Below are 114,598 nucleotides of genomic sequence, written 5' to 3' on the forward strand. Positions count from 1 at the left end.
CCGACCCCCGCCGGGGGGGGGGGGGGGGCGCGCCCCCCCCCCCCCCCCCCCGCCCGCGTTCGTGCGAGGGATCGCCGGGAGGCGGACTAGCCGGAGATCTGTATCTCGTAGGGCGCCGACTCCACACCGGAGGCGGACACCACACACAACTCCACCCGGCCCGGGTCCACGTCGACCGGGACCGGGACCACCACGCACGCGTCGGAGGGGTTGGCGAAACCGGTGTCGGCCGGGATCAGCGGGGCGTGCACGTGCACCGCGCCGAACTTGACCACCACCCGGGCGAGCAGGTCCGCCTCGTGCGAGCCGCCCGCCGCGAGGTTGATCCCGCGCACCTCGATGTCGTCGCCTTGGCGCACCGCCGAGTCCAGGTCGCCGCGGGTGCGCACGCGGACCACGGACAGGATCACCGGGCGGTCGTTCTCGGCCAGCTTGCCCGCGAGGTAGGTGATCACCGAGACCAGGGCGAGCGCGACCAACGTGGCCGGGATGTCCGGGAGCCGGTCCGGGTCGCGGGCCAGGCCGACCACGACGAAGCCCACCGCGACCAGGTTGACCAGGACGTACTGCGCGTCCACGAAGGAGGCCCGGCCCGCGTCGTCGGTCACCAGGTCGCGCAGCGAGGCCTGGTCGGCGCGCAGCTTCTGGAGCACGCGTCGACCGACCTTGTCGCCGACGACGCGGCGGACCGCCACCGCGGCGAGCAGCGGCGCCGCCACCAGGGTGATCTGGTCCAGCGCGATGTCGCCGAGCCGGTCCAGGAGCCGGTCGCGATCGCCGGTCCCGGACGCGGAGGCGAGCCGCATGCCCAGGAAGGCGAAGCAGTACATCAGCGCCACCATCCACAGCGCGGCGACCGCCTTGGAGGTGGACAGGCGGCCGTCCAGGCCCCGTACGGGGGCGAACACGCCGCCGCCCGCCCGGGCGGCCCACCCGACCACGCTGAGCGCTCCGGCGACCACCACGGCGGCCACGATCCCGGCGGTGCGCGAGCCGGTCCAGCCGGCGCCGATCGCGGTGAGCGCCTGGACCAGGACCAGCACGGCGACCAGGAGCCACAGCACGATCAGCGCGCGCCCGCCGAGCACTTGCAGCCAGGCGCGTCCCTGGGCCCGGCGTATGGCGGCCAACTCCTGCGCCTTGCCGCGCAGTTCGTCGGAGATCCACTGGCGCGCACCGCCGTCGGAGTGGGCGACCGCCGAGGGCACACCCTCCTTGCGGGCCAGTGCCCGCCGCAACGTCTCGAAATCGGCGACGGTCCTGCGGTATTCCTCCCGGACCACGCAATGACAGTCCGGTCCGTGCACACCGACACCGTGCGCCACTTCGCCACGCCCTCCCCACCACCACATACGAACGTGCTCGTTCAGCGGCACATTGTGCCGCATCCGAGGGAGGTCGTACGGGCCCGGTCGGGCGATCGCACGGATTGTCGATCGAACATCCGACGCAACGTCAACTTCCGTGTCCCACAAGGCGTCCCGCCGGCCCGCCGAGCGGGCCCGGGCAAGGCCCGGACGGGCCGCCGGCCCCCGTCCGAAATCGGGCGGAGGCCGGCGAAAGCACGTGCGAGCGGGTGTGGACTACTCCCACTCGATGGTGCCCGGGGGCTTGCTGGTGACGTCCAGCGTGACCCGGTTGATCTCCCGGACCTCGTTGGTGATCCGGTTGGAGATCCGGGCCAGCAGGTCGTAGGGCAGGCGCGACCAGTCGGCCGTCATGGCGTCCTCGGAGGACACCGGGCGCAACACGATCGGGTGACCGTAGGTACGGCCGTCGCCCTGCACGCCGACCGAGCGCACGTCCGCGAGCAGCACGACCGGGCACTGCCAGATCTCCCGGTCCAGGCCCGCCCGGGACAACTCCTCACGAGCGATCGCGTCCGCCTCGCGCAGGATCTCCAGCCGGTCGGCGGTGACCTCGCCGATGATCCGGATTCCCAGACCGGGGCCCGGGAACGGCTGGCGCCACACGATCTCGGACGGCAGGCCCAGCTGCTCGCCGACCGCGCGCACCTCGTCCTTGAACAGCTTGCGCAGCGGCTCGATCAGCTTGAACTGGAGGTCCTCGGGCAGCCCGCCCACGTTGTGGTGCGACTTGATGTTCGCGGTGCCGGTGCCGCCGCCGGACTCGACCACATCCGGGTACAGCGTGCCCTGCACCAGGAACTCGACCTCCTCGCCGTGCGCGCCGGCCTCGGCGACCACCTCGGCCGCGGCCTGCTCGAACACGCGGATGAACTCGCGCCCGATGATCTTCCGCTTCTCCTCGGGGTCGGTGACCCCGGCGAGCGCGGTCAGGAAGCGCTCCTGCGCGTTGACCACCTTGAGCGAGACGCCGGTGGCCGCCACGTAGTCGCGCTCGACCTGCTCGGGCTCGTCCTTGCGCAGCAGCCCGTGGTCCACGAACACGCAGGTGAGCTTGTCGCCGACCGCGCGCTGCACGAGCGCCGCGGCGACCGCGGAGTCCACGCCGCCGGACAGGCCGCAGATCACGTGCTTGTCGCCGACCGTCTCGCGGATCAGCTCGACCTGCTCCTCGACGATGTTGACCATCGTCCAGTTCGCCGAGAGCTTCGCGCCCACCTTCAGGAAGCGCTCCAGGATGGCCTGGCCGTGCTCGCTGTGCATCACCTCGGGGTGGTACTGCACGCCGTACAGCCGCGCCCCGTCGTTCTCGATCGCGGCGACCGGCGCACCCGCGCTGGTCGCGGTGACCGCGAAGCCCTGTGGCGCGCCGGAGACCGAGTCGCCGTGCGACATCCACACCGACAACGCGGCGGGCAGCCCGTCGAACAGCGTGCTGGTCGTCTCGGTCACGGTCAGCGGCGTCGCGCCGAACTCGGCCAGACCGGTCTTCTCGACCACGCCGCCCAGCGACTGCGCCATGGCCTGGAAGCCGTAGCAGATGCCGAGCACCGGCACGCCGGCCTCGAACAGCGCCGGGTCGATGCTGGGCGCGTCGTCCGCGTACACCGAGGAGGGGCCGCCGGACAGGATGATCGCGGCCGGCCGCTTCGCGAGCATCTCCGCGACGGGCATGCTGTGCGGCACGATCTCGCTGTACACACGGGCCTCGCGCACCCGGCGGGCGATGAGCTGGGCGTACTGGGCACCGAAGTCGACGACGAGGACGGTCTCGGTGCCGCCCCCGTCCGGGCTGGCAAAGGTCACGAGGGGCCTTCCGGCGAAGCGAAAAAAGGGGTGGATGCCGATTCTACCGGCGCCGCACGGGTGACCCCGGCTGGTGTCCGCGCCGGCGGCCCCGGCATACTGACGGCCATGTCCTCGTTCGGCGTGACGCGCGGCTTTACCTATGGCACCGGGATCCCCGGCGCCGCCGTCACCGCCTGAACGAGTACAGCCACAGGCAGACGAAGACGCCCCGGGTCCGGTACCCGGGGCGTCTTCGCGTTCACCGCCGCCGCCCCGGAGCACGGACCCCCTCCGGAGAGCAGGCCATCGATGGAAGACACCACCACGAACCCGCGGTCCCCCGACGACGTGATCGGCGCGGGCCGGGCCCGGATCGACGATCTCGACCGGCGGATCATCGCGCTGATCACCGAGCGGGTGGACACCTCGGCGGAGATCCAGCGGGTCCGCGTCGCGTCCGGTGGGAACCGGGTGCAGTTGTCCCGCGAGATGGAGGTGATCGCCCGCTACCGCGAGGGCTTGGGCAAGCCGGGCACGACCGTGGCGCTGACGCTTTTGGAGCTGTGCCGGGGTCGGGTCCGTCCGCGGGCGTAACCTCACCGCGCCGGCCGTCGTTGTGACTGATGGCCGGCCCGCTTGATGCGCGGGCCGGGCAACGCAGGACCGCCGACGCGATGAGGCGCGCTCAACCAGTGCGCCGTGGGACCTCGCGTCGGTGCCGTGACCGGGACGCAGGGGACAGCAACCGGTCACAACCCCGCCGGTGGCCGGTGTCGGGGACGCTCGACACCGGCCGCCGCGCCTTGGGCCGATCCGCGGATCGGCCCGAACGCGCCGCGCTTCGGCGTGCCTCATTCACCGCAAAGCGGATCTTTCACGCCATAGCCGCCGGCAGCGCCAAGAGTAGCGGGATTCCCGGCCCGGTTCGGCGGATCCGCGGAACCGCGGAACCGCGCCGAGGACGTCCGGTTAGCGCAAATGATGATCATTAACCGGTCGATAGATGTCATTTTGTCCCGACTTTCCGGCGCCCATTCCGGGCTCCCCCGGCGATCGGAATTCACCCTTGCGCACCCGCACGCCCCGCGAGCCGCACACCGCGCCGGCGCGCACCGCGCCGTGCGCGGCCACCCCGGCAGAGCGTCGGCGCGCACACTGAGCCGGCGCACGCGGGGCCGGTCGGCGCACGCGGCGGGTCAGCGCATCCGGAGGGTCTTCATGATCCGCAACGACAGGGTCAGCGAGCGGGCCCACTGCTCGTCGCTCATGCCGAAGGGCGCGGCGATCGGAAGCAGCCGCTGGGTGGCCACGGTCTGCGCCTCGGTGAACTTCATGATCCCCTCGGCGCCGTGCCGTCGGCCGAGGCCGGAGTCGCCCATGCCGCCCATCGGCGCGCCCGCGCTGCCGTACGCCGCCGCGTAGCCCTCGTTGACGTTGACCGTGCCCGCGCGCAGCCGCCGCGCGAGCGCACCGCCGCGCCGCGTGTCGCGCGTCCACACGCTCGCGTTGAGCCCGTAGGCGCTCTCGTTGGCGCGGGTGACGACGTCCTCCTCCTCGGTGAACGGGTACACGGACACCACCGGGCCGAACGTCTCCTCGGCGCACACCGCCATCTCGGGCGTAACGTCGGCGAGCACCGTCGGCTCGTAGAACAGCGGACCCAGGTCCGGTCGCGCGGTGCCGCCGATCAGCACCCGCGCGCCCGCCTCCCGGGCCTCGTCCACGTGCCTGCTCACCGCGTGCAACTGACGGCGCGAGACCAGGGAGCCCATGTCGGTCTCCCACGAGAAGCCGGCCGCGAGCCGCATGGTCTGGATCCGGGCCAGGAAGCGGTCCAGGAACGCGTCGTGGATGTCGGCGTGCACGTACATCCGCTCGATCGAGATGCACAGTTGTCCGGCGGAGGAGAAGCACGCGCGCACCGCGCCCTCGGCGGCCCGGTCCAGGTCCGCGTCCGGCAGCACGATCATCGCGTTCTTGCCGCCCAGCTCCAGCGACGCGCCGACCAGGCGTGCGGCGGCCCGCTGCGCCACCTCGCGGCCGGTGCGGGTGGAGCCGGTGAAGCCGACGTAGTCCGCGCCCTCGACCACGGCGGTGCCCACCACCGGGCCGTCGCCGAGCACGATCTGCCACAGGTCCTCGGGCAGGCCGCACTCGATCAGCACGTCCTGGGCCCACAGCGCGGTCAACGCGGTCTGCGTGTCCGGCTTCATCACCACCGCGTTGCCCGCGACGAAGGCCGGGATCGCGTCGCCGATGGACAGCGCCAGCGGGTAGTTCCACGGCGAGACCAGGCCGACCACGCCCTTGGGGTGACGCACCTCGATCGCCTTCGTCAGCACCGGCAGCGCACCGGCCCGGCGGCGCTCGCGCAGGTAGCCCGCGGCGCGCCGGCCGTAGTGCCGCGAGCACAGCGCGACCTCCAGGACCTCCTCGAACGCGTGCTTGCGCGCCTTGCCGGTCTCGGTCTGGATGATGTCCAGGATCTCCGACTGACGCTCCAGGACCTTGTCGTGGAACCGCAGGAACACCGCCGTGCGCTCGCGCACCGAACGTTTGGCCCACGCGGTCTGCGCGAGCCGCGCGCGGGCGAACGCGGAGGTCACGTTCTCCGGGGTGGACTCCGGGAGTTCGGCGATCGGCGACCCGTCGAACGGACTGCGGGTGGTCACCATCGTCGGCACGGGGCCGGTCACGACGCGACGGGCGAGCCGCTCGGCGGGCAGGCTCGGCAGGTCGATGGATGCTGCTGCGGGCGCGGGCGCTGCGATGTCCGTCATGGCGTCCAGCCTAGACAGCACTACTTGGCGGTAACAAGAACCGTCCGGTGCGAGGGCGGGCACGGCGCGTCCGTGCCCGCCGGATCCACCGGTCGGCGCCGCTCAGTCCGTGTCGAGATCGGCCAGCGCCGACTCGATGGTGCGGTGGTAGGTCGGATAGGCGTACATCATGTTTCGCAGCGTGGCCACCGGCACCGCCGCGCGGACGGCGACCACGAGCGCGCCCAGGATCTCGCCGCCGGCCGGGCCCACGGCCGTGGCGCCGACCAGCACGCCCCGGTCGACGTCCTCGATCACCTTGACGAAGCCGCGCGCGCCGGTGATGTGGCCGCGCGAGGAGGCGGCCAGGTCGGCGAGGCCGATCCGCACGGTGAGCCCGGCGGCCCGGGCCTGATGCTCGGTCAGCCCCACGGCGCCGATCTCCGGGTCGACGAACGTCACCCGCGGCAGCGCGCTGTGGTCCGCGTCCGGGCCCGCCGAGCCGCGACCGATCGTGTGCAGGACCGCCTTGGTCACGATGGCCGACTGGTACATCGCCACGTGGGTGAACGCGCCCTGCCCGGTGACGTCGCCCACCGCCCACACCGCCGGCGGCTCACCACCGGGCCGCACCCGCAACTGCCCGTCCACCGGCAGCGCGTGCGCGTGCGGGTCGACGCCGAGCGCCTCCGCGCCGAGTGCGGCCATGTCCACCCGCCGGCCCGTGGCCACGAGCAGCTTCTCCGCCTCGATCGAGCGCCCGTCGGACAACGACAGGGTGAACGTCTTGCCGTCGTACGCGACCCGCTCGGCCCGCACGCCCAGGTGGATCCGCACGCCGTCCTCGCCCAGCGCCCACGCGGCCAGTTCCGAGGACTCCTGGTCCTCGACCGCCAGCACCCGTTCGCCGTTCTCCACGATCGTCACGTCGGTGCCGAACCGGGCGAACACCTGGGCGAGTTCCAGACCGATCGCGCCGCCGCCGAGCACCGCGAGCGAGCGTGGCGCCTCGTCGGCCTCGATCGCCTCGCGGTTGGTCCACAGCGGAGTGCCCGCCAGACCCTCGATCGGCGGCACGAACGCCTTGGTGCCGGTGCCGACCACGATCGCGTGCCGAGCCCGGAAACGCCGCACGACGCCGTCCGCGTCGGTCGCCTCGACCGTGTCCACGTCGGTGATCCGGCCGGCGCCCCGAACGAACGTCATGCCCTTGTCGACCAGCCGGTCCACCGCCGCCCGGTCGTTCCAGTCGGCGGTCAACTCGCGCACCCGGGCGGCGACCTTCGACCAGTCGGGATGCTCCTGGTGCCGGGCCTGGCCGGCCGCGTGGACCATCGCCTTGGACGGGATGCACCCCCAGTACGGACACTCGCCGCCGACCAGGCCGTCCTCGATGCCCACGACCTCCAGCCCGGCCGAGGCCAGGTTGCCGGCGACGGCCTCACCGCCCACGCCGAGACCGAGGACGATCACGTCGACGTCGACGGGTGCGGAAGATGCGGGGCGATGCGTGGTCACGTGCGTACCTCCGGGGATGGCTGGGCTCCCCCGGACCGTACCCCGGGACTCGGCCCCGACTCACGCGTCAGCGGCCCTGAAAGGACTCCGTCATCTTCAGGAACCGGTCTTCCGAGACCGAGTTCCAGTTGGCCTCGTAGGACCCCACGTACAACGCGTAGTCCACGTTGCTGTTCGTCACGATGCCCAGGTTCATCGCGTGGCTGGGCACCCGCTTCGCGGGGTCCTCACCGATCGGGTCGCCCTCCCACGTGTACTCCCACAGCACCGCCTTGCGCGAGCCGGGCGGAAGAGGAGTGAAGTTCCGCAGTTGCATGCGGTTGTACGCGGTCCGCTTCTGCGCGCCCGGCTCGACGACCGTCTCGAAGTTCCCCTTGGGGTCGTTGCCCACCGGGGTCGCGCCGATCAGGTAGACCGTCTTCTTGTCCGCCGTCAGGTACTTGATCTGGTCGCGGTTGACTCCGGTCAGACTGCGGGTCGCGCCCGGGGGCATGAACAGCGAGAACCCGAGCGGGTCGCGGACCAGTTCGTAGCCGGCGGGCGGGTTGGCCGGCCGGCCGGACACGCTCGGGGGAGGCGTCGAGGGGCCGGCGCTGCCCGGCGGTGTGTTGCTCGGCGCGCTGCTCCCCGTCGGCCCCGGGGTGGCCCCGCCCGACGGGGACGGGTTCGCCGTCGCCTTGTCGTCCTTGTCCTTGGTGACCACGATGCCCACCACGACACCGCCCACGATCAGCGCGACCACGAGCGCGACGACCGCGACGACCCGCCCTCTGCCGCCACGCCGCGGCTCCGGCGTCGGGCGGTACGGCTCCGGCGCGGTCGGCGGCCGGTGCGGCGGGGCGCCGGCCGGTGGGTTGGTGCGGGTCGAGGACGTCCCCGCGTCGGCGGGCGAGTGCGCCGGCTGCGACCACGCCGCGGGCGGCGTGTTGCCGCCCGGGTGCTGGGTCGCGCCGCTGTCGGAGCCGGGCTGCGCGTGCTGGTGCGGGTCGTACACACCGACCGGGGTGGTCGGGGCCTGCGGCGCGGGGTTGTGCGTGGGCGGCGGAGGGACCGCGTCGAACTGCCGCGACGGCGTCGAGTTCGCCACCTCGCGCAGGATCCGGGCCCCCTCCTCGACGCCCATCCGCAGGCCCGGGTCCTTGATCAGCCAGCCGTCGATCACCGGTTCGAGCCCGCCCGCGTGCCGGGGCGGGTCGGCCTGATCGGTCAGGATCGCGTTCAGCGTGCTGATCATCGTGCCCCGGCGGAACGGGTTCCGGCCCTCCACCGCCATGTAGAGCACGACCGCCAGCGACCACAGGTCGGCGGCGAGCAGGGGACGCTTGCCCTCGGCCCGCTCGGGCGCCAGGAAGTCCGGCGAACCGACCAGCATGCCGGTGGTGGTGAGCGTCGCGGTGCCGGTCGCGGTGGCGATCCCGAAGTCGGTGAGCACGACCCGGCCGTGCGGGGTGACCAGGATGTTCGCGGGCTTGACGTCGCGGTGCAGCACGCCCTTGTCGTCGGCGGCGAGCAGCGCGTCGAGCACCTTGATGCCGAGTTCGGCGGCGTCCGCCGGGGTCAGCGTGCCCTGCGTCTCCAGGATCTCGGCCAGCGACTGGGCCTCGACCAACTCCATCACGATCCACGGGACGCCGGCGTCCTCGACCACGTCGTGGATGGTGACCACGTTGGGATGACCGATCCGGGCGGCCGAACGGGCCTCGCGCAGCGTGCGTTCGCGGGCGAGGTCCTTCTCCTCGTCGTCGAGGTGGTCCGGCAGTCGCAACTCCTTGATCGCGACGTCACGGTGCAGCATCTCGTCCACGGCACGCCATACCGTGCCCATGCCGCCTCGGCCGAGCATGGTGCCCAACCGGTAGCGCCCGCCGACGATCCGACCGCGCGTGCCCCCGGTCTGTGCCACGTACCCTCCCCGCGTCAGCCGACTGTCCCGCCGGCCATCTCCAGACTAGAACCCGTCACATTAGATGCGACCCCGGGATCGGCGGGAGGATGCGAGCCTCGGGCGCGTCGACCGCCCCCGGAGGGGTTCTTCGATCCCTGGTCGGGCGACCGAGGACACCCCCTCGACCGGGTGTGCGATCGGGGGTCGCCGGCACACCCTACGGTGTGCCGGCCGACCGGGATCAGTTCGCCGCCGTCGCACCGCCCTGGTTCCGCGGTACGCCGCTCGCCCCGCCGCCGCCCTTCGACGGGTCGATCGGCGGGCGTGTGGTCGCCGGAGCCGTGGTGCGCGGCGGCGAGGTCGTGGTCGGCGGTCGCGAGGTGGGCGGGCGCGACGTGGACGGGTTGCCCGTGTTCGAGGTGGTGGGCCGGGAGGTGCGGGTCGACCCGCCGCCCTGGCTGCTGTTGCCCGAGGTGCCGGTGCCGCTTTGTCCGGTGCCGGCCGAACTGCCCGTGGTGTGCAGCACGTCGCTGCGGTTGCCGGTGCCCTGCGGGTTCGCGGCCGCCGACGCGCCCTGCGAGGAGCCGCCCCTCCCGGGCGAGTCGGGGTCGCCGCCGCTGCCGCCGCCCTGTCCGCCCATCGCGGCCGGCACCCAGATCGCCAGCGCGGCCACCGCCGCGGCGACCATGCCGCCCAGGACGATGGTCTTGCGCCGCTTCTTGGCCGCGCGGTCGTCGGGGGCCGCGGGTCCCGGGGCCGCGCCGATCAGCACCGGATTGGGCCGGTCGTCGGCGGTCTCGGACCCGTGGACCGCGTCGGCGGGCGAATAGGCGTGCGACCCGGTCAGCGGATACCCGCCCGTCGCACCGCCCGGATCGGCCCGACTCACCGCGCCGAACGGCGGCGCCGGGCTCACCGACGGCTCCTGCTGCCAGATCGGCGGCGGCGCCTGCGGGGTATGCGGGGTCTCCGGCGACTGCGGGGCCTGCGGGGCCTGCTGCCAGGACGACTGGGTCACACCCCGCACACCGCCCGGGTCCTCCACCGTCGCCGTCCCCGGCGGGATCGGAGCCGCGCTCGGCTCCTGGGGGGCGGGCGCGCCGCTGACCAGCGCGGCCATCAGCAGACGCTCGGTGTCGTCCTCGTCGGCCCGCTCCAGCGGGTCCTTGCGCAGCAACGCCTCGATCGCCGGCCACAGCGCGCCGGACTGGCGCGGCGGCGCGGGCTCGTCGGTGAGCACGGCGCTGAGCGTGTCCATCGCGCCGGTGCGCCGGAACGGCGAGAAGCCCTCCACCGCCTGATACAGGGTCACCCCGAGCGACCACAGGTCCGAGGCCGGGCCGGGCCGGCGCCCGAGCACACGTTCGGGCGCGAGGTATTCGGGCGAGCCGACCAGCATCCCGGTCGCGGTGAGCGTCACCGAGCCGGCCACGGTGGCGATGCCGAAGTCGGTCAGCACGATCCGACCGCCGGGCGCCATCAGGATGTTGCTGGGCTTGACGTCCCGGTGCAGCACGTCGGCGGCGCGCGCGGCGCGCAGCGCGGCGAGCACCGCCAAGCCGACCTCCGCCGCCTCGTGCGGGGCCATCCGGCCCTCTTCCAGCACGTCGGTGAGGGAGGGGGCGCGGACCAGCTCCATCACGATCCACGGACGCCCGTCGTCCTCGGCGACGTCGAAGATGGTGACCACATTGGGATGGGTGATCCGGGCCGCCGCGCGGGCCTCGCGCAGCGCGCGCTCGCAGCGCCCCTGGGTCTCCATCTCGTCCAGGTCGTCCGGTATCCGGACCTCCTTGACCGCGACGTCCCGGCGCAAGAGCTCGTCGAAGGCGAGCCAGACCGTGCCCATCCCGCCGCGTCCGAGCGGTTCGCCCAACCGATAGCGCCCATCCACCAGGCGGCCGTGCGAGCCGCTGTCGTGTGCCACGTGGTCCTCCCCAAGACCGTGGACACCACCGATCCGCCCCGTCGGCGCGTCATTGGCGTCACGGGTAAGACGTCCGGTGTGCTCCGAAGGTTCCGCCCCGGAGCGTTCGGTTCACGCGCCCGGCGCGAAACTCTCGCGCGCCGCGTCGAAGGCCGAACGCACCAGCGCCGAGCCGGAGTCCGGTCCGGAGACCCAGAAGTCCCAGGTCCGGCCGTCCTCGACGAAGCGCATGTTGATCGATCGGCGCACGGTGCCCCGGTCGTTCCAGCTGAACTCCCAGAGTCCGGCGACCTGTCCGTGCACGGTGGTGCACTCGAGCCGGATCCGGTGGTAGTCCGTTCCGTTTCCGATGAAGGTGCCCGGTCCCAGGCCCTTGGACTCCTGTACGGCCAATTCGCCGCACGGATCGCCCTTGGCGTCGGACGCGTCCGGGCGCACCCCGAGGCGGTACAGGTCGTCCGGCGAGCGGTAGTAGACCCGCTCGCCGACGGCGTCGCGGTCGGTCCATTCGGCCGGCACCAGGACGGTGAACGCGCCGCGCGAGGTGACCCGCCGGAAGCCGCCCGGCGGCCCCGTCGGGGCGGGGGTGTGCACCCGCGCGGGCGTCGTCGCGGGCCCGACGCCGCCCGGGTCGGTCGTGCCGCTCGCGCGAGCGCCGCCGGTCGCGGTCGCCGGCGTGTCCGGTTGGGCGACGCCGGGGCCGGCCGAGGTCGCCGGGGCCGTCGGGCGCGGACCGCTCGCCGAGGCCACGTCCGGGCGGTCGACCCCGTTCCGCCCCACCAGCACGCCGATCGTGACGCCGGCGGCGGACAGCAGCACCGCGACCACCGTGCCGAGCACGATGAACAGCCGGGTCGGGCGCCCGGTCGGTGCGGGAGTCGGCGGCCCGGGCGGCATCGGCGGCGGACCGGCCGGCGGCGGAGCCGGCGAGACGGCGCCCGGGAGCGGGACCGAACGCGGAACCGGGGGCGGGAGCGAGGGCGGGAGCGGTGGCGGTACCAGGGGCGGGACCGGCACGGGCATCGGCTCGCGCACGACGGTGGCCTCGTCATCCGGGCGCGCCGTCGACCCGCCGCTCCCACCCCCCTCGGCCAGCAGCGGCGCCGCGGCCGCGGCCGTCATCCGCGCGGCCGGATCCCGGGTGAGCAGCCCGAGCACGGCCTCGGCGAGCGGCCCGGCGCACCCGGGCGGCGGGCAGGTCCCGGCCGCGACCGCCCGCAACGTGGCCAGCGGGTTGTCCCGGCGGAACGGCGAGCGCCCCTCGACCATCTCGTAGAGCGTCACGCCCAGCGACCACAGGTCGGCGGCCGGCCCGGACGGCTGCCCGCTCGCGCGCTCGGGCGCCATGTACTCGGGGGTGCCCGCCGTCGCGCCGGTCTCGGTGACCGAGGGCGCGTCCGAGTGGGTGGCGATGCCGAAGTCGGTCAGCACCACGCCGTCGTCCTCGTCGACCATGACGTTGGCCGGTTTCACGTCGCGGTGCTCGATGCCGACCGCGTGCACGGCGGCCAGGCCCGCGAGCATCCGCGCGCCGATCCGCGCGGCCCGGTCCGGCGCCATGGCGCCCTCGGCGATCAGCGCGGTCAGCGGCCGGCCGGGCAGCAGTTGCATGACGATCCACGGGCGGCCGTCCTCGACCACGACGTCGAACACGGTGACCACGTTCGCGTGCCGGACCCGGCCCGCCGCGCGCACCTCACGCCGCATCCGCGCCGAGCGCCGCTCGACCTCGTCGGCTTCCAGGTGCTCGGGCAGCCGCAACTCCTTGATCGCCACGTCCCGCCCGATGGTCGGGTCGTGCGCCCGCCAGACCACCCCCATGCCGCCCTGACCGAGCACCTCGACCAGCCGATACCGCCCCGCGAGCACGCGCCCACTCATTCCGACCCCTCGACACGATCGTCTCCGCGTCGACCCGGGTCAGCCCGCGATCGACAGGTGTCCACGCGCGTGCTCGTAGTACGCGCCGGCGGTCCCCCACAGATCGTCGCGTCCGCGTACGGTCAGCCAGTAGCGCACGCCGGACGCGGTACGGACCACCAGGTCCTTGCCGTGGTAGGGGATCAGGTCCTGGCCGCGCCAGACGTACTCCCACTCCGCGGCCTCGTGCCCGCGGTAGTCGGTGGCCCGCAGGAGCAGCCGTTCGTAGTCCTCGCCGTCCAGTCGCTCCCGGCCGCCGATGCTGCCGTGCTCACGGTGCGCGACCGATTCCTCCGGGGCCATCACGATGCCCCGATCCACCGTCACGGTCACCGAGATCAGCCGGTCCGGATCGGTCACCGTCAACCCGCTGGGGCTGTCCGTGCAGGTCCAGCCCTCCGGGACGGGCAGCGCGAAGCCCAGATCGGTCCGCCGCCGGCGACGCAGTCGCGGTATCACCTTGTTGTCCACGAACGGGCCGACCACCAGGCAGCCGCCGATCAGGGCGCCCACGATGATCGGGTCGGGATTGATCCGCGCGGCCTCCAGGGCCCCGCCGGCGATCACCCCGAGCAACATCGCGATCGGCACCGAGCGGGAGATCCGCCGGTGCGGCAACACCAGCCACACGCTCAGCGCGAGCGCGAGCAGCACGATCGTGTACATCCCGGTCCAGTTGCCGAACGCGGCCAACCAGCGCGCGCCGGCCGCGGTGGCGATGCCGACCGAGGTCAGGATGGTCGTCCAGTGCCGGAACCACCAGCGCGGCCAGCGTCGGTAGCGGGCCCGGAAGACGCCGCCCTCGCGGGGCAGCCGCACATTGGGCGAGGTCTCGTCCAGGCTGCCCCGGCCGGGCCGGTAGGCGGTGGCGCCGATCTTGCCCGGCGGCCGGGGCGTGCGCCGCCCGGGCGGCGCCTGGGGGTGGCCGGACACCCGCACGCCGTGCCGACGGACCGCGCCGGGGCGGGTCCGGTCCGGGACGAAGCGCTCGGCGATCTGGCCGCCGGCCGGGTTGGGACCGCTCTCGACGACCTCCAGGAGCAGTTCGCGCACATGCCCCGGCGAGCCGCGCCGGCTCGGGTCCTTGACCATCAGCGCCTTGAGCACCGGGGTCAGCGGGCCGGCCAGGAAGATCTCCGGGAAGCGGCCCGCGGCGACCGCGCCGAGCGTGGCCGCGTGCGTGTTGCGGCGAAACGCCGGGCGGCCCTCGACCGCCTCGAACAACGTCGCGCCCAGCGACCACAGGTCGGCCTCCGGCCCGGGCGGCTCGCCCGCGATCTGCTCGGGCGCCAGGTATTCGGGCGATCCCACCATCGCGCCGGCCTGGGTGAGCGTGGCGCTGTCCTCGACCGAGGCGACCCCGAAGTCGGTGAGCACGACCCGGCCGTTGCGGGCGAGCAGCACGTTGGCGGGCTTGACGTCCCGGTGCAGCACGCCGGCCTCGTGCGCGGCCTCCAGCGCCGCGAGCAGCCGCAGCCCCAGCTCGGCGACCTGCTCGGGCGGGATCGGCCCCTCCTTGTCCAGTTCCTGCGCCAGGGACAGGCCGCGGACCAGCTCCATCACGATCCACGGCCGCCCGTCCTCCTCGGCCACGTCGAAGATGGTCACCACGTTGGGATGGTCGATCCGGGCCGCCGCGCGCGCCTCGCGCAACATCCGCGCGCTCAGCGTGCCGCGCTCGTCGTCGTCCTCGTAGCGAGGCAGCCGCATCTCCTTGACCGCCACGTCGCGGTCGAGCATGGCGTCCACGGCCCGCCAGACCGTGCCCATGCCGCCCCGGCCCAGTTGATCACCCAGGCGGTATCGCCCCGCGACCAAACGCTCGGGTGCTTCCGGGTCGGTCAAGTCTCTCGCTCCCCATGCAGCCGCGGCCCCGCCGCGCGATCGGGTGGTTGCCCTTCCATACTCCAGTCCGGCGGCGCGCGGGGTCCACCGGTTCCGGGACGAACATCGCCGAAAGACACCTGGCCGGCGTATCGATGGAACGCGACGACGCCCCGGAAGGTGCCCCAACCGCGGCGCGATCAACCGTGCCGGGCGGGTCGGTCGATCGCCGGCCGCTCCCGCGCCGATCGCGGGCCCCGCACGGGCCGCGCGCCGGGTCGGGCGCCGGATCGGGCACCGCCTCACCCGGGCACGATGTCCTCGGCGCCCAGCCGCACCGCGTCCGCGGTGTGATCGTCCATCTGCTCCTGCGAGGACCGCTCCGCCTCGATCCGCTTGAGGTAGTACTCCACCTCCCGCCGGGACTGCTCCTCCTCCCACCCCAACACCCGCGTCATCAAGGCAGCGCAGGCCCGCGCCGCCCGCGCGCCGCGGTCGAACGTCTCGATCGAGACCCGGGTCCGCCGATCCAGCACGTCGCCCAGGTGCAGCGCGCCCTCGTGGGTGCACGCGTACACCACCTCGGCGGCGAGATAGTCGTCCGCGCCGTCCAGCGGATAGGCCAACTCCGGATCGTCCGCGATCAGCGCGAGCACCTCCTCGATCATCGACCCGTACCGGTTCAACAGGTGCTCCACCCGGGCCACGTGCAGCCCGGTCCGCGTCGCGATCGAGGCCCGCGCGTTCCACAGCGCCGAATACCCCTCCGCGCCGGCCAGCGGCACCGTCTCGGTGCAGCTCGGCGGGACCTTGCGGTCCAGCCCGTGCACGGCCGCGTCCACCGCGTCCGCGGCCATCACCCGATACGTCGTGTACTTGCCGCCCGCGACCACCACCAGACCGGGCACCGGGTGCGCGACGGTGTGCTCGCGCGAGAGTTGCGACGTGGCGTCCGACTCGCCGGCCAGCAGCGGCCGCAGTCCCGCGTACACGCCCTCGACGTCCTCCCGGGTGAGCGGCACCGCCAGGACCCGGTTGACGTGCTCCAGCAGGTACTCGATGTCCGCCCGGCTGGCCGCGGGGTGCACCTTGTCCAGGTCCCACCGGGTGTCCGTGGTGCCGACGATCCAGTGCCGCCCCCACGGGATCACGAACAGCACGCTCTTCTCGGTGCGCAGGATCAGGCCGGTGGAGGAGTGGATCCGGTCCCTGGGCACCACCAGGTGGATGCCCTTGGACGCGCGCACGTGGAACTGCCCGCGCTCGCCGACCAGGGCCTGCGTCTCGTCCGTCCACACCCCGGTCGCGTTGACCACCTGCCCGGCCCGGATGTCGTACGTCCCGCCGGTCTCCATGTCGCGCACGTGCACGCCCACCACCCGCTCGCCCTCGCGCAGGAACCCGGTCACCGTCGCGCGCGAGGCCACGTGCGCGCCGTAGCCGGCGGCGGTACGCACCAGCGTCATCGTGTACCGCGCGTCGTCCATCTGCGCGTCGTAGTACTGCACCGCGCCCACCAGCGAGTCCTTGCGCAACGCCGGTGCCAGGCGCAGCGCCTGACGCCGAGTCAGTTGCCGGTGCCGGGGCAGCCCGCGAGCACGCCCGGCGGAGGCCGCCATGGTGTCGTAGAGCGTCACCCCGGCCGTGACGTACGGCCGTTCCCACCCCCGATGGCGCAGCGGGTACAGGAACGACACCGGCTTGACCAGGTGCGGCGCGAGCGTGCGCAACAGCAGTCCGCGCTCGCGCAACGCCTCGCGCACCAGCGCGAAATCGAGCATCTCCAGGTAACGCAGGCCGCCGTGGATCAGCTTGCTGGATCGGCTGGAGGTGCCGGACGCCCAGTCGCGCGCCTCCAGCAGTCCCACCGAGAGGCCGCGCGTGACCGCGTCGAGGGCGGTGCCCGCGCCGACCACGCCGCCGCCCACCACGACCACGTCCAATTCGCGCTCGCTCATCCGCCGCAACGCCTGCGCGCGCGCCCGAGGTCCCATCGCCGTGGTCCGCATCAGCCACCTCCGAAACCGATCATCACCCACCGGACCACACCGATCGGGCGACTCGCCCCACCCCCGCCTACCCAATGCCCCGTCGGCCCGACCACGCGCCGCGTCATTCCGGGTGGGTTCGGACACCGGCGCCGTGGCCAAACAGACGCGGGCCGGTTCCCCGCGTTCGGCACCGGGGGCTGCGGCGCCTCCGCCGATCCCACGTGCGCCCGCGCGCCCGCGAACGGCACGACCACCGGGATCTGCCGCCGAGATTGATCCGTCGCGACCGCGAACGGCCCCGAACACCAAGGGTGTTCGGGGCCGTTGGGCAACTTCGGTCCGGGTCGGCTTCGGCCGGTGCGCGGACTTCGTCGGTACGCGGACTTCGGTCAGTGCGCGGGCGAGACGGTGACCTCGACCTGCTGGAACTTCTTCAGCTCCGAGTAGCCGGTGGTGGCCATCGCCCGGCGCAGCGCGCCGAACAGGTTCATCGAACCGTCGGACACGTGCGAGGGGCCGAGCAGGATCTCCTCCAGCGTGCCCACCGCGCCCAGGTTCATCCGCCGACCGCGCGGCAGTTCCGGGTGGTGCGCCTCGGAGCCCCAGTGGTGACCGGCGCCGGGGGCGTCGCTCGCCCGGGCCAGCGCCGAACCGATCATCACCGCGTCCGCGCCGCACGCGACCGCCTTGGCGATGTCGCCGCTGCGTCCCACGCTGCCGTCGGCGACCACGTGCACGTACCGGCCGCCGGACTCGTCCAGGTAGTCGCGGCGCGCCTCGGCCACGTCCGCCACCGCGGTGGCCATCGGCACCGCGACGCCGAGCACGCCGCGGGTGGTGTGCGCCGCCCCGCCGCCGAAGCCGACCAGGACCCCGGCCGCGCCGGCCCGCATCAGGTGCAGGGCGCCCTGGTAGGTCGCGCAACCGCCGACGATCACCGGCACGTCGAGGTCGTAGATGAACTGCTTGAGGTTCAGCGGCTCGGCGCGCCCGGAGACGTGCTCGGCCGAGACCGTGGTGCCGCGGATCACGAACACGTCCACGCCCGCGTCGATCACGGCCTTGTGGTACTGCGCGGTGCGCTGCGGCGACAGCGCCGCGGCGGTGACCACGCCCGAGTCGCGGATCTGCTTGATCCGCGCGCCGATCAGCTCCTCCTTGATCGGCTCGGCGTAGATCTCCTGCATCCGCCGGGTGGCCGCGTCCTCGTCCAGCGCGCCGATCTCCTCGATCAGCGGCGTCGGGTCCTCGTAGCGGGTCCACAGCCCTTCGAGGTTGAGCACGCCCAGGCCGCCCATGCGACCGACCTCGATCGCGGTCTGCGGCGACACGACACTGTCCATCGGCGCCGTCAGGAACGGCAGCTCGAACCGGTACGCGTCGATCTGCCACGCGATCGAGACCTCTTCGGGGTCCCGGGTCCGCCGGCTGGGGACGATGGCGACGTCGTCGAAGTGATAGGCACGCCGGCCACGCTTGCCCCGGCCGATTTCGACCTCAGTCACGTTGCGCCTCTCCTGCTGGAATCGGTGGATGGGAAAACCCGTATCCCAGGGTACGGGGCGGCCAAACCGGCGAGAGGCCCCGCCCGCGGTACGGACGAAGCCCCTCGGGGTGTGGCGCGATCTAGCGCGAGTGGTAGTTCGGCGCTTCCTGGGTCATGTGGATGTCGTGCGGGTGCGACTCCTTGAGCCCCGCCGAGGTGATCCGCACGAAGCGGCCCTTGTCCTGGAGCTCGGTGACGGTCGCGGCGCCCGCGTAGCCCATCGACGCGCGCAGGCCGCCGATCAACTGGTGCGCGACGGCGGAGAGCGGGCCCCGGTAGGGCACCTGGCCCTCGATGCCCTCGGGGACCAGCTTGTCCTCGGAGAGCACGTCGTCCTGGAAGTAGCGGTCCTTCGAGAAGGACTTGGCCTGGCCGCGCGACTGCATCGCGCCGAGCGAGCCCATGCCCCGGTAGGACTTGAACTGCTTGCCGTTGATGAAGATCAGGTCGCCGGGGCTCTCCTCGCAGCCCGCGAGCAGGCTGCCGAGCATCACGGTGTCCGCGCCGGCCGCGATCGCCTTGGCGATGTCGCCGGAGTACTGCAGGCCGCCGTCGCCGATCACCGGCACGCCCGCCGCGCGGGCGGCCTGGGCCGCCTCGTAGATCGCGGTGACCTGCGGCGCGCCCACGCCCGCGATCACCCGGGTGGTGCAGATCGAGCCCGGGCCGACGCCGACCTTGACGCCGTCCACGCCCGCGTCGATCAGCGCCTGCGCGCCGTCGCGGGTGGCGATGTTGCCGCCGATCACCTCGACCTTGGTGTTCGCCTTGACCTTGGCGATCATCTCCAGGACGTTGCGCGAGTGGCCGTGCGCGCTGTCCACCACGATGAAGTCGACGCCGGCCTCGACCAGCGCCTGGGCCCGGCGGTAGCTGTCGTCGCCGGTGCCGATCGCGGCGCCGACCACCAGTCGGCCGTCCGCGTCCTTGGTCGCGTTGGGGTACTGCTCGCTCTTGACGAAGTCCTTGACCGTGATCAGACCGCGCAACTTGCCCGCGTCGTCGATCAGCGGCAGCTTCTCCACCTTGTGCCGGCGCAGCAGTTCCATCGCCTGGTCGCCGGTGGTGCCGACCTTGCCGGTGACCAGCGGCATCGGGGTCATGATGTCGCGCACCCGGCGCGAGTGGTCGACCTCGAAGCGCAGGTCGCGGTTGGTCACGATGCCCAGCAGCCGACCGTTGTCGTCGGTGACCGGGACGCCGCTGATCCGGAACCGCGCGCACAGCGCGTCGACTTCCTGGAGCGTGGCGTCCGCGCCGATGGTGATCGGGTCGAGCACCATGCCTGCCTCGGAGCGCTTGACCGTGTCCGCCTGCGCGGCCTGGTCCTCGATCGAGAGGTTGCGGTGCAGCACGCCGACGCCGCCCTGACGGGCCATGGCGATCGCCATCCGGGCCTCGGTCACGGTGTCCATCGCGGAGGACAACAGCGGGATCCGGACGCGAATATTGCGGGTGACCCGGGCGGAGGTGTCCACCTCGCTCGGCACGACGTCGGACGCGCCCGGCAGCAGCAGGACATCGTCGTACGTCAGCCCGAGCATCGCGAACTTCTCGGGTACGCCGTCGGCCGTGAGACTCATGACACCTTCCGAAGGTATTCCGATGGACCGCTCCGCCGGCCCGCTCCCCGAACAGGACGGGTCCCCGGGTACGGCGGAAACGCGCTCTCGGCAAGCGGATGGGTGGATTGAGGGTTCATGCTACTGGCCCCGCGCGGTGCTTCGAGCCCGCTTGCCGATGGTGAGCACAACCGCCCACCGGGTCCGCGCCATTCCCGACCCGCCTCAGCAGCGGTCGGGCACCGCCCGGCGACGGTTCGCCGCGGTGCCGTCCACCTCGGCGAGCAGCGCGTCGAACAGCCGGGCGATCCGGTCCTGGGCGGGTGTGGGACGGCGCCGCCGCAACTGCTCGACGAGTTCGTCGTCCTGCCGCAGCAGGCCCAGGTCGGCGGTGCCGGATCGGCCGCCGAACCGCACACCGCCGCCGCTCACGCGGTCTTCTCCTCGCCCGCCAACGCCCTCAGGCGAGTCAGCGCACGGTGTTGCGCGACCCGCACCGCGCCGGGCGACATGCCCATCGCGCGCCCGGTCTCCTCGGCGGAGAGCCCGACGGCGACCCGCAGCACCAGCAACTCGCGCAGGTTGTCGGGAAGGCGCCCGAGCAGGGCCCGGGCGTGCGCGGCGTCACTGCGCCGCACCACCTGGTCCTCGGGGCCGGGATGGTCGTCCACCGCCTCGGGCAGATCACACGTGGGCACCGCGCCGCGCATCGCGGCACGCTGCACGTCGACCACCTTGTGTGCCGCGATGCCGAACACGAACGCCTCGAACGGGCGGCCCTCGTCCCGATAGCGCGGCAGCGCGGACAACACGGCCAGGCAGACCTCCTGCGCGGCGTCGTCCGCCGCGTGCTCGGCGCCGGAGACCCGGCCGAGCCGGGCCCGGCAGTAGCGCAACACCAGGGGTCGCACGTACGCGAGCAGTTCGTCGGTCGCCTGCACGTCCCCCTGGACCGCGCGAACCACGACGGCACGCATGCCGTCGTCGGCCTGCGCGTGTGCTTCGTACGGCTCGTCCGGCATTCGCTCGGGGGTCCCACCCATGCCATTCAGTATGCAGGGATCGGCGACCGAATCGCGGCCATGCCGACCCGGGGGACTCATCCGGCCCCCCGGGCAACGGCAATCACCGCACGGACCCTCGCCCGTCGGGGGCCGTCGGCACACGCCTCATCGCACAAGTCCCCACCGACCGTGCCCACCCGGGAGGCGACCCTCGAACCCCCCGCGGTCGGGGAAGTCCTCGCGTGTGTGCGTCATCGCACGAGTCCCCATCGGAATCCGAGCGCGACCGCGTGGGCCCGGTCGGACGCGCCCAGCTTCTTGAACAGCCGGCGCGCGTGGGTCTTGACGGTGTCCTCCGACAGGAACAGCTCGCGCCCGATCTCGGCGTTGCTGCGCCCGTGGCTCATCCCTTCGAGCACCTGGATCTCACGTGCCGTCAGGGTCGGCGCCACGCCCATGTCGGGCGAACGCAGACGCCGGGGCGCGAGCCGCCAGGTCGGGTCGGCGAGCGCCTGGGAGACGGTCGCGCGCAACTCCGCGCGCGACGCGTCCTTGTGCAGATATCCCCGAGCCCCGGCGGCGACCGCGAGGGCCACGCCGTCCAGGTCCTCGGCCATCGTCAGCATGATCACCCGTGCGCCGGGGTCGCCGGCCAGGAGGCGGCGCACCGCCTCGACGCCGCCGAGCCCGGGCATCCGCACGTCCATGAGGACGAGATCGGACCGCTCCGCGCCCCAGCGCCGCAGTACCTCCTCGCCACTCGTGGCCGTCGTCACCCTCTCGACGCCGGGGACCGTGGCCACCGCCCGCCGCAGGGTCTCCCGAACCAGCGGGGAATCGTCGCAGACCAGGACGGTCGTCATCGCCGGCCTCCGCAGTGGATCCGCGTCACGTTGAGCCTCCACGCCTGTACGTACCGTTTCCTTTGCGGCAGTCCCGAAGGACGGTGACTCGGGGCCTGACCCCGACCGCCTCCATCGCCAACCGCTTCACCCACCCCAACGAGCATCACTCGAAAGGGTTACGGGGGGAGTTCCGCTCCGCCGTTACGACAACGAGGCGACCGAGCCCGAGGACACGCACGGGTGATCCCTCGCGTACCCACCGTCACCTTCCACCGCTTCCCCACCCCGAATCCCGCCGAAGCGCACCCGCCGGCGCCCGTGAGCCACCAGAGTGAGTAATTTTTTCTGCTTTCGGTGCATAAGTGGGAATTAGGATTGGAACTGATCAATTCGTGACACAGTCGCACCTACTTCTGATCGCTTGATCACGACTGTTCTGCACGGTCTGCACCCGAGGTGGCAACCCTGCTCACCGACAACTCGTACGCGATAAGCAAGAGGGACGAGTCATGGCTGATTTCTCGCGACTCCCCGGCCCCAACGCCGATCTGTGGGACTGGCAGCTCTCGGCAGCCTGTCGCGGAGTCGACAGCGCACTGTTCTTCCATCCCGAAGGCGAGCGAGGCGCCGCCAGGGTCGCCCGAGAGGCTTCGGCCAAGGAAGTCTGCATGCGGTGCCCGGTACGTCGCCAGTGCGCCACGCACGCCCTGAAGGTGCGCGAGCCGTATGGCGTATGGGGCGGCCTCACCGAGGACGAACGGGTCGAACTCGACAGCGACCGCCGACACGGGGTCGCCGCGGAACGCGCGGCGGCCGCGGCCGGCGGCGCGTCCGTGACGCACTGACACACGCACTGACACACGCACGAAGCTCGGCGGCCCGCCCCCGGATCCGGGGGCGGGCCGCCGAGCTCGGTCGCGGCGCGGCACGTGTCACCACGAGCCGCGGCACGTGTCACCACGGCGACGCCGAGGCGCTCGCGATCGCCTGGCCGCCGAGGCGCTCACGATCGCCTACTGGAAGGCGGACATGTCCATCTCCCACACCTTCGGCCAGTCCTTGCCGCGGAACGCCGCGTCGGTGCCGCCGTCGCAGAAGACCACCGAACCGACGAAGAAGCTCGACTCGCCGCCGAGCAGGAACGCCACCAGCGCGGCGATCTCCTGCGGCCGACCGCCGCGGCCGGCCGGGATCGTGTTCAGGAACATCTCCATGCCCTCGGCGGTCAGCGGGTCCTTGCGGCCCTCGGCCGTCATCGGCGTCTCGATCAGACCCGGCGCGATCGCGTTCAGCCGGATGCCGTCGGCGATGTACTCGGCGCATCTGGTCCGCGCGTACCACGCGAGCGCGGCCTTGGTCGCGGGATAGGCCTGGAGCGCGGCGAACTCGCCGAACGCCTCGGTGGCCGCCGTCGCGCCCGCCTCGTCGCCCGCCAGACACAACTCGGCCACCTCGACCGGCCAGTTCGGCTGCGCGGTCGTCGAGTTCGAGCTGATCAGCACGACGGACGCGTTCGTGCCGGCCGCGAGCAGCGGGCGCAGCCCCTCCAGGAGCACGATCGCCCCGAAGTAGTTCACCGACACGAGCAGGCCGCCCGGGCGCCCGGTGGCCGCCGCCAGACCCGCGAAGGGCACGAAGCCGTCGAGTGCGCCGCCGGACAGCTCGGTGACCCCGGCGATCGCCTCGGCGCGCCCCTCGGCGGTGCCCAGGTCCACCTCGACGTCGGCGTCGTGCAGGTCGACGCCGATCACCCGGTGCCCGTCCGCCTCCAGCCGGGCCTTGGTCGCGGCGCCCAGACCCGAGGCCGCGCCGGTGATCGCGTAGGTACCCATGTCTCTCCTTCGATGGTGCTCGACCGACGGCGCTCGACGGCAGGCGCCCGACAGGCTCCTGACGGTCCGTCAGTTAACGGCTCCCGGCACTCTCGCAGATCGGGCCGGCACCGGAAAGGCCGACGGGCCCGACCGCTGCGAAGCGGTCGGGCCCGTCGGGGGTGTCGCGAGGTGTCGCGAGGTGTCGCGGGTGTCGCGGGTGGAACTAGTGCGAGTGGCCGTGGCCGCCGTGGTTGTGCGCGGCGGGCTCTTCCTCGGCCGGCTTCTCGACGACCAGGGTCTCGGTCGTGAGCAGCAGCGACGCGATCGACGCGGCGTTCTGCAGCGCGGAACGGGTCACCTTGACCGGGTCGATGACGCCCGAGTCGACCAGGTTGCCGTACTCGCCGGTCGCGGCGTTGAAGCCGTGCCCGATGCCGAGCTCCTGCACCTTGTTGACGATGACGTAGCCCTCGAGGCCCGCGTTCTCGGCGATCCAGCGCAGCGGCTCGACCGCGGCGCGGCGCACGACCGCGACGCCGGTCGCGATGTCGCCGGTCTGGCCGAGGTTGTCGGCGAGCACGGAGACGGCGTGCACCAGGGCGGTGCCGCCGCCGGCGACGATGCCCTCCTCGATGGCCGCGCGGGTCGCGGAGACCGCGTCCTCGAGACGGTGCTTCTTCTCCTTGAGCTCGACCTCGGTGGCCGCGCCCACACGGATCACGCACACGCCGCCGGCGAGCTTCGCGAGGCGCTCCTGGAGCTTCTCGCGGTCCCAGTCGGAGTCGGTGTCGTCGATCTCGCGCTTGATCTGCTTGACCCGGTCCGCGATCGCGGCGGCGTCGCCGGCACCGTCGACCAGGGTGGTCGCGTCCTTGGTGATGGTGATGCGACGGGCGCTGCCCAGCACCTCCAGGCCGACCTGGTCGAGCTTGAGGCCGACCTCGGGGGCGATGACCTGACCGCCGGTCAGGATCGCCATGTCCTCCAGCATCGCCTTGCGGCGGTCGCCGAAGCCCGGGGCCTTGACCGCGACGGCGTTGAACGTGCCGCGGATCTTGTTCACGACCAGGGTCGACAGCGCCTCGCCGTCGACGTCCTCGGCGACGATCAGCAGCGGCTTGGACGCGCCGGCCTGGATGATCTTCTCGAGCAGCGGCAGCAGTTCGGCGATGGCCGAGATCTTGCCCTGGTGGATCAGGATGTACGGGTCGTCGAGGACGGCCTCCATACGCTCCTGGTCGGTGACCATGTACGGCGACAGGTAGCCCTTGTCGAACTGGAGGCCCTCGGCGAACTCCAGCTCCAGACCCATGGTCTGGGACTCCTCGACGGTGATCACACCGTCCTTGCCGACCTTGTCCATGGCCTCGGCGATCAGCTCGCCGATCTGCGCGTCCTGGGCGGAGAGCGCGGCGACGGCGGCGATGTCCTCCTTGCCGTCGATGGCGCGGGCGGTCTCGAGCAGCTGCTCGGACACCGCGGCCACCGCGAGGTCGATGCCCTTCTTCAGGTCCATCGGGGCCGCGCCGGCGGCCACGTTGCGCAGACCCTCGCGTACCAGCGCCTGGGCGAGCACCGTCGCGGTGGTGGTGCCGTCACCCGCGATGTCGTTGGTCTTGGTCGCGACTTCCTTGGCAAGCTGCGCGCCGAGGTTCTCGTACGGGTCCTCGAGCTCCACCTCACGGGCGATGGTCACGCCGTCGTTGGTGATGGTCGGGGCACCGAACTTCTTGTCGATCACGACGTTGCGGCCCTTGGGGCCGAGCGTGACCTTGACGGTGTCGGCCAGCGCGTTGACGCCGCGCTCCAGCGACCGCCGGGCCTTCTCGTCGAACTGGAGGATCTTCGCCATGAGGGTCTTCGTCCTTAAAGGTTGCTAGTCGACGTCGTACAACCGACTCCGCCCCGGGTCCACCGGCCGCGAGGGCAGGGCGATCCGGGGCGGGGTCGTCGAACCGTCACCGGTTCCGGCGCGTCAGCGCGATGTCACTTCTCGATGATCGCGAGCACGTCGCGAGCCGAGAGAACGAGGTATTCCTCGCCGTTGTACTTCACCTCGGTGCCGCCGTACTTGCTGTACAGCACGGTGTCACCGACGCTCACGTCGAGCGGCAGACGCTGACCGTCCTCGAAACGACCCGGGCCCACGGCCAGGACGACGCCCTCCTGGGGCTTCTCCTTGGCGGTGTCCGGGATCACGAGACCCGACGCGGTGGTCTGCTCGGCCTCAAGCGTCTGGACCACGATGCGGTCCTCGAGCGGCTTGATGGCAACCTTGGTGTTGGCGGTCGTCACGATGCGACCTCCCCCTTCGGAGATCTCACGGAAAAATGTCTGTCGGCGATGGGACAGATCCGTCGTCGCGGGTGCCGGACCTGCTCGTATCGCACTGGCACACTCATGGGGAGAGTGCCAGCACAGACACTAGGTGGCGGTTAGCACTCCGTCAACCAGAGTGCCAGATTCAGCGCGTCGGACCGCATTGTTCATACCGGCGGGCTTCCCGACGGGGGGCCGGCGGCGCTCGGCGAGAATGGGCGCGTGCACACCGAAGCTTTCACCGCGCTGCTGACCGACGAGGGCCGTTCGCTGTTGGACCTGCTCGCCGACCACGAGATCGGCGACGAGTTGTCGCTCGCCACCCGGCTGCGTCGGGAGCACACGCCGGAGCTGGTGGCCGCCGCGCTCACCCAGTCCCGGCTGCGGCAGCGCGGGCGGGCCAAGTTCGGTGCGGACGCGGCGCGGATGTACTTCACGCCGAACGGGCTGGAACAGTCCACCCGCACCTCGGTGGCCGAGCACCGGGCCGCCCGGCTGGTCGCGGCCGGCGGGATCGACCGGGCCGTGGACCTGTGTTGCGGCATCGGCGGCGACGCGCTCGCGCTGGCCCGCGCCGGGATCGCCGTGCACGCGGTCGACCTGGACCCGCTGACCTGCGCGGTCGCCCGGGCCAACGCCGACGCGCTGGGCCTGGCGCACCTGCTCACCGTCGAGTGCGCGGACGTGACCGAGGTGGAGTTGGGCGGGTACGACGCGGCGCTGATCGACCCGGCCCGGCGCACCGCCCGGGGCCGCACCTTCGACCCCCGGGCGTACTCGCCGCCGTTCTCGTTCCTGACCACGCTCGCCGCCCGGGTGCCCTGCGGCGCGGCCAAGGTCGCGCCCGGCATCCCGCACGAGATCGTGCCCGAGGGCATGGAGGCCGAGTGGGTCTCCGATCGCGGCGACGTCAAGGAGGCGGTGTTGTGGTGGGGCCGGCTCGCGCGCGGCGGCCTGCGCGCCACCGTGCTGCCCGCCGGCGCCGCGTTGGCCTCCGGCCCGGCCCGCCGGGCACCGGTGGGCCCGGTCCGCCGCTACCTCTACGAACCGGACGGCGCGGTGATCCGGGCGCACCTGGTGGCCGAGGTGGGCGAGTTGGTGGACGGCAACCTGGTGGACGAGACGATCGCCTACCTCACCTCGGACAAACTGGTCCCCACCGCGTTCGCGAGCGTGTACGAGATCACCGACGTGTTGCCGTTCAACCTGAAGCGGCTCAAGGCCCTGCTGCGCGAGCGCGGCGTCGGCAACCTCACGGTCAAGAAGCGCGGTTCGGCGGTCGAACCCGAGGAGGTCCGCCGCCGGGTCGGGCCGACCGGCCCCAACGCGGCCACGGTACTGCTGACCCGGGTGGCGGGCGCGCCCACGATGCTGATCGGGCAGCCGGTGCCCCCGGGGCAGCCGACCGGTCGGCGGGACTCGGCGGGGTAGTCCACCGGCGGGCGGGCCTCAGCCGATGTAGTCCTCCAGGCGCGCGACCGTGTAGCCCTGGGCCTGGATCTTGCGCAGCATGTTGCCGAACATCTCGGTCATCGTGGTGCCCTTGAGCTCACCGGGCCCGCGGAAGTGGGCCAGGATGATGTCGCCCGGGTGCAGCTTCTTCTCGCCGACGTACTGCATGTCGTTGATCTGCATCGACTCCTGCCACTTGACGATCGCGTCGATCCCCCCGCAGCCGCCCGCCACCGTCTGCGTGGTCGCGTTCCAGTTGCCGTACGGCGGGCGGAACAACGTCGGGCGCTTGCCGTAGATCTCGGCGAGTCGGTCCTGCTGACCGCAGATCTGGTGCTTCTGCGCCTCCGCGCCCAGCGTCTTGAGGTCCGGGTGGGACAGCGTGTGGTTCTGCACCGTGGCGCCGAGCGCCTGGAGCTTGCGGAAGTACTCCGGGTCCTGCCGCACATAGGTGTCGTTGAGGAACATCGACACCGGGATCCGCAGGTCCCGCATCATGTCGAGGAACCCCGGATCCTTTTCCGCTCCGTCGTCGATCGTGATGAAGACGATCTTCTCCTCGGTGGGGATCTTGTCCACCACCGGCGGTTTGGGCCCGCCGCCCTTGATCGGCTTGTCCGCGGGCGGGGCGGGCGGCGGGGCGAACGGTTTCAGGTTCCACTTCGCGGCGAGCGCGGCGGCGTCGGCACCCGGAGTGTCCGGCTTCGCGGCGGGAGTGGGCCTGGTCGGGTCGCCGGCCGCGCCGCCGGTGGGCCGGCCGGTGCCCTTGACCGCGGCGGTGTCGTCGGATCCGCCGCAGCCGGTCAGCGCGACGAGCAGCGCGCCGGCCAGGCCGACCAGGGCCGAGGTGCGGGCCGCGCTCCGCCGCTTTTGTACCGTTCGATGCGCCACTGTCGCCGGACCCTTTCGTTCGTGTGCTCCGATCGCGCCCACGCTACGCGTCGCGGCGGCCTGTCACGGTCCGGACAAGGCCTGTTCAAGGGACTGTCGAAGGACTGTTGAGCAGCCGATGAGCTGGGCACACTCCCGGCAAGGCCAATGGCACGTGCGGCGGCACGCAGCCATCAGCCAAGGCACTCGACCCGCGTCCGGCTTGCGAATGGCCTCCTCGTCGGACGCGGGTCGAGTGTTGCGCGGACCCGGACACCGACCCGGACGCAAACGCCCGCTCGCGCGTGTCGCGCGAAGGCGGCGCCCGGTCAGGGGCCGACGCTGAGCCGTTCGAAGCTCCACGCGTGCGGCGGGCGGGCGACCAGCGCGGCCGGGGGGTCCGGCAGCGACACCGGCTCGCCGGTCCACAGCGCGATCACCACGACCCGGTCGCCGTCCCGCTCGTCCGAGGAGGCGAACACCTCGACCCGTTCCAGGCCGGGCGCGTCGACGAGGACCGGCAGCGCCGCGGCGTGCACCCACGCGGCCAGCGCCGGTCCCCCGCCGGCCTCGGCCCTGGCCTCCCACATCGCCGCGATCGCCATCTCGCCTCTCCCGTTTCCACCGTTCCCGAACCGTCGTACTCCCACGAGAGCGCCCGCGACTACGAGAGCGCCTGCGTCACCGTGACCGGCATCGAGGAGTCGGCCGGGATGGACAGCGTGGACGGGGCCCGGTCCCGGGCGACCATCTCGGCGCCCAGCGCGGCGACCATCGCGCCGTTGTCGGTGCACAGGCCCGGCCGCGGCACCCGCAGCACGATCCCGGCCGCGTCGCAGCGCTCCTGCGCCAGCGCGCGCAACCGCGAGTTGGCCGAGACGCCGCCGCCCATCATCAGGTGCTCGACGCCGTTCTCCTTGCAGGCGCGGATCGCCTTGCGGGTCAGCACGTCCACCACCGCCTCCTGGAAGGAGGCCGCGACGTCGGCCACCGGCACCGTCTCGCCGGCCCGCTGCCGGGCCTCGACCCAGCGCGCGACCGAGGTCTTGAGGCCGGAGAAGGAGAAGTCGAAGGGCGCGTCGCGCGGTCCGGTCAGCCCGCGCGGGAAGGCGATCGCCGCGCGGTCGCCCTCGCGCGCCCGCCGGTCGATCACCGGACCGCCCGGGAAGCCGAGCCCGAGCACCCGCGCGACCTTGTCGAACGCCTCGCCCGCCGCGTCGTCGATGGTCGACCCGAGCGGCCGCACGTCGGCGGTGATGTCGGGGACCAGGAGCAGCGAGGAGTGTCCGCCGGAGACCAGCAGGGCCATGCACGGCTCGGGCAGTTTGCCGTGCTCCAACTGGTCCACGCACACGTGCGAGGCCAGGTGGTTGACGCCGTACAGTGGCTTGTCCAGCGCGACCGAGTAGCCCTTCGCCGCCGCGACGCCGACCAGCAGCGCCCCCGCCAGGCCGGGGCCGGAGGTGACCGCGATCGCGTCGATGTCGCGCATGGTCACGCCCGCGTCGGCGAGCGCGCGGCGCACCGTGGGCACCATCGCCTCCAGGTGCGCGCGGCTGGCCACCTCGGGCACCACCCCGCCGAACCGGGCGTGTTCGTCGACGCTGGAGGCGACCGCGTCGGCGAGCAGCGTGGTGCCGCGCACGATGCCGATGCCCGTCTCGTCGCACGAGGTCTCGATGCCCAGGACGAGTGGTTCGTCAGCCACCGGTGGCCGTTCCTTCCCGACGTTCCTTGAGATCGCGGCGCATCACCAGCGCGTCCACGTTGGCGGGCTGGTAGTAGCCCCGCCGCACGCCGATCCCCTTGAATCCGAAGCGCTCGTAGAGCGCCTGTGCGCGGGCGTTATCCACGCGCACCTCCAGCAGTACGTCCCGGCAGCCGCGTTCGACCGCCAGGTCGAGCAGCTCGGTCAGCAACACCGAGCCCAGGCCCGCCCCCCACCGATCGCGGCGCACCCCGATCGTCTGGACGTCGCCCTCGTCGCCGATCACCGCGAGCCCGGCGTACCCGGCGAGCGCCCCGGTCTCGTCCTCGGCCACCACGTAATGGCGCAACTCGGGCTCGGACAACTCGGACCAGAACATCCCGGCCGACCACGCGTCCTCGGCGAACAGTTCGTGTTCGAGTCGCATGACGGCGTCGATGTCCCACCACCGCATGCGCCGCAGCCGAGGGCCGGATTCCATGCCGGGAGTCTATCGACTGCCCAACCACCCCTCGAGCCCGATCGATCGGGCCGGGCCGGTGCGGTGCGACCGGCGGGGGGTGCCCGGGCCGGGGTGGGGCGCCCGTCGCGGACCGCGGATCGGTGACCGTCAGGCCCTGGGTGGCGGTCCGTCGGGCGTCACGGCCTTGTAGCCCGCGGGGACCTGCGCGTCGGGGCGGCGCAGGTACAACGGCTCGGGGGCCAACAGGGCCTCCCCCGCCGCCAGTCGCCGTACGGCGAACGCCGCGAGCGCCGCCGCGTCCGGGTGCTCCGGCGAACGCGCGTCGGTGAACGTCCCCGCGTACAGCGCCGCGCCCGCGCCCACGGCCGGCAGCTTGGTGACGTCCTCGGCCAGGTCGCCGGCGCGATCCACCGCCGGGCCCCGCACGCGCGCACCCGCGTCGTCGTAGCGCGCCCAGTAGACCTCCTTGCGGCGCGCGTCGGTCGCCGCCACGAACGGCCCGGTGACGGTGCCGTCCCGGCGGGCCGCGTACGCGAGCGCGTCGAGGGTGCACACGCCGTGCACGGGGATGCCGAGCGCGTCGCCCATCGCGAGCGCGGTCACGATGCCCACCCGTAGGCCGGTGTACGGCCCGGGCCCGACGCCGACCGCGATGGCGGTGACGTCGGCGCGGGTCCGGCCCGCTTCGCGCAACACGTCGGCGATGCCGGGCGCGAGCAGTTCGCCCTGCCGACGGGCGTCGACCCGGGTGGAACCGGCGAGGACGGCGGAATCGTCGTGGAGGGCGACCGTGACGGCCGGGGTGGCGGTGTCGAAGGCGAGCAGCAGCACGGCACCAGGCTACCGACCGCGCGCCGCGCTCACGTCCGCCGCGCCCGCGGGACGCGCGGGTGCGCGGGGTGTGCGGCGGGTGCCGCGGGCCGCCGGGAACGAAAAGTGCACCCGGCTCCAACGCGCGGACGGTGCCTGCCGGCACCATGGAGGCCACCACACGGCGGAAGAGGGACCCAAGGCAATGGCGAAGCGGCTCAACCCGGGCGTGGCCGTCGCGGGCATCACCATCGCCGCACTGGTCGGCGTCGGATTCCTCGCGGCGCAGGCCGCGAACTCGGCACCGGACAACCGGGGGATAGCGCGCACGAACACGCCGACCCCGACCGCCCCGTCCGGCGCGCCCGTGCCCCCGGTCTACGTACCGCCGCCCGTGCCCGCGGGCTCCGGCACCGGCAAGCGGGTCGTCTACTCGATCAAGGACAGCCACGTCTGGCTGGTCGACGAGGCCGACCGCATGCTGCGCGAGTACCCCGTCGCGAACGCGCCGGTCAAGCCGCAACCGGGCTCGTACCAGGTGACCCTGAAGAAGGAGGAGGCGCAGACCGGCAGCGACAACCTCCGGATCACCCACTCGGTGCGCTTCGGCGCGGTGCAGGGCATCCCGCTCGGTTTCGCCGCGACGGACACCCCGCTGGACAAGATCGACACCGGTGCCAAGCCCGGCCCCTCCCCCAGCGGCACCGCACGTCCGAAGGCCTCCACGCCGGCGGCGGCCAAGAGCGCGGGTATCCGCTCCAAGCCGGACGACGGCGCGGCCCTGTGGGCCTTCGCCCCGGTCGGCACACCCGTCATCGTGGTGCTCTGACCGCACAGCGGTCCGATTCGCCACGCCACGCCCACCATTGCCCCACTCGGCGGCTGTTCCCACGCTTTGCCCCCATATCATCAGGATGATGATCCCTCCGGTCACACCGGCCCCACCGGGCACACGCGGGTGACCGACAGGGCCCGTCAGGGCAATGGCACCGAGGAAATGGTGGCGGCGTGGCGCACGACTCCTGCGGTCCGAGCGGTCCCGGCGACGTCCAGGGGCCGACTCCCCGGCGCAGGCTGTTCGACTACCCCCGGAGCAATCGGCGCGGACTCCGGCGTTGGCTGCCCTCGTTCAAGCACCTGCTCACCTTGGTCCTGCTGGTCCTGTCCGGCCTGTTCGCCGCCGTGGGTCTGGTCTACGCGGTCACCCCGGTCCCGCACAGTGTCAACGCCCAGGCCCGACAGCAGAGCAACGTCTGGTACTGGAGCGACGGCAGCGAGATCACCCGCACCGGCACCACCAACCGGCAGACCGTGCCGCTGGCCGCGATCCCGATCGACGTGCAGCACGCGGTGCTCGCCGCCGAGGACCGCTCCTTCTTCTCCAACGCCGGCGTCTCGATCACCGGCACCGTGCGCGCCCTGCTGCGCAACGCCGCGGGCGGCTCGGGCGGTCTCCAGGGCGGTTCGACGATCACCCAGCAGTACGTCAAGAACGTGTACCTGACCCAGGAGCAGACGCTGGGCCGCAAGTTCAAGGAGGCGATCATCTCGGTCAAGCTCGACCGCACCGTCTCCAAGGACGAGATCCTCACCGGCTACCTCAACAGCGTGTACTTCGGCCGCGGCGCCTACGGGATCCAGGCCGCCGCGCAGGCGTACTACGGCGTCGACGTCGGGCAACTCACCGTCGAGCAGGGCGCCTACCTGGCGGTACTGCTGAACGCGCCCAGCGCCAACGACGTCCGGAACACCACCGAGGCGGGCCGGCGGCGGGTGCTCGCGCGCTGGGACTACGTCCTGGACGGCATGGTCAAGGAGAAGTGGCTCACCCCCGAGCAGCGCGCCGGCATGGTCTTCCCCGAGCCCGTCGACCCGCGTCCGGCGGCCAACCTGGCCGGGGTCAACGGCTATCTGGTGGAGATGGCCAAGCGCTACCTGCTCGACCACGACGTGGTCGACGAGGACCGCCTCGACGCCGGCGGCTACGCGATCACCACGACGTTCGACAAGCGCAGGACCGAGGTGCTCCAGCAGACCGTGCAGGACCAGCTCGCCCAGTCGCTGGACCCGGCCGAGCGCTCCGCGGACGTCGGCGTACGGGTCGCCGCGGCGTCGGTGGAGCCGGGCACCGGCCGGATCGTCGCGATCTACGGCGGCCCGAACTACGTCAGGCAGTTCGTCAACGACGCCACCCGCCGCGACGTGCAGGTCGGCTCCACGTTCAAGCCGTTCGTGCTGGCGGCCGGACTGCGCGACGGCGTGCAGGACCGCGACGGCGGGCGCGACCGGATCAGCCCGCGCACGGTCTACAACGGCAACGACAACGTGGTGATCCGCCATCCGAACGGCAAGCCCGTCCTGCAGGACGGCGTGCCCTGGCAGCCGGGCAACGAGGACGGCGTCGACTACGGGCAGATCACCCTGGCCCGGGCGATGGACAAGTCGGTGAACACCGTCTACACCCAACTGGGCATGGACGTCGGCCCCGACCGGGTGGTGCGGGCCGCGGTGGACGCGGGGCTGCCCGCGAGCACGCCGGGGCTGCAACCGATCCCGTCCGTGTCGCTGGGCACCTCCACCCCCAGCGCGCTGGACATGGCCTCGGCGTACGCCACGTTCGCGGCCGAGGGCAAACAGCGCGCGCCCTACCCGGTGGACCGGTTGACCCGCTCCGGCGACACCGTGGACCTGCCCGATCACGACACCGAGAACGCCTACGACGACCAGCAGGCGAACGCGGTCACCCAGGTGCTGCGCGGCGTCGTGGACAGCGGCACCGGATTTCGCGCACAGGCGCTGAACCGCCCGGCGGCGGGCAAGACCGGCACCACCGACGACAACCGCTCGGCCTGGTTCGTCGGGTACACCCCGGACCTGTCCACCTCGATGGGCATGTTCCGCGAGGACGCCGGAACGCACGCGTTCCTGTCCCTGTCCGGGGTCGCCGGACTGGACCGGGTGGACGGCGGCAACCTGCCGACCCGGATGTGGACGACCTACATGCGCGCCGCACTCGCCGGGCAGAAGGCGACCGACTTCCCGGAGGAGACCGCCGGCGGCCTCGGCGGCCCGGACACCAGCCTGGTGCCGCCGAGCACCGGTACCGCCACGCCCAGCGCGCCGGCCACGGCGACCACCGGGCCGCCGACCGGCGACACCGGCACCACCGCCCCGCCGACCACGCCCCCGGCGACCGGCACCCGCCCACCCGCCACGTCCGCCGCGCCGGGCGGTACGAGCGGCGGCGGCGCGACCGGCCGCCCGCCCTCGACCGCGCCCGAGTCCCCGGACGTGCCCGAGACCCCGGCGGCGGCCGTCACCTGATCCCGGCCCCGGCGCGGTCTCGGTCCCGGCCCGGTCTCGGTAAGCCGATCCCGTTCGGGTCAGCCCGCCAACGCGTCGAGGTCGACGCCCGCCCAGCGGGCGCCGACCCCGGTCACCCGGATCGTGCGCACCTCGTCGCCGGCGAAGTCGGTCGCACTCTCCACGAGCGCGTCCGGCCCGAGCGCGTCGCGCGCGATGGCGATGTCCAGGCGGTCCTCGGTCAGTTCCTCGACCATGCCCTCGCCCCACTCCGCGACGGTCACCGACTCGTCGAGCGAGGCCTCCAGGTCCAGGCCGTCGATCTCGGCGGTGACGTCCGCCGAGCCGCCGAGCCGATAGGCGTCCACGTGCACCAGGGCCGGGCCGCCGACCTCGGAGGGGTGCACCCGGGCGATCACGAACGTCGGCGAGGTCACCGCGCCGCGCACGCCCAGGCCGACCCCGATGCCCTGGGTGAGCGTGGTCTTGCCCGCGCCCAGGCCGCCGGACAGCACGATCAGGTCGCCGGCCCGCAGCACCTTGGCCAGGCGGGCGCCGAGCGCGCGCGTGTCCGCGCCGCCGGCGACCGTCACCGTCACACTTCGCACCACTTCAGCACTCCCACCACGCCGAACTCGCGGACCCGAAGCGCTTCGGGTCCGCCCTCCCGGGCCGTCCCGGCTTCCCGGGATCATCGCTCGGGTCATCATCCGGGATCACTGTCCCGCAGGATCACGGCTCACGTCGATTCCGACCTATGCGGACGATTCGCCGCGCGCGTGCCCGCCGGATCGCCCGGCGCGCCGCCCGGGTGCACTCGCGGCGCGCGCGAGAAGATCGCGCACCGCCGCGTTGACCACCTCCGGATGCTCCAGCGGGGTCAGGTGCCCCGACTGCGGCACGATCAGCAACTCGGCGCCGGGCAGCGCCTCCTTGATCGCCTCGCTGTGCGTGGCCGGCGCGATCAGGTCGCCCTCGCCGCCCACCACGAGCGTCTCCACCCCCGCCAGCGCCGGCAGCGCGGCCATCTTGTCGTGCGCCTCGAAGGCGGGGAAGAACTCGGCGATCACGTCGATCGGCGTACCGGAGATCATCCGGTCGGTGAACCGCACCAGGGTCGGGTCCACCTCGGAGTCGAACGCGTACCGCTCGGTGAACAGGTACACCAGGTCGCGGGCCGCCCGCCGACCCGCCTCCACCAGCGCGGCCCGGCGGCCGAGCGTACGCAGCAACCCGGGCGCGATCCGGTGCACGAGCCGGGCGCCGGCCGCGGGAATGCCCAGCGTCACCGTCGCCCAGCGGCCCGCCGAGGTGTTCATCAGCGCGACGCCGATCACCCGGTCCCCGAACAGCTCGGGGTGCTGATCGGCCAGCGCCATGATGGTCATCCCGCCCATCGAGTGGCCCAGCAGCACGAGCGGTCCCTCGGGCGCCAGTTCGGTCAGCACCGTGTACAGGTCGGCGCCGAGGTGGTCGATCGTCGAGGTCTCCGGCGCGCCCCGGCCGGATCGGCCGTGGCTGCGCTGGTCGTAGAACACCAGGCGGTATTCGTCGCGCAGTTCGGCCCGCTGGTAGTGCCAGCAGTCCATGTCGAGGCAGTAGCCGTGACACAGCACCACGGTCACCGCCGCGTCGCGCCTGCCGTCCACCTCGGCGTACAACTCGACGCCGTCGCCGGCGGTGACGATGTGCGGTTCGCCGCGCAGCGTGCCGAACTCGGCCAGCGCGTCCAACTGCGCCTCGGTCCGCCGGCGGAACGCGCGGCCGACGGTCATCCGCTCGATCGCCACGCCCGCGGCGGCACCGGCCGCGAGCACGCCGACCGCGGCGCCCACGATGCCGGCCCGGCGGCCGAGCGCCCGACCGCCGCCGGACGCGCCCGGCACGGGGGTGCTCACGGCGCGGCCGTCCCGCCGGCCGGCGTCCCGGTGGCAGTCGCCCCTGCGGCCGCCCCGGTGTACACGCGGGGCACCCGCGTGCCGATCCGGGTGACGATCTCGTAGCTGATCGTGCCGGTCGCCGCCGCCCAGTCCTGCGCGGTGGGCTCGCCCCGATCGCCGGGGCCGAACAGGATCGCCTCGTCGCCGGCGGCGGCCGCGTCGTCGCCGATGTCGACCACGAACTGGTCCATCGCCACCCGGCCGGCGATCGTGCGCCGGCGGCCGGCCACCAGGACCGGGCCGGCGTTGCTCGCGTTCCTGGGGATGCCGTCCGCGTAGCCGGTGGGTACCAGCGCGAGCGTGGTGTCGCGCGGCGCGATCCACGAGTGCCCGTAGGACACGCCGTGCCCGGCCGGGACCCGCTTGACCCCGGCCAGGTTCGCCGCCAGCGTCATCGCCGGGCGCAGCCCGAAGTCGGCGGGACCGCCGACCTCCGGCACGGGCGACAGGCCATAGCTGACCAGGCCCACCCGGACCAGGTCGAAGTGCGCCTCGGGCAGCAGCAGCGTCGCGGGCGAGTTGGCCATGTGCCGCACCTCGGGGGTGACCCCGCAGCCCTCGGCGTGCGCCAGCATCGCGGTGAACTCGGCCAGTTGCACCGGGATCGAGGGGTGTCCGGGCTCGTCCGCGCAGGCGAAGTGCGACCACAGGCCGACCACCTCGACGGCGCCGTCGGCCTGGGCCTTGAGCGCGGCGTCGACCAGGGCCGGCCAGTCGGCGGGTTGGCAGCCGTTGCGGCCCAGGCCGGTGTCCGCCTTGAGGTGCACGCGTGCGGTCCGGCCGCTCGCCCGTGCGGCGGTTACCACCTCGCGCATCGCCCAGAGCCCGCTCACCGAGATGTCCACGTCGGCGCGCACCGCGTCCTCGAAGCGGTCGCCCGGGGTCCACAACCAGGCGAGCACCCGCCCGGTGTCGCCGGCCGCGCGCAACGCGAGCGCCTCCTCGACCACCGCGGTGCCCAGCCACGCGGCGCCGCCCGCACGGGCCGCCCGCGCGCACGGGAGCAGGCCGTGGCCGTAGGCGTTCGCCTTGACCACGCTCATCACCGCCGCCGAGCCCACCCGAGCCCGGACGGCCGCGATGTTGTCCCGAACGGCATCGAGATCGATCCGCGCCTCGGCACGCATGTGGCTGGTGGTCCTTTCGACGACGGTCATCGACGAGAGTCCGCGTCCCGGCTCCGGACGGGATCCGGGGCCGGGCGTCCCGGAGCTCAAGACTCCTAGTGTGGCAGGCCCGTGCCGGGGCGGTCTCCCTGTCACGCGCCTGTGACGTCCGCCCACACCGCGGGCAGCACCCGGATCAGGTCCGGGGCGGTCACCGGGCCGGGCAGCGCGCGGGCGGCCAGGCCGTGCAGGTAGGCGGCCACCGAACCGGCGTCCAGCGGGTCCAGACCCGCCGCGAGCAGCGCGCCGGCCAGGCCGGAGAGCACGTCGCCGCTGCCCGCGGTGGCCAGCCGCGGGGTGCCGGTGGGATTGATCCTGGCCCGGCCGTCGGGCGCGGCGATCACCGTGGTGGAGCCCTTGAGCAGCACCACGCAGTCGTAGAGCGCGGCGAGCCGGCGCGCGTGCTCCAGCCGCTCCGCCTCGACGCGTTCGCGGGTCGTCTCGACCCCGGCGCCGGCGAACAGGCGCACCGCCTCTCCCGCGTGCGGGGTGAGCAGCGCGGGCGTCGGCCAGGTGCCGGGCCTCGCCCGGGCGAGCAGGGTCAGTCCGTCCGCGTCCACCAGCACCGGCGCCGAACCGTGCAGTACGCCCGCCCAGCGCGCCTGGGCGTCCTGGTCGGTGTCCAGGCCCGGTCCCACCACCCAGGCCTGCACCCGACCGGCGTCGATCGGGGCGGCCTCGGTCGCCAGCGTCTCCGGCCAGGCCGCGAGCACCGGGCGCAACACCTCGGCCGGACCGGCGCAGCGGACCGCGCCGACGCCGCCGCGCACGGCCGCGCCGACCACGAGCACCGCGGCGCCGGGGTATCGGGGCGAGCCGGCGACCACGCCGAGCACCCCGCGCGAGTACTTGTCGCTCTCCCCCGTGGGCGCGGGCAACAGCCGGGCCACGTCCGCGTGTTGCAGTACGCCCACCCGCGACGCCGGCAGGTGCGGGTCGAGCCCGATGTCCACCAGGTGCCGCACTCCGGCGTACCGCGCTCCGGGGTCGACCAGCAGGCCGGGCTTGTAGGTGCCGAAGGTGACCGTGACATCGGCCCGCACCGCCGCGCCCTCGACCCGCCCGGTGCCCGCGTCCACCCCGCTGGGCACGTCGACCGCGACCACGATCGAATCCCGCACGTGCGCGAGCAGTTCGGCGGCGGGCGGGCGCAGCGCGCCCTTGCCGCCGATCCCGACGATCCCGTCGAGCACCAGGTCGGCCCGCCCGAGCAGGTCGATCGTGTCGGCCCGGTCCGGCGCGCCCGCGTCCCACACCCGTACGCCGGCCCGCCGCGCCCACTCCAGGCCCGCCGGGTGGGCCCGCTCCGGCGCGAGCAGCAACGCGTCCACCCGCGCGCCGCGTCGGGCCAGCATGCCGCCCGCGTACAGCGCGTCCCCGCCGTTGTCGCCGCTGCCCACGAGCAGCGCGACCCTGGCGCCGTAGACCCGGTCGAGCAGTCGGGCGCACGTATGCGCCAGGCCGGTCGCGGCGCGCCGCATCAGCGTGCCCTCGGGCAACGTGGCCGACAGCGCGGCCTCCGCGCCGCGCACCTGCTCGACGTCGTGCGCTGCGCGCATGCGAGACCCCCTCAGCCCTCGGCGATGACGACAGCGGAAGCAATGCCCGCGTCGTGGCTGAGCGACACATGCCAGTGCCGCACGCCCAGCTCGAAGGCCCGCGCGGCCACCGTGCCCGTCACCGCGAGCAGCGGCCGGCCGGAGTCCTCGGTGGTCACCTCGGCGTCCAGCCAGTGCAGGCCGCCGGGCGCGCCGAGTGCCTTGGCCAGGGCCTCCTTGGCGGCGAACCGGGCGGCCAGCGACGCGACGCCGCGTTCCTGCCCGGGTCGCACCCAGCGCTCCCCGTCGGTGAAGAGCCGATCGGCCAACCCGGGGGTCCGCTCCAACGACTGCCCGAACCGCGCGATGTCCGCGACGTCGATACCCACACCGATGATCACGGCCCGAGCCTACAAACACCGGGGCCGCGGGTGCCCCGGCCCACGAGGGTGCGGCCCACGACGAGTCCGGGCCGCGTCCCCGGCGGGGATGCGGCCCGGTGGGCTCGTGGGGCGCTCTCGGGTCACGACGCCTCGACGACGTCGGCCCGGTTGCGCTCGTTGACGAGGGTCACCGGCGGCTCGACGCGCACCTCGACGCGGCGCCGCGGCTGCCGCTGGCCCAGCAACATCGCGCCGAGGGCGATCAGCAGCCCGAGCACCTGGAGCGGGGTCAGCGTCTGGCTCAGCACGACCAGGCCGGCGAGCGTGGCGACCACCGGGTTGACCAGGCCGAGGAAGGACGCCACGCCGGCGCCGAGGCGCTCGATGCCGCGGAACCACAGCACGTAGGCGAGCGCGGTGCCGATCAGCACCAGGTAGCCGAAGCCGAGCAGGTTGCGGCCGGTGGGCACCGGCGGCATGCCCTCGATCGCGAACATCATCGGGACGATCACCATGCCGCCGGCGGTGAGCTGCCAACCGGTGGTGGCCGGCAGCGAGACGCCCTCGGGTCGACCCCAGCGCGCCGACATCACCACGCCCATCGCCATCAAGGTGGTGGCCAGCAGCATCAGGCCGACACCGATCGGGTCGAGTTCGGCCTCCGAGCTGAGCACGAGCAGGGCGACCCCGACGACGCCGCCGACGCCGGCGAGCAGCACCCGCGGTTGTGCCCGCACCTTCAGGATCAGGAACGACAGGCCCGCGACGATCAGCGGCGACACCGAGCCGATCGTGGCCGCGACGCCACCGGGCAGGCGGTACGCGCCGGCGAAGATCAGCGGGAAGAACAGCCCGACGTTGAGCATCCCCAGGACGAACGAGCGCCACCACCACACCCCGGTCGGCAGCCGTCGGGACATGGCGACCAGGAGCAGACCCGCGGGCAACGCCCGCACGCCGGCCGCGAGCAGCGGCCGGTCGGCCGGGAGCATCTCCGTGGTCACGAGGTAGGTGGTCCCCCACGTGGCCGGGGCCACGGCCGTCGCCAGGAGCATCCCCACACGACCGAGTCCCTTGCCGCCACCCTGAACCGCCATGCCATTCACCTCAACGCTAGTTTTGCGAGCTGTGACTATCTGAACGTTGAGATAAGTAAATACCTTCCTTCTGCGAGCGTCAAGTAGATGAGCGTTGAGATAAATTGGCGGCATGACCGAACGCGGCACACGCGAGACAGACATCCGCGACGCAGACACACGCGACGCGATCGACGACGTCTGGGACCAATGGCACCGGGAGCGGCCCGACATCGCTCCCGAGAGCCTCGACATCATGGCGGCCGTCGGGCGGATGAACCGGCTGCGCCGGTTCATCGACCAGACGCTGCGCACCTACTTCGCCCGCTACGGGCTCGACTTCTCCGAATTCGACGTGCTGGCCACCCTGCGCCGCTCCGGCGGCGTCGAGGGGGTCAGCGCGGGCACACTGCTGCGCTCGGCGATGGTCACGTCGGGCGCGATCACCAACCGGGTGGACAAGCTCACCGCGAAGGGGCTGGTCGAGCGCTCGGTCAGCGCCGAGGACCGCCGATCGGTCCTGGTCAAGCTGACTCCCGAGGGCGTCGAGCTCGTGGACGACATCCTGGTCGGCCACCTGGAGAACGAGGGCCGCTTCCTGGCCGTCCTCGACGAGAGCGAGCGCGACCAGCTCAACGCCCTGCTGCGCAAGCTCCTGATCGCCCAGGGCGACACCCACCTGGGCTGACCCCCGAACCGATCGGCCCGAGCATCCCCGCCCCAAACGCGAAACCGCCCCGCGCCCCTCGACGAAGGGGCGCGGGGCGGTCGAGGACCGGGTCGAACTACTCGACCGTGACCGACTTCGCCAGGTTGCGCGGCTGGTCCACCTCGTGGCCCTTGGCCGTGGCCAGCTCGCACGCGAACACCTGCAACGGCACGGTGGACACCAGCGGCTGCAACAACACCGGCGTGACCGGGATGCGCACCAGGTGGTCGGCGTACGGCACGACCGCCTCGTCGCCCTCCTCGGCGATCACGATGGTGCGTGCGCCGCGGGCCCGGATCTCCTGGATGTTGGACACGATCTTGTCGTGCAGCACCGAGCGCCCGCGCGGCGACGGGACCACCACCACGACCGGCAGGCCCTCCTCGATCAGCGCGATCGGGCCGTGCTTGAGCTCGCCCGCCGCGAAGCCCTCGGCGTGCATGTACGCCAGCTCCTTGAGCTTGAGCGCACCCTCCAGGGCCACCGGGTAGCCCACGTGCCGGCCCAGGAACAACACCGAACCGGCGTCCTTGAGCGAACGGGCCAGCTCGCGCACCGGCTCCATCGTGTCCAGGACCTTGTCCACCATCTCCGGCATCGCCGCGAGCTGCTCGATCACCTCGGTGATCTCGTCGCCCCACTTGGTGCCGCGCACCTGGCCCAGGTACAGCGCGACCAGGTAGCAGGCCACCAACTGGGTCAGGAACGCCTTGGTCGAGGCGACCGCGACCTCGGGGCCCGCGTGCGTGTACAACACCGCGTCCGCCTCGCGCGGCATCGTCGAGCCGTTGGTGTTGCAGATGACCAGCACCTTGGCGCCCTGCTCGCGGGCGTGCCGCTGGGCCATCAGCGTGTCCATCGTCTCGCCGGACTGCGAGATGGTCACCACCAGCGTCTGCCGGTCCAGGATCGGGTCGCGGTAGCGGAACTCGCTGGCCAGCTCGACCTCGCAGGGCACGCGCGTCCAGTGCTCGATCGCGTACTTGGCGATCAGGCCCGCGTGGAAGGACGTGCCGCAGGCGATGATCACGACCTTGTCGATCTCGCGCAGCACCTCGTCCGCGATCCGCACCTCGTCGAGCACCAGGCGCCCGTCGGTGCCGATCCGGCCCAGCAGCGTGTCGGCGACCGCCTTGGGCTGCTCGGCGATCTCCTTGAGCATGAAGTAGTCGTAGCCGTCCTTCTCGGCGGCCGACACGTCCCAGTCCACGTGGTACTCGCGAAAGGCCGCGGGCGCGCCGTCGAAGTCGGTCACCGTGATCGCGTCCCGGCGCAGCTCGACCACCTGGTCCTGGCCCAGCTCGATCGCCTCGCGGGTGTGCTCGATGAACGCGGCCACGTCCGAGGCGAGGAAGTTCTCGCCGACCCCGCGACCGACCACCAGCGGCGAATTGCGGCGCGCGCCGACCACCACGTCGGGGGCGTCCGCGTGCACCGCGACCAGGGTGAACGCGCCCTCCAGCCGGCGGCAGACCCGACGCATCGCCTCGGCCAGGTCCTCGCCCGCGCCCGCGAACTCCTCGGCCAGCAGGTGCGCGACCACCTCGGTGTCGGTCTCCGAGGCGAGCTTGTGCCCGCGCTCGGCCAGCTCGGCGCGCAGCGCGGCGAAGTTCTCGATGATCCCGTTGTGTACGACGCCGACCCGACCCGCGTTGTCCAGATGCGGATGCGCGTTCGCGTCGTTGGGCGCACCGTGGGTGGCCCACCGCGTGTGCCCGATGCCACACGTCCCGACCGGGAGCGGCGATTCCGCCAGCGCGCCCACCAGGTTGGCCAGCTTCCCGGCGCGCTTCTCGCTCACCAGGGCACCGGCGGAGAGCACGGCCACCCCGGCCGAGTCGTAACCGCGGTATTCCAGCCGCTTGAGCCCGCCGATGACCACGTCCAGCGCCGATTGAGCGCCCACATATCCCACAATCCCGCACATGGGGGCCAGCCTACGGGGTCCCCATCGGGCCGGCGGAAACGCGTTCGACGGCCCGGCGACGGCGCGCGGGCACACACTCGGGACAATAGGCACGTGCACTCCTTCGCGGCTCAGGGGCCGGCTCGCGACCTGTCCCCCTTCGTCGAACTCGACCGCGCCGCCTGGACCCGGCTTCGGGCCGGGACGCCGCTGCCGCTGACCGCAGACGAACTCGAACGCCTGCGCGGCCTGGGCGACGTGGTCGACCTCGACGAGGTCTCCGACGTCTACCTGCCGCTGTCCCGGCTGCTGAACCTGTACGTGGGCGCCACCCGGGGCCTGGGCCGCGCGCTCACCACGTTCCTGGGCAACGGCGAGAACCCGGGGATACCGTTCGTGATCGGCGTCGCGGGCAGCGTCGCGGTGGGCAAGAGCACCACCGCCCGCATCCTGCGCGAACTGCTCGCCCGCTGGCCCGACCACCCGCACGTCGAACTGCTGACCACCGACGGCTTCCTCTACCCCAACGAGGAGCTGGAGCGCCGCGGGATCATGCACCGCAAGGGCTTCCCCGAGTCCTACGACCGACGCGCCCTGGTGCGCTTCGTCGCCGACGTCAAGGCCGGCAAGCCCGAGGTCACCGCGCCGGTGTACTCGCACCTGACCTACAACATCGTGCCGAACGAGCGGCTGACCATCCACCGGCCCGACATCCTGATCGTCGAGGGCCTGAACGTGCTGCAACCCGCCTCGCCGACCGCCGACGGCCGACCCCGGCTCGCGCTGTCCGACTTCTTCGACTTCAGCCTGTACGTGGACGCCCGTACCCAGGACATCCGCCGCTGGTACCTGGAACGCTTCGTCAAGCTGCGCCAGACCGCGTTCCGTGACCCGGCCTCGTACTTCCGCAAGTACGCGGTGATGACCCCCGAGGACGCGCTGCGGTACGCGGAGAACACGTGGGCCACCATCAACGAGACCAACCTGGTGCAGAACATCCGACCCACCCGCGCCCGCGCCACGCTGGTACTGCAAAAGGATGCGGAGCACGCGGTGAGCAGATTGCGACTGCGCAAGCTGTGAAGGCGGGTACCGTCACGGGATGTTCCATCTGCGCCTGATCGTCCCGGCCGACCGCAGCGCCGCCGTGCGCGACCTGTTGCTCGACGAGCCGGGAGCGACCCACCTGGTGGTGTGGCCGGGCGCGGCGGTGCAGCCCACCGGCGACGTGATCGCCTGCGATCTCGCGCGCGAGGCCACCAGTGCGGTGCTCGCCGAACTGCGCGCGCTGGGCCTGCGCGAGGACGGCGCGATCGCGCTCGAGGACCTGGACGTGATGTTGTCCCGGTCCGCGGACCGGGCCGAGCGGAACGCACCGGGCGACAGCGCCGACTCCGTGGTCTGGGAGGAGATCGAGGAGGCCACCTCCGAGGAGTCCACCCTCTCGGTGACCTTCCTGGCCTTCCTGACGGTGGCCACCATGATCGCGGCGTGCGGCGTACTGCTGGACAACCCGATCCTGATCGTCGGCGCGATGGTGGTGGGACCCGAGTTCGGCCCGCTCGCCGGACTGTGCGTGGCCACCGTGCAGCGCAAGCCCCGACTCGCCGGCCGCTCCGCGCTCGCGCTGCTGATCGGCTTCCCGGTGGCGATGGCGCTCACCATGGCGTTCACCGCGCTCCTGGGCGCGTTCGGGCTGTTCGACCGCGAAATGCTCGAACGCTCGCGCCCGCTCACCGAGTTCATCTTCCAACCGGACTGGTTGTCGTTCTGGGTCGCGCTGCTCGCCGGCGTCGCGGGCATGCTCTCGCTGACCAGCGCCAAGTCCGGCGCGCTGATCGGCGTACTGATCTCGGTCACCACCGTGCCCGCGGCCGCGAACGCGTCGGTGGCCATCCGCTACGCCGACTACCGGCAGGCGGCCGGCTCGCTGGGCCAACTCGGCCTGAACCTGGTCGGCATCGTGCTCGCGGGCACCCTCACCCTGCTCCTCCAGCGCGGCCTGTGGAGCCTGCAGGCCGCCCGGACCGGACGACGACGGCCCCCGTCGCGTACGACGGGGGCCGGCAAGTCATCGTGAACCCGCGGGGGTTCGGCCGTGCTCCCTGCTAATCCAGCGCGAGCAGCGTCCGCACGACCTCGGCCAGACCCGCGGCCTCGTCGTGCGCCTGGTCGTGCGTCTGCGCCTCGACCATCACCCGCACCAACGGCTCGGTGCCCGAGGGGCGCAGCAACACCCGGCCGGTGTCGCCCAGTCGCTTCTCCGCCAGCGCGACGGCCTCGGCCAGTTCGGGCGTGGTGTGCACCCGGGTGCGGTCCACCCCGGCGACGTTGACCAACATCTGCGGCAGGCGCGTCATCACCGAGGCCAACTCGTGCAGCGGCGTGCCGGTCTCCGCGACGCGCGCGAGCAGGCGCAGCGCGGTCAGCGTGCCGTCGCCCGTGGTCGCGTGGTCCAACAACACCACGTGGCCGGACTGTTCGCCGCCCAGCGACAGACCCGAGGCCTGCATCGCCTCCAGCACGTAGCGGTCGCCGACCGCGGTCTCCACCATCTTGATGCCCGCGGCCTGCATGGCCAGCTTGAGCCCCAGGTTGGACATCACGGTGGCCACCAGCGTGTTCTCCACGAGCTGTCCGCCGTCGCGCATCGCCAGCGCGAGCACCGCCAGGATCGCGTCGCCGTCGACCAGCTCGCCGCGCGCGTCCACCGCCAGGCACCGGTCCGCGTCGCCGTCGTGCGCGATGCCCGCGTCCGCGCCGTGCTCGACCACGGCCGCCCGCAGCGCGTCCATGTGCGTGGAACCGCAGTTGTCGTTGATGTTCAGGCCGTCGGGCTCCGCGTGGATCGCGATCACCTCGGCCCCGGCCCGACGCAACGCGTCCGGCGCCACCGCCGAGGAGGCGCCGTTCGCGCAGTCCACCACGACCTTGAGCCCGTCCAGGCGATGCGGCAGCGAGGACAGCAGGTGCTCGACGTAGCGCTCGTGGCCCTCGGGATGGTCCTGTACCCGGCCCACCCCGGACCCGGTCGGCCGCTCCCACGCGGTGCCCAGCAACGCCTCGATCTCGTTCTCCACGTCGTCGGGCAGCTTGTGCCCGCCCCGCGCGAAGAACTTGATCCCGTTGTCCGGCATCGCGTTGTGGCTCGCCGAGAGCATCACGCCCAGGTCCGCGCCGAGCAGCCCGGTCAGGTAGGCGATCGCCGGCGTCGGCAACACGCCGGCGCGGTACACGTCCACACCCGCGCCCGCCAGACCCGCGACCACGGCCGCCTCGAGGAACTCTCCGGAGGCCCGGGGGTCACGACCCACCACGGCGAACGGCCTGCGGCCGTGCCCTGATTGCGGAATCCCGTCCCGGCCGCGTGATCCGAGCACCCGCGCGGCCGCGACCGCCAGATCGAGCGCCAGTTCCGCGGTCAGCCGGCCATTCGCCAGGCCACGCACGCCGTCCGTACCGAAGAGTCGTCCCACAGTTGGATCTCCCGCATACATTCCGGATGTCTCGGACACTACCTCGCGACGCCACTCCCTCAGGAGTACCGCCGGAAAATGCATCAGGCCCCGGGGGCACGAACCGTGCCCCCGGGGCCTGATGACGCTGCGTACAGCCGCAGAGGGTGCTGCCGGGCTGTTTAGCGCTTGCTGTACTGAGGCGCCTTGCGCGCCTTCTTCAGACCGTACTTCTTGCGCTCCGTGGCACGCGGGTCACGGGTCAGGAAGCCGGCCTTCTTGAGCGCCGGGCGGTTCGCCTCGACGTCGGCCTCGTTCAGCGAACGGGCCACACCCAGACGCAGCGCACCGGCCTGGCCGGAGACGCCGCCACCGTGGATGCGGGCGTGCACGTCGTAGCGGTCGTCCAGCTCGAGCACCTTGAAGGGCTCGTTGACGAGCTGCTGGTGCACCTTGTTCGGGAAGTACTCCTCGAGCGTGCGCCCGTTGATCTTCCACTTGCCCGTGCCCGGAACGATCCGGACGCGCGCGACGGCTTCCTTGCGGCGGCCGGTGGCCGAACCCGCCTGCGGCTCGCTGAAGCGCGAGGCGAGCGACTCGGACGTGTAGCTCTCGAGCGGAAGACCCTCGGTCTCCTCGATCGGGGTTTCTGCAATGGTCTCGGCCACTGTTCTCCTCAAACTATTCGTTCGTCAGGCGGTGGCCGTGACTACTGCGCGACCTGGGTGATCTCGAACGGAACCGGCTGCTGCGCCGAGTGCGGGTGCTCGGAACCGCGGTACACCTTGAGCTTCGACAACATCTGCCGGCCCAGGGTGTTCTTCGGGAGCATGCCCTTGATGGCCTTCTCCACGGCCTTCTCGGGGTTCTTCTCCAGCAGCTCGTCGTAGCGGACGGCGCGGAGGCCACCCGGGTAGCCGGAGTGGCGGTACGCCATCTTCTGGCTGCGCTTGTTGCCCGACAGGTGAACCTTGTCGGCGTTCACAATGATGACGAAATCGCCGGTGTCGACGTGCGGCGCGTACACCGGCTTGTGCTTACCCCGGAGCAGGGCAGCAGCCTGGGTGGACAGACGGCCGAGCACGACATCGGTCGCGTCGATGACGTGCCACTGACGCTGGACGTCGCCGGGCTTGGGGCTGTACGTGCGCACGGTCGATAGCCTTCGCTTCTTCGTGAGTGTGTGCTTACGGATGCCGACTGGCTGTCCGGGAGATGATTCCGAACCGAATGCGGACTCCGGTGGCCGGCGGCCCGGCGTACCGACTCCACTCAAGCAAGCCAATACGCACAACGAACCGGCACAATACCGGGTCAAGGGGGTGCCGGTCAAAACGAGCAATGGGGCGATGATCTGCTCACGCCCCTCCCCAGCGTAAGCCATCCACGCGGGTGCTCCTACCGTGCCACGCCGGTCCTCACCGGATCGGCGGATAGGTACGATGCGCCGAACGATCGGGTCGTCGGCGCATGGGGAGCCGAGGCGGGTCACTCCTTGCAGGGGGCGGGTATGTCGGGGGTCGGTACACCGGGAGACGACGGGCAGCAGCCCTGGAGCGTACGCCCGGGCGGGCCCGGGTCACCGGGGCAGCCGGCGCACGCGTGGGACCAGTTTCCCTCCCAGGCACACGGCCCCCAGGGGCCACAACCACACCCCCAACCGCAGCAGCCCTTCGCCCGGCCGGCGCACGAACAGCAGGCGGGGCAACACCCGTTCGGCTCCTCCACCGGTCCCGACTGGGACGCGCTGGCGGAGCGGCGCGACGCGGCGGCCCGCCGCCGCAGGCTGCTGTTCACCGTGGGCGGCTCCGTGCTCGGCCTCGCCCTGATCGGCGGCGTGGTCGCGGCGGTCATGGCCACGTCCGGCGGCGACGACAACAAGAGCGCGGGACCTGGCGCCTCGGGCGGCCCGTCCACCTCGACCTTCGCCCCGGCCAAGCCCACCTTCCGCCCCGCGCCCACCGTCCCGCCGCCGCCCCCGGCCCAGGCCGTGCTCGCCGACCCCGCCCTGGACAACGCGCCGTTCACGGTCGAATCGCTGTTCCCCGGCTCGAAGTTCACCGTCAACGGGCGGCAGTACTCGGTGGTCGCGAGCAAGCTGGACAACACCTGTTCGGACGGCACCGACCCCAAGCTCGGCCCGGCCGCCCGCAACCAGCAGTGCACCCAGCTCATCCGGCTCGCGGTGGTCGGTCCCAACGGCATCGTCTCCACCGCCGCGGTCGCCTCGTTCCCCTCGGCCGACAAGGCCGCGGCGATCAAGAACGGCAAGGACGGCGGCGAACTGCTGCCGCTGGCCGGCCCCGGCGTCAGGGTCCTCGACGCCCAGAAGCAAAAACACGGCAAGCTGCGCAACTCCGTCGGCCGCTACGCGCTGTTCACCCTGGACTGGTACGCCGACGGCAAGGACCCGGTCGGCGACGACAAGACCATGGCCCAGGCCCAGGACGACGTGGACAAGTTCCTGTGGAACTCGCTGACCGCGCGCGGCGAGGCGAGGTCCAAGCAGATCGACGACGAGAACCGGCGCAAGGCCCTGGAACAGATCCAGGGCTGACCCGGACCGGACCCGATCCAGGGCCGACCGGGACCGGCCGGGGCCCGAGTCCCGGCCCCGCCCGCCCCGACCTCAGCCGCCGTCCCGGCGCCGACGGGTGGCCGTCACCCGGTCCGCGAGCAACGCGTCCGCCGGGTAGGCCACCTCCTCCAGGGTCAGCCCGTGCGCGGGCGCGACGTGCACGCCCGAGTCGCGCACCGCGCGCCCGAGCACCTCCAGCGGCCACTCCACCGGCTTGCGCCCGGTGCCCACCGCCAACATCGCGCCCACCAGCGAGCGCACCATGTTGTGGCAGAACGCGTCCGCCCGCACGGTCGCCACGATCACCGGCCGAAACGCGGGACCCACATCGGCCCCGGTCGGCGTCTCGCGCGCCCAGGAGAAGTCCTGGAGGCAGCGCACGGTCGTGGCCCCCTCGCGCTTGCGGCAGAACGACGCGAAGTCGTGCTCGCCCAACAACCGCTGCGCCGCCGCGTGCATCCGGGTCTCGTCCAGCGGCCGGTCGTGCCACACCACGCTGCCCCGCCGCAGCGGGTCCACCCCGCCCGGCGCGTCGCACACCCGATACGCGTAGCGCCGCCAGATCGCGCCGAACCGGGCGTCGAAGCCCTCGGGCGCCACGGTGATGTCGCGCACCCGCAGATCCCGCGGCAGCGCCCCGGTGACCCGACGCAGCGCCACGTCGCCCAACGCGGCCCACACCTCGTCGGGCACGTCGAGGTGGGCCACCTGACCCCGCGCGTGCACCCCCGCGTCCGTGCGCCCGGCCACCGTCAACTGGGCGGGCTCGGCCAGCCGCAGCACGGTGGTCAGGGCGCTCTCCAGCGTGCCCTGCACGGTGCGCAGCTCGCGCTGACGGGCCCAGCCCGCGAACTCGGTTCCGTCGTACGACAGATCGATGCGCAAGCGCACCACGTCAACCACCTCCGGGCATGGCGCGAGCCCGCCCTCCGTACGGATACGGGGGACGGGCTCGCACTGTGATTCAGAACGCGTGGAGCAAACGACGAGACCGTCAGGCCTTGTCGGCGTCCTTGCTCTCCTCGGCCTGCTCGGCCTCGGCGGCGGGCGCCTCCTCGGTCTCGACGACCTTCGTCGTCTCGACCTTGGCGGTCTCCTGCTCCTTGACCGAGCGCTTCGTGGCGGCCTCGGCCTCGCCGACCGCGGTCTGCGCCACGGTCAGCGCCTCGACCAGCTCGATGACCGCCATGGGCGCGTTGTCGCCCTTGCGGTTGCCGATCTTGGTGATGCGCGTGTAACCGCCCGGGCGGTTCTCGTACCGAGGAGCGATCTCCTCGAAGAGCGCGTGCACGACGCTCTTGTCACGAACGATCGTGAGCACCTGGCGACGGTTGTGCAGGTCGCCCTTCTTCGCCTTGGTGATCAGTCGCTCGGCGACGGGACGCAGCCGACGCGCCTTGGCCTCGGTCGTGGTGATCCGACCGTGCTCGAACAGCGCCGTCGCGAGACCGGCCAGGATCAGCCGCTCGTGGGACGGGCCGCCGCCGAGGCGCGGACCCTTGGTGGGCCTGGGCATGTTCTCTCCTAGATATTCCTGCGCCGGCCGTATCAGGTACCGGCGTCAGTCCACCCGGGCCGGTCGGCCCGGGTGGTGGCTACGCCTCGCGGCGAAGCTCAGTACTGCTCGGTCTCCGCGAAGCCGTGGTCGTCCTCGTCGCCGAAGCTGTCCGCGGCGGCGGTCGGGTCGAACCCGGGCGGGCTGTCCTTGAGGGCCAGACCCATCCCGTTGAGCTTCGCCTTGACCTCGTCGATGGACTTCGCACCGAAGTTGCGGATGTCCAGCAGGTCGGCCTCGCTGCGCGCGACCAGTTCACCCACGGTGTGGATGCCCTCGCGCTTGAGGCAGTTGTACGAGCGGACCGTGAGCTCGAGCTCCTCGATCGGCAGCGCCAGATCGGCCGCGAGCGCGGCGTCGGTCGGCGACGGGCCCATGTCGATGCCCTCGGCATCGATGTTCAGCTCGCGCGCGAGACCGAACAGCTCGACCAGCGTCTTGCCCGCGGAGGCCATCGCGTCGCGCGGACGCATGGACTGCTTGGTCTCGACGTCGACGATCAGCTTGTCGAAGTCCGTGCGCTGCTCGACACGGGTGGCCTCGACCTTGTACGTGACCTTGAGCACCGGCGAGTAGATCGAGTCGACCGGCACGCGGCCGATCTCCTGGCCCGCCTGCTTGTTCTGCACCGCGGAGACGTAGCCGCGACCGCGCTCGACGGTCAGCTCCATCTCCAGCTTGCCCTTGGCGTTCAGCGTCGCCAGGACCAGGTCGGGGTTGTGCACCTCGACACCGGCCGGCGGCGCGATGTCGCCGGCGGTGACCACACCCGGACCCTGCTTGCGCAGGTACATCACGACCGGCTCGTCGTGCTCCGAGGAGACGACGAGCTGCTTGATGTTCAGGATGAGGTCGGTGACGTCCTCCTTGACACCCGGCACGGTGGTGAACTCGTGCAGGACGCCGTCGATCCGGATGCTGGTGACGGCCGCACCCGGGATCGAGGACAGGAGCGTACGACGGAGCGAGTTGCCGAGCGTGTAGCCGAAGCCGGGCTCGAGGGGCTCGATGACGAAACGCGAACGGTATTCGTCGACGACGTCCTCGGTGAGGGTCGGCCGCTGGGCGATAAGCATGGGGATGCCTCCTGGTCATGGCGCCCGCTATTTGACGCCAGTGGAAACAAGGATACGGGCGGACCGGCACAATCCCGGTCCGCCCGATCCCGTTGAGCTCCTACTTGGAGTAGAGCTCGACGATGAGCTGCTCCTGCACCTGCGTGTCGATGACCTGACGCGCGGGGAGGGAGTGCACGAGGATGCGCATCTTGCCCGGGATGACCTCGAGCCAGGCCGGGACGGTGCGCTCGCCGGCCTCGGCACGGGCGACCACGAACGGGGTCAGCTCGACCGAGTCCTTGCGGACCTCGATGATGTCGTTGTCGGAGACCCGGAACGACGGGATGTCCGTCTTGACGCCGTTGACCACGATGTGACCGTGGCGAACGAGCTGACGGGCGTGGTCACGCGACTTGGCGAAGCCCGCGCGGTAGACCACGTTGTCCAGGCGCGACTCGAGGATGCGAAGCAGGTTCTCGCCGGTCTTGCCCTGGCGACGGTTCGCTTCCTCGTAGTAGCCCTTGAACTGCTTCTCGAGCACACCGTAGATGCGCGCGCACTTCTGCTTCTCGCGCATCTGCAGCAGGTACTCGCTGTCCTTGGTGCGGCCACGACCGTGCTCACCCGGCGGGTAGGGGCGAATCTCGATCGGGCACTTGGGGCCCTCGCACTTGCTGCCCTTGAGGAACAGCTTCATCTTCTCGCGACGGCAGCGCTTGCAGTCCGCGCCGGTGTAACGCGCCATTGTTCTTTAACTCCTAGTCAGCTGCTGGTCAGACGCGGCGGCGCTTGGGGGGGCGGCAGCCGTTGTGCGGCACGGGGGTGACGTCCTGAATGGAGCCGACCTCCAGGCCGGTGGCCTGCAGCGAACGAATGGCGGTCTCACGACCGGAACCCGGGCCCTTGACGAAAACGTCGACCTTGCGCATGCCGTGCTCCTGGGCACGACGCGCGGCGGACTCGGCGGCCATCTGCGCGGCGAAGGGAGTCGACTTGCGCGAACCCTTGAAGCCGACGTGGCCCGCGGAGGCCCACGAGATCACGTTGCCGCTGGGGTCCGTGATCGAAACGATGGTGTTGTTGAACGTGCTCTTGATGTGGGCGTGCCCGTGAGCGACGTTCTTCTTTTCCTTGCGGCGCACCTTCTTGGCGCCCGCGCGGCTCTTGGGAGGCATCTGCTGGAAACTCCTGAGGTCGTCGGTCCGCTACGAATTGAGGACCGCGTGATCCGTCGTACGCGGACTACTTCTTGCCCGGCTTCTTCTTGCCGGCGATCGCGCGGCGCGGGCCCTTGCGGGTACGCGCGTTGGTGTGGGTGCGCTGACCGCGGACCGGAAGACCGCGACGGTGACGCAGACCTTCGTAGCAACCGATCTCGACCTTGCGGCGGATGTCGGCCTGAACTTCGCGGCGGAGGTCACCCTCGACGCGGTAGTTCGACTCGATCCAGTCGCGAAGCTTGATCAGGTCGTCCTCGGCGAGATCGCGGACGCGGGTGTCGGGGTTGACACCGGTGTTCTTCAGCGTGTCCAGCGCACGAGTGCGCCCGACGCCGAAGATGTAGGTCAGAGCGACCTCGACCCGCTTCTCACGGGGGAGGTCGACGCCGACGAGGCGTGCCATATGTGTGGCTCCTGGTTTAGTCGGAGGTCTGGCCCAGCACCGGTCCGGCACACCTTCTGGAGATGTCCTCGGTCCTCGGCCTCCGGCCGAGGGTGGCGTCCCGCACGAAACGGGGGTCGGGTGCTGCGGCTCTTACGGGGTGCGTCGCGCGTCGATCGCTCGTTGTGCGAGGGGGGTGCTGCTCAGCCCTGGCGCTGCTTGTGGCGCAGGTTCTCGCAGATCACCATGACCCGGCCGTGACGGCGGATCACCTTGCACTTGTCGCAGATCTTCTTGACGCTCGGCTTGACCTTCATGATTTCTCCGGTACGTGTGACGAAGGCGTGCGGGCACGCCGCCGTCGCCGAGTCGGTTATCGGTTTGCGTCCAAGCCCCGCACACCACGCTCGGCGTGGGCAGGGCCGGGGCTCGCCTACTTGTAGCGGTAGACGATCCGGCCGCGGGTCAGGTCGTAAGGGCTCAGCTCCACGACAACCCGGTCGTCCGGAAGAATACGGATGTAGTGCATCCGCATCTTCCCACTGATGTGCGCGAGGACTTTGTGCCCGTTCTGAAGCTCCACGCGAAACATGGCGTTGGGGAGCGACTCGATGACGGTGCCCTCGATTTCGATGGCCCCTTGCTTCTTGGGCATGTCCTCCGCGCTTCGTATCTCGGGATCAGCTACCGTTACCCGGCGCACATGACGAAGCTCAAATTTTTGGCGCCCAGATGACGGGCGCGCCAAACCTGGCTACATGTGAGCCGACGAGTCAGTCTAAGGCACTCGGCCGGTGAAAGCGAAACCGGGCCCGGAACCACAGGTTCCGTTCCCGCCGGGCCCGTCGGCCTACCTCAGGAAGTAGACCAGCGCCCACACCAGCACGCCGAGTGACATCACGACCAACCAGACCTTGTTCAACGTCGCGTTGGAAACCCGCGGACGCCGCTCCTCCGCCGGACCGTAGGCACCGGCTCGTGGAGGCGCGTCGACGATCGGTCGGTACTCCGGCGGCGGCGTCGCACCCGCCGCGTCGTCTCGATCCTCGCGGCCCGGCAGATTCGCCGAGACCGCGTCGAGCTCCCCCACCGTACCGGCTCGGCGGACCGCGTCCAGGCGCGCCCGGTATTCGGACAGCGCCAGCCGACCCGACGCGAGGTGCTCACGCAGCTCGGCGGTCACGCGTTCGCGGTCCGTGGGAGTCGCGGCGGCGTTCGGGTCACGGTCCATGAGACGAGGGTAGCCCGGTCACGGCGAGGAGCGCCCGTGGCGCCAGTAGACCATCTGGATCGAACCCAGCACGGCCGCGGCCGGACCGTAGACCCACACCGGCCAGAAGTACACGACCCCGGTACCGGCCACCGCGACCAGCAGCCAGATCACCACGTTCAACGCGGTGACCGCGTTCAGCGTGGTCCACGCCGCGCGCAGGGCCCGCGCGCCGGCCGCCCACCCGTCGCTCTCCCCCCGCGCCGAAACGACCTCGCGGCGCACCTGCGGCCGGACCGGCGGCGGCGCCGGTCTCGGCGCCGGCCACGCCGCGGCCGGCGGCGACTGTGGCGTGACCGGCCGCGCCAGGGTCGCCCGGGTGCGGGCCACCTCGTAGGCCATCCGCGCGCGGATCACCTCGACGTCCGCCTCCAGGTGCTCCGGCGGCGGCAGATCGGAGATCAGCCGGGCCAGTTCCCCCAGCGTGACCGCCTCGTAGGCGGCCCCCATGCGTTCGTTGAACTCTGCGAGCGTCAACCGTCCGACGGCGTGGTGATCGCGCAGCAGCGTCACCGCCGCCTCACGGTCCACGTCGGATGCCCGCATGGTCGGAGTCCTCACCATGTCATCGACACTAGGCAGGGCGCGAAGGGTCGTACATGGTGCCAGCCCCACCATCGAGGGGGGTCTGGCATCAGGGCAGCGTCAGAACCACGGGGCCGTTCTCGGTGATCGCGATCGAGTGCTCCCAGTGCGCCGCGTACCCGCCCGCGGTGGTCTTGACCGTCCACTCGTCGGCCAGCGTGTACGTGTCCGGCTTGCCGAGGGTGACCATCGGCTCGATCGCCAGGCACACCCCGACCTCCAGGCGCGGCCCGCGGCCGCCGGGGCCGTAGTTGAGCACGTGCGGGTCCTGGTGCATCTCGGTGCCGATGCCGTGGCCGCCGTACTCCTCGACGATGCCGTACTTGGCGCCGCCCGGCAGCGGGTTGGACCGGATCGACTTCTCCACCGCGTGGCTGATGTCGGTCAGCCGACCGCCGGCCACCGCGGCCTCGATGCCCGCCCACATGGACTGCTCGCACACCCGGCTCAGTTCGAGCACCTCGGGCCGCACCGTGCCGATCGGCACGGTGATCGCCGAGTCGCCGTGCCAGCCGTCCAGGATCGCCCCGCAGTCGATCGAGATGATGTCCCCGTCGCCCAACGGCGTCTCGTCCGGGATCCCGTGCACCACCACGTCGTTGACCGACGCGCAGATCGACGCCGGGAAGCCGTGGTACCCCTTGAACGAGGGGATCGCGCCCGCGGCCCGGATCGAGCGCTCGGCGATCGCGTCCAGGTCCGCCGTGCTCACCCCCGGCTTCGCCGCCTCGCGCAGCGCCTCCAGGGTGTTCGCCACGACGGCCCCGGCACGACGCATCTTCTCGATCTGCTCGGGCGTCTTGCGTTCGATTCGCATGTGCCGCTTCCTGAACACCGGCATGGCCGTCCTCATTCGTATTCGTGTGTCGCCGAAGATGGGTCTCGGCACAAAAGCACGATGGGCGATCCGGGGTTTCCCCGGATCGCCCATGTGTGATGTCTGTCGCGGCCGACGCCGATCAGGCGCCGAACTCCCGAAGCGCGGCCATCGCGCGCTCGGTGACCTCCTTGACCGGGCCCGTCGCCTGGATCTGCAGCAGGAGGCCGCGCTCGGAGTAATAGCCGACCAAGGGTTCGGTCTGCTCCTTGTACACGTCCAGACGGTGCCGGACGGTCTCCTCGCGGTCGTCGTCGCGCTGGTACAGCTCGCTCCCGCACTCGTCGCAGATCCCGGCGACCTTCGGCGGGTCGGTCAGGATGTGGCAGACGTGCCCGTTGGCGCGGCACTGCCGACGGCCGGAGATCCGCTGGATGATCTCCGAGTCGTCGACCTTGAGTTCGAGCACGACGTCGAGTTCGGTGTCGTTCTCGGCGAGGATCTCGTCGAGCACCTTTGCCTGGGCCGTGTTGCGCGGGAACCCGTCGAGCAGGAAACCGGCGGCGACGTCCGGCTGCGCCAGGCGCTCCCGGACCATGCCTATGGTCACCTCGTCGGGTACCAGGTTGCCCGCGTCCATGTAGGTCTTCGCCTCGCGGCCGAGCGGGGTGCCCTGACTCACGTTGGCGCGGAAGATGTCACCGGTCGAGACGGCGGGAATCGACAGGTTGGCGGCGATGTACTGGGCCTGGGTTCCCTTACCCGCGCCGGGAGGCCCCACGAGAACGATACGCATTTAGCGGAGGAAGCCTTCGTAGTTGCGCTGCTGGAGCTGACTCTCGATCTGCTTCACGGTTTCCAGACCCACTCCCACGATGATCAGGATGCTCGTGCCGCCGAACGGGAAGTTCTGGTTGGCGTTGAAGAGCACGAGCGCGATGCTGGGTACCAACGCGATCATGCCCAGGTACAACGATCCGGGCCACGTGATCCTGGTGAGGATGTAGTTCAGGTATTCCGCGGTCGGTCTGCCGGCGCGGATCCCCGGAATGAAGCCACCATACTTCTTCATGTTGTCGGCTACTTCTTCGGGGTTGAACGTGATGGCCACGTAGAAGAACGCGAAGAAGACGATCAGCAGGAAGTACGTGATCATGTACAGCGGATGGTCGCCCTTGACGAAGTGGCGTTCGATCCACACCGCCCAGTCCGATTTCCCACCGCTGAACTGAGCGATGAGGGCCGGGATGTACAGCAGCGACGAGGCGAAGATGACGGGGATGATGCCCGCCTGGTTCACCTTGAGCGGGATGTAGGTCGAGGTCCCGCCGTAGGCGCGACGCCCGATCATGCGCTTGGCGTACTGCACCGGAATCCGGCGCTGCGCCTGTTCCACGAAGACCACCAGGCCGACCATCACGAGGCCGATGGCGATGACGGTGAAGAACGGTACCCAGCCGCCGCCGATGGTGCCCTGCTCCTTGATCGTCCACAGCGCGGCCGGGAAGCCGGCGGCGACCGAGACGAACATCAGGATGGACATGCCGTTGCCGATGCCGCGGTCGGTGATCAGCTCACCGAGCCACATGATCGTCGAGGTGCCGGCGGTCATCACGGCGACCATGACGATCACCCGGAAGAGCGAGTCGTCCGGAACGATGCCCTGCGGGTCGCAGGTGGCGCTGCGGGCGCTGGAGAACAGCGCGCCGCTGCGGGCGGTGGCGATCAGCGCGGTGGACTGCAGGATCGACAGAGCGATGGTCAGGTACCGGGTGTACTGGGTGATCTTCGCGGTGCCGGACTGGCCCTCCTTCTTGAGGGCCTCCAACCGCGGGATCACCACGGTCAGCAGTTGCAGGATGATGCTCGCCGTGATGTACGGCATGATCCCCAGCGCGAAGATCGTGAGTTGCAGCAGCGCGCCGCCGCTGAACATGTTCACGAGGCCGAACAGGCTGTTCCGGTTGGAGTCCTCTACGCAAGAGCGCACCATCTCGAACGAGACGCCCGGTACCGGGATATGCGACCCGATCCGGAAGAGGACGATGATCGCCAACGTGAACAGCAGCTTCTTGCGCAGGTCGGGCGTGCGGAACGCCCTGGCGAACGCGGTGAGCACACTGCCTCCTGCGCCTCGCCCGTCTTAGGGGCGAGTCGATCGAGTCGTCGGTCCGGTAGGACCACTGGTCAGGTCCCACACAGGAACCTCACGGACAATAACAGCGCCGACGGCCCGGAAGTATCGCCCCGGCCCGACGTTCCTGCGACATGACACAACACACGGCAAAAACAGAGCAAGTCATGTGTGGGGGTGGAGCAATGAACCTGCCCCCACGTCACAGCAAACCACAGGGGCGCCACCACCTTACCGGCGTGACGCCCCTGCGCTATAGCCTCCAACGACGTCAAGGCCCGTTCGGTACCGATCCGAACGGGCCATGACGGTCACACCTTGTCCCGCGTTCGGATCAGACCGACAGTTCGTCGGTCGAACCGCCCGCGGCGGCGATCTTCGTCTTCGCCGAACCGGAGAAGGCGTGCACCTTCACCTGGACGGCAACCGAGATCTCGCCGGTGCCCAGGATCTTGACGGGCAGGTTCTTGCGAACCGCGCCCTTCTCGATCAGACCCTCGACGGTGACCTCGCCACCGTTGGGGTACAGGGCCTCGATCTTGTCCAGGTTCACGACCTGGAACTCGACCCGGAACGGGTTCTTGAAGCCCTTGAGCTTGGGCAGCCGCATGTGCAGCGGCATCTGCCCACCCTCGAAGCGGGCCGGCACCTGGTAACGAGCCTTGGTGCCCTTGGTGCCACGACCGGCGGTCTTACCCTTGGAGCCCTCGCCACGACCCACGCGGGTCTTGGCGGTCTTGGCGCCCGGGGCGGGCCGCAGGTGGTGCACCTTCAGCGGGTTGTCAGCACCCATGTCAGTCGACCTCCTCGACGGTGACGAGGTGCGACACCGTCGCGATCATGCCGCGGATCTCCGGGCGGTCTTCCTTGACGACCACGTCGTGGACGCGCTTGAGACCGAGCGAACGGAGAGTGTCCCGCTGGTTCTGCCTGCCACCGATCTTGGATCGGGTCTGCGTGACCTTGAGACGTGCCATTACGCACCAACCCCCGCGCGGGCCCGCAGGAGCGCGGCCGGGGCCACGTCCTCCAGAGGCAGGCCACGACGAGCCGCGATCTCCTCGGGGCGAACGAGCCCCTGGAGCGCCGCGACGGTCGCGTGCACGATGTTGATCGGGTTCGACGAACCGAGCGACTTGCTCAGCACGTCGTGGATGCCGGCGCACTCGAGCACGGCGCGCACGGGGCCACCGGCGATGACACCGGTACCCGGCGAGGCCGGCTTCAGGAGCACGACGCCGGCAGCCTTCTCACCCTGGATCGGGTGCGGAATGGTGCCCTGGATACGGGGGACCTTGAAGAAGTGCTTCTTGGCCTCTTCAACACCCTTGGCGATCGCGGCCGGCACCTCCTTGGCCTTGCCGTAACCGACACCTACGGTGCCATCGCCATCGCCAACCACGACCAGCGCGGTGAAGCTGAAGCGACGACCACCCTTCACGACCTTGGCGACGCGATTGATCGCGACGACGCGCTCGACGTAAGCGGTCTTCTCGGCGGCTGCGCCACCATCACGTCGATCCCGCCGGTCCCGCCGCTCGCCGCCGCCGGCGCCGCCACCGCGGCGCTGGGGTCCAGCCATCAGAATGTCCTCATCTGTCGTTCGAAGCTTGTCCGGAGCAGCGGGCTCAGAAGGTGAGCCCGTTTCCGCGTGCGGCATCCGCGAGGGCGGCGATACGACCGTGGTACTTGTTACCACCGCGGTCGAACACAACGGCCTCTACACCGGCAGCCTTCGCGCGCTCGGCGACCAATTCGCCGACCTTGCGAGCCTGAGCGGTCTTGTCGCCCTCACCACCACGGATGGACGGGTCCATCGTGGAGGCCGAAGCGAGAGTGTGGCCGGCGATGTCGTCGATAACCTGCGCCACCATGTGACGGGTGGAGCGGCTCACGACGAGACGGGGCCGCAGCGGGGTGCCGGAAACCTTCTTCCGCACCCGGATGTGCCGGCGCTTGCGTGCGACAGACTTCTTCGCAACGCCCTTGCCGGTCTTCACGCCGACAGCCATGCCTACTTACCAGCCTTTCCGACCTTGCGGCGGATGACCTCGCCGGCGTACTTGACGCCCTTGGCCTTGTACGGGTCGGGCTTCCGCAGCTTGCGGATGTTCGCGGCGATTTCACCGACCTTCTGCTTGTCGATGCCTTCGACCGAGAAACGGGTCGGGGCCTCGACCACGAAGGTGATGCCCTCCGGGGCCTCGACGACGACGGGGTGGCTGAATCCGAGCGCGAACTCCAGCGAGGAGCCCTTCGCCTGGACTCGGTAACCGACACCGCTGATCTCGAGCTTCTTGATGTATCCCTGGGTCACACCAGTGATCATGTTCGCCACCAGCGTCCGGGACAGCCCGTGCAGGGCCTTCGAGCGACGCTCGTCGTCGGGACGGGTCACCGCGAGGGTGCCGTCGTCCGACTTTGCGATCTCGATCGGGGCGGCGATGGTGTGCGACAGGGAACCCTTGGGGCCCTTCACGACAACCTCGCGGCCATTGATGGTGACGTCCACACCGGTGGGAACCGGGATGGGGAGACGTCCGATGCGCGACATTGCTCTCCTTCCCTTCCCTTACCAGACGAAGGCGAGGACTTCCCCGCCCACGCCCTTCTTGGCCGCCTGCTTGTCGGTGAGGAGACCGGTCGACGTCGAGATAATCGCGACGCCGAGGCCACCGAGCACCTTCGGCAGGTTCGTGGACTTTGCGTACACCCGCAGACCGGGCTTCGACACACGGCGGACGCCGGCGATCGAGCGCTCGCGGTTCGGGCCGTACTTGAGGACGACGGTGAGCTTCTTGCCCACCTCCGCGTCCTCGACGCGCCAGCCCTGGATGTAACCCTCCTGCTGGAGGATCTCCGCGATGTGCGACTTGATCTTGCTGAACGGCATCACGACATCGTCGTGATATGCCGAGTTGGCGTTCCGCAGACGGGTCAGCATGTCTGCGATGGGGTCGGTCATGGTCATGACGGCCTCAAGGCCTTTCTCGCCGTGGTTTCCCGGCGTGCGATCCCTCGCCCCGCCGCCCTCCCGAGGGAGAGCGGCGAAGCGACGACTGCGGTGCGGGACCTACGACGTCGTTACTGTTCTCGCCCGTCCCCGCGGGACGGGCGATGTGCCGGGTCGCGTCGGCCGTCGAAACGGCCGCCGCGAACTACCAGCTGCTCTTGGTGACGCCCGGCAGCTCGCCGGCGTGGGCCATCGTGCGCAGGCACACGCGGCACAGGCCGAACTTGCGGTACACCGAGTGAGGGCGGCCACAGCGCTGGCAGCGCGTGTAGCCACGAACCTCGAACTTCGGCTTGCGGGCGGCCTTTGCGATCAGGGCCTTCTTCGCCACGTCTCAGTCTCCTTGTTGCGTTCCTCAGTCGGCGAGCCGACTGCTCACGCTTCCTTGAACGGGAAGCCGAGGAGACGCAGCAGAGCGCGGCCCTCGTCGTCGTTCTTGGCGCTGGTCACCACAGTGATGTCCATGCCGCGAACGCGGTCGATCTTGTCCTGGTCGATCTCGTGGAACATCGACTGCTCCGTGAGACCGAAGGTGTAGTTGCCGCGGCCGTCGAACTGCTTCGGCGAGAGCCCGCGGAAGTCGCGGATACGCGGCAGAGCGATCGACAGCAGACGGTCCAGGAACTCCCACATCCGGTCGCCGCGCAGTGTAACGTGCGCGCCGATCGGCTGACCCTCACGCAGCTTGAACTGCGCGATGGACTTGCGGGCCTTCGTGACCTGGGGCTTCTGGCCGGTGATGGCCATCAGGTCCTTGATCGCGCCGTCGATCAGCTTCGAGTCGCGGGCGGCGTCGCCCACACCCATGTTGACCACGATCTTGGTGACGCCCGGAACCTGCATGACGTTCTCGAACGAGAACTCCTCACGCAGCTTGCCGAGGATCTCCTCGCGGTAACGCTGCTTCAGACGCGGCAGTTCGCGCGCCTCAGTGGTGACCGTCATCAGATGTCCTCACCGGTCCGCTTGGCGTACCGGATCTTGTTGCCCTCGTCATCGAACCGGAAGCCGGTCCGCGTCGGGACCTTCTTACCGTCCTTCTCCACGACCAGCATCACGTTGCTGACGTGGATGGAGGCTTCCTGGGTGATGATGCCACCGGTCTTGGCACCCTTGGCGGACTGACCCACCTTGGTGTGCTTCTTGATCCGGTTGACGCCCTCGACCAGGACGCGCTCCTTCGGCGGGTAGGCCGCGATGACCTTGCCCTGCTTGCCCTTGTCCTTGCCCGTGATGACCTGAACCAGGTCACCCTTCTTGATCTTCATCGCCTTCGCCATGGGTTAGAGCACCTCCGGCGCGAGCGAGATGATCTTCATGAACTTCTTCTCACGAAGCTCACGGCCGACCGGACCGAAAATACGGGTGCCTCGGGGTTCGCCATCGTTCTTCAGGACAACGGCGGCGTTCTCGTCGAAGCGGATGTAGGAGCCGTCGACACGCCGGCGCTCCTTGACCGTCCGCACGACGACTGCCTTGATGACGTCGCCCTTCTTCACGTTGCCACCGGGGATCGCGTCCTTGACGGTGGCAACGATGACGTCCCCGATGCCCGCGTAGCGCCGGCCGGAGCCACCGAGCACACGGATGCAGAGAATCTCCTTCGCACCCGTGTTGTCGGCGACTCGCAGTCGCGACTCCTGCTGGATCACGTCTAACTCCTGATCGTCACGTCGCGGTCACGACCCACGGTTGGTGGGGCGACCGGCGCTCGCTACTTGGCCTTTTCGAGGATCTCGACGATGCGCCAGCGCTTGCTGGCGGACAGCGGCCGAGTCTCCATGAGGACGACACGGTCACCGACGCCACAGGCGTTCTGCTCGTCGTGAGCCTTCAGCTTGTTCGTGCGGCGGATGACCTTGCCGTACATCGGGTGCTTCACGCGGTCCTCGACGGCGACAACGACGGTCTTGTCCATCTTGTCGCTGACGACGAGGCCCTCACGGGTCTTGCGGAATCCCCGGGTTGCTTCAGTCATCTCAGTCTTCTCGCTCACGCCGCGCCTCCGGTCTCCTGCACGTCGATGCCCAGCTCGCGCTCGCGCATCAGCGTGTAGATCCGGGCGATGTCCTTACGGACAGCCTTGAGCCGCCCGTGATTCTCGAGCTGCCCGGTCGCCGCCTGGAAACGGAGGTTGAACAGCTCCTCCTTGGCTTCGCGGAGCTTGGCGACGATTTCCTCGTCACCGAGTTCGCGGAGCTCGGACGCCTTGGTAACGGCCGCCATCACGCCTCACCAGCCTCGCGCCGGACGATCCGGCACTTCATCGGCAGCTTGTGCACGGCGCGGGTAAGCGCCTCACGAGCCACCTTCTCGTTCGGGTACGACAGTTCGAACATCACCCGACCGGGCTTGACGTTCGCGACCCACCACTCGGGCGAGCCCTTACCGGAACCCATGCGGGTCTCGGCAGGCTTCTTGGTCAGCGGACGGTCGGGGTAGATGTTGATCCACACCTTGCCACCACGGCGGATGTGCCGGGTGATGGCAATACGAGCGGACTCGATCTGACGGTTGGTGACGTACGCCTGGCCGAGGGCCTGGATGCCGTACTCGCCGAACGCCAGTTCCGTACCGCCCTTGGCGCGGCCACCACGCTTGGGGTGGTGCTGCTTGCGGTGCTTGACCCTGCGGGGGATCAGCATCGGGGTCAGGCCTCCGATCCGGATTCGGGCGCCGAGTTCACAGCCTCGGCCGCCGGCGCGGAGCCGGTGTCCGAGGAACCGGTGGCCTGCGCGTCGTTCTGCTGCGGACGTCCGCCGCGGCCACCACGGCCGCCGCGCTCGCCGCCACGACCGCCGCCGCCACCCTCGCCACGACGGGGACGCTCGGGAGCGCCGCCGCGGGCGGGACGGTTGCTGGCGCGGGCCGCGGCGTTCTCGGCGCGAACCTCGGCGATGTTCTTGACGTCGCCCTTGTAGATCCACACCTTCACACCGATGCGACCGAACGTCGTACGGGCCTCGAAGAAGCCGTAGTCGACGTTGGCGCGCAGCGTGTGCAGCGGCACGCGACCCTCGCGGTAGAACTCCGAGCGGGACATTTCAGCCCCACCCAGACGACCACCGCACTGGATCTTGATGCCCTTGGCCCCGGCCTTCATGGAGCTCTGCATCGCCTTGCGCATCGCGCGGCGGAAGGACACGCGGCTCGAGAGCTGCTCGGCCACACCCTGCGCCACAAGCTGAGCGTCGACCTCGGGGTTCTTGACCTCGAGGATGTTCAGCTGAACCTGCTTGCCGGTGAGCTTCTCGAGCTCACCGCGGATGCGGTCGGCCTCCGCACCACGACGGCCGATGACGATGCCCGGCCGGGCGGTGTGGATGTCGACGCGGACGCGCTCACGGGTGCGCTCGATCTCTACCTTCGAGATCCCGGCGCGCTCCATGCCCTTCGTCATCATCTGACGAATCTTGACGTCCTCGCCGACGTAGTCCTTGTACAGCTTGTCGGCGTACCACCGGGACTTGAAGTCCGTGGTGATGCCGAGACGGAACCCGTGCGGGTTAACCTTCTGGCCCACTAGCGGGTCCTCTCCTTCTCGGCGACAACCACGGTGATGTGGCTGGTGCGCTTGCGGATGCGGTACGCCCGGCCCTGTGCCCGCGGACGGAAACGCTTGAGGGTCGGACCCTCGTCCACGTAGGCGGCGGACACGTACAGGATGTTCGTGTCCAAGTTGTGGTTGTGACCGGCGTTGGCAATGGCGCTGTCCAGCACCTTGCCGACCGGCTCACTCGCGGCCTGCGGAGCGAATCGCAGGACCGCCTGGGCCTCCGCGGCGTTCATGCCACGGATGAGGTCCACCACACGGCGGGCCTTCATGGGCGTGACGCGGATGTACCGCGCCTGAGCCCTGGCTTCCATCGACGTCCCCTTGCTCATCTCGATATCCATGCGATTCGCCGCGTCAGCGACGACGCGACTTCCGGTCGTCCTTCTCGTGACCGCGGAAGGTCCGAGTCGGCGCGAACTCGCCGAGCTTGTGGCCGACCATCGACTCGGTCACGAACACCGGGACGTGCTTACGGCCGTCGTGCACCGCGATCGTGTGGCCCAGCATCGCCGGGACGATCATCGAGCGGCGGGACCAGGTCTTGATGACGTTCTTGGTTCCCTTGTCGTTCTGTACGTCCACCTTCTTGATCAGGTGGCCGTCGACGAAGGGTCCCTTCTTGAGACTGCGCGGCATCGAGACTGCTCCTAGCGCTTCTTGTTCGTCTTGCGGCGGCGGATGATGAGCTTGTCGCTGGCCTTCTTCGGCCGGCGAGTACGACCCTCGGGCTTACCCCAGGGGCTCACCGGGTGGCGACCACCGGAGGTCTTACCCTCACCACCACCGTGCGGGTGGTCGATGGGGTTCATCGCCACACCGCGGACGGTCGGGCGCTTGCCCTTCCAGCGCATGCGACCGGCCTTGCCCCAGTTGATGTTCGACTGCTCGGCATTGCCGATCTCGCCGACCGTCGCCCGGCAACGCACGTCCACCAGGCGAATTTCGCCCGAGGGCATGCGGAGGGTCGCGTGAGCGCCCTCCTTCGCCAGCAGCTGCACGCTGACACCCGCGGAACGGGCGATCTTCGCGCCGCCACCGGGCCGAAGCTCGATGGCGTGGATAACCGTACCGACCGGGATGTTCCGGAGCGGCATGTTGTTGCCCGGCTTGATGTCGGCGCCCGGACCGTTCTCGATCCGGTCGCCCTGCTTCAGCTTGTTCGGGCACAGGATGTAGCGCTTCTCGCCGTCCGCGTAGTGCAGAAGAGCGATGCGCGCGGTGCGGTTCGGGTCGTACTCGATGTGAGCGACCTTCGCCGGAACGCCGTCCTTGTCGTTGCGCCGGAAGTCGATCAGTCGGTACGCGCGCTTGTGGCCGCCACCCTGGTGGCGAGCAGTCACACGGCCGTGGTTGTTACGACCACCCTTGCTGTGCAGAGGGCGGACCAGCGACTTCTCCGGCTCGGACCGCGTGATCTCGACGAAGTCGGCGACGCTGGCGCCACGACGGCCCGGCGTCGTCGGCTTGTACTTGCGGATGCCCATGGCTTCTCTTAGTCCTCGTCCGTATCAGCGGCCGTCAGCCGACGGGTCCACCGAAGATGTCGATCCGCTCGCCCTCTGCAAGGGTGACGATCGCGCGCTTCGTGTCCTTGCGCTTGCCGAAACCGGTCTTGGTGCGCTTGCGCTTACCGACGCGGTTGATCGTGTTGACGCTCTCGACCTTGACCCCGAAGACCGCGATGACGGCCTGCTTGATCTGGGTCTTGTTGGCGTCGGGGTGCACGATGAACGTGTACTTGTTCTCGTCGATGAGCCCGTAGCTCTTCTCCGAGATCACCGGCTTCAGCAGCACATCGCGCGGGTCGGTGTAGGTCTTGCTGGTGACCTTCGTCGTGCTCTCGACGGTGTCGGTGCTCACGCGTGGCTCCCTTCGAGCTCGTCGGAGCTCGCGACCGCCGAGGCGGCCTGCGCCGGTCCGGCGATGAAGCGCTCCAGAGCGGCCTTCGTGAAGACCACGTCGTCGGAGACGAGCACGTCGTAGGTGTTCAGCTGCCCGACCTCGAGCAAGTGCACCTGCGGAAGGTTGCGGGCGCTCAGCCAGGCAGTGGTGTCGGACTTCTCGACGACCAGGAGCACGTTCTTGCGCTCACTGATCTTGCCGAGCAGCGTCTTCGCCGCCTTGACCGACGGCTTGTCGCCCTCGATCAGCGCGGAAACGCAGTGGATGCGCTCGTGACGCGCCCGGTCGGAGAGGGCACCGCGCAGGGCGGACGCCTTCATCTTCTTCGGGGTCCGCTGCTCGTAGTCGCGCGGCACGGGACCGTGCACGACGCCACCACCGGCGAACTGCGGCGCGCGGGTCGAGCCCTGACGGGCGCGACCGGTGCCCTTCTGGCGGTACGGCTTGCGCCCACCGCCGCGGACCTCGCCACGAGTCTTGGTCTTGTGCGTGCCCTGACGAGCCGCGGCGAGCTGGGCCACGACGACCTGGTGGATCGTCGGGATGCTCACCTGGACGTCGAAGATCCCCGCGGGGAGCTCGATCGTCCCGGACTTCTCGCCGGCGGGCGAAAGAACGTCAATGCTGGTCATGAAATTCACACACCCTTCGCAGCAGTGCGCACCAGCACCAGGCCGCCGTTGGGGCCGGGGACCGCGCCCTTGATCAGGAGCAGGCCCTTCTCGGCGTCTACGGCGTGCACGGTCAGGTTCTGGGTGGAGACGCGCTCGTTACCCATGCGGCCTGCCATGCGCACGCCCTTGAACACACGACCCGGGGTGGCGCAGCCACCGATCGAGCCGGGCGAGCGGTGCTTGCGCTGCGTACCGTGCGAGCTGCCGAGACCCTTGAAGCCGTGTCGCTTCATGACACCGGCCGTGCCCTTGCCCTTCGAGGTGCCCATGACGTCGACCTTCTGGCCGGCCTCGAACACCTCGGCGGTGATCTCCTGCGCCAGCGTGTACTCGCCGGCGTCGGAGGTACGGAGCTCGACCAGGTGGCGACGCGGGGTCACCCCGGCCTTGGCGAAGTGGCCGGCGAGCGGCTTGTTCACCTTGCGCGGGTCGATCGCGCCGAACGCGATCTGGACGGCGGAGTAGCCGTCGACCTCGGCGTTGCGGACCTGGGTCACGACGCAGGGCCCGGCCTCGACCACAGTCACTGGAACGACGCGGTTGTTCTCGTCCCAGACCTGGGTCATGCCGAGCTTCTTGCCCAGAATGCCCTTCATCTGCTTCGTCATCGTCGGTGCGTCCTCAGAGCTTGATCTCGATGTCGACGCCGGCCGGCAGGTCGAGACGCATAAGCGAGTCGACCGTCTTCGGCGTGGGGTCGAGGATGTCGATGAGCCGCTTGTGAGTGCGCATCTCGAAGTGCTCGCGCGAGTCCTTGTACTTGTGCGGCGAGCGGATGACGCAGTACACGTTCTTCTCGGTCGGCAGCGGCACCGGTCCCGCAACCTGCGCACCAGTACGCGTCACCGTCTCGACGATCTTCTTCGCCGAACTGTCGATGACCTCGTGGTCGTAGGCCTTGAGCCTGATGCGGATCTTCTGTCCCGCCATGGCTGCTTCGAATTCCTTCTCTCGTACCGCTGCGGATCACCCCCGCTGACACGGGGAGAAGACTTGGGCTGAAAACCCCTTGGGGTTTCCCTTCCCCGCCGACCCCCGCGGTCGGGCGTGTCGCTCTGTTGCTCACAAGCGCCCCTTGGAAACCCTTACGGGCGGCCTGGGGGCCTGGGCAACGTACTCTCGGCGTCACCTTCGCTGCGGCAAGCGAAAGGACGGCACGAGGTCACTAAGCGACGACGCCGGCTGCATGGGTGGCAGGACAGAAGTCCACCGATTGTTCGGAGCCAACGGGGCCGGCGCCACGGCTCTGTCTGTTCGACAGGCACGGCGCAGCCCGTTGTCTATCCGAGCAACTTGGCTAGTATGCCCCACGAATGGCGGGCTTGGCCAATCGAGCGACTCCCCCAGGTTTGAGAGAGCCCCCGAGCAATGGATATCCGGTCCCACCTAGGGGGTGGAATCGATCCGGACAAAGCCCCGCCCGCCGACCCAGGTGGACCGGCGGGCGGGATTTCATCACTTCTTGATCTTGACGACCTGGCCGGCGCCCACGGTGCGGCCACCCTCGCGGATGGCGAAACGCAGGCCCTCTTCCATGGCGATCGGCTGGATCAGCGCGACGTCCATGCCGGTGTTGTCACCCGGCATGACCATCTCGGTGCCCTCGGGGAGGGTCACCACGCCGGTCACGTCCGTCGTACGGAAGTAGAACTGCGGCCGGTAGTTGTTGAAGAAGGGGGTGTGACGGCCACCCTCGTCCTTCGACAGGATGTAGACCTGAGCCTCGAAGTCGGTGTGCGGCGTGACCGAACCCGGCTTGATGATGACCTGGCCGCGCTCGACGTCCTCGCGCTTGATGCCGCGCAGGAGCAGACCGACGTTCTCGCCCGCCTGACCCTCGTCGAGCAGCTTGCGGAACATCTCGATGCCGGTGACCGTCGTGGTGGTCTTGGTCTCCTTGATGCCGACGATGTCGACAGTCTCGTTGACCTTGACGATGCCACGCTCGATGCGGCCGGTGACGACGGTGCCACGACCGGTGATCGTGAAGACGTCCTCGACGGGCATCAGGAACGGCATGTCGGTGTCACGCGGCGGGGTCGGGATCGCCTCGTCGACGGCGGCCATGAGCTCGAGCAGCTTGCTGCCCCACTCCTTGTCGCCCTCGAGCGCCTTGAGCGCCGAGACCCGCACGACCGGAAGGTCGTCGCCCGGGAACTCGTACTCGGAGAGGAGCTCGCGCACCTCGAGCTCGACGAGCTCCAGGATCTCCTCGTCGTCCACCATGTCGGCCTTGTTCAGCGCGACCACGATGTACGGAACGCCGACCTGGCGGGCCAGGAGCACGTGCTCCTTGGTCTGCGGCATCGGGCCGTCGGTGGCGGCGACCACGAGGATCGCGCCGTCCATCTGCGCGGCACCGGTGATCATGTTCTTGATGTAGTCGGCGTGCCCGGGGCAGTCGACGTGCGCGTAGTGACGGTTCTCCGTCTGGTACTCGACGTGCGCGATCGAGATCGTGATACCGCGCTGCCGCTCCTCCGGCGCCTTGTCGATCTGGTCGAACGGCGTGAAGGGGTTCAGGTCCGGGTACGCGTCGTGCAGCACCTTGGTAATCGCCGCGGTCAGCGTCGTCTTACCGTGGTCGATGTGACCAATGGTGCCGATGTTGACGTGCGGCTTAGTCCGCTCGAACTTAGCCTTCGCCACTGGGGTCCTCCTGTGGACTGGTTCTTTACGCCGTACGACGTCGGGTATCGGGGGTGAGCCGGGGCGGGGGCACCGGAGTCCGGATACGGACCCCGGGTCCCCCTGGTATCGCTGGTGCCGCTGGGGCGGTGATTACTCGCCGCGCGACTTGGCGATGATCTCCTCGGCGACGTTCCTCGGAACCTCGGCGTAGGAGTCGAACTGCATGGAGTAGCTCGCGCGACCCGAGGTCTTGCTGCGGAGGTCGCCGACGTAGCCGAACATCTCCGACAGCGGGACCAAGGCCTTGACGACGCGCGCACCGAAGCGCTCGTCCATGGCCTGGATCTGGCCGCGACGCGAGTTGAGGTCGCCGATCACATCGCCCATGTAGTCCTCGGGCGTGGTGACCTCGACGGCCATCATCGGCTCGAGAAGAGCCGGGCTGGCCTGCCGGGCCGCTTCCTTGAACGCCTGCGAACCGGCGATCTTGAACGCGAGCTCGGACGAGTCGACCTCGTGGTAGCCACCGTCGATCAGCGTCAGACGCACGCCGACCATCGGGTAGCCGGCGAGAACGCCGTACTGCATGGCCTCCTGCGCACCCGCGTCCACCGAGGGGATGTACTCCCTGGGGATACGGCCACCGGTGACCTTGTTGACGAACTCGTACGCGTCACCCTCGAGCGGCTCGAGCGCGATCTGCACCTTGGCGAACTGACCGGTACCACCGGTCTGCTTCTTGTGCGTGTAGTCCACGCGCTCGACGACCTTGCGGATCGTCTCGCGGTAGGCCACCTGCGGCTTGCCGACGTTGGCCTCCACGCGGAACTCGCGCTTCATCCGGTCGACCAGCACCTCGAGGTGCAGCTCGCCCATGCCGCCGATGATCGTCTGGCCGGTCTCCTCGTCGGTGTGCACCTGGAACGAGGGGTCCTCGGCGGCGAGGGACTGGATGGCGACACCCAGCTTCTCCTGGTCGCCCTTGGACTTCGGCTCGATGGCCACCTGGATGACCGGGGCCGGGAACGTCATCGACTCCAGGATCACCGGGTTCGCCGGGTCGCAGAGCGTCTCACCGGTGGTGGTGTCCTTGAGACCCATGACGGCGATGATGTCGCCCGCGCCGACCGACGGGATCTCCTCACGCTTGTTCGCGTGCATCCGGTAGATCTTGCCGATGCGTTCCTTCTTGCCCTTGACCGAGTTCAGCACGGAGCTGCCGGCCTCGAGGACACCCGAGTAGACCCGGACGAAGGTGAGCTTGCCCAGGTGCGGGTCACGCATGATCTTGAAGGCGAGGCCCGCGAAAGGCTCGTCATCGCTCGGCTGGCGAACGATGACCTCTTCCTCCTTGTTCACCGCGTGGCCCTGGATGCCCTCGATGTCGAGCGGCGACGGCAGGTAACGGACGACCGCGTCGAGCAGGGGCTGAACACCCTTGTTCTTGAACGCGGTACCGCAGAACACCGGAGTGAACGTCGGCTGGCCCTTGTTGTCACCCTTGGTCGAGGCGATGGTGGCGCGACGGATCGCGGCCATGAGCTGCTCCGTGGTGGGCTCTTCGCCCTCCAGGTACAGCTCCATCATCTCTTCGTCGTACTCGGCGATCGTCTCGAGCAGCTTGCCGCGGTACTCGGCGGCGGCCTCGGTGTGCGTGGCCGGGATGTCGACGACGTCGTACATCTCGCCCTTGGCCGCCTCGGCCGACCAGACCAGCGCCTTCATGGCGACCAGGTCGACAACGCCCTGGAAGTCCATCTCGGTGCCGATCGGAAGCTGCATGACCAGCGGAACCGCGCCCAGCCGCTCGTCGATCATGTCGACACAGCGGTGGAACTCGGCGCCGGTGCGGTCGAGCTTGTTCACGAAGCAGATACGCGGCACGCCGTACCGGTCGGCCTGACGCCAAACGGTCTCGGACTGCGGCTCCACGCCGGCGACACCGTCGAAGACGGTGACGGCGCCGTCGAGCACACGCAGCGAACGCTCCACCTCTACGGTGAAGTCGACGTGGCCCGGGGTGTCGATGATGTTGATCGTGTGATCGACGTCTTCGAGCGTCCAGTGACAGGTCGTCGCGGCAGACGTGATGGTGATGCCGCGCTCCTGCTCCTGTTCCATCCAGTCCATGGTGGCAGCGCCCTCATGAACCTCACCGATCTTGTAGTTGACCCCGGTGTAGAACAGGATCCGCTCGGTGGTGGTGGTCTTGCCCGCGTCGATGTGGGCCATGATGCCGATGTTTCGGACCTTGGCCAGATCAAGAGCAGTGGTAGCCATCGTGGCTTGTCTTCTCTCGGCTTCTCGTCGTTGCGGGTGGAACTACCAGCGGTAGTGCGCGAAGGCCTTGTTGGACTCGGCCATCTTGTGCGTGTCCTCGCGGCGCTTGACCGCGGCACCGAGACCGTTGCTCGCGTCCAGGAGCTCGTTCATCAGACGCTCGGTCATCGTCTTCTCGCGACGAGCGCGGGAGTAGCCGACGAGCCAGCGGAGAGCGAGGGTCGTGGAGCGGCCCGGACGGACCTCGACCGGCACCTGGTAGGTCGCGCCACCGACACGGCGGCTGCGGACCTCGAGGGTCGGCTTCACGTTCTCGAGCGCGCGCTTGAGCGTGATGACCGGGTCGGTACCGGTCTTCTCGCGGCAGCCTTCGAGAGCGCCGTAGACGATCTTCTCGGCGACGGAGCGCTTGCCGCTCATCAGGACCTTGTTCACCAGCGAGGTGACCAGCGGCGAGTTGTAAACCGGGTCGATGATGACCGGTCGCTTGGGGGCAGGGCCCTTACGCGGCATTAGCTCTTCTCCTTCTTCGCGCCGTAGCGGCTGCGCGCCTGCTTGCGGTTCTTGACACCCTGGGTGTCGAGCGAACCACGAATGATCTTGTAGCGGACACCGGGGAGGTCCTTCACACGACCACCGCGAACGAGCACAATCGAGTGCTCCTGGAGGTTGTGACCCTCACCGGGGATGTAGGCCGTCACCTCGATGCCACTCGTGAGGCGCACACGCGCGACCTTGCGAAGCGCAGAGTTCGGCTTCTTCGGCGTCGTCGTGTAAACACGGGTGCACACGCCGCGACGCTGCGGGCTCCCCTTGAGCGCCGGAGTCTTGGCCTTGTCGACCTTGTCCTGGCGGCCCTTTCGGACCAGCTGCTGGATCGTGGGCACCGCGTCTCCGTCTTCTTCGTGCCGAGCGGTCTTTTTGAAGCGACTGCAATGTCTGAATCGGCCTGCATCCCGGTCGACGCCGGAGCCAACCGCAAGTCCGACCCCCGCGGTCGGGCGTGTCGCCCGGTCTTGGGAGTGTGCTTGCTGTGGAGGCTGCGGGTCGGTCCCTTACGCCCTCTCACGCACGCATCCCGTGGGGATTGCGGTGAGCGCAGGCACAAGAGCCCGGGGACACCCCAGGCACAAGGAGAGAGACTACCTACCACAGCAGCAGAGGTCAAAGCGAAAAGAAAGACCCCCGCCACGACATGGAATCCGGCGCTCTCACCTTGGTGGAGCACCGAATCGTTCAGGGCGGTACATCACCCTCCGAGCCCCACCGTACCCGGCATTGCGGCCGGTGGCGAACGAGCCCACGCGCGGCCGTCGTCCGGGCGTGACGTGGTGACTCAGCGCACGGCGCGCAGTGCGCCGAGCAGGTTCATGTGGTCGGAATGGTCGTGACCATCCGAGTCCAGCACGACGATCACGATGACCAGCGCGAGCAGCGCCATGCCGATCCAGCCCAGCACCACGCCGGCGATCGCCATGCCCCGACCCTGCTGACCGGTGCGCGCGGTCTGGGCCAGGGCTATGTGCCCGAAGATCACCGCGAGCAGGCTGCCGATCCAATAGATCCAGACGATGCCCAGGATCATCGACGCGATGGCCAGGCCGTTGGTGCCCGGCTGGGGCAGGTATCCGCCGTAGCCGGGGTGTTGGTAGTAGCCGTACGCGTACGGCTGCTGCTGCCCGTACGGCGGCGCCTGGCCGTACCCGTACGGCCAGGGCGGCTCCCCCGGACCGTAGCCCTGGCCGTAGGGCGGGGGCGGCTCGCCGTAGGGGCTCCACGCGTCGCCGGGGGGCTGCTCTTCGTGGGGGTCGTATCGGGCCTCGTACTGGGGCCCGTCAGGGGTGCTCATGGGGGTTCTCCCGGGGTGGGACGGCGCGTTGGCAGCATCGTCGCACCGATCGGAGCCGGCATGGAGTGCCTGCGGACAACCCGGGGTCCGCGGACGCGACAGGGCCGCCACCCCGAAGGGTGACGGCCCTGTTCCCGGCTGCGGGCGGATCAGCCCTGGTAGCCGCCGAAGTCGTACTCCTCCAGCGGGACGGCCTGGCCGGAGCCCGAACCGAACGCGGAGTAGTCGGCCTCGTCGTACCCGGACATCGAGTACATCGCGGCCTTGGCCTCTTCGGTGGGCTCGACCCGGATGTTGCGGTAGCGGGGCATGCCCGTACCGGCCGGGATGAGCTTGCCGAGGATCACGTTCTCCTTCAGGCCGAGCAGCGGGTCCGACTTGGCGTGGATCGCCGCGTCGGTCAGCACTCGGGTGGTCTCCTGGAAGGAGGCCGCCGACAGCCACGACTCGGTGGCCAGCGACGCCTTCGTGATGCCCATGAGCTGCGGACGACCCGAGGCCGGGTGCCCGCTCTCCGACATCACCCGACGGTTCTCGGTCTCGAACCGGCCGCGCTCGACGAGCTCGCCCGGAAGCAGCTCGGCGTCGCCCGACTCGATGATCGTCACGCGGCGGAGCATCTGCCGAATGATGATCTCGATGTGCTTGTCGTGGATCGACACACCCTGCGAGCGGTAGACCTGCTGGACCTCCGCCACGAGGTGGATCTGCACCGCGCGCTGGCCGAGGATGCGCAGCACGTCGTGCGGGTTGACCGCGCCGACGAGCATCTTCTGACCGACGTCGACGTGGTCGCCCTCGTCGACCAGCAGGCGCGAGCGCTTGCTGACCGCGTACGCCAGTTCCTCGGAACCGTCGTCCGGGACCACCACGACCTTGCGGGTCTTCTCGGTGTCCTCGATGCGCACCCGACCGGCCGCCTCGCTGATCGGGGCGACACCCTTGGGGGTGCGCGCCTCGAAGAGCTCGACGACACGCGGCAGACCCTGCGTGATGTCGTCACCCGCCACACCACCGGTGTGGAAGGTACGCATCGTGAGCTGGGTGCCGGGCTCACCGATCGACTGGGCGGCGATGATGCCGACCGCCTCGCCGATGTCCACGAGCTTGCCGGTCGCCAGCGAGCGGCCGTAGCACATGGCGCACGTACCGACCTTGGACTCGCAGGTCAGCACCGAACGCGTCTTCACCGACTCGACGCCTTCGGCGACGAGGTGGTTGATGATCACGTCGCCGAGGTCGGCGTTGGCCGGGGCCAGCACCTTGCCGTCGACGACGACGTCCTCGGCCAGGTTGCGGGCGTACACGCTGGTCTCGACGTCGTCGTCCTTGCGGAGCACGCCGTCGGCGCCGCGGGTGGCGATCGACAGGACCAGGCCGCGGTCGGTGCCGCAGTCCTCCTCGCGCACGATCACGTCCTGCGAGACGTCCACCAGACGACGGGTCAGGTAACCCGAGTCGGCGGTACGCAGCGCGGTGTCGGCCAGACCCTTACGGGCACCGTGCGTCGAGATGAAGTACTCGAGGACGGACAGACCCTCACGGAAGGACGCCTTGATGGGACGAGGGATCGTCTCGTTCTTGGCGTTCGACACCAGACCACGCATACCCGCGATCTGACGCATCTGCATCATGTTTCCGCGAGCACCCGAGTCGACCATCATGAAGATGGGGTTCGTCTTGGGGAAGTTCAGGTTCATCGCCTCGGCAACCTCGTTGGTCGCCTTGGTCCAGATCTGAATCTGCTCCTGCTGACGCTCGTCCTTGGTGATCAGGCCGCGCTCGTACTGCTTCTGGACCTTCTCGGCCTGGGCCTCGAAGCGCTCCAGGATCTCCTTCTTCGCCGGCGGCACGACGACGTCGGAGATCGAGACGGTGACACCGGAACGGGTGGCCCAGTGGAAGCCGGCCTCCTTCAGGTTGTCCAGCGTCGCCGCCACGACCACCTTCGGGTACCGCTCCGCCAGGTCGTTCACGATGATCGACAGCGTCTTCTTGCCGATCTCCTCGTCGACGAACGGGTAGTCCGCCGGCAGGAGCTCGTTGAACAGCGCGCGACCGAGCGAGGTGCGCACGCGCAGCGCCGAACCGGGCTCCCAGCCCTCGGGCGCGACCCAGCCGCGCGACGGGACGGTGCCCGCCGGCAGTCGCAGCTCGATCTTCGCCTGCAGGTCGAGCTCACGGGCGTCGAACGCCATGATCGCCTCGGCCGTGGACGCGAACACGCGTCCGTCGCCCTTGGTGTTCTCCCGCTCGGAGGTCAGGAAGAACAGGCCCAGCACCATGTCCTGGGTCGGCATGGTGACGGGACGACCGTCGGCCGGCTTCAGGATGTTGTTGCTCGACAGCATGAGGATGCGGGCCTCGGCCTGCGCCTCCGCGGAGAGCGGCAGGTGAACGGCCATCTGGTCACCGTCGAAGTCCGCGTTGAACGCGGTGCACACGAGCGGGTGGATCTGGATGGCCTTGCCCTCGACGAGCTGCGGCTCGAACGCCTGGATGCCCAGACGGTGCAGCGTCGGTGCGCGGTTGAGCAGCACCGGGTGCTCGGCGATGACCTCTTCGAGCACGTCCCACACCACGGGGCGGGCGCGCTCGACCATGCGCTTGGCCGACTTGATGTTCTGCGCGTGGTTGAGGTCCACCAGGCGCTTCATCACGAACGGCTTGAACAGCTCGAGCGCCATGGCCTTCGGCAGACCGCACTGGTGCAGCTTGAGCTGCGGGCCGACGACGATGACCGAACGCGCGGAGTAGTCCACGCGCTTGCCGAGCAGGTTCTGGCGGAAACGACCCTGCTTGCCCTTGAGCATGTCGGACAGCGACTTGAGCGGCCGGTTGCCCGGGCCGGTCACCGGACGACCGCGGCGGCCGTTGTCGAACAGCGCGTCGACGGCCTCCTGGAGCATCCGCTTCTCGTTGTTCACGATGATCTCGGGGGCACCGAGGTCGAGCAGACGCTTCAACCGGTTGTTGCGGTTGATCACGCGGCGGTACAGGTCGTTCAGGTCGGAGGTCGCGAAGCGGCCACCGTCCAGCTGCACCATCGGACGCAGGTCCGGCGGGATCACCGGGACGCAGTCCAGGACCATGCCGTTGGGGCTGTTCCGGGTCTGCTGGAACGCGGAGACGACCTTGAGGCGCTTGAGCGCGCGGGTCTTCTTCTGGCCCTTGCCGGTGCGGATGATCTCGCGCAGCTTCTCGGCCTCGGCGTCGAGGTCGAACGACTCCAGCCGACGCTGGAGCGCCTGCGCGCCCATGCCGCCCATGAAGTACGTGCCGAACCGGTCCCGCATCTCGCGGAACAGGATCTCGTCGCCCTCGAGGTCTTGGACCTTGAGGTTCTTGAACCGGGTCCAGACGTCGTCGAGACGGTCGAGCTCGCGCTGGTTGCGGTCGCGAAGCTGCTTCATCTCGCGCTCGGCACCTTCGCGCACCTTGCGGCGGACGTCGGACTTGGCGCCCTCGGCCTCCAGCTCGGCGAGGTCGGTCTCGAGCTTCTTCTGGCGCTCTTCGACGCTGGCGTCGCGACGCTGCTCGATCTGCTGCCGCTCGACCGAGATCTTGGCGTCGAGGGACGGCAGGTCGCGCTGGCGACGCTCGTCGTCGACGTACGTGATCATGTACGCCGCGAAGTAGATGACCTTCTCGAGGTCCTTCGGGGCGAGGTCGAGCAGGTAGCCGAGGCGGCTGGGCACGCCCTTGAAGTACCAGATGTGCGTGACCGGCGCGGCGAGCTCGATGTGGCCCATGCGCTCACGACGCACCTTGGCGCGAGTGACCTCGACGCCGCAGCGCTCACAAATGATGCCCTTGAAGCGGACGCGCTTGTACTTGCCGCAGTAGCACTCCCAGTCCCGGGTCGGACCGAAGATCTTCTCGCAGAAGAGCCCGTCCTTTTCCGGCTTCAGGGTGCGGTAGTTGATGGTCTCGGGCTTCTTGACTTCACCGTGCGACCACTGGCGGATGTCGTCTGCGGTAGCGAGGCCGATACGCAGCTCGTCGAAGAAGTTGACGTCGAGCACTGTTTCGTCAATCCCTCTTTCGGGGTTTGGTCCCGGCGGTCACGGCGGGGGCTGTGCCGTGATCACCAGTGTGTGTCTTCATCAGGACTGGGGTCGAAATCCCGGGGCCGGCCTCACGGCCGGACCCGGGAGGGAGCCTCAGACCTCTTCGACGCTGCTCGGCTCACGCCGCGACAGGTCGATACCAAGCTCCTCCGCAGCGCGGAAGACGTCCTCGTCGGTGTCGCGCATCTCGATCGACATACCGTCGCTGGAGAGGACCTCCACGTTGAGGCAGAGCGACTGCATCTCCTTGATGAGCACCTTGAAGGACTCGGGGATGCCCGGCTCCGGGATGTTCTCGCCCTTGACGATCGCCTCGTACACCTTCACGCGGCCGAGGACGTCGTCGGACTTGATGGTCAGCAGCTCCTGGAGGGCGTAGGCGGCACCGTATGCCTCGAGTGCCCACACCTCCATCTCACCGAAGCGCTGGCCACCGAACTGGGCCTTACCACCCAGCGGCTGCTGGGTGATCATCGAGTAGGGACCGGTCGACCGGGCGTGCAGCTTGTCGTCGACCAGGTGGTGCAGCTTGAGGATGTACATGTACCCGACCGAGACCGGGTGCGGGAACGGCTCGCCGGAGCGGCCGTCGTACATCTTCGCCTTGCCGGTGCCGTCGATCAGACGGACGCCGTCGCGGGTCTTGTTGGTCGAGTCGAGGAGACCGGTGATCTCCTCCTCGCGCGCACCGTCGAAGACCGGGGTGGCGACGTTGGTGCCGGGGGCACCCTGGTCGGCCGCGATCGCCCGGAGGCGACCCTTCCAGTCCTCGTCGTCGCCCTCGACGCTCCAGCCGGTCTTGGCGATCCAGCCGAGGTGCGTCTCCAGGACCTGACCCGGGTTCATGCGGGACGGGACACCGAGCGGGTTGAGGATGATGTCGACCGGGGTGCCGTCCTCCAGGAACGGCATGTCCTCGACCGGCAGGATCTTCGAGATGACGCCCTTGTTGCCGTGGCGACCGGCGAGCTTGTCACCGTCGGTGATCTTGCGCTTCTGCGCGACGTAGACGCGAACGAGCTGGTTCACGCCCGGCGGCAGCTCGTCGCCGGCCTCGCGGTCGAACACGCGGACGCCGATGACCTTGCCCGACTCGCCGTGCGGGACCTTGAGCGAGGTGTCGCGCACCTCGCGCGCCTTCTCGCCGAAGATCGCGCGGAGCAGGCGCTCCTCCGGGGTCAGCTCGGTCTCGCCCTTGGGCGTGACCTTGCCGACCAGGATGTCGCCGGGGACGACGTCGGCGCCGATCCGGATGATGCCGCGCTCGTCCAGGTCCGCGAGGACCTCCTCGGAGACGTTCGGGATGTCCCGGGTGATCTCCTCCGGGCCGAGCTTGGTGTCCCGGGCGTCGACCTCGTGCTCCTCGATGTGGATCGAGGAGAGGACGTCGTCCTGCACCAGACGCTGCGACAGGATGATCGCGTCTTCGTAGTTGTGGCCCTCCCACGGCATGAACGCCACGAGCAGGTTCTTGCCGAGGGCCATCTCGCCCTCTTCGGTGCACGGACCGTCGGCCAGCACCTGGCCGGCCTCGACCCGCGCGCCCTCGTCGACGACGACCTTCTGGTTGAAGGACGTGCCCTGGTTGGAGCGCATGAACTTCTGCACGCGGTACGTGGTGTACGTCGCGTCGTCGTTCATCACGGTGATGTAGTCGGCCGAGACGTCCTGGACCACGCCCGGCTTCTCGGCGGTGATCACGTCGGCGGCGTCGACCGCGGCGCGGTACTCCATGCCGGTGCCCACCAGCGGGGACTCCGCCTTCAGCAGCGGCACGGCCTGGCGCATCATGTTCGAGCCCATCAACGCGCGGTTCGCGTCGTCGTGCTCGAGGAACGGGATCATCGCGGTCGCGACCGACACCATCTGGCGCGGCGAGACGTCCATGTAGTCGACTTCGTCGCCGGGGATGTAGTCGATCTCGCCGCCGCGGCGACGCACGAGCACACGGGCCTCGGCGAAGACGTCGTCTTCCTTGAGCGGCGCGTTCGCCTGGGCGATGACGAAGCGGTCTTCCTCGTCGGCCGTCAGGTAGTCGATGCCGTCGGTGACCCGGCCCTCGATCACCTTGCGGTACGGGGTCTCCACGAAGCCGAACGCGTTGACCCGACCGTAGGACGCGAGCGAGCCGATCAGACCGATGTTCGGGCCTTCGGGGGTCTCGATCGGGCACATCCGGCCGTAGTGCGACGGGTGCACGTCACGGACCTCGAAGCCGGCCCGCTCACGGGAGAGACCACCGGGGCCCAGCGCGGACAGACGACGCTTGTGGGTCAGGCCCGACAGCGGGTTCGTCTGGTCCATGAACTGGGACAACTGGCTGGTGCCGAAGAACTCCTTGATGGAGGCGACGACCGGCCGGATGTTGATCAGGGTCTGCGGCGTGATCGCCTCGACGTCCTGGGTGGTCATCCGCTCGCGGACGACGCGCTCCATCCGGGCCAGGCCGGTACGGACCTGGTTCTGGATGAGCTCGCCGACGTTGCGCAGGCGACGGTTGCCGAAGTGGTCGATGTCGTCGACCTCGACCACGATCTCCTGGCCGGACGCGCCTTCCATGGCCTCTTCGCCGGCGTGCAGCTTGACCAGGTACTTGATGGTCGCGATGACGTCTTCGACGGTCATGACGCCGGCGTCCAACGCCTGCTCGACCCCGAGCTTCTTGTTCACCTTGTAGCGGCCGACCTTGGCGAGGTCGTAGCGCTTCGGGTTGAAGTAGAGGTTCTCGAGCAGGGTCTGCGCGGCCTCGCGGGTCGGCGGCTCCCCCGGACGCAGCTTGCGGTAGATGTCCAGCAGCGCGTCGTCCTGGCCCTGGGTGTGGTCCTTCTCCAGGGTCTGCCGCATCGACTCGTACTGGCCGAACTCCTCGAGGATCTGGGAGTCGGTCCAGCCCAGCGCCTTCAGCAGCACGGTGACGCTCTGCTTGCGCTTGCGGTCGATGCGGACACCGACGGTGTCGCGCTTGTCGATCTCCAGCTCGAGCCAGGCGCCACGCGAGGGGATCACCTTCGCGCTGAAGATGTCCTTGTCGGACGTCTTGTCGACCTGGCTGTCGAAGTAGACACCCGGGGAGCGAACGAGCTGGGACACCACGACACGCTCGGTGCCGTTGATGATGAAGGTGCCCTTGTTCGTCATGAGCGGGAAGTCGCCCATGAAGACCGTCTGGCTCTTGATCTCGCCGGTCTCGTTGTTGGTGAACTCGGCCGTGACGAACAGCGGCGCCGAGTAGGTGAAGTCGCGCTCCTTGCACTCCTCGATGGAGTTCTTCGGAGGCTCGAACCGGTGGTCCCGGAACGTCAGGGACATCGACCCGGAGAAGTCCTCGATCGGGGAGATCTCTTCGAAGATCTCTTCGAGGCCGGACTTGGTGGGCACATCCTGTCCGCCCGCGAGGGCGGCCTCGACCCGTGCCTTCCACGCACTGTTGCCGAGCAGCCAGTCGAAGCTCTCGGTCTGCAACGCGAGAAGGTTCGGAACCTCCAGGGGTTCCCTGATCTTGGCGAAGGAGATGCGGAGCGGGGCAGTGGCGGCGCCGGGGTTGGTAGCGGAGGCGGTGCGCGAGGCGGCCAAGAGGGGTCCTTCCGAGGGCTCGGACTCACTATGCGCATACAAGACGGCCCGGGTTCATACACCGGGAGAAGTCAATAGGCAGCGCAAAGGGTCAGTGTAGCCACAAGGCACACCGCTGTCCAGCCCCTACGAAGGGCCGGTCCACAACCCGGATTCAGAAACCATCCGGCAACCGTGCTTCAGGGGTGCGTCCGAAGAATTGCGCGCCCCGAACCGTTCGTCAAGGGGTTGCTTTCCCCCTCAGAGCCGACGGAACCCTTCCGCGGACCGAGAAAACCGGACGGAGGTCCCGATCCCGCGGCCTGCGACGAGAGTCTCGTCACAGTGGCCGACCGCGTTCGCGAGGAGCCTCGGGAAGCCTGGAAAACACGGTAGACCGGCGGTCCGACAACGACCGGATCCAGCGCTCGCAAGTCGCCGCGCGCGCCGTGCCGCGCGCCCTCGCCGAGGCGCGACGGGCCTGGTACGAGGGGGTCCGACGGGTGCCGAGGGTGTTGGGAGTATCACCCTTTCGAGCGAGGCCGACAGGGGTATCCCCGCCCTCGCGCGGCTCGCCGCGGTGCTCGACCGACGCCGCCGAGGCGCCCCCGGAGAGCCGCGGAAAGCCCGAAGGCGACCGCCCTGACGGACGATCGCCTCCGGTGATGCCACCCGGTGGGCGGCGTCGAATTACTTGACCTCGACCGAGGCGCCGGCGCCTTCGAGGGCGGCCTTCGCCTTCTCGGCGGCCTCCTTCGAGACCTTCTCCAGGAGCGCCTTGGGGGCGGAGTCCACGAGGTCCTTGGCCTCCTTCAGACCGAGGCTCGTGAGCGCGCGCACCTCCTTGATGACCTGGATCTTCTTGTCGCCGGCACCCGTGAGGATGACGTCGAACTCGTCCTGCTCCTCGACGGCCTCGGCAGCGGCGCCGCCGCCGGCCGGGCCGGCCGCGACGGCGACCGGGGCGGCGGCCTTCACGTCGAAGGTGTCCTCGAACAGCTTCACGAAGTCCGCGAGCTGGATGAGGGGCATGGCCTTGAACTCTTCGATGAGCTCTTCGTGGGTGAGCGCCATGATCGGCGGTCCTTCCTGATCAATTCGGCTGGTGCCGGGTGGTGTGGATGGGCGGGGGCGCTGCCCCCGGCGACGTCGGTCGCGACTGCCGAACTACTCGGCGGTCTCGGCCTCGGCGGCGGGAGCCGGCTCGCCGGCACCGCCCTGCTCGACCTTCGCCCGAAGCGCGTCCGCGGTGCGGGCGAACTGCGAGAGCGGAGCCTGGAAGGTCGCCGCGGCCTTGGCCATGGATCCCTTCATGGCACCCGCCAGCTTGGCGAGCAGCACCTCGCGGGACTCGAGGTCCGCGAGCTTCTTGATCTCGTCGGCGCTGAGCGCCTTGCCCTCAAGGACGCCGCCCTTGATGACGAGAAGGGGGTTCGCCTTGGCGAAGTCACGCAGGCTCTTCGCGGCCTCCACGGGGTCACCCGTGACGAACGCGATCGCGGACGGGCCCTCGAGGAGGTCGTCGAGCTGATCGATGCCCGCCTCGTTGGCGGCGATCTTGGTCAGCGTGTTCTTCACCACGGCGTACTGCGCGTTCTCACCGAGCGAACGACGCAGCTCCTTGAGCTGCGCGACGGTGAGCCCGCGGTACTCGGTCAGCACTGCGGCGTTCGAGTCACGGAACTGCTCCGTGAGCTCGGCGACCGCGGCCGCCTTGTCGGGCCTCGCCATAGGGCTGGCCTCCTTCCGCGATGCGATTGCCGATCGACCGTGGCGGTCGATCGTGTGCCGGATGAATACGCCGGTCCGCAGGGCGGAAGGGGTCCACATACGAAGAACGCCCCGGCGCAGGCGCACGGGGCGTACATCCTCGAATCACGCGTCATGCGCGTGCCTCGGGGGCAACGTCTCACGTTCACACCTGCGCAGGTCGTCCGCGACGCGGAACCTTCGTTTGCCGACCCTGCCTTGCGGCACGACGACAACGACCGACGGTCTTTGGCTTGGACTCAAGGTACGTGACGGCACTCGTTCGGAGCAAATCGGTTGCCGGCGGGCGGCCGACGACGGCTCGTCGGGCGGGCGTTCGGCCCGTCCTCGGTGCCCGCGCCCCCGTCGACCGAGGGCGGGCGAACGCGCCGAGGCCCGGCACACCGTGGGGTGTGCCGGGCCTCGTTCGCGTGCGGGGCGGTCAGACCGCCTCTTCCTCCACCAGGAGGTTGCGGGTGCGGTTGGGGTCGACCTGGATGCCGGGGCCCATCGTGGTCGAGACGCCGACCTTCCTGATGTAGCGGCCCTTGGCGGCCGACGGCTTCGCGCGGAGCACCTCTTCGAGGGCGGCGGCGTAGTTCTCGACGAGCTGGGTGTCGTCGAACGTCGTCTTGCCGATGATGAAGTGCAGGTTCGAGTGCTTGTCGACGCGGAACTCGATCTTGCCGCCCTTGATCTCGTTCACGGCCTTCGCCACGTCGGGCGTGACCGTGCCGGTCTTCGGGTTGGGCATGAGGCCACGCGGGCCGAGCACGCGGCCCAGGCGGCCGACCTTGCCCATCAGGTCCGGGGTGGCGACGACGGCGTCGAAGTCGAGCCGACCCTTGGCGACCTCGTCGATGAGCTCGTCGGAACCGACGATGTCGGCGCCGGCGGCCTTGGCAGCCTCGGCACGGTCACCGGTCGCGAAGACCAGGACCCGGGCGGTCTTGCCGGTGCCGTGCGGGAGGATGACGGTGCTGCGGACCATCTGGTCGGCCTTGCGCGGGTCGACGCCCAGACGCATGGCCACCTCGACGGTGCCCGCGAACTTGGTGGGCGAGGTCTCCTTGGCCAGACGAACGGCCTCGAGGGGCGAGTAGAGCCGCTCGTGGTCGATCTTGGTGTCGGCCTCGCGGTAGGACTTGCTGCGCTTCACTGAAAGCTCCTGGAATTCTGAAAGGAGTTGTGGTGGGAGCGGGTCGCGCGGACCCTTCCACTCCGCAAGGTCGTGGGCTGTCGCACACGTCCTCGCGTCGGTTCCGGTACTGCCTGACTGCGGGGCTCGATCAGCCCTCGACCGTGATGCCCATCGAACGCGCGGTGCCGGAGATGATCTTCTCGGCGGCGTCGATGTCGTTGGCGTTCAGGTCGGCCATCTTGGTCTGCGCGATGCCGCGGATCTGCTCGCGGGTGACCTTGGCGACCTTGGTCTTGTGCGGCTCGCCCGAGCCCTTCTCGACACCGGCGGCCTTGAGGATCAGGCGCGCGGCCGGCGGCGTCTTCGTCACGAAGGTGAAGGAGCGGTCTTCGTAGACCGAGATCTCCACCGGGACGATGTCGCCACGCTGCGACTCGGTCGCCGCGTTGTAGGCCTTGCAGAACTCCATGATGTTGACGCCGTGCTGACCCAGCGCGGGGCCGACCGGCGGGGCCGGCGTGGCTGCGCCGGCCTTGATCTGCAGCTTGATGATCGCTGACAGCTTCTTCTTCTTGGGAGGCATTTTTTCCGGGTCCTTCGACGAGATGTACGTCCCGATCACCACGCGGAGCGCGGACGTGTTCGGGCCCGCCACGCGGTGCGGCGCCCCCTCAACGATAACCACCGTTGTGAGGGCGCCTTGTCCACCACCCGGATGCGACCCCGGCGAAACGGGGTCCCACCTGGGGGAAGTATCAGTTCTTCTGGATCTGGTTGAACGAGAGCTCGACCGGCGTCTCGCGCCCGAAGATCTCCACCAGGCCCTTGACCTTCTGCGAATCGGCGTTGATCTCGTTGATCGTCGCCTGCAGCGTCGCGAAGGGACCGTCGATGACGGTGACCGAGTCGCCGACCTCGAAGTCGAGCACCTTGACCTCGGTCGTGCTCTTGGCACCGCTGCCGCCGCCGGTCGCCTTCTCCTCCTCGGGGGCGAGGATCTTGACGACCTCGTCGAGGGTGAGCGGGAAGGGCTCGTGCGCGTTGCCGACGAAGCCGGTGACACCGGGGGTGTTCCGGACGGCGCCCCACGACTCGTTCGTCAGGTCCATCCGGACCAGCACGTAGCCGGGGAACTTGTTGCGCTTGACGGTCTTGCGCTGGCCGTTCTTGATCTCGACGACCTCTTCCTGCGGCACCTCGACCTGGAAGATGTAGTCCTCCATGTTGAGCGAGGTGGTGCGGGACTCGAGGTTGGCCTTCACGCGGTTCTCGTAGCCGGCGTACGAGTGGATGACGTACCACTCGCCCGGGGCGCGGCGGAGCGCTTCCTTGAAGTCCTCGACCGGGTCGCCCTCGGGGGCGTCCTCGAGCTCGGCGTCGTCGTCCTCGGCCTCGGCGGCCTCGCCGTCGTCCTCGAACTCTTCGTCGTCCGCGCCCTCGGCGTCGTCCTCGGTGGCCTCGGCGTCTTCCACGTCGTCATCGGTGGAGACGGCCGGGGCCTCGGCCGCGTCCTCGAGGGCGTCCTCGAGAGCAGCGGCCTCCGCCTGCTCCGACAGGGCCGCCGTCTCGTCGGCGGAGTTGTCGGCGGACAGGTTCGGGTCAGACACGTTGGGTGCTTCTTCCTGGCTGGGGGTCGAACGGTCGTTGCAGGCGCGCTGCGCAAGGATGGGGCTCAGCCGAAGATGGCGAGCGCTGCCTTCGCGAAGCCGAGGTCGAGTCCGTAGACGATGCCGATGATCATCAGACAGAACACGATGACCACCGTGGTGTACGTGCTCAGCTCGTTGCGGGTCGGCCAAACGACCTTGCGCAGCTCGGCGATGATTTGCCGGTAGAAGAGAGCCGCCCGCGCGAACAGGTTTTTCTTCTTCTGCTCCGGCTTGCCCGAAGAGCCCTTCGGGCGATTCGCCCGGCGACCGCCGGGGGGCTCGTCGTCGGAGCCGCGGCCATCAGAGCTGCTGTGCTCAGGCGTAGCCGTGGAGCCGTGGGCCTCCGTCAACTCGTCCTCACCTGATCCGGTCCGACCGTGGATCACCGACGGGGTTGTCGGCGCCGACAGTTTGCGCTGACTGCGTACGAGTCACGATCGATCCGGGGATCGATCGCGGTCGCACATCGCAGGGCACGAGGGACTTGAACCCCCAACCCCCGGTTTTGGAGACCGGTGCTCTGCCAATTGAGCTAGTGCCCTTCACGTGGTCATCAACCTAGCGGAGTCGCCGACCCGAGAACACGAAATTTTCGGGCGCGGCAGCACGCAGGTTGGGACCGCCAAGCGTCGAGTGTACGGGGTCGAGTGCGTCAGGTCGAACCCGTGCCGTGCGGGCCGGCCGTCGGGCGCCCCCCGGCCCGTTTTCCGTGTGCCCCCGGTGGGAGGGGAATGGCACCATGCCGGGCATGACGGCGCCCACCTCCGGTTCCGCGTCCGTGCCCGCGTCCAGGCGTCGGATCTCCGCCCTCGTCGGCGCCATCGCCGAGTCCGCGACGCTCGCGGTCGACGCCAAGGCCAAGGCGCTCAAGGCCGCCGGTCGCCCCGTGGTCGGCTTCGGCGCCGGCGAGCCGGACTTCCCGACACCCGACTACATCGTGGACGCGGCGGTCCCGGCGTGCCGCGAGCCCGGGTTCCACCAGTACACCCCGGCCGGCGGGCTGCCGGAGCCGAAGGCCGCGATCGTGGCCAAGACGCTGCGCGACTCGGGCCTGGCGGTGGAGCCGGACCGGGTGCTCGTCACCAACGGCGGCAAGCAGGCCATCCACGAGGCGTTCGCCGCCCTCCTGGACCCGGGCGACGAGGTGCTGGTGCCGGCGCCGTACTGGACCACCTACCCGGAGTCGATCAAGCTCGCGGGCGGGGTCCCGGTGGACGTGGTCGCCGACGAGACCACCGGCTATCCGGTGTCCGTCGAGCAGTTGGAGGCGGCGCGCACCGAGCGCACCAAGGTGCTGGTGTTCGTGTCGCCGTCGAACCCGACCGGCGCGGTGTACTCGCGGGCGCGGACCGAGGCGATCGGGCGCTGGGCGGGAAGGTGGCCTTCGACCGCCGCCGGCGCACGATCGTGCGGATGCTGAACGAGATCCCGGGCGTCGAGTGCCCCGAGCCCAAGGGCGCCTTCCACGTGTATCCGTCGGTCAAGGGGGTGCTGGGCCGAAGGATCCGCGGCGCCCGCCCGAACAGCTCGGCCGAGTTGGCGAACCTGATCCTGGACGAGGTCGAGGTGGCCGTGGTGCCGGGCGAGGCCTTCGGCACCCCGGGCTACCTGCGGTTGTCCTACGCGCTCGGCGACCACGACCTGGTCGAGGGCGTCGGGCGGATCGCGCGGCTGCCGGGCGAGGCCGAGTAGGCGTTCGCCCACCGCGGGGCCGTCGCGCGGGAGACCGGGCGGCGGCCCTTTCGCGTCGGTCCCGGACGCGGGCGGACGCGGGGGCGTTCACGCGCCGGCCTCCGAAGTTTCCGCTCTCCTTCAGGGGGATCATCCGCGGTACCCCTCACGTGGGCGGGACCGGTGGTCCATGATCTGTGGATGGATCGTCCCGCACGCGATGTCCGCACCCTCCCGAAGGCTCATCTCCACCTGCACTTCACGGGATCCATGCGGTCGGAAACCCTGTTGGAACTGGCGGATCTGCACGGAGTGCGGCTGCCCGACTCGCTGACCTCGGGTCGACCACCACGATTGCGGGCCACCGACGAGCGGGGCTGGTTCCGCTTTCAGCGGCTGTACGACATCGCGCGCTCGTGTGTGCGGACCCCGGACGACATGCATCGGCTGGTCCGCGAGGCGGCCGAGGACGACCGGGCCGAGGGGTCGGGCTGGTTGGAGATCCAGGTGGATCCGACCTCGTACGCGCCCCGTCTGGGCGGACTGACGCCTGCGGTGGAGATCGTGCTGGACGCGGTGGAGGCCGCCCGCGCGGCGACCGGGATCGGGATCGCCGTGGTGATCGCGGCCAATCGCACCAAGCACCAACTGGAGGCGCGCACGCTGGCCCGGCTCGCCGCGCAGTACACCGATCGCGGCGTGGTCGGGTTCGGGTTGTCCAACGACGAGCGGCGGGGCCGCGCGCCCGCGTTCGAGCGGGCCTTCGAGATCGCCCGGCACGCCGGGTTGTTCGCGAACCCGCACGGTGGCGAACTGGACGGGCCGCGCAGCATCCGCGAATGCGTGGACGTGTTGGGCGCGCGCCGGCTCGGGCACGGGATCCGGGTGGTGGAGGATCCCGAGCTGATGGCCCTGCTGGCGCGGCGGCGGATCGTGTGCGAGGTGTGCCCGGCCTCCAACGTCGCGCTCGGCGTCTACGACAAGGTCTCGGACGTGCCGCTGCGGAGGCTGTTCGAGGCGGGGGTGCCGATCGCGCTGGGCGCCGACGATCCGTTGTTGTTCGGGTCCCGGTTGGCCGCTCAGTACGAGCTGGCCAGGGACGAACACGGGTTCACCGACCCGGAGTTGGCCGAGCTGGCCCGGCAGTCGATCCTCGGGTCGGTGGCACCGGCGCAGGTGCAGCGGGCGTTGCTGGACGGGGTGGACGGGTGGCTGGCGGCGCCGGGCGCCGCGCCGGCTCAGGCGCCGGACCTGGTTCCGGCCCGGCCGCCGGTCGGGTGAGCCGGCGGGGGCGCGGGCTTCGGGCGGCCGGAGCGGTCAGAGCTTGGCGTTGATCAGGACCGGTTCGTTGATCAGGGTGACGCCGAAGGTCGCGTGCACGCCGTCCCGGACCTCGCGGGCCAGGGTGAGCAGGTCCTCGGTGCTGGCCTGGCCCCGGTTGGTCAGGGCCAGGGTGTGCTTGGTGGAGATCCGCGCCCGGCCCCGCCCGTAGCCCTTGGGGAAGCCGGCGCGTTCGATCAGCCAGGCCGCGGAGGTCTTGACGTGGTCGGTGCCGGACGGGTAGCGCGGCGGGGCGACGTCGGGGCCCAGGTGTCGCGCGGCCCGCGCGGTCAGGTCGGCGAAGGCGTCGTGGGTCAGGATCGGGTTGGTGAAGAACGAACCCGCGCTCCAGGTGTCGTGGTCGGCCGGGTCCAGCACCATGCCCTTGCCGCGCCGCAGGCCGAGCACCGCGGCGCGGGCCGCCTCGACCGGGACCCGCTCGCCGGGCTCGACGCCGAGCGTGCGGGCCAGTTCGGCGTACCGGATCGGCGCCGAGCGGCCCGCGTCGTCGCGCAGTCGAAAGCGCACCCGCAGTACCACGTAGCGGTCGTCGCCCTTGAACACGCTGTGCCGGTAGGTGAAGAGGCACTCGGCGGGGGTCAGCGTGCGCGGGGCGCGTTCGGTGCGGTCGTAGACCTCGACCGAGGCGATCGTCTCGGCGACCTCCTGGCCGTACGCGCCGACGTTCTGCACCGGGGTCGCGCCGGCGCTGCCCGGGATGCCCGCGAGGCATTCGATGCCGGACAGGCCGGCTGCGACGGCGGCGGTGACCACGTCGTCCCACGGCACGCCGGCCTCGACGCTCACATCGGTGCCGTCGACACGGAGTCCGGTGGTGGCGATCCGCAGCACGTCGCCCGCGAAGCCGTCGTCGCCGACGACCAGGTTGCTGCCGCCGCCGAGCACGAGCAACGGGATGCCCTGCTCGTCGGCGGCGCGCACGGTCGCCAGTACCGCGTCGGTGGTCGTGGCCGTGTGGAGCCGACGGGCCGGACCGCCGAGGCGGAGGGTGGTCAGGGAGGCGAGAGGCGCGTCGGTTTCAGGCTGCACCGTTGGATTCTCGCATCACCCGACCGGGGCGGTACTCAGGCGAGCTGCACGATGGCCCTGGGCACGCCCAGGACCTTGGCGCCGGCGGCGGTGACCAGCAGGTCCACCCGGGCCCGCCGGTCGTCCAGGAGCACCGCGACCTTGCCGCTGACCTCGATGGTCGCGCCGTCGACGGTGTCGGGGACCACGACCGGCTTGGTGAAGCGCACACCGAACTCGATCAGCGCGCCCGGGTCGCCGAGCCAGTCGGTGACCACGCGCGCGGCCTCGGCCATGGTGAACATCCCGTGCGCGATGACGTCGGGCAGGCCGACCTCGCCGGCGAAGCGGCCGTTCCAGTGGATCGGGTTGAAGTCGCCGGAGGCGCCCGCGTAGCGGACCAGGGTCTCGCGGGTGACCGGGAAGCTGCGCGCGGGCAGTTCGGTGCCGACCGCGACGTCGTCGAAGGAGATCTTGGCGGTCATGGTCAGGCCTCCGAATCGGCGGCCCGGGCCACCAGGGACGAGAGCGCGGTGACGATGTGCTCGCCCTCCACCGTGGTCACCTCGGCGCGCGTGGTGAGGATGTCGTTGCCCGCGAGGGACCTGATGTTGTCCACGGTGGTCACCACGGTCAGTCGGTCGCCCGCGCGAACCGGCCGCGTGTAGGTGAACTTCTGGTCGCCGTGCACGACGCGCGAGTAGTCCAGGCCCAGTTCGGGGTCGTGCACCACCTGGTCGGCCGCGCGCATCGTGACCACGATCGCGAACGTCGGCGGCGCGATCACGTCCGGGTGGCCAAGCGCCTTGGCCGCCGCGGGGTCGTTGTACGCGGGATCGGGGTCACCGATCGCGGCGGCGAACTCGCGGATCTTCTCCCGGCCCACCTCGTACGGCTCGGTGGGCGGATACGTCCGTCCGATGAACTTCGCGTCCAGCGGCATGAAGCGGGTCTCCCTGATGGATGGGCGGGCGGATGGATGGGCGGGCCGGCGGGTCGCGGGCCGGCGGAGGCGGGCCGGTGCCGGCGACGTTGCGGAGAATACGACAACGAGGCCACCCCCCTTGCGGGGAGTGGCCTCGTCGGTGTCGTGGTGCGAACCGCCTAGCGGGTTTCGCGGTGCGCGGTGTGCGCGTTGCAGCGGGGGCAGTGCTTCTTCATCTCAAGACGGTCCGGGTCGTTACGCCGGTTCTTCTTGGTGATGTAGTTCCGCTCCTTGCACTCCACGCAGGCCAGCGTGATCTTCGGGCGGACGTCGGTGGCAGCCACTGGAGTGCCTTCCTTGCGGTCAGGGGTGAATACAGCAAAAGCAGCCGATGCGGAGTCTCCCCCGAATCGGCTCGCTTGGTAGCGGCGACCGGACTTGAACCGGTGACACAGCGATTATGAGCCGCTTGCTCTACCGTCTGAGCTACGCCGCCTCAACGAGGCCCCCGCCTGTTCCCAGGCGGGGATCCCATCGTCTGAGCCCCAATACGGAATCGAACCGTAGACCTTCTCCTTACCATGGAGACGCTCTACCGACTGAGCTATTGGGGCGAGCAGGAAAACCATACACGCTGCCCGTCACCGATCGGAAATCGATTGGCGCAACGCCCCCGGCCCGACTACTCCGTGGACCAAACAGCCCTGGTCAGAGCCCCTTCGACGGTTTGCGCGTACACGGCGGCGGCCAGCCACGCAGCGGACAAAAGGTCGTTGTCGCCCGCGCGAAGACGCCCGAAAACATCCCGTTCGCGGCCCGCCGCGACGTGCGTGAGGCGCTCGACCAGATCCGCCCCCGTGGTCAGTCCGACCCGGCGCAGTCGGGCGGTGTCGCCGGCGGTGGAGCCGGCCAGGGCGAGCACCGGCCGGCCGCCGCTGATCGCGCGTTCGACGTGACGGTGCATCAGGTACAGCGGGGCGGGCGGCGGTTCCTCGGCCCCGCCGGTCGGGGTCCCGACCGGCGCCGCGGTGGGGAGGTCGGCACGGTGCAGCCGGTCCAGGCCCAGGTCGATGCGGCCCAACCGCTCCTCGGTCAGCCGCAGGGTGGGCCCCTCCCCCGGCGGGACGCCGATCGCCAGCACCCGGACCGCGCGGTCGGCGCCGGGTTCGAGCCGACCGATCAGCCGCAGCCGCAGGCCGGGGCAGGTCGCCAGCAGGCGCAGGTTGTCCCGGTAGGCGAAGGCGGGGTCGGCGTGCGCGACCAGCAGGTGCACGTCCAGTTCGTCGCACGCGGCGTGCACCCGGTCCCGGGCGCCGGGAGTGGTGCCGAGCACGGTGACGTCGAGGAAGAGCAGATCGGCGCCGGCGGGACGGTCGTCGGGAGGCAGGTCGCGATGACCCACCACGCGGTCGACCTGGGCGGCCGGCGGGACCTCCCACAGGCCGCGCAGGGGCTCCTCGGTCCAGGCCGCGCCGCTCGCCCGCGCCGCGCGCACGCCCTGGCCGGCGCCCAGCCGGCCGCCCGCGGAAGCGGTGGCGCCGGAGACGACCAGGCCCGCTCGGGTGAGCGCGACCGGGTCGATGGAGGTGTCGCCGACCCGGATCGCGCGGGTCGCGGCGCCGACCGCGCGTTCGGCGCCGCCGGGTGCGACGTCGCCGATCGTGCGCAGCGTGCCGGTGGAGTCCACGGTGGTGGTCACCGCGCCCGCGAAGCCGCGTGCGGTCAGCACCGGTTCGGTGAACAGGCCGTACAGGCGCAGCGAACCGGCCGCGGCGTAGGCCCGGCGGGAGGTGCCGCGCAGCGCCTCGAGCGGCTGCCCGGCCGCATCCGTGGAGGTCCGCAACGCGTGGGCGACGTCGAGCAGTTCGCGCAGCGCGGCGACCAGGTCGGCGAGCCGGTACGCGGGGTCGTCGGCGCGGGCGCCGCGCAGCCCGGTGGCCACCGCGACGGCGGCGGCGGACGCCCGGTGCAGTCCGGCCAGGCGTGCGGTGTGCGCGGCGCGCAGCAGGCCGGCCTGGAGCACCGCGCCGGCGCTGTCCAGGCCGGCGTCCACGATCGCGGCGCCGGCGGTCCACAGCGCGTCGGCGGCGGCGCGTTCGGCGGCGGTGGGGCCGACGGGTTCGGCGCCGATGGATTCGGCGTCGGCGGGGCCGGCCGCCTCGGTCGGCGCCGCGGTCCCGGCCGGGTCCGCGGTCTCGGAGCCGGCGGGTGCGCCGGGTGTGTCCTCGGCGACCGGGGCCGAGGCGGCGGCTGCGGCGCGGTGTACGCAGGCCGGTGCGAGCAGGCACGAGCAGCGCAGGTCGGCGGTGGTGGTGACCGCCCCGGTCGGGATGTACAGGGTCAGTTCGGCGTCGTCGCCGACGGTGATCCGCACGGTGTCGCCGTCGCGTTCGACCGCACACGCGGCGAGTTTGCCGATCGCGGCGTCCAGGCGTTTGCGCAGGCGCGGGGTGAGCGCCTCGACGATGTCGGCGGTGACGTCCGGCGCGACGGGTGGCAGGCCCTGCGTGCTCATCGGACCTTCTCTCCGACCCAGCGGGCCAGTTCGGTGGGGCTCAGGGCGGCGACCGGCATGCCGGCGGCGACGAGGCCGCCGGCGACGGCGGTGGAGTAGCGCGGGCGGCCCGCGTCGTCCAGGCTCGCGCAGCCGAGGATGTGGCAGCCGGAGGAGGCCAGCGCGCGCACCTCGCCGAGCAGGCCGCCCAGCGGGTAGCCCTCCTCGAAGTCGCTGATCACGGTGATCAGCGTGCGCGAGGGCACGGTGACCAGTTCGCGGGCGGCCCGCAGGCCGGCGGCGATGTGCGTGCCGCCGCCGACGTTCACCTCCAGGAGCAGGCCGAGCGGGTCGTGCACATGTTCGGTGAGGTCGATCACCTCGGTGGAGAAGGCCAGGAAGTGCGTGCTCAGCGACGGCACGCCGGCCAGGATCGACGCGGTGAGCGCGGACCAGATGGTGGACGCCTCCATCGAGCCGGACACGTCGACGACCAGGATCAGCCGCCAGTCGTTGCTGCGGCTCGCGCGGGTCTTGAAGATCGGCCGCTCCGGGACCACGACCACGGTGCCCTCCGTGTCGCGGCGGGCGGTGGTGAGGTTGGCGCGGAGGGTGCGCGGCAGGTCGAGCGCGCCGCCGGGGCGGCGGGTCGGGCGGGGTGTGGTGATGCCGGTCAGGGCGGGGCGCAGGCGGGTGGCGAGTTCGCGGGTTAGCTCGGCGACGATCCGGGCGATCAGCGGGCGCAGCAGCGCGAGTTTGCCCTCGGGGAGGCCGCCTGCGTGGGCCAGGACGGTCTTGAGCAGGTCCACGGAGGGGCGGGCCGCGGCCGGGTCGAGGTGGGTGAGGACGTCGGTGCGCCCGGCCGCCGCGGCGGCGGCCAACACCTCCTCGCGGACGGCGGGGCCGAACAGGGCGATCAGTTCCTCGGACCATTCCCGCACGCCCGGGTAGGGGGCTTCCCGGCCGCCGCGATCGCCGTCGCCGAGGTCGCCTCGGGCGCCTTCGCCTCGGCCGGTGCCGTAGAGCTCGTCGAGCGCGGTGGCCATCCGGGCGGCGCTGCCCGGGAGGCGGTCGGACCGGCGGCCGAGGATGAGCTTCCAGCGCTGAGAGCTCGGGAGGTCGTGGGCGGGTGGCGGGGTCGCGGTTCGGTCGGCCGGGAATTGTGCCCACCCGCCCGTCCGTTGCGCGGAACTCGAAGGCCGCGGTGTCACCGCGTCGGGTGAGCCGATCCCGCCTCGCGGCGCGCCGGCGGTGGGTTCGGGCGGGGGTAGCAGGCCGCGTCGGGTGAGGGCTTCGCGGGCGGCCAGGTCGGCGCCGGTCCAGCGGGCCAGTTCGATCGGGTCGGTGTCGGTGTCGACCCGGTCGCCCAGGTGGTCGGCCACCGCGTCCAGTACCCGGTCGCGGGCCGCGGGGCTGAGCGTGTCGAAGCCGCCGCGCAGCGCCGGGAGGCGCTCCAGGAACGGGCGGTCGGCGAGGGTGTCGACGCGGTCCAAGAGCGCCGACAGCACCGGGCCGCCGGTTTGCAGCAGCGGGCCGGCCGCGGTGAGCAGGCCGGTGAGTCGGCGGGTCAGGTCGGCGCGGGCCGCCGGGGTGGTCGCGGTGTCGATCCAGGAGCCGATCCGGTCGCCGAGGACGGCCGCGTCCTCGTGCCCGAGCAGGACCCGGATCGCGCCGGCGGCGGCGGAGATCAGCGGCGAACCGTCGGCGGCCAGCCGGGCCAGTCCGGTGGACAGCCGCAGTCCGCCGAACGCGTCGGCGCGCCCGGCCAGATCGGCCAGGGCTCGCGCGTCGGCGGGATCGTCGGATCCGTCCACGCCGTCGAGGTGGCGGACGGCGGCGGTGAGCAGGGTCCGGGTGATCTCGGGAGCCCCACCGGGGACGGCGCCGGGCTTCGGGTCGAGCGCCTTCGGGTCGAACGCCTTCGGGTCGAACGTCGTCGGGTCGGCGTCCGGCGCGTCGTTGCCCGGCTCGGACCCGGAGGCGGCCTCGGGCTCGGACGCGGGTGCGGCCTCGGGCGCCGGTGCGACGCCCAGGTGGCCCGCGTGGATGCGGTCGGTCAGGGTCAGCGCGGTGAGCAGGTTCGGGAGGGTGGCGATGCCGGGGAGGGTGTCGGCGGTTTCGGTCAGCCGGGTCGCGGTGAGTTCGCTCAGGCCGCACGCGGCCGCGCGTTCGAGCCCGGTGAGGATCTGTTCGGCGGTGGGGCCGCCCTCGTCGAGTTCGGTCCGGTGCCGTGCGCGCAGGGTGCCCTCGGCCGCCTGTTCGGGGGTCACGCCGCGCATGCCGGCCGCGTCCAGCAGGGCCGCGGCGGACGGTGTCCAGCGCACCCGCCAGCGGGTGGTGACCGCGTCCGCGCCGCCCGCGCCGACCACCGCGACCGGTTCGGCGTACGGGATCCGACAGGTCGTCAGTTGTTGCAGGAGCAGTTCGCGGCGCCGGTCAAGGTCGCTGCGCAACGGGTCCAGGCGCAGGTCGCGTTCGGCCGGGTCGGCGGGGCCGGGCAGGCCGAGTTCGGCGATCCGGCGTTCGACCTCGGGGCCCAGGCCGCTGCGTGGCGCGGCCGGCGCGGGGCGCCCGGCCCGGGTGCCGACCAGGACGTGTTCGAGCGCACGGGCCACCGAGCGGCCCCGGCCCAGCGGCTCGCCGTGGGTGAGCACCGTCTGCACCGCCTCGAGCAGTTCGCCGCGGCCCGCCGCGGGCAGGCCGCGCAGGTTGGCCAGGTCGCCCGCGAGCCGGACGATCTCGCGGGCGTCGGCCGGCCCGCTGGGGTGGCCCTGGCGGCGCAGTTCGGCGCAGATCCGGACGGCCGCCGCGATCAGCGCCTCGTGCAGCGCGCCCGGATCGCCGCCGGATTCCAGCACACTCTGCTGCCACTCCGGGTCGCGGATGCCGGCCGGGTAGCCGGAGCGCGCGTCCAGGAGCGGGTAGGTGTACGGGATCAGCGACATCGTGACGTCGGCGATCTCGGCGCCGGGCGCGGCGGTGTCCTCGTGGAGCAGGGCGTCCTCGTCGAGCAGGGCCGGCGCGTGGAACGCGCCGAGCACCACCGCGGCGCGCGCGCCGCCGGCGGTCGCCTCGCGCACGGTGGCGCGCATCCACGCCTCGCGGCGCAGGTCCACCGGGTCCACGGTGCCCGCGTCGCGGCGCAGTGCCCAGCCGACGGTGAGCGCCGCCCGGCGGATCGCCTCGGCGGGCGAGCCGGGTGCGGTGGCCTCGACCAGCCGGTCCCACAGGTCGTCGCCGGCGCGACCGGTGAGCCGGTCGCGCAGCGCGGCGTGCAGTGTCCCCGCGCCGTGTACCGCGCCGCCGTGTACCGAGCCGTCGCCGTCGCCGGCGTCCGCGGGCACGTGGTCGGTGCGGTCCCATCCGGGGTGCCCCAGCGGGAGGTCGCAGGGGATCGCCGGCACGCCGTTGCGGGCGGCCCAGCGCAGTGCGGCCAGCTCCGGCGAGAAGTCGGCGAACGGGTAGAAGCCGAGCCCGTTCGGGCCGGTCCCGGCCAGCGCGATCGGCGCCCGGGTGTGCTCGTGCGCGAGCCACTCCAGCCAGGGCGCGGCCTCGTGCGGCAGTTCGACGAGCAGCACCTCGGGGCGGGCCGCGTCCAGCAGGGCCGGGACGGCGGCGGCGAGCGAGGGGGCGTGGTGGCGCACGCCGATCAGATAGGGCTGCCGGGACGCGGCCAGGCGCTCGGCGGCGGGACGGGCCTCGTCGATGGGCCCGTCCGTACGTGTGGTCGACACCTCGTCAGCCCTCCAGGACTCCGCGCAGGTCCCACAGGGTGCGCCAGGTGGCCGAGCCGTGTTCCGCGCGGCGGCGCACCGCCGCGTCCCAGTAGGACAGGAGCCGGGCGGCGTCCGCCGGGTCGTCCTTCTTCGCGACGCCGAGCAGGTGTCCCGGGAGCAGGCTCAACACGTCCCGGTCGCCCGGGAAGTAGGCCGCGGCCAGCGCGAGGGAGGAGGCCACCGAGACCGCCTCGGCGGTGCTCAGCACGGTGGAGGGGCGTTCGATCTCCCAGCCCTCGGCGGAGCGGCCGGTGCGCAGGTCGCGGAACGCGGTCACCAGTACCTCCAGGACCGTGTCGTCGACGGCGTAGGCGGTCCCGGTGCGCTCCACCGCGGCCTTGGCCTGGCGGCGGACCAGCGCGATCTCCGCGTCGTGGTCGCCGATCGGGCCGACGGTCTCGAAGTTGAACCGGCGCTTGAGCGCGGCGGACATCTCCGAGACGCCCCGGTCGCGCAGGTTCGCGGTGGCGATCAGGGTGAAGCCGGGCGCGGCGTGTACCTGCGCGTCGGCGCCGCCCGCGAGTTCGGGCACCGCGATCCGGCGCTCGGACAGCAGCGACACCAGCGCGTCCTGCACCTCGGGCAGGCAGCGGGTGACCTCTTCGATCCGGGCCACCCCGCCGGTGGTCATCGCGGTGAGCACCGGCGAGGGCACCAGGGCGCCCCGGCTGGGGCCCTGGGCGAGCAACAGCGCGTAGTTCCAGCCGTACTTGAGCTGGTCCTCGGTGGTGCCCGCGGTGCCCTGCACGGTGAGCCCGCTGGTGCCGCACACGGCGGCGGCCAGCAGTTCGGACAACATCGACTTCGCGGTGCCGGGCTCGCCGACCAGGAGCAGGCCGCGTTCGCCGGCGAGGGTGACCACGCAGCGCTCGACGAGGGCGCGTTCGCCGACGAACTTGGCGCCGATGGTCAGGGTGCGCGGCAGGCCCTCGACCGGTTCGCGCAGCTTGAGTTCGTCGCCGCTGCCCATCACGAAGGTGACCACGGCGCGCGGGGTCAGCCGCCAGGCCGGCGGGCGCGGGCCGCGGTCGTAGGCGGCCAGGAAGGCGAGTTCGCTCGCGTACAGGTCCTCGGGGGGTTGTACCTGGCGCCCGCTCGCGGCGGGTTCGGTTGCGGTTGCCATCAGCGGCGGCCCTTCCGGGTGGTGCGGGTGACGAGTTGTTCGAAGCCTGGCGCATCGCCGTCCCGCACCCGCCGCCAGGCCCGGTGGAACAGTTCGGGCACCGGGCATTCGGGCACGATCGTGGTGTGGGTGGGCTGCGCGTACAGCCCTTCCTTCCAGGTCTCCACGGGCAGTGCGGGGGTCTTGAGCGCGCTCCAGCCGCCGGGCAGGAACAGCGTGCGGCCGGCGCGCGAGCGCTTGGCCTCGATCACCAGGTCGGTGCCCGCGAGTTCGGTGCGCGCCTTCTTCAGGCGCGCGGGCTTCCAGCCGGTCCAGCGGGCGACGTGCCGGTCGGTGGGGTCGGGCAGGGCGAGCAGTTGCAGGTACAGGACCGCCGCGTCCTCGCCGATGCCGTGCGTCTTGGCCACCTCGGCGAGCAGGTCGGGCACCGCGTACGCCGGGTCCTGCTGGATGCCGGGCGGGCCGTCGGCGCGCAGCAGTTCCTCGAAGGCCGGGTCCAGGATCCGGCGGAAGGACTTGAAGTTGGTCGAGTCGTTGCTGCCCCGGAGGGCGATCAGCCGGTCGAACCACGGGTCGTCGGCACCGGTGAAGCCGGCGGGTCGGACCTCGGCGAACTCGCTCTCGCCGTACCAGGGCCGCAGCCAGAAGCGGTCCTCGAGCCGGAGCACGCCGTCCGGGTCGGCGCCGCCGGTGGCGGGCAGTCCGACCGCCTCGCGCAGCAGGGCCGCGGTGGGGCCGCGCTCCGCGTACTCGATGTCCAGGTCGAACACCAGGCCCGGGTCGGCCAGTCGGGTGCGCAGCAGGCCGAGCACGTGCGGCAGGTGCGCGCGCAGCGGGTCGCCGTAGGGCAGCCGGTAGGCGAGCCAGGCGAGCGCGGTCACCGTGGCGTTCAGGCCGTGGCCGCTGGGCACCGCTTCACCGTCGGAGGCGCGCAGGCGGCCGTCCTTGTCCACCGTGTGGGTGGAGGTGCCGGTGATCCACTTGCACGATTCCGGGGTGAGCACGCTCTCGAACGAGGCGGCGGACAGGCCCCGGACGTCCGCCGCGACGTCCTCGGGCAACCGGAGCACCCGGCCGAACGCGGTGTTCCAGGCGCGGCAGCCGGCCTCGATGTCGCAACCCGTGGTCCACAGGGTGTGGATGTCCTCCGGGCGTTCGGGAATCAGCGCGCCCAGCACGCCGGCCCGCTCGGTGCTCTCCAGCCGGTCCAACTGCGAGCGGGCGCTGTCGATCTCGGCCACCTTGAGCCGGAGCAGGGCCCGCTGGTCCTTGTCCAGGTCGTCGGCGGTCAGTCCGGTCAGCAACAGGCTCGCCTCGGCCCGGCCCAGGCCGGTGCCCTCCATCAGAGCGGTGACCGCCTCCGGCCGCCAGGTCACCGGACCGTGTTCGCGGATCCCGCGCACCACGGCGGCGACCCGCTCCGGGGACATCGGCTCGACGTAGCGGTGTTCCTCGTGGGTGGTGAAGCCGTCGATCGCCGCGAACGTCCCCGAGGGGTCGTGGTCGAGCGCGATCCAGTGCTCCTTGTCGTTGCCGTAGGTGTACTGGCTGTCCAGGATCACGATGGTGCGGTCGCCGCGGCGGATCACCCGGCCCCGGCGCTTGTTGTCCTCGCCCTTCTTGCGGCTGGGCTCACACAGGGTGACCGAGCGCAGCGTCCCGTCGGGCGTGCCCAGCGGGCCGGCGGCGAGCGCCTCCAGTGCCACGAGCAGCGACGCGCGGTGCTCCTGGGAGGTGAACGGGGACAGCGCGCGGGCGAGCATCGCGGCGCGATGGTCGAGCAGGTCGTGCCAGGACATGTGCGGTTCGGCGAGCCGGTCGGTCTCGGTGGTCCACTCGGCCGGGCCGTCGGTGCGGGCCAGCACCTCGGCCACGGCGGTGATGTGGTTCAGCGTGGTCCACGCGGCCGGGCCCGTGCCGTGGTAGCCGTATCGGCCGTTGCGCGCGATCCCGGCGAGCGCCGGGCGCAGTTCGGCGTCCTGGCCGTGCGCGGGGCCGGTGGGCACTACGCGGGCCTTGCGCTCCTTGACGGTGACCTTGCCGAAGTCGCGGAGTTTGCGGGCGAGTCGGGAGGTGTCCGCGGCCAGCCCGGCGACGCAGCGCACGAGGCCGGCGTGGCCGATCTCGGGCAGCAGTCGGCGCACCGGCGCGATCCGCACCGCGTCGGGCCGGCTCGGCTTGTTCTTGTCCTCGGACTTCTTGGCGATCGTGTACTCGGCCATCGCCCGCTCATGGTCCGCGTGCACCTCGGTGACCAACTCGGCGGCCCGCTCGGGGGTGAGCGCGCGCAGGGCCAGCGAGCCGGCCTCGTCGCGCGGGCGCAGTGCGTGCCAGAACGCCGGCTGCGGGACGATCCGGCTGCCCAGAGCCAGGTCGCCGATGCCGCCCCGTTGGCCGCACTGGCCGAGCAGCACGTCACCGGCCCACAGCGTCACGTTGCCGCCGCTCTCGACGACCGCTGTCGGGGCCGCGCCGCCGGGCAGGCGCAGCGCGCCGATCGGCACCTCCTGCGGCGTGTTGTCCCAGTGCCGCCGGTTGCGCACGGGCGCGGCGACGGTGCGTCCGTCCACGGAGCCGGCGGTGATCGTGTCGCCGTCGACGCGGACCCAGCGGCCGAGCAGGGTGCCGTCGGTGCCCAGCGGAGTGTTCTCCAGCCCGGGCAGCAGCGGCAGCAGTTCGCATCGGTCGGCCACCAGCGCGCCGCCGTCGGCGACCGCGGCGGCGAACGGGGCGGGCAGCGAGGCCCGGCCGTGGATGCCGGTGGCCGGGTCGTACTCGGTCCACTTGCGGTCGCTGCGGTCGTAGTCGAGCGACCAGTGCGTGGTGCCGTCGGTGAGCACGCCTCGGCGCGGCGGCAGCTTGGTGTCGCCGGCGTACAGCGGCCGGCCGCCGGTGGTGCGACCGCCGTCGGGCAGTGCCAGGGAGAGCATCGGATTGGTGTCCGAGCCGCCGTTGGGGCTCTCGCCGGTGAGCGGGAAGGTCTCGGTCGGGCGCCCGGACCAGTACGCCTCCCAGTCGTAGTCCTTGTTGTACCAGGCGACCAGGAGTTGTCCGTCGACGTAGCGGAACGCGGGGCGCTGCCACGAGGTGCGCTCCTTGGGCAGCCGCGGCTCGTGGTCGAGCAGGATGCCCTCGGGGCCGACCACGATCGCGCGCTTGTCGGAGGAGAGCACCAGCGCGGGCCACGCCTCGTCGACCCGGATCTCGCTCTTGCGGCCGAAGAGTTCGACGGCCTCCTCCAGCGCGGGCCAGCCCAGCTCGTCGTACACGCCGGCGCGCAGCGTGGTGGTCAGCAGGGCGACGGCGTCGAACGCGCGGATCCGGGCGACCAGGTCCGGGGTGACGTCCTCGACCACCTCGCGGAACTCGTTCAACACCTTGAACTCGCGATCGGCGGTGGGCAGGCCGGCCGCCGAGGTGACCCGGGCGCCCTGCTCGGTCAGCCAGCGGGCGAGCACACCGCGCAGCACCGGGTGCGCGGCGGTGGCCGCGTGGTGGTTGCCCTTGAGGCCGCCGATCGCGGTCTGGAGCAGGGCGGTGTAGCGCTCGTCGGCGGCGACGTGGGCCAGTTCACTGCGGCCCGGTGCCTGGTCGTTCCACCATTCGCCGAGGTCGATCGAACCCTTGGGGTCCGGGTCGGCCAGCGGTATGCCCTCGGCCAGGGCCGTGTCGAGCAGGTCGATGTCCGCGCTGGAGCGCCAGCCGTTGCCACTGAACAGGTCGATCGGCACCGCCTCGGCGCGCAGCGCGTCGGCCATCTCGGCGAGCAGCTTCGTGGTGCGCTCGCTGCGCGCGTTGTGGCGCCAGCCGCGCTGCCGGTGCGTGGACCAGCGGGTGACCCATTGGGCCCGGGCGCCGGCGACCAGATCGCCGCCGACCAGCAGGTCCAGGACTCCGGCTTCGGCGAGCAGGTCGAGCCACAGGTCGTCGAGTTCGGCGTCCGGGGTCGAGCCGCCGGGGGTGGGCAGGATCTCCAGCAGCCGGACCCGGGTCTCCGGTTCGGCGGCGGCCAGGGCCGCGATCGGCTTGCGGTTGACCTTCCAGAAGGACAGCGGCGCGCGGCCGATCGCGGGTGTGGCGAGCAGTTCGCGCAGCAGCGCGTGCTCCTCGGCGGTGTGGTCGCCGCCGGCCGCGCGGATCAACGCGCGGGCGTCCTCGGCCAGGCCCGCGTACGGCGGCATGCCCGCGGTGCAGCGCTCGACCGCGAGTTGGCGGAACTGCGCCCACGCCTCGACCGGACCCAGCCGCGCGGACAGTGCCTTGGCGTGTTCCTTGAGCGCCTTGGCGGTCAGCGCGCCGGCGAAGGCGAACTCCAGGAAGACCGCGCGCAGCCGCTCCTCCTCGATCGGCAGGTTGTGCACCCGCTCGGCCTCGCGGGCCTTGCCGAAGAACGCGGACGCGTAGGTCGTGTTGTCGTGCTTGAGGAAGATCCGCGCGGCCTGCTCGTGGAAGGTGGGCAGGAAGTGCGGTACGGCCCGGCCCAGTCGGGTCGCGAGCTGGTCGAAGCCGTCCTTGGCCGCGCCGGGCTTGGCCTTGGCCTGCCGGTCCAGCCGCTCGATGTCGCGGACCAGGGCCAGCGCGTGGTGGCCGTTCGCCGGGTCGTTGACCAGGGCCCAGGCCGGGAAGCCGAGCGCCTCGCGGCGGACTTGGCCGACCTCGGGCGCGTCCTGTTCGCGGGCCAGGCCCAGGAAGCCGAGCGCCAGGTCCTCGGCCTCGCCCAGCGTCGCCGGGACCAGCCGGACGATCGGGCGGTCCTCGAACGCGGGGTGCAGGTAGGTGCGCACCGTGAGCGTGTCGATGTCGTCGCCGGTCAGGGTGTCGGCGGGCAGGATGCCGCCGGCGTCCAGCAGCACGCGGGACGGGTCGGGGGTGGTGCTCATGCCGCTTCCTCCGTGGTCTCGATCGTGCGGCCCGCGTACAGCGCGGCGCCCATGCGCATGCCTTCCGACCAGGCCACCGGCGGAACCCGGTCCAGGGTCAGCGTGCTGCCGCCCTCGGTCCAGGTGACCGAGCCGGTCTCGGTCGACTCGTAGCCGTCGTAGTCGCCCAGCCACATCCGGGCCTCGACCTCGCGGTCTCCGTCCAGCACCGCGCACACGGCCTGGCCGCCGCGCACCTGGTAGCCCAGTTGGGTGGCCCGGCCGATCAGGAAGCGCAACTGGTCGTAGCGCCCGCCGGAGAACTCCTCGATGCCGCTGCGCGTGCCGTCCAGGTCGGCGGGTCGGTGCCACACCTCGCGGTAGAGCTGCTGCACCCGCTGCTCGACGCCCAGTTCGACGGCGAACTCGCGCAGGTCCTCCAGGTCCTCCAGCAGCACCGGGTGCGGGATCCGCACGGTCCGCGCGTCGAGGTAGACGGTGTCGCCGTCGGGGTCGACGATGCCGACGCCGCGCTCGGGGTCCGCACCGCGCAGGAATCCGGCCACGTCGGCGCCGTCGGCGGTGACCACCAGATCGCGCAGGACCCGCTGCCAGGACGGATCCGGCCACACCCGGGACAACACCGCGACCGGGACCGGGAGCGAGCCGATCATCCAGCGCTCGACCGCGTCCAGGCACGAACGGTCGTGCCGCTCCAGCCACTCGACGAGCTGGCGCAGGCCCACCACGGCCGGGTCCTCGACGAGTTTCCCGGGCACCGACTTCAGTTGCCGCCCCTTGGCATTGCGGCACACCACCTTGCCGTCCTGCACGGCGACCTCATAGTCGCCCGCCCGGATCCATCCCACGATCGTTCCCTCCACAGCTCTTCGCGAATGTCGGTGACACCCCGTCAAATGCCAAGCGGCACAAGGCGCTCGGCGCCGGTGACCAGGTTGGCGGGAACGTTAGCCGCCGATTCCGACAGCGCCGTCACCCGCCAGGATGAAACCCCGGGGGAATCCGCCTTCGATGGCCGAATATCGCGCCCGCGAGGGAAACTCGGGGCGGCGCTTGGGCTAACTTGCGTGGAATGACAGTGCCCGCCGTGCCCCGAGGTCTGCGCAGCCTGATTCCCGGTCCCGGGCCGGAAGGCGATCCCGCCGCCACGGCCGGCGGTACGGGCGCCGGCGCGCCGGTCTCGGCCGGGCCGGTGTCGCAGCCGGCCGAACCCGCGCCGGTCGCCGCGCGTACCCGTTCGGTGCTGGACGCGCTGGCGCCGGTGACGGTGCCGCGCGCGGTCGCCGAGGCGTCCGCGGACGTGCTGTGCGCGCTGGCCGCGACCGCGCCCGCGGAACTCGCGCAGGTGGCCCACGAACTGGCTCTGCGGCTGCGCGCCGCCGCCCATCCGGCGTAACTTCGCCGATCGCGACCGCTCGTTCGGCGGTGTCGCCGTATCCGACGGCAGGTTGGCGCGTTGTTCAGGATCCACCCGCCGCGGGTGGAACTTGTACGAACCGAAAGGACCGACACAAGATGTCGCGTATCGCCAAGGCCGCAGTCCTGACCGCCACCGTGGGCGCCGCTCTCGCGGGCGCTGCCGGGCCCGCCATGGCCAGCTCCGAGGCGGACGGCGCGGCCGTGGGCTCGCCCGGCGTGCTCTCCGGCAACAACGTCCAGGTTCCGGTTCACGTTCCGGTCAACATCTGCGGCAACACCGTCAACATCATCGCCGCCATCAACCCGGCCTTCGGCAACACCTGCATCAACGCAAGCTGACGTCGACGGCGGCTGACAAACACTTCGGCCCCGCTCGGTGCGTTCTTCCACGCATCGAGCGGGGCCGTGTCATGTGCCGCGACGGGCGGCGGGCGGCGGCCCGGATCGAACCCGGCGGCCGGCTTCGGACCGGGACGCCCCGGCCTCGAACCGGGGTTCGGTGCGGCGCGGCGCCGGGGTAGGCATCCGCGCATGACGACCTACGCCCTGCACCACGTACAGCTCGCCATCCCGGCCGGCAGCGAGGACGCGTGCCGCGCCTTCTACCTCGGCGTCCTGGGCATGACCGAGGTGGCCAAGCCGCCGGTGTTGGCCGCGCGCGGCGGCCTGTGGGTGCGGGCCGGCACGCTGGAGATCCACCTCGGTGTCGAGGCCGACTTCCGACCCGCGCGCAAGGCGCATCCCGGCATCCTGGTCACCGACCTGGACGAGGTGATGGCCGCACTCACCGCGAACGGCACCGAGGTCGTCCCGGACGGCGAGTTCCCCGGCCACCGCAGGTGCTACGCACAGGACGCGGTGGGCAACCGGCTGGAATTCCTCCAGCCACTGTGACCGACCGCGCGGCCCGAGGTCACGGGCGGCGGGCCACCACGTCGATCTCGACCAGGATGTTCATCAGGTCCGAGCCGACCGTCGTGCGCACCGGGTACGGCGCGGTGAAGTACTCGCGGTAGACCTCGTCGTAGCCGGCGAAGTCGCGCTTGAGGTGCTCCAGGTGGGTGGTCACCTTGACCACGTGGCTGAAGTCCAGGCCGGCCTCGGCCAGCACGGCCTTGAGGTTGTCCAGCACCTGGCGGGTCTGGGTCGCCACGTCGTCGCCCACGGTCGCGCCGGTGGCCGGGTCGATCGGGCCCATGCCCGCGGTGTAGACGAAGTCGCCGGCGTCGATGCCCTGCGAGTACGTGCCACCGGGCTTGGGCGCGGCGTCGGTGCGGATTTCCTTGTGTGCCATGGGTGTTCGCTTCCTTGATCGGTTCGTTCGTTCGTGCGGGTGGATGTGATGTGGGCCGGCGGTTCAGCGGGCGACCGCGTCGTCCTGGTGCAGCAGCCGCAGTTCGTCCCGGCGGGGCAGGCCCTCCCAGTCGCCGGGCACGGTGACCGCGAACGCGCCGGCCGCGGCGGCGGTGGCCACCCGGGCGGCGACCGAGCCGCCCTCGACCAGTTCGGCGAGATAGCCGGCGGCGAACGCGTCGCCCGCGCCCACCGGGTCGACCGCGTCGACCCGGTGCAGCGGCACCTCGTGCGGCCGGCCGTCGACGACCGCGACGGCGCCGCGCGAGCCCTGCTTGAGCAGCACCTGGGTGGGGCCCAGCGCACCGAGTTCGCGCGCGAGGTCGAGCACCGGGGTGTGCTCCGGCGCCTTGAGCACCAGGCGGGCCTCGTCCTCGGTGGCGAAGACGATGTCCGCGCCGGCGGCCAGCGCGCGCAGTTCGGTCGCCGCGTCCTCGGCCGACCACAGCGCCTTGCGGTAGTTCAGGTCGAGCGAGACCGGGACGCCGGCCGCGTTCGCCTCGGCCACGGCCGCGCGGACCGCCGCGCGCGCGGTCGTGGACAGTGCGGGGGTGATGCCGGTGATGTGCAGGATCCCGGCCGAGCGCACCAGCGCGGGATCCACGTCCTGCGGGCACAACCGCGAACCGGCGCTGCCCGCGCGGTAGTAGCGCACGTCGGTGGCCGCGCTGGTGCGCCGCGCCTTGACCATCAGTCCGGTGGGCGCGTCCGGGTCGACGACCGCGCCGCGGGTGTCCAGCCCCTCGCCGCCGAGCACGGTCAGCACCAGCCGGCCGAACTCGTCGTCGCCCACCCGACCGATCCAGGCGGCCCGCCGGCCCAGTCGGGTGATCCCGATGGCCAGGTTGCTCTCGGCCCCGCCGGTGGCGACGTCGAGCGTGCGAGCGTGCCGCAGCGGGCCGATGTGCGGCGCGGTGAGCAGCACCATGGTCTCGCCGAGCGTGACCACGTCCGGGGCTTCCCGGGGTTCGGCGGTCATGATGTCCTCTCGCGTGATTCGCGTCATCGGTGGCATCGGATTCGGGGTCGGGTTCCGAACCGGGTTCGCGCTCGGGTTCGGAGTCGGGTCGGGTTTTCGGATTCGGGACGGCTCGGCGGTGGATCGAGGGTCGGGTCGCCGGCGCGGCGACCCGACCGGTGGGGCTGAGAAGCGGGTGTTCGGAAGCGGGTGTTCAGAAGTGGGTGTTCAGGACGTCCACGACGCGGTGGTCGTCGTCCACCACCGGCACCGCGCGCCACTTGTCGAACGCCGTACAGGGGTGCGAGATACCCAGGCAGACCAGCTCGCCCGGGGCCATCGTGGTGCCGCCGAGGTCGACGTAGGCGTGCTGGTCGTCCAGCTTGACCACGCGCGCGTCCCCCGCTTCGCGCATCGTCCCGTCCAGCGCGCGCACCCGCAACGGAATCGGCAGGTCCTGGTCGAACGGCACGTCGCGGCGGCCCGCGCCGAGCACGGCCAGACCCGGCTCGGGCGCGGAGAGCACCTGCGCCCACACCTCCAGGGCGGCCGCGAGCGAGCCTTCCTCGGGGTGCCTGGCGAACGGCGTCACGCGCGTGTAGAAGCCGTCGTCGTGCGAGACGTAGGCGCCGCTGCGCAGGATGATCGTGCGGTCCGGCAGCGGTTTGCCGTCCGGCGCGAGCACGTCCACGACCGCGTCGAACCAGGCACTGCCCCCCGCCGAGACGATCGGCGTCCCGGGCACCAGGTCGGCGATCGCGTCGGCCAGCCCGGCGAGTTCGCGCATCCACTCCGACACCGCCGCGGCGTCCGGCAGGCCACCCTCGTAGCCGGCCACACCCGCGACGGTCAGCCCCGGCACCTCGGCCGCGACCCGGGCCAGCTCGACGCCCTCGGCGATGCCGCGGCAGCCGGTCCGCCCGCCCGGGCGACCCAGCTCGACCAGCACCGACAACCTCCCGCCGGGCACCGCCGCCAGCGCCCGCGCGGCGACCTCGACGCCGGCCCGGGAGTCCACGTAGAACAGCAGGTCCGGCCGGGTGGCGGCCCAGCGCAGCACCTTCTCGTCCAGCACCTCGTTGGCGATCAGGATCCGCGGCACCCGGAACCGGTGCGCGGCCAGCGCCTGGTTCGCGGTCGCCACGGTGATCCCCCAGGCGCCGGCGGCCAGTTGCTCGGCGAACAGCTCGGGCGACATGGTGGTCTTGCCGTGCGGCGCGAACAACACGCCGTGCCGCGCGGTGTACTCGCTCATCGTGGCCACGTTCGCGATCAGCGCGGACTTGCGCGCGACCATCACCGGCCACGTGAACGGCCCGTCGAACAGGCTGTGCTCGGCGGCGCCGAGTTCGTCGTCGGTGAGTTCCTCATACGGCAGCCAGGTGCCTTTGGTGTACGAGTCGAGGGTCATCGGGTCGCTCCCAGGGTGCGCGATACACGGAGGGCCGCCCCCGCGACGGCGGGTCCCAGTTCGCGGACCCGCGCGGCGGTGACGCGGGACGTGAGGCCGGAGACCGACAGCGCTCCGACCACGACGTCGTTGTGATCGAAGATAGGCGCCGCGACACAGCGCACCTCGGGCTCGTTCTCCCGATCGTCCACCGAGTAGCCCCGGTTGCGGATCCGGGCCAGTTCGGTACGCAGCAGCGCCGGGTCGGTGAGGGTGCGGGCGGTGACGGTGGGCAGGCCCGCGTCGACCACCTGCGCGAACACGTCCTCGGGCAGCCAGGCGAGCATCGCCTTGCCCACGGCCGTGCAGTACATCGGCGCGCGGCTGCCGATCCGCGAGGCCATCCGTACGGCGGTCTCGTTCTCCACCTTGTCGATGTAGACGATGTGCGGCGCGTCCGGAACGCACAGGTGCACGGTGCCGCCCGCCTCGCGCATCAGCCGGTGCGCCTCCTCGGCGGCGGCGGTGCGCAGGTCGATGCCGGCCAGGTACGCCTGGCCGAGCGCGAGCGCGCCGGGGCCGAGTCGGAAGTGGCCGTGCCGGCGGTCCCGGGCGAGCAGGCCGGTGTCCAGGAGCGGCTGGGCCAGGCGCAGCACGGTGCTCTTGGACAGGCCGAGCGCGTCGGCGAGTTCGGTCAGGTTCAGGCCCTCGGCGCCCGCGTGGTCGCGGACCTCCTCCAGGACGGCGAGGGCGCGACGCAGCGACGCGGACTGGTTGCGCGCCGCCGGCGGGCGGTCCTCGCCGCGCGGTCCGCCGCGGGTCTCGCCGCGGGGCTCGCTCGGCGACTCTTCGGCGCCGCGCTCGTGCTCGTGAGTGCTCACTGGCATGTCCTCAGGACGGTCCGACCGGGCGCCCGGGCGTGTTGCCCGTCAGGGCCCCGGACGAGAGTACGGCGACACCGGCCACCAGGACGTCGTCGATGCCGGCGGCGGGTCGGCGGGCGTCGCCGTAGTCGGCGAGGTCGGCCACCCGGCTCGGGTCGATCACCGCGAGGTCGGCGGCCAGGCCGACCCGGAGCAGGCCCCGGTCGGTCAGCCCGAAGCGGCGGGCCGGGTGCGACGCGAGGTGCACGGCGGCCTGTTCCCAGGTCCAGTCGCCCAGTTCGACCACGTGTCGGGCGAGCAGTCGGGCGAACGCGCCCCAGCCGCGCGGGTGTGGGCTGCCGCCGATGTAGATGCCGTCGGAGCCGCCGACGTGCGCGGGGTGGCGCAGCAGCGCGCGGACCGATTCGTCGCTGTTGGTCGGCGGCTGGTCGAACACGGCGCTCGCCACCAGGTCGGTGGCGATCAGCAGGTCGGCGCAGAACTCCGCGGGACTCGCGCCGACCTCGGCGGCGGCGTCCACGAGGCGGCGGCCCTCGGCCCAGCGGAAGTCGGCGGCGGGCACGTGCGCGAGGGTGATCCGGGGCCACAGGGCCGGGTCCACCTCGTCGGCCAGCAGGCGTCGGGTGGCCGGGCGGGCCAGTGCGGCCACCACCTTGTCGGGATCGGGGTCGTCCAGCGCGCGGGGCAGCGCGACCATCGCCAGGATGCTGCAGCCGCGCAGGTAGGGGTACGCGTCGTAGGTGAGGTCCAGGCCCTCGGACCGGGCCGCGTCCACCATCGCGATCAGTTCCTCGGCCGGGCCGTGGTAGTGCGAGACGTGGGTGGCCACGCCGGCCGCGCGGGCCACGTCGAGCATCTCGCGCATGGCCGGTCCGGCGGCGCCCTCGTAGCCGCGCATGTGCGAGACGTGCGGCAGGCCGCGGGCCGCGACGGGGGCGAGCAGGGCGGCCAGCTCGGCGGTGTCCGCGTAGCGACCGGGCACGTATTCCAGGCCGGTGGACAGGCCGCACGCGCCCTCGTCCAGGCCCTGCTCGACCGCCTTGGTCATCGCGGCCAGCTCGGCGGCGTCGGCCGCGCGCGCGGTGGGGCCCAGTGCGCTGTAGCGGACGGTGCCGTGCGGCACGAGGTAGGCGGTGTTGACCGCCGTGCTGCGGTCGTAGGTGGCGAGCAGGTCGGCGACCGAGACCGGACCTTCGCCCAGGCCGGGGTGGGTGCCGTTGATCGCCGCGAAGTAGCGGGTCGCGTAGGCCAGCGCGGCGGGGGTCGCGGGGGCGTAGGACAGGCCGTCCTGGCCGAGCACGAAGGTGGTCACGCCCTGGCGCAGCGCGGCGAGCTGGACGTCGGGGTCGAGCACCGCGGCATCGCCGTGCACGTGCGCGTCGACGAATCCGGGTGCCACGTACCGGCCGCTCGCGTCGATTTCGGTCGCGCCCCGGGCGCCGTCCAGCCGGCCGATCGCGGCGATCCGGTCGCCGGTGATCGCGACGTCGGCCCGGAAGGCGGGTGCGCCGGTGCCGTCGAGCACCTGCCCGCCGCGCAGCAGTACGTCGTACATGCGAGCCCTCCCTGCCCTTCGTGGTCCCTCGCGTCCGAGCCGGTCGGAACGGGCGGTGTCCTGCGGATGGCCGACGGATCGACCGAGCAGGGACGTTACGTGTCCGTGAGCACTCGGTGCCACTTTCGCAGCACACCATTTTGCAGTGCACAACGTTCGGCGGGACGCCTTGTCGGAACGCGGCGCCGCTTTCTAACGTCCCGCTCACGCCGCACCGGATGTTTCCCCCCTTGCGGCCCGTTCGTGTCGATTGATGCAGACGTCCAGACGTACAGGCCGACCCTCGGGTCGCGGCATCCCCGCGATCGCTCCGGCCTGCCTCGCCGCAGGAGGAATTGTCGTGAAGATCCGGAGTTTGGCCGCCGTCGCAGTGGCCGGCATCGCGCTGGCGGCGTGCGCGCCGGGCACGGCGTCCAAGTCGAAGTCCGCCGACGAACAGACCGGCACGCTCAAGGTGTGGCTGTACGACGAGGCGAACCGCGGGCCCAAGGAGAAGGTCGTCAACGCGGCCGTCGCCGAGTTCAAGGCCGCGCACCCGAAGGTGAACGTCGAGCTCGGCTACATACCCACCGACGCCGGCCCGCGCGCGGAGAAGATGAAGGGCGCGTTCAACGATCCGAACAGCGCGCCGGACGTGGTCGAGTTCGGCAACACCGACCTGTTCGGCTACGTCCAGGCCGGCGGCCTCGCGGACATCTCCGCCGACCTGGGCAACTGGTCCGAGGCGGGCGACCTGCCCAAGGACCTCAAGGACACCACGCTGGTCGACGGCAAGACCTACGGCCTCCCGTGGTGGCTGGGCCTGCGCTCGCTGTACTACCGCACGGACGTGTTCACCGAGCTCGGCCTGAAGCCGCCGACCTCCTACGCCGAGCTGGTCGACGCCGCGAAGAAGGTGCGCTCGGCCAAGCCGGACATGTTCGGCATCGCGGTCGGCGGCAAGTACACCTTCGGCGGTCTGCCCTTCCTGTGGGCCAACGGCGGCGACATCGCCACCCAGCAGGGCGGCAAGTACGCGGCCGCGATCGACTCGCCGCAGTCGCAGGCGGGCGTCAAGGCGTACACCGACCTGTTCTCCAAGGACATCTGTCCGCCCCAGCAGTGCGCCGACCTGACCGGCGGCAAGACCGTGGAGGCCTTCGCGGCCGGCACCGCGGGCATGGCGATCCTGCCCAACTCCTCGCGCAGTGCGGTCGAGGCGGGCGTGGCCAAGGGCAAGTACGCGGTGGTCCCGCTGCCGGGCAACGCCCCGGGCTCGATCGCGCCGGCCTTCTCCGGCGGCAACGACCTCGGTGTGATGAAGTCCTCGCAGCACCGCTCACTCGCGGTCGACTTCATGAAGATCCTGGGCGGCAAGAAGTACCAGCTCCAGATGTTCGACGCGATGGGCAACCTGCCCACGCTCGCCTCGGCGCGCGGTGACGTGGTGGCCAAGGACCCGTGGCTCAAGCCGTTCATCGACACCCTGAACGCGGGCACCAAGTTCGTGCCCAAGGACGCCGCGTGGGCCAAGATCGACTCGCAGTCCGTGGTGCCGACCATGTTCCAGAAGGTGGTCACCGGCAAGTCCGACGTCCCGGGGGCGACGGGCGAGGCCAAGACCGCGATCGACAACGCGTTCGCCGGGAAGTAGCACGGTGACCACGACCACCACGCCCGCGCGGGCGGACCGGCCGGCCTCGGCCCCGGTCCGCCCGCGCGGCGGCGCGAAGAAGACGAGGACCGGGCGGCGCCGCTCGTGGACGCCACTGTGGCTGTTGCTGCCCTCCGCGGTCGTCCTGATCCCGCTGTTCGGCTACCCGCTCTACCAGCTCGGCCTGCTCTCCTTCCTGAAGTTCGGGCAGCCGCAGGCCTCGGCGGGCGAGGTCGCGGAGTTCGTCGGCTTCGACAACTACTCGACCCTGCTGGGCGACGATCAGTTCTGGGACGTGCTGTCCCAGACCGTGATTTTCGCGGCGGCCTGTGTGGTGGCCACCCTCGTGGTCGGCGCGGCGCTCGCGGTGCTGCTGACCCGGATCGGCAAGTGGCCTCGGCTGCTGCTGATGTTCGCCGCGCTCGGCGCGTGGGCGGCCCCGGCGATGACCGGCTCGACGGTGTGGATGTTCCTGTTCGACACCAACCTGGGCCTGGTCAACGAGGTCCTGGGCATGCAGGGCCACAACTGGTTCTACGACAAGTGGTCCGCGTTCGCGCTGGTCGGCGTCGTGGTGGTGTGGCACTCGTTCCCGTTCGTGATGATCTCGCTGTACGCGGGCATCGAGTCGATCCCGGTCTCGGTCCTGGAGGCGGCCCGGCTGGACGGCGCGTCCACCTGGACCACCTTCCGGCACGTGATGTTGCCGATCCTGCGGCCGATCCTGACCATCGTGGTGATCCAGTCGATCATCTGGGACTTCAAGGTCTTCACCCAGATCTACGTGATGACCGGGGGCGGCGGCATCGCCGGCCAGAACCTGGTGCTCAACGTGTACGCGTACCAGAAGGCGTTCGCGTCCTCGGACTACAGCCTGGGCGCGGCGATCGGCGTGCTGATGACGCTGATCCTGCTCGTCGTCACGGTCTTCTACATCCGCGCGCTGCGTCGCTCCGGGGAGGAGCTGTGAGCACTGTGTCCACTTCTTCGGGCTCCGCGGTCCCCGGGTCGGGCGCCGCCGTTCGCCCCGGCGGGCCGCGTCGCTCCAAGGGGAACCGGAAGGTGTCCCGGCGGATCGCCAACACGACCGCGATCGTGGTCGCGCTGCTGACGGTGTTCCCGCTCTACTGGATGGTGCTCTCCGCGATCAAGCCGGACGGCGAGATCAACTCGGTGAACCCGCGGCCGTGGACGTGGCATCCGACGCTGGACAACTTCCGCGACGCGTTCGGGGTCAGCGGCTTCGGCGGCTACTTCCTCAACAGCCTGATCGTGGCGACCGTGGTGGTCGTACTCTCCGGCCTGGTGTCGTTCCTGGCGGCGGTGGCGCTGACCCGGTTCAACTTCAGGTTCCGCACCACGATCCTGGTGATGTTCCTGGTCGCCCAGATGGTGCCGGTCGAGGCGCTGACCATCCCGCTGTTCTTCCTGGTCCGCGACATCGGCACGGTGGCGCCCGGTTTCGGGCTGAGCACGCTGGGCTCGCTGATGCTGGTCAACCTGGCCTTCTCGCTGCCGTTCGCGATCTGGATGTTGCGCGGCTTCGTCAAGGCGATCCCCGAATCGCTGGAGGAGGCCGCCCGGATCGACGGCGCGAACCGGTTCACCATCCTGTGGCGGATCCTGTTCCCGCTGGTGGCGCCCGGGCTCGCGGCCACGTCGGTGTTCTCGTTCA

109 protein-coding genes, 3 tRNA genes and 1 pseudogene (1 of these 113 running past the window's edge) are annotated in these 114,598 nt (G+C 71.0%); 17 read left to right on the plus strand and 96 right to left on the minus strand.

The genetic code is table 11. From position 1 onward, the window contains the following. Positions 1–86: 86 nt before the first annotated feature. Together ACWCPW_RS13245 and guaA are read right to left on the minus strand one after the other, a co-directional pair. Positions 87–1,283, minus strand: coding sequence for a hypothetical protein (locus tag ACWCPW_RS13245; protein ID WP_449761669.1), 1,197 nt, complete (start codon positions 1,281–1,283; stop codon positions 87–89). A 300-nt stretch (positions 1,284–1,583) separates the two neighbouring features. Then, on the minus strand, positions 1,584–3,173 hold the full coding sequence (guaA, locus tag ACWCPW_RS13250; RefSeq protein ID WP_449761670.1) for a glutamine-hydrolyzing GMP synthase: 1,590 nt from the start codon (positions 3,171–3,173) through the stop codon (positions 1,584–1,586). A gap of 291 nt (positions 3,174–3,464) precedes the next feature. On the opposite strand from guaA, the gene ACWCPW_RS13255 reads away from it, so the two are divergent. Then, positions 3,465–3,749 (plus strand): chorismate mutase, encoded by a 285-nt coding sequence (locus ACWCPW_RS13255; protein WP_449761671.1) that lies wholly within the window; start codon positions 3,465–3,467, stop codon positions 3,747–3,749. Between the two features lie 602 nt (positions 3,750–4,351). On the opposite strand, the gene ACWCPW_RS13260 is transcribed toward ACWCPW_RS13255, so the two are convergent. From ACWCPW_RS13260 to ACWCPW_RS13315, 12 genes are all read right to left on the minus strand, one after another. Beyond that, positions 4,352–5,935, minus strand: coding sequence for a succinic semialdehyde dehydrogenase (locus ACWCPW_RS13260; protein WP_449761672.1), 1,584 nt, complete (start codon positions 5,933–5,935; stop codon positions 4,352–4,354). A gap of 102 nt (positions 5,936–6,037) precedes the next feature. Continuing rightward, complete coding sequence (locus ACWCPW_RS13265) at positions 6,038–7,432, minus strand: dihydrolipoyl dehydrogenase family protein (RefSeq protein WP_449761673.1); 1,395 nt, start codon at positions 7,430–7,432, stop codon at positions 6,038–6,040. Between the two features lie 67 nt (positions 7,433–7,499). Continuing rightward, positions 7,500–9,335: a protein kinase domain-containing protein gene (locus ACWCPW_RS13270; protein WP_449761674.1), complete on the minus strand. Its 1,836-nt coding sequence runs from the start codon at positions 9,333–9,335 to the stop codon at positions 7,500–7,502. 223 nt (positions 9,336–9,558) lie between these two features. Then, a complete protein-coding gene (locus ACWCPW_RS13275) occupies positions 9,559–11,244 on the minus strand; it encodes a protein kinase domain-containing protein (protein ID WP_449761675.1) in 1,686 nt (561 codons plus the stop codon). A 111-nt stretch (positions 11,245–11,355) separates the two neighbouring features. After that, positions 11,356–13,125, minus strand: a complete 1,770-nt coding sequence (locus tag ACWCPW_RS13280; RefSeq protein ID WP_449761676.1) for a serine/threonine-protein kinase — start codon at positions 13,123–13,125, stop codon at positions 11,356–11,358. Positions 13,126–13,164: 39 nt separating this feature from the next. Next, on the minus strand, positions 13,165–15,009 hold the full coding sequence (locus tag ACWCPW_RS13285; RefSeq protein ID WP_449761677.1) for a serine/threonine-protein kinase: 1,845 nt from the start codon (positions 15,007–15,009) through the stop codon (positions 13,165–13,167). Positions 15,010–15,290: 281 nt separating this feature from the next. Further along, positions 15,291–16,997, minus strand: coding sequence for a glycerol-3-phosphate dehydrogenase/oxidase (locus ACWCPW_RS13290; protein ID WP_449761678.1), 1,707 nt, complete (start codon positions 16,995–16,997; stop codon positions 15,291–15,293). 371 nt (positions 16,998–17,368) lie between these two features. Then, positions 17,369–18,484: a GuaB3 family IMP dehydrogenase-related protein gene (locus ACWCPW_RS13295; protein WP_078975688.1), complete on the minus strand. Its 1,116-nt coding sequence runs from the start codon at positions 18,482–18,484 to the stop codon at positions 17,369–17,371. A 121-nt stretch (positions 18,485–18,605) separates the two neighbouring features. Beyond that, entirely contained in the window at positions 18,606–20,108 is a 1,503-nt protein-coding gene (gene guaB / locus ACWCPW_RS13300; protein WP_395871626.1) for an IMP dehydrogenase, read from the minus strand. Between the two features lie 204 nt (positions 20,109–20,312). Continuing rightward, positions 20,313–20,519, minus strand: coding sequence for a hypothetical protein (locus tag ACWCPW_RS13305; RefSeq protein ID WP_395871627.1), 207 nt, complete (start codon positions 20,517–20,519; stop codon positions 20,313–20,315). Continuing rightward, positions 20,516–21,109 carry an RNA polymerase sigma factor ShbA gene (gene shbA, locus ACWCPW_RS13310; protein WP_205354273.1) on the minus strand — a complete coding sequence of 198 codons (594 nt, stop codon included), beginning with the start codon at positions 21,107–21,109 and terminating at the stop codon, positions 20,516–20,518. Before shbA ends, ACWCPW_RS13305 begins: the two co-directional genes overlap by 4 nt. Positions 21,110–21,342: 233 nt before the next feature. Further along, a complete protein-coding gene (locus tag ACWCPW_RS13315) occupies positions 21,343–21,954 on the minus strand; it encodes a response regulator transcription factor (protein WP_020549179.1) in 612 nt (203 codons plus the stop codon). Positions 21,955–22,445: 491 nt separating this feature from the next. Here ACWCPW_RS13315 and ACWCPW_RS13320 point away from each other — a divergent pair, with 491 nt between their 5' ends. Next, the gene (locus ACWCPW_RS13320) at positions 22,446–22,781 is read left to right on the plus strand and encodes a WhiB family transcriptional regulator (protein ID WP_395871629.1); all 336 of its coding nucleotides are present in this window, start codon (positions 22,446–22,448) and stop codon (positions 22,779–22,781) included. A gap of 168 nt (positions 22,782–22,949) precedes the next feature. Here the strand turns inward: ACWCPW_RS13320 and ACWCPW_RS13325 are convergent, their stop codons facing one another. From ACWCPW_RS13325 to groES, 3 genes are all read right to left on the minus strand, one after another. Next, a complete protein-coding gene (locus tag ACWCPW_RS13325; protein ID WP_449761679.1) occupies positions 22,950–23,768 on the minus strand; it encodes an SDR family oxidoreductase in 819 nt (272 codons plus the stop codon). Positions 23,769–23,973: 205 nt separating this feature from the next. Beyond that, a complete protein-coding gene (gene groL / locus ACWCPW_RS13330; protein ID WP_449761680.1) occupies positions 23,974–25,602 on the minus strand; it encodes a chaperonin GroEL in 1,629 nt (542 codons plus the stop codon). Between the two features lie 134 nt (positions 25,603–25,736). After that, positions 25,737–26,045, minus strand: a complete 309-nt coding sequence (gene groES, locus ACWCPW_RS13335) for a co-chaperone GroES (RefSeq protein WP_161359282.1) — start codon at positions 26,043–26,045, stop codon at positions 25,737–25,739. A 246-nt stretch (positions 26,046–26,291) separates the two neighbouring features. Here groES and ACWCPW_RS13340 point away from each other — a divergent pair, with 246 nt between their 5' ends. Continuing rightward, on the plus strand, positions 26,292–27,500 hold the full coding sequence (locus tag ACWCPW_RS13340; protein WP_449761681.1) for a THUMP-like domain-containing protein: 1,209 nt from the start codon (positions 26,292–26,294) through the stop codon (positions 27,498–27,500). An 18-nt stretch (positions 27,501–27,518) separates the two neighbouring features. On the opposite strand, the gene ACWCPW_RS13345 is transcribed toward ACWCPW_RS13340, so the two are convergent. From ACWCPW_RS13345 to tsaB, 5 genes are all read right to left on the minus strand, one after another. Beyond that, positions 27,519–28,412 (minus strand): polysaccharide deacetylase family protein, encoded by an 894-nt coding sequence (locus ACWCPW_RS13345; protein WP_449761682.1) that lies wholly within the window; start codon positions 28,410–28,412, stop codon positions 27,519–27,521. A 308-nt stretch (positions 28,413–28,720) separates the two neighbouring features. Then, complete coding sequence (locus ACWCPW_RS13350) at positions 28,721–28,996, minus strand: hypothetical protein (RefSeq protein ID WP_449761683.1); 276 nt, start codon at positions 28,994–28,996, stop codon at positions 28,721–28,723. A 59-nt stretch (positions 28,997–29,055) separates the two neighbouring features. Then, on the minus strand, positions 29,056–30,099 hold the full coding sequence (gene tsaD / locus ACWCPW_RS13355; RefSeq protein ID WP_449761684.1) for a tRNA (adenosine(37)-N6)-threonylcarbamoyltransferase complex transferase subunit TsaD: 1,044 nt from the start codon (positions 30,097–30,099) through the stop codon (positions 29,056–29,058). Continuing rightward, positions 30,092–30,580, minus strand: a complete 489-nt coding sequence (rimI, locus tag ACWCPW_RS13360) for a ribosomal protein S18-alanine N-acetyltransferase (protein ID WP_449761685.1) — start codon at positions 30,578–30,580, stop codon at positions 30,092–30,094. The genes tsaD and rimI overlap by 8 nt, the downstream gene beginning before the upstream one ends. A 129-nt stretch (positions 30,581–30,709) precedes the next feature. Further along, a complete protein-coding gene (gene tsaB / locus ACWCPW_RS13365) occupies positions 30,710–31,393 on the minus strand; it encodes a tRNA (adenosine(37)-N6)-threonylcarbamoyltransferase complex dimerization subunit type 1 TsaB (RefSeq protein ID WP_449761686.1) in 684 nt (227 codons plus the stop codon). 184 nt (positions 31,394–31,577) lie between these two features. Here tsaB and ACWCPW_RS13370 point away from each other — a divergent pair, with 184 nt between their 5' ends. Both ACWCPW_RS13370 and ACWCPW_RS13375 read left to right on the plus strand, forming a co-directional pair. Beyond that, positions 31,578–32,201: a hypothetical protein gene (locus ACWCPW_RS13370; RefSeq protein ID WP_449761687.1), complete on the plus strand. Its 624-nt coding sequence runs from the start codon at positions 31,578–31,580 to the stop codon at positions 32,199–32,201. 179 nt (positions 32,202–32,380) lie between these two features. Beyond that, the gene (locus tag ACWCPW_RS13375; RefSeq protein ID WP_449761688.1) at positions 32,381–34,696 is read left to right on the plus strand and encodes a transglycosylase domain-containing protein; all 2,316 of its coding nucleotides are present in this window, start codon (positions 32,381–32,383) and stop codon (positions 34,694–34,696) included. A gap of 59 nt (positions 34,697–34,755) precedes the next feature. On the opposite strand, the gene tsaE is transcribed toward ACWCPW_RS13375, so the two are convergent. The 6 genes from tsaE to ACWCPW_RS13405 form a co-directional block, all read right to left on the minus strand. Continuing rightward, entirely contained in the window at positions 34,756–35,274 is a 519-nt protein-coding gene (gene tsaE / locus ACWCPW_RS13380; protein ID WP_449761689.1) for a tRNA (adenosine(37)-N6)-threonylcarbamoyltransferase complex ATPase subunit type 1 TsaE, read from the minus strand. A gap of 156 nt (positions 35,275–35,430) precedes the next feature. After that, complete coding sequence (locus tag ACWCPW_RS13385) at positions 35,431–36,573, minus strand: alpha/beta fold hydrolase (RefSeq protein WP_449761690.1); 1,143 nt, start codon at positions 36,571–36,573, stop codon at positions 35,431–35,433. Beyond that, complete coding sequence (alr, locus tag ACWCPW_RS13390) at positions 36,570–37,742, minus strand: alanine racemase (RefSeq protein ID WP_449761779.1); 1,173 nt, start codon at positions 37,740–37,742, stop codon at positions 36,570–36,572. The genes ACWCPW_RS13385 and alr overlap by 4 nt, the downstream gene beginning before the upstream one ends. Before the next feature lie 131 nt (positions 37,743–37,873). Beyond that, complete coding sequence (locus ACWCPW_RS13395; RefSeq protein ID WP_449761691.1) at positions 37,874–39,340, minus strand: NAD(P)H-hydrate dehydratase; 1,467 nt, start codon at positions 39,338–39,340, stop codon at positions 37,874–37,876. Positions 39,341–39,351: 11 nt separating this feature from the next. Next, entirely contained in the window at positions 39,352–39,720 is a 369-nt protein-coding gene (locus ACWCPW_RS13400; RefSeq protein ID WP_449761692.1) for a holo-ACP synthase, read from the minus strand. A 122-nt stretch (positions 39,721–39,842) separates the two neighbouring features. Next, positions 39,843–40,799: an EamA family transporter gene (locus ACWCPW_RS13405; RefSeq protein ID WP_449761693.1), complete on the minus strand. Its 957-nt coding sequence runs from the start codon at positions 40,797–40,799 to the stop codon at positions 39,843–39,845. 112 nt (positions 40,800–40,911) lie between these two features. Between ACWCPW_RS13405 and ACWCPW_RS13410 the strand changes: the two genes are divergently transcribed. Further along, entirely contained in the window at positions 40,912–41,466 is a 555-nt protein-coding gene (locus ACWCPW_RS13410; RefSeq protein WP_449761694.1) for a MarR family winged helix-turn-helix transcriptional regulator, read from the plus strand. 97 nt (positions 41,467–41,563) lie between these two features. Here the strand turns inward: ACWCPW_RS13410 and glmS are convergent, their stop codons facing one another. Further along, entirely contained in the window at positions 41,564–43,414 is a 1,851-nt protein-coding gene (gene glmS / locus ACWCPW_RS13415) for a glutamine--fructose-6-phosphate transaminase (isomerizing) (protein ID WP_449761695.1), read from the minus strand. Between the two features lie 93 nt (positions 43,415–43,507). On the opposite strand from glmS, the gene coaA reads away from it, so the two are divergent. Then, positions 43,508–44,476: a type I pantothenate kinase gene (coaA, locus tag ACWCPW_RS13420; RefSeq protein ID WP_395871666.1), complete on the plus strand. Its 969-nt coding sequence runs from the start codon at positions 43,508–43,510 to the stop codon at positions 44,474–44,476. Between the two features lie 19 nt (positions 44,477–44,495). Beyond that, positions 44,496–45,473 (plus strand): DUF389 domain-containing protein, encoded by a 978-nt coding sequence (locus ACWCPW_RS13425; RefSeq protein ID WP_449761696.1) that lies wholly within the window; start codon positions 44,496–44,498, stop codon positions 45,471–45,473. Between the two features lie 28 nt (positions 45,474–45,501). Here ACWCPW_RS13425 and glmM read toward each other — a convergent pair whose 3' ends face one another. The 3 genes from glmM to rplM all read right to left on the minus strand — a co-directional run bounded on the left by glmM (position 45,502) and on the right by rplM (position 48,001). Beyond that, positions 45,502–46,869: a phosphoglucosamine mutase gene (gene glmM, locus ACWCPW_RS13430; RefSeq protein WP_449761697.1), complete on the minus strand. Its 1,368-nt coding sequence runs from the start codon at positions 46,867–46,869 to the stop codon at positions 45,502–45,504. 161 nt (positions 46,870–47,030) lie between these two features. After that, the gene (rpsI, locus tag ACWCPW_RS13435; RefSeq protein ID WP_020549204.1) at positions 47,031–47,516 is read right to left on the minus strand and encodes a 30S ribosomal protein S9; all 486 of its coding nucleotides are present in this window, start codon (positions 47,514–47,516) and stop codon (positions 47,031–47,033) included. A 41-nt stretch (positions 47,517–47,557) separates the two neighbouring features. Beyond that, positions 47,558–48,001, minus strand: a complete 444-nt coding sequence (gene rplM, locus ACWCPW_RS13440) for a 50S ribosomal protein L13 (RefSeq protein ID WP_020549205.1) — start codon at positions 47,999–48,001, stop codon at positions 47,558–47,560. 357 nt (positions 48,002–48,358) lie between these two features. Between rplM and ACWCPW_RS13445 the strand changes: the two genes are divergently transcribed. Beyond that, positions 48,359–49,405, plus strand: coding sequence for a hypothetical protein (locus ACWCPW_RS13445; RefSeq protein ID WP_449761698.1), 1,047 nt, complete (start codon positions 48,359–48,361; stop codon positions 49,403–49,405). A gap of 72 nt (positions 49,406–49,477) precedes the next feature. Here ACWCPW_RS13445 and truA read toward each other — a convergent pair whose 3' ends face one another. The 48 genes from truA to ACWCPW_RS13685 form a co-directional block, all read right to left on the minus strand. Beyond that, on the minus strand, positions 49,478–50,320 hold the full coding sequence (gene truA / locus ACWCPW_RS13450; protein ID WP_449761699.1) for a tRNA pseudouridine(38-40) synthase TruA: 843 nt from the start codon (positions 50,318–50,320) through the stop codon (positions 49,478–49,480). Positions 50,321–50,420: 100 nt separating this feature from the next. Then, complete coding sequence (gene rplQ / locus ACWCPW_RS13455) at positions 50,421–50,942, minus strand: 50S ribosomal protein L17 (protein ID WP_406298194.1); 522 nt, start codon at positions 50,940–50,942, stop codon at positions 50,421–50,423. 98 nt (positions 50,943–51,040) lie between these two features. After that, on the minus strand, positions 51,041–52,057 hold the full coding sequence (locus tag ACWCPW_RS13460) for a DNA-directed RNA polymerase subunit alpha (protein WP_020549209.1): 1,017 nt from the start codon (positions 52,055–52,057) through the stop codon (positions 51,041–51,043). Between the two features lie 100 nt (positions 52,058–52,157). Further along, positions 52,158–52,784, minus strand: a complete 627-nt coding sequence (gene rpsD / locus ACWCPW_RS13465) for a 30S ribosomal protein S4 (RefSeq protein WP_020549210.1) — start codon at positions 52,782–52,784, stop codon at positions 52,158–52,160. Between the two features lie 28 nt (positions 52,785–52,812). After that, entirely contained in the window at positions 52,813–53,214 is a 402-nt protein-coding gene (rpsK, locus tag ACWCPW_RS13470) for a 30S ribosomal protein S11 (protein ID WP_020549211.1), read from the minus strand. Between the two features lie 67 nt (positions 53,215–53,281). Beyond that, the gene (rpsM, locus tag ACWCPW_RS13475) at positions 53,282–53,662 is read right to left on the minus strand and encodes a 30S ribosomal protein S13 (RefSeq protein ID WP_020549212.1); all 381 of its coding nucleotides are present in this window, start codon (positions 53,660–53,662) and stop codon (positions 53,282–53,284) included. Between the two features lie 182 nt (positions 53,663–53,844). Continuing rightward, entirely contained in the window at positions 53,845–53,958 is a 114-nt protein-coding gene (gene rpmJ, locus ACWCPW_RS13480; RefSeq protein ID WP_009740505.1) for a 50S ribosomal protein L36, read from the minus strand. Positions 53,959–54,074: 116 nt separating this feature from the next. Continuing rightward, positions 54,075–54,296: a translation initiation factor IF-1 gene (gene infA, locus ACWCPW_RS13485; protein ID WP_018382544.1), complete on the minus strand. Its 222-nt coding sequence runs from the start codon at positions 54,294–54,296 to the stop codon at positions 54,075–54,077. A 195-nt stretch (positions 54,297–54,491) separates the two neighbouring features. Next, positions 54,492–54,872: a DUF1707 SHOCT-like domain-containing protein gene (locus ACWCPW_RS13490; RefSeq protein ID WP_449761700.1), complete on the minus strand. Its 381-nt coding sequence runs from the start codon at positions 54,870–54,872 to the stop codon at positions 54,492–54,494. Between the two features lie 18 nt (positions 54,873–54,890). Then, positions 54,891–55,475: a DUF1707 SHOCT-like domain-containing protein gene (locus tag ACWCPW_RS13495; protein WP_449761701.1), complete on the minus strand. Its 585-nt coding sequence runs from the start codon at positions 55,473–55,475 to the stop codon at positions 54,891–54,893. A gap of 70 nt (positions 55,476–55,545) precedes the next feature. Beyond that, positions 55,546–56,313, minus strand: a complete 768-nt coding sequence (gene map, locus ACWCPW_RS13500) for a type I methionyl aminopeptidase (protein WP_449761702.1) — start codon at positions 56,311–56,313, stop codon at positions 55,546–55,548. Between the two features lie 142 nt (positions 56,314–56,455). After that, a complete protein-coding gene (locus ACWCPW_RS13505) occupies positions 56,456–57,109 on the minus strand; it encodes an adenylate kinase (protein ID WP_449761703.1) in 654 nt (217 codons plus the stop codon). Beyond that, positions 57,110–58,432, minus strand: a complete 1,323-nt coding sequence (gene secY / locus ACWCPW_RS13510) for a preprotein translocase subunit SecY (RefSeq protein WP_020549217.1) — start codon at positions 58,430–58,432, stop codon at positions 57,110–57,112. It lies immediately after the preceding gene. A gap of 349 nt (positions 58,433–58,781) precedes the next feature. Then, entirely contained in the window at positions 58,782–59,240 is a 459-nt protein-coding gene (rplO, locus tag ACWCPW_RS13515; protein ID WP_395871687.1) for a 50S ribosomal protein L15, read from the minus strand. A 1-nt stretch (position 59,241) separates the two neighbouring features. Further along, positions 59,242–59,424 (minus strand): 50S ribosomal protein L30, encoded by a 183-nt coding sequence (rpmD, locus tag ACWCPW_RS13520; RefSeq protein ID WP_020549219.1) that lies wholly within the window; start codon positions 59,422–59,424, stop codon positions 59,242–59,244. Continuing rightward, positions 59,424–60,029 carry a 30S ribosomal protein S5 gene (gene rpsE / locus ACWCPW_RS13525; protein ID WP_020549220.1) on the minus strand — a complete coding sequence of 202 codons (606 nt, stop codon included), beginning with the start codon at positions 60,027–60,029 and terminating at the stop codon, positions 59,424–59,426. Before rpsE ends, rpmD begins: the two co-directional genes overlap by 1 nt. Positions 60,030–60,075: 46 nt before the next feature. Beyond that, positions 60,076–60,459 carry a 50S ribosomal protein L18 gene (rplR, locus tag ACWCPW_RS13530; protein ID WP_020549221.1) on the minus strand — a complete coding sequence of 128 codons (384 nt, stop codon included), beginning with the start codon at positions 60,457–60,459 and terminating at the stop codon, positions 60,076–60,078. Positions 60,460–60,461: 2 nt separating this feature from the next. Continuing rightward, positions 60,462–61,001 carry a 50S ribosomal protein L6 gene (gene rplF, locus ACWCPW_RS13535; protein WP_020549222.1) on the minus strand — a complete coding sequence of 180 codons (540 nt, stop codon included), beginning with the start codon at positions 60,999–61,001 and terminating at the stop codon, positions 60,462–60,464. 18 nt (positions 61,002–61,019) lie between these two features. Further along, entirely contained in the window at positions 61,020–61,418 is a 399-nt protein-coding gene (gene rpsH, locus ACWCPW_RS13540; RefSeq protein ID WP_020549223.1) for a 30S ribosomal protein S8, read from the minus strand. A 187-nt stretch (positions 61,419–61,605) separates the two neighbouring features. Then, complete coding sequence (locus ACWCPW_RS13545; protein ID WP_020549224.1) at positions 61,606–61,791, minus strand: type Z 30S ribosomal protein S14; 186 nt, start codon at positions 61,789–61,791, stop codon at positions 61,606–61,608. A 44-nt stretch (positions 61,792–61,835) separates the two neighbouring features. Beyond that, positions 61,836–62,405 carry a 50S ribosomal protein L5 gene (gene rplE / locus ACWCPW_RS13550; protein WP_020549225.1) on the minus strand — a complete coding sequence of 190 codons (570 nt, stop codon included), beginning with the start codon at positions 62,403–62,405 and terminating at the stop codon, positions 61,836–61,838. Beyond that, a complete protein-coding gene (rplX, locus tag ACWCPW_RS13555) occupies positions 62,405–62,728 on the minus strand; it encodes a 50S ribosomal protein L24 (protein WP_026217943.1) in 324 nt (107 codons plus the stop codon). Before rplX ends, rplE begins: the two co-directional genes overlap by 1 nt. Positions 62,729–62,743: 15 nt before the next feature. Then, positions 62,744–63,112, minus strand: coding sequence for a 50S ribosomal protein L14 (gene rplN / locus ACWCPW_RS13560; RefSeq protein WP_078975728.1), 369 nt, complete (start codon positions 63,110–63,112; stop codon positions 62,744–62,746). 62 nt (positions 63,113–63,174) lie between these two features. Further along, on the minus strand, positions 63,175–63,456 hold the full coding sequence (gene rpsQ / locus ACWCPW_RS13565) for a 30S ribosomal protein S17 (RefSeq protein ID WP_355532996.1): 282 nt from the start codon (positions 63,454–63,456) through the stop codon (positions 63,175–63,177). Then, positions 63,453–63,686 (minus strand): 50S ribosomal protein L29, encoded by a 234-nt coding sequence (gene rpmC, locus ACWCPW_RS13570; RefSeq protein ID WP_020549229.1) that lies wholly within the window; start codon positions 63,684–63,686, stop codon positions 63,453–63,455. Before rpmC ends, rpsQ begins: the two co-directional genes overlap by 4 nt. Continuing rightward, a complete protein-coding gene (rplP, locus tag ACWCPW_RS13575; protein ID WP_020549230.1) occupies positions 63,686–64,105 on the minus strand; it encodes a 50S ribosomal protein L16 in 420 nt (139 codons plus the stop codon). The genes rpmC and rplP overlap by 1 nt, the downstream gene beginning before the upstream one ends. A gap of 5 nt (positions 64,106–64,110) precedes the next feature. Then, positions 64,111–64,983 (minus strand): 30S ribosomal protein S3, encoded by an 873-nt coding sequence (rpsC, locus tag ACWCPW_RS13580; protein WP_078975729.1) that lies wholly within the window; start codon positions 64,981–64,983, stop codon positions 64,111–64,113. Next, positions 64,983–65,327, minus strand: coding sequence for a 50S ribosomal protein L22 (rplV, locus tag ACWCPW_RS13585; protein ID WP_026217944.1), 345 nt, complete (start codon positions 65,325–65,327; stop codon positions 64,983–64,985). Before rplV ends, rpsC begins: the two co-directional genes overlap by 1 nt. 43 nt (positions 65,328–65,370) lie before the next feature. Continuing rightward, positions 65,371–65,652: a 30S ribosomal protein S19 gene (gene rpsS / locus ACWCPW_RS13590; protein ID WP_020549233.1), complete on the minus strand. Its 282-nt coding sequence runs from the start codon at positions 65,650–65,652 to the stop codon at positions 65,371–65,373. Between the two features lie 11 nt (positions 65,653–65,663). Next, positions 65,664–66,500, minus strand: a complete 837-nt coding sequence (gene rplB, locus ACWCPW_RS13595) for a 50S ribosomal protein L2 (protein ID WP_020549234.1) — start codon at positions 66,498–66,500, stop codon at positions 65,664–65,666. 34 nt (positions 66,501–66,534) lie between these two features. Then, positions 66,535–66,876: a 50S ribosomal protein L23 gene (gene rplW / locus ACWCPW_RS13600; RefSeq protein ID WP_020549235.1), complete on the minus strand. Its 342-nt coding sequence runs from the start codon at positions 66,874–66,876 to the stop codon at positions 66,535–66,537. After that, complete coding sequence (gene rplD / locus ACWCPW_RS13605; RefSeq protein ID WP_449761704.1) at positions 66,873–67,550, minus strand: 50S ribosomal protein L4; 678 nt, start codon at positions 67,548–67,550, stop codon at positions 66,873–66,875. Before rplD ends, rplW begins: the two co-directional genes overlap by 4 nt. Positions 67,551–67,555: 5 nt before the next feature. After that, positions 67,556–68,200 carry a 50S ribosomal protein L3 gene (gene rplC / locus ACWCPW_RS13610; protein WP_391585394.1) on the minus strand — a complete coding sequence of 215 codons (645 nt, stop codon included), beginning with the start codon at positions 68,198–68,200 and terminating at the stop codon, positions 67,556–67,558. Positions 68,201–68,213: 13 nt separating this feature from the next. After that, entirely contained in the window at positions 68,214–68,522 is a 309-nt protein-coding gene (gene rpsJ / locus ACWCPW_RS13615; RefSeq protein WP_020549238.1) for a 30S ribosomal protein S10, read from the minus strand. 525 nt (positions 68,523–69,047) lie between these two features. Continuing rightward, the gene (gene tuf / locus ACWCPW_RS13620; RefSeq protein ID WP_395871691.1) at positions 69,048–70,241 is read right to left on the minus strand and encodes an elongation factor Tu; all 1,194 of its coding nucleotides are present in this window, start codon (positions 70,239–70,241) and stop codon (positions 69,048–69,050) included. Between the two features lie 132 nt (positions 70,242–70,373). Then, positions 70,374–72,503, minus strand: a complete 2,130-nt coding sequence (gene fusA / locus ACWCPW_RS13625) for an elongation factor G (protein WP_395871693.1) — start codon at positions 72,501–72,503, stop codon at positions 70,374–70,376. 42 nt (positions 72,504–72,545) lie between these two features. Beyond that, entirely contained in the window at positions 72,546–73,016 is a 471-nt protein-coding gene (gene rpsG / locus ACWCPW_RS13630) for a 30S ribosomal protein S7 (RefSeq protein ID WP_020549241.1), read from the minus strand. Next, positions 73,016–73,390, minus strand: coding sequence for a 30S ribosomal protein S12 (rpsL, locus tag ACWCPW_RS13635; RefSeq protein WP_020549242.1), 375 nt, complete (start codon positions 73,388–73,390; stop codon positions 73,016–73,018). The genes rpsG and rpsL overlap by 1 nt, the downstream gene beginning before the upstream one ends. 449 nt (positions 73,391–73,839) lie before the next feature. Then, a complete protein-coding gene (locus tag ACWCPW_RS13640; RefSeq protein WP_449761705.1) occupies positions 73,840–74,352 on the minus strand; it encodes a DUF4190 domain-containing protein in 513 nt (170 codons plus the stop codon). Positions 74,353–74,501: 149 nt separating this feature from the next. Further along, positions 74,502–78,377: a DNA-directed RNA polymerase subunit beta' gene (locus tag ACWCPW_RS13645; RefSeq protein WP_449761706.1), complete on the minus strand. Its 3,876-nt coding sequence runs from the start codon at positions 78,375–78,377 to the stop codon at positions 74,502–74,504. A 138-nt stretch (positions 78,378–78,515) separates the two neighbouring features. Then, on the minus strand, positions 78,516–81,995 hold the full coding sequence (rpoB, locus tag ACWCPW_RS13650; protein WP_360308749.1) for a DNA-directed RNA polymerase subunit beta: 3,480 nt from the start codon (positions 81,993–81,995) through the stop codon (positions 78,516–78,518). Positions 81,996–82,664: 669 nt separating this feature from the next. Then, positions 82,665–83,048, minus strand: a complete 384-nt coding sequence (gene rplL, locus ACWCPW_RS13655; RefSeq protein ID WP_449761707.1) for a 50S ribosomal protein L7/L12 — start codon at positions 83,046–83,048, stop codon at positions 82,665–82,667. Positions 83,049–83,141: 93 nt separating this feature from the next. Beyond that, positions 83,142–83,705, minus strand: coding sequence for a 50S ribosomal protein L10 (gene rplJ / locus ACWCPW_RS13660; RefSeq protein ID WP_396009330.1), 564 nt, complete (start codon positions 83,703–83,705; stop codon positions 83,142–83,144). Between the two features lie 460 nt (positions 83,706–84,165). Further along, entirely contained in the window at positions 84,166–84,882 is a 717-nt protein-coding gene (gene rplA / locus ACWCPW_RS13665; protein WP_449761708.1) for a 50S ribosomal protein L1, read from the minus strand. Positions 84,883–85,012: 130 nt separating this feature from the next. Then, positions 85,013–85,447 (minus strand): 50S ribosomal protein L11, encoded by a 435-nt coding sequence (gene rplK / locus ACWCPW_RS13670; RefSeq protein WP_020549250.1) that lies wholly within the window; start codon positions 85,445–85,447, stop codon positions 85,013–85,015. A 172-nt stretch (positions 85,448–85,619) separates the two neighbouring features. Further along, positions 85,620–86,471, minus strand: coding sequence for a transcription termination/antitermination protein NusG (gene nusG, locus ACWCPW_RS13675; RefSeq protein WP_449761709.1), 852 nt, complete (start codon positions 86,469–86,471; stop codon positions 85,620–85,622). Between the two features lie 65 nt (positions 86,472–86,536). Beyond that, entirely contained in the window at positions 86,537–86,863 is a 327-nt protein-coding gene (gene secE / locus ACWCPW_RS13680; RefSeq protein ID WP_079026295.1) for a preprotein translocase subunit SecE, read from the minus strand. A gap of 119 nt (positions 86,864–86,982) precedes the next feature. Then, positions 86,983–87,055, minus strand: a tRNA-Trp gene (locus ACWCPW_RS13685). Between the two features lie 206 nt (positions 87,056–87,261). Between ACWCPW_RS13685 and ACWCPW_RS13690 the strand changes: the two are divergent. Further along, positions 87,262–88,205: pseudogene (locus tag ACWCPW_RS13690) on the plus strand (aminotransferase class I/II-fold pyridoxal phosphate-dependent enzyme). Between the two features lie 180 nt (positions 88,206–88,385). After that, entirely contained in the window at positions 88,386–89,465 is a 1,080-nt protein-coding gene (locus ACWCPW_RS13695) for an adenosine deaminase (protein WP_449761710.1), read from the plus strand. Between the two features lie 36 nt (positions 89,466–89,501). Here the strand turns inward: ACWCPW_RS13695 and ACWCPW_RS13700 are convergent, their stop codons facing one another. The 11 genes from ACWCPW_RS13700 to ACWCPW_RS13750 all read right to left on the minus strand — a co-directional run bounded on the left by ACWCPW_RS13700 (position 89,502) and on the right by ACWCPW_RS13750 (position 104,579). Beyond that, entirely contained in the window at positions 89,502–90,554 is a 1,053-nt protein-coding gene (locus tag ACWCPW_RS13700; RefSeq protein WP_449761711.1) for a UDP-N-acetylmuramate dehydrogenase, read from the minus strand. Between the two features lie 35 nt (positions 90,555–90,589). Continuing rightward, on the minus strand, positions 90,590–91,018 hold the full coding sequence (locus ACWCPW_RS13705) for a MaoC family dehydratase (RefSeq protein WP_449761712.1): 429 nt from the start codon (positions 91,016–91,018) through the stop codon (positions 90,590–90,592). Between the two features lie 2 nt (positions 91,019–91,020). Then, the gene (locus ACWCPW_RS13710; RefSeq protein ID WP_449761713.1) at positions 91,021–91,476 is read right to left on the minus strand and encodes an FAS1-like dehydratase domain-containing protein; all 456 of its coding nucleotides are present in this window, start codon (positions 91,474–91,476) and stop codon (positions 91,021–91,023) included. Positions 91,477–91,637: 161 nt separating this feature from the next. Next, positions 91,638–91,802: a 50S ribosomal protein L33 gene (rpmG, locus tag ACWCPW_RS13715; RefSeq protein ID WP_004571794.1), complete on the minus strand. Its 165-nt coding sequence runs from the start codon at positions 91,800–91,802 to the stop codon at positions 91,638–91,640. A gap of 76 nt (positions 91,803–91,878) precedes the next feature. Beyond that, positions 91,879–91,954 (minus strand) — tRNA-Met (locus tag ACWCPW_RS13720). A gap of 45 nt (positions 91,955–91,999) precedes the next feature. Beyond that, positions 92,000–92,072: transfer RNA gene (locus ACWCPW_RS13725), tRNA-Thr, on the minus strand. 68 nt (positions 92,073–92,140) lie between these two features. Then, positions 92,141–93,973, minus strand: a complete 1,833-nt coding sequence (locus ACWCPW_RS13730) for a hypothetical protein (RefSeq protein WP_449761714.1) — start codon at positions 93,971–93,973, stop codon at positions 92,141–92,143. Beyond that, complete coding sequence (locus ACWCPW_RS13735) at positions 93,970–97,686, minus strand: vWA domain-containing protein (protein ID WP_449761715.1); 3,717 nt, start codon at positions 97,684–97,686, stop codon at positions 93,970–93,972. Before ACWCPW_RS13735 ends, ACWCPW_RS13730 begins: the two co-directional genes overlap by 4 nt. A gap of 4 nt (positions 97,687–97,690) precedes the next feature. Next, on the minus strand, positions 97,691–98,851 hold the full coding sequence (locus ACWCPW_RS13740; RefSeq protein ID WP_449761716.1) for an ATP-binding protein: 1,161 nt from the start codon (positions 98,849–98,851) through the stop codon (positions 97,691–97,693). Further along, a complete protein-coding gene (locus ACWCPW_RS13745) occupies positions 98,851–103,731 on the minus strand; it encodes a hypothetical protein (RefSeq protein WP_449761717.1) in 4,881 nt (1,626 codons plus the stop codon). Before ACWCPW_RS13745 ends, ACWCPW_RS13740 begins: the two co-directional genes overlap by 1 nt. Then, on the minus strand, positions 103,728–104,579 hold the full coding sequence (locus ACWCPW_RS13750) for a DUF4132 domain-containing protein (protein WP_449761718.1): 852 nt from the start codon (positions 104,577–104,579) through the stop codon (positions 103,728–103,730). The genes ACWCPW_RS13745 and ACWCPW_RS13750 overlap by 4 nt, the downstream gene beginning before the upstream one ends. A gap of 224 nt (positions 104,580–104,803) precedes the next feature. Here ACWCPW_RS13750 and ACWCPW_RS13755 point away from each other — a divergent pair, with 224 nt between their 5' ends. The 3 genes from ACWCPW_RS13755 (at position 104,804) to ACWCPW_RS13765 (ending at position 106,044) form a co-directional block, all read left to right on the plus strand. Further along, entirely contained in the window at positions 104,804–105,127 is a 324-nt protein-coding gene (locus tag ACWCPW_RS13755) for a hypothetical protein (protein ID WP_449761719.1), read from the plus strand. Positions 105,128–105,246: 119 nt separating this feature from the next. Then, entirely contained in the window at positions 105,247–105,489 is a 243-nt protein-coding gene (locus tag ACWCPW_RS13760) for a chaplin (protein WP_449761720.1), read from the plus strand. Positions 105,490–105,681: 192 nt separating this feature from the next. Then, positions 105,682–106,044, plus strand: coding sequence for a VOC family protein (locus ACWCPW_RS13765; RefSeq protein WP_449761721.1), 363 nt, complete (start codon positions 105,682–105,684; stop codon positions 106,042–106,044). Positions 106,045–106,063: 19 nt separating this feature from the next. Here ACWCPW_RS13765 and ACWCPW_RS13770 read toward each other — a convergent pair whose 3' ends face one another. The 5 genes from ACWCPW_RS13770 to ACWCPW_RS13790 form a co-directional block, all read right to left on the minus strand. Next, the gene (locus ACWCPW_RS13770; protein WP_020549267.1) at positions 106,064–106,444 is read right to left on the minus strand and encodes a RidA family protein; all 381 of its coding nucleotides are present in this window, start codon (positions 106,442–106,444) and stop codon (positions 106,064–106,066) included. 63 nt (positions 106,445–106,507) lie between these two features. After that, entirely contained in the window at positions 106,508–107,509 is a 1,002-nt protein-coding gene (locus ACWCPW_RS13775) for a sugar kinase (protein WP_449761722.1), read from the minus strand. 166 nt (positions 107,510–107,675) lie between these two features. Beyond that, entirely contained in the window at positions 107,676–108,872 is a 1,197-nt protein-coding gene (locus tag ACWCPW_RS13780; protein WP_449761723.1) for an alanine racemase, read from the minus strand. Further along, entirely contained in the window at positions 108,869–109,732 is an 864-nt protein-coding gene (locus ACWCPW_RS13785) for an IclR family transcriptional regulator (protein WP_449761724.1), read from the minus strand. The genes ACWCPW_RS13780 and ACWCPW_RS13785 overlap by 4 nt, the downstream gene beginning before the upstream one ends. 10 nt (positions 109,733–109,742) lie before the next feature. Further along, positions 109,743–111,290: an N-acyl-D-amino-acid deacylase family protein gene (locus ACWCPW_RS13790; protein WP_449761725.1), complete on the minus strand. Its 1,548-nt coding sequence runs from the start codon at positions 111,288–111,290 to the stop codon at positions 109,743–109,745. A gap of 340 nt (positions 111,291–111,630) precedes the next feature. On the opposite strand from ACWCPW_RS13790, the gene ACWCPW_RS13795 reads away from it, so the two are divergent. The 3 genes from ACWCPW_RS13795 to ACWCPW_RS13805 form a co-directional block, all read left to right on the plus strand. Beyond that, the gene (locus ACWCPW_RS13795) at positions 111,631–112,923 is read left to right on the plus strand and encodes an extracellular solute-binding protein (protein ID WP_449761726.1); all 1,293 of its coding nucleotides are present in this window, start codon (positions 111,631–111,633) and stop codon (positions 112,921–112,923) included. Between the two features lie 4 nt (positions 112,924–112,927). Continuing rightward, entirely contained in the window at positions 112,928–113,893 is a 966-nt protein-coding gene (locus ACWCPW_RS13800) for a carbohydrate ABC transporter permease (RefSeq protein ID WP_449761727.1), read from the plus strand. A 92-nt stretch (positions 113,894–113,985) separates the two neighbouring features. Continuing rightward, on the plus strand, positions 113,986–114,598 hold the 5' portion of the coding sequence (locus ACWCPW_RS13805; RefSeq protein ID WP_449761728.1) for a carbohydrate ABC transporter permease. The gene runs 218 nt beyond the window's last position; the window shows 613 of its 831 coding nt (coding positions 1–613); the start codon lies at positions 113,986–113,988; its stop codon lies beyond the right edge, outside the window.

The sequence above is a fragment of the Embleya sp. NPDC001921 genome, assembly GCF_053594475.1.

Coding starts and splice junctions, on each gene's coding strand:
- ACWCPW_RS13255 (WP_449761671.1), top strand. CDS start 3,465: ATGGAAGACACCACCACGAACCCGCGGTCCCCCGACGACGTGATCGGC.
- ACWCPW_RS13260 (WP_449761672.1), bottom strand. CDS start 5,935: ATGACGGACATCGCAGCGCCCGCGCCCGCAGCAGCATCCATCGACCTG.
- ACWCPW_RS13280 (WP_449761676.1), bottom strand. CDS start 13,125: ATGAGTGGGCGCGTGCTCGCGGGGCGGTATCGGCTGGTCGAGGTGCTC.
- ACWCPW_RS13290 (WP_449761678.1), bottom strand. CDS start 16,997: ATGCGGACCACGGCGATGGGACCTCGGGCGCGCGCGCAGGCGTTGCGG.
- guaB (WP_395871626.1), bottom strand. CDS start 20,108: ATGAGTCTCACGGCCGACGGCGTACCCGAGAAGTTCGCGATGCTCGGG.
- shbA (WP_205354273.1), bottom strand. CDS start 21,109: ATGCCGGACGAGCCGTACGAAGCACACGCGCAGGCCGACGACGGCATG.
- ACWCPW_RS13315 (WP_020549179.1), bottom strand. CDS start 21,954: ATGACGACCGTCCTGGTCTGCGACGATTCCCCGCTGGTTCGGGAGACC.
- ACWCPW_RS13320 (WP_395871629.1), top strand. CDS start 22,446: ATGGCTGATTTCTCGCGACTCCCCGGCCCCAACGCCGATCTGTGGGAC.
- ACWCPW_RS13325 (WP_449761679.1), bottom strand. CDS start 23,768: ATGGGTACCTACGCGATCACCGGCGCGGCCTCGGGTCTGGGCGCCGCG.
- groL (WP_449761680.1), bottom strand. CDS start 25,602: ATGGCGAAGATCCTCCAGTTCGACGAGAAGGCCCGGCGGTCGCTGGAG.
- ACWCPW_RS13350 (WP_449761683.1), bottom strand. CDS start 28,996: ATGGCGATCGCGGCGATGTGGGAGGCCAGGGCCGAGGCCGGCGGGGGA.
- rimI (WP_449761685.1), bottom strand. CDS start 30,580: ATGGAATCCGGCCCTCGGCTGCGGCGCATGCGGTGGTGGGACATCGAC.
- ACWCPW_RS13370 (WP_449761687.1), top strand. CDS start 31,578: ATGGCGAAGCGGCTCAACCCGGGCGTGGCCGTCGCGGGCATCACCATC.
- alr (WP_449761779.1), bottom strand. CDS start 37,742: ATGCGTGCCGAGGCGCGGATCGATCTCGATGCCGTTCGGGACAACATC.
- ACWCPW_RS13395 (WP_449761691.1), bottom strand. CDS start 39,340: ATGCGCGCAGCGCACGACGTCGAGCAGGTGCGCGGCGCGGAGGCCGCG.
- ACWCPW_RS13405 (WP_449761693.1), bottom strand. CDS start 40,799: ATGGCGGTTCAGGGTGGCGGCAAGGGACTCGGTCGTGTGGGGATGCTC.
- ACWCPW_RS13410 (WP_449761694.1), top strand. CDS start 40,912: ATGACCGAACGCGGCACACGCGAGACAGACATCCGCGACGCAGACACA.
- glmS (WP_449761695.1), bottom strand. CDS start 43,414: ATGTGCGGGATTGTGGGATATGTGGGCGCTCAATCGGCGCTGGACGTG.
- ACWCPW_RS13425 (WP_449761696.1), top strand. CDS start 44,496: ATGTTCCATCTGCGCCTGATCGTCCCGGCCGACCGCAGCGCCGCCGTG.
- ACWCPW_RS13445 (WP_449761698.1), top strand. CDS start 48,359: ATGTCGGGGGTCGGTACACCGGGAGACGACGGGCAGCAGCCCTGGAGC.
- rplQ (WP_406298194.1), bottom strand. CDS start 50,942: ATGCCCAGGCCCACCAAGGGTCCGCGCCTCGGCGGCGGCCCGTCCCAC.
- ACWCPW_RS13460 (WP_020549209.1), bottom strand. CDS start 52,057: ATGCTTATCGCCCAGCGGCCGACCCTCACCGAGGACGTCGTCGACGAA.
- rpsD (WP_020549210.1), bottom strand. CDS start 52,784: ATGGCGCGTTACACCGGCGCGGACTGCAAGCGCTGCCGTCGCGAGAAG.
- rpsK (WP_020549211.1), bottom strand. CDS start 53,214: ATGCCTCCCAAGAGCCGCGCGGGCGCCAAGAAGGTGCGCCGCAAGGAA.
- rpsM (WP_020549212.1), bottom strand. CDS start 53,662: ATGGCACGCCTCGTCGGCGTCGACCTCCCCCGTGAGAAGCGGGTCGAG.
- rpmJ (WP_009740505.1), bottom strand. CDS start 53,958: ATGAAGGTCAAGCCGAGCGTCAAGAAGATCTGCGACAAGTGCAAGGTG.
- infA (WP_018382544.1), bottom strand. CDS start 54,296: ATGCCCAAGAAGCAAGGGGCCATCGAAATCGAGGGCACCGTCATCGAG.
- ACWCPW_RS13490 (WP_449761700.1), bottom strand. CDS start 54,872: ATGGACCGTGACCCGAACGCCGCCGCGACTCCCACGGACCGCGAACGC.
- ACWCPW_RS13495 (WP_449761701.1), bottom strand. CDS start 55,475: ATGGTGAGGACTCCGACCATGCGGGCATCCGACGTGGACCGTGAGGCG.
- map (WP_449761702.1), bottom strand. CDS start 56,313: ATGCGAATCGAACGCAAGACGCCCGAGCAGATCGAGAAGATGCGTCGT.
- ACWCPW_RS13505 (WP_449761703.1), bottom strand. CDS start 57,109: ATGCGTATCGTTCTCGTGGGGCCTCCCGGCGCGGGTAAGGGAACCCAG.
- rplO (WP_395871687.1), bottom strand. CDS start 59,240: ATGGGTGCTGACAACCCGCTGAAGGTGCACCACCTGCGGCCCGCCCCG.
- rpmD (WP_020549219.1), bottom strand. CDS start 59,424: ATGGCACGTCTCAAGGTCACGCAGACCCGATCCAAGATCGGTGGCAGG.
- rpsE (WP_020549220.1), bottom strand. CDS start 60,029: ATGGCTGGACCCCAGCGCCGCGGTGGCGGCGCCGGCGGCGGCGAGCGG.
- rplR (WP_020549221.1), bottom strand. CDS start 60,459: ATGGCTGTCGGCGTGAAGACCGGCAAGGGCGTTGCGAAGAAGTCTGTC.
- rplF (WP_020549222.1), bottom strand. CDS start 61,001: ATGTCGCGCATCGGACGTCTCCCCATCCCGGTTCCCACCGGTGTGGAC.
- rpsH (WP_020549223.1), bottom strand. CDS start 61,418: ATGACCATGACCGACCCCATCGCAGACATGCTGACCCGTCTGCGGAAC.
- rplE (WP_020549225.1), bottom strand. CDS start 62,405: ATGACGGTCACCACTGAGGCGCGCGAACTGCCGCGTCTGAAGCAGCGT.
- rplX (WP_026217943.1), bottom strand. CDS start 62,728: ATGAAGATCAAGAAGGGTGACCTGGTTCAGGTCATCACGGGCAAGGAC.
- rpmC (WP_020549229.1), bottom strand. CDS start 63,686: ATGGCGGCCGTTACCAAGGCGTCCGAGCTCCGCGAACTCGGTGACGAG.
- rplP (WP_020549230.1), bottom strand. CDS start 64,105: ATGCTGATCCCCCGCAGGGTCAAGCACCGCAAGCAGCACCACCCCAAG.
- rplV (WP_026217944.1), bottom strand. CDS start 65,327: ATGGAAGCCAGGGCTCAGGCGCGGTACATCCGCGTCACGCCCATGAAG.
- rpsS (WP_020549233.1), bottom strand. CDS start 65,652: ATGCCGCGCAGTCTCAAGAAGGGACCCTTCGTCGACGGCCACCTGATC.
- rplB (WP_020549234.1), bottom strand. CDS start 66,500: ATGGGCATCCGCAAGTACAAGCCGACGACGCCGGGCCGTCGTGGCGCC.
- rplD (WP_449761704.1), bottom strand. CDS start 67,550: ATGACCAGCATTGACGTTCTTTCGCCCGCCGGCGAGAAGTCCGGGACG.
- rplC (WP_391585394.1), bottom strand. CDS start 68,200: ATGACGAAGCAGATGAAGGGCATTCTGGGCAAGAAGCTCGGCATGACC.
- rpsJ (WP_020549238.1), bottom strand. CDS start 68,522: ATGGCGGGACAGAAGATCCGCATCAGGCTCAAGGCCTACGACCACGAG.
- fusA (WP_395871693.1), bottom strand. CDS start 72,503: ATGGCTACCACTGCTCTTGATCTGGCCAAGGTCCGAAACATCGGCATC.
- rpsG (WP_020549241.1), bottom strand. CDS start 73,016: ATGCCGCGTAAGGGCCCTGCCCCCAAGCGACCGGTCATCATCGACCCG.
- ACWCPW_RS13640 (WP_449761705.1), bottom strand. CDS start 74,352: ATGAGCACCCCTGACGGGCCCCAGTACGAGGCCCGATACGACCCCCAC.
- rplL (WP_449761707.1), bottom strand. CDS start 83,048: ATGGCGCTCACCCACGAAGAGCTCATCGAAGAGTTCAAGGCCATGCCC.
- rplJ (WP_396009330.1), bottom strand. CDS start 83,705: ATGGCGAGGCCCGACAAGGCGGCCGCGGTCGCCGAGCTCACGGAGCAG.
- rplK (WP_020549250.1), bottom strand. CDS start 85,447: ATGCCTCCCAAGAAGAAGAAGCTGTCAGCGATCATCAAGCTGCAGATC.
- ACWCPW_RS13695 (WP_449761710.1), top strand. CDS start 88,386: ATGGATCGTCCCGCACGCGATGTCCGCACCCTCCCGAAGGCTCATCTC.
- ACWCPW_RS13705 (WP_449761712.1), bottom strand. CDS start 91,018: ATGACCGCCAAGATCTCCTTCGACGACGTCGCGGTCGGCACCGAACTG.
- ACWCPW_RS13710 (WP_449761713.1), bottom strand. CDS start 91,476: ATGCCGCTGGACGCGAAGTTCATCGGACGGACGTATCCGCCCACCGAG.
- ACWCPW_RS13730 (WP_449761714.1), bottom strand. CDS start 93,973: ATGAGCACGCAGGGCCTGCCACCCGTCGCGCCGGACGTCACCGCCGAC.
- ACWCPW_RS13740 (WP_449761716.1), bottom strand. CDS start 98,851: ATGGCAACCGCAACCGAACCCGCCGCGAGCGGGCGCCAGGTACAACCC.
- ACWCPW_RS13745 (WP_449761717.1), bottom strand. CDS start 103,731: ATGAGCACCACCCCCGACCCGTCCCGCGTGCTGCTGGACGCCGGCGGC.
- ACWCPW_RS13755 (WP_449761719.1), top strand. CDS start 104,804: ATGACAGTGCCCGCCGTGCCCCGAGGTCTGCGCAGCCTGATTCCCGGT.
- ACWCPW_RS13760 (WP_449761720.1), top strand. CDS start 105,247: ATGTCGCGTATCGCCAAGGCCGCAGTCCTGACCGCCACCGTGGGCGCC.
- ACWCPW_RS13765 (WP_449761721.1), top strand. CDS start 105,682: ATGACGACCTACGCCCTGCACCACGTACAGCTCGCCATCCCGGCCGGC.
- ACWCPW_RS13770 (WP_020549267.1), bottom strand. CDS start 106,444: ATGGCACACAAGGAAATCCGCACCGACGCCGCGCCCAAGCCCGGTGGC.
- ACWCPW_RS13775 (WP_449761722.1), bottom strand. CDS start 107,509: ATGACGCGAATCACGCGAGAGGACATCATGACCGCCGAACCCCGGGAA.
- ACWCPW_RS13780 (WP_449761723.1), bottom strand. CDS start 108,872: ATGACCCTCGACTCGTACACCAAAGGCACCTGGCTGCCGTATGAGGAA.
- ACWCPW_RS13790 (WP_449761725.1), bottom strand. CDS start 111,290: ATGTACGACGTACTGCTGCGCGGCGGGCAGGTGCTCGACGGCACCGGC.